Raw genomic sequence first — 114580 nt, 5'->3', positions numbered from 1 at the left:
TTCAGGTCGTCATAGGGACCGACGAATTCCGCCGCATCGATCGTGCCTTTTTCCAACGCCGGATAGATGTCGCCGCCGGCGATCTGCTGCGGGATGACGCCGACCTTCTCCATGACGCGGCCGGCAAGGCCGGCAATGCGCATCTTGACGCCCTTGAGGTCATCGAGCGTATTGATTTCCTTGCGGAACCAGCCGCCCATCTGCGCACCGGTATTGCCGGCCGGCAGGGCATACATGCCCTGCGTGGCATAAAACTCGTTCATCAGCTTATTGCCGTTGCCTTCATAGTACCAGGCATTGGTCAGACGGCTGTTCAGCCCGAACGGAATGGCCGTTCCGATGGCATAAGTCGGGTCCTTGCCGACGAAATAATAGGAGGTGGTATGGGCTGCCTCGACCGTGCCGGCGGCAACGGCATCGACGGCCTGCAGGCCCGGCACGATTTCACCGGCCGCGAAAGGCTGGATCGTGAAATTGCCGTCCGTCGCGGCGGCGACATGCTTGGCGATATCCTCGGCTCCGCCATAGATCGTATCCAAGCTCTTCGGAAACGACGACGTCATGCGCCACGCGATCTTCGGATTCTCCTGCGCGATCGCAGGCGCTGCCAATGCCGTTGCGGCAACCGCACCGGCGCTGGCGGTTCCCGCCTTCTTGAAAAACGAACGACGATCCATCAAAAACCTCCCATATAGATGACACTGCGCGGCCGATCTCACCCCTACCCGCAGCAAGGGCAAACCTAAGCATGGCGCAAGCCGCGATTCAAGCTTTAGTCTATTAGCCTTTGGCATCAAGACGGCAATAAGGCAACGCGCACGTATCTATCAGAATCAGCGGCTTAGCCGTAAGCCGGGAAGGCAGGGTGCCGCTTCCCTCGCAATTTTGCCACCTGATACAGCCAAGCGTTGACTTGACGGCCGTTCAGGCGGAAGAAACGACGAGCACAAAGATTTTGACTGGGGCTGATATGACGAAACCGATCGTTGCCATTCCTGCCGATATCCGTAGCTTCGACGGCGCGACCTGGCATGCCGTGCAGCATCAATATCTGCGCGCCGCATTGAACGCATCCGGTGTCATGGCCTTCATCATCCCTGCCTTCGAGGAAGGCTACGATACCGATGCGATCCTCGACCGCGTCGACGGTCTGCTGGTCTCCGGCTCGGCCAGCAATGTTCATCCCTCGCTCTACGGTACCGAGGCGAATGACAAGGACGGCCCGTTCGACCCCGCCCGTGACGCCACCAGCCTGCCGCTCATCCGCCGCGCCATCGACCGCGCCATCCCGCTGCTTGCCATCTGCCGCGGCATCCAGGAGCTGAACGTCGCCCTCGGCGGCTCGCTGGCAAGCGAGATCCAGGAGCAACCCGGCATCTGGGACCACCGCCGGCCAGAAGGCGTCGACCGGGACGGCATGTACGCCATTCGCCAGACCGTCCATGTCAAGGAAGGCTCCTGCATTGCAGGCATTCTCGGTCCGGGCGAGATCCGCGTGAATTCCCTGCATCGCCAGGCAATCGCCAGAACCGCCCCACGCCTGCAGGTGGAAGCCATCGCCGAAGACGGCACGGTGGAGGCCGTTTCCGTTATCGACGCCAAGGCCTTCGCCGTCGGCGTGCAATGGCATCCCGAATATTGGGCTGAAACCGACAAGTCTTCGAACCAGCTGTTCGCCGCTTTTGGCGACGCCGTCCGCAGCTATGCCGCGGCCAAGCTGCCGGTCATGTCAGCGCAGGCGATCGCCTGACGGCGCGGTGCCGGCGAAGCGCCATATCCGTTACTTGGCAAGCATCGTCCGCCGTGCCAACCACCTAAGCCTTCTGTGGCGTCTCCGGCACCGGCGTCAGCGCCGCACCCTTCTCGAACCAGGCGATGAGATTGTCGGCGACGAGATCGGCCATTGCATTGCGTGTCGGCACGGACGCGGAGGCGACGTGCGGTAGCAGCACGGCATTGGTCGGTTCCAGCAGGTCGGCCGGCACGGTCGGCTCTTCATAGAAGACGTCCAGACCGGCAGCGCCGAGCGCGCCGGAAGCAAGCGCGGCACTCAGCGCCTCCTCGTCCACCGTCCAGCCGCGGCCGACATTGACGAGAATGCCGTCAGGGCCGAGTGCTGCCAGAATATCGGCATCGATCGTCTTGTGCGTCTGCGGCGTCTTCGGAACGATGGCGATCAGCGTATCCACCGCGTCCGCCAGCCCCTTCAACGTCGGGTGATAATCGTAGGACACGTCGGCATGGCGTGAACGTGTGTGATAGCTGATCTTCACCTTGAACGGCTCCAGCCGCTTGGCGATTTCGAGGCCGATGCGGCCAAGGCCATAAAGCCCGACATGACGGCCCTTGAGCGAGAAACGCGACAGCGGATAGGCCGTGCCCGGCTTCCAGTTGCCCGCACGCAGCCAGGCTTCGGCCCGCGGCAACTCGCGGACTGTGTTCAGCAGCAAGCCGATCGCCGTATCGGCGACCTCATCGTTCAGCACATCAGGCGTATTGGTGACGACAATACCTTTTTCGGCGGCATGTTTCACGTCGACGCCGTCATAACCGACACCGAAATTGGCGACAACCTCGACATGCGGCAGTTGGTCCATCCAGGCGCCCAGGAAGGAACCGGACACGGCGACGCCGCGGATGCGGCCGGCGATCTCGCCGTCGAGCGCAAGCTTCTCCTCGCGCGGGACGGCGATAATCTCAAAACGATCCTTCAACCTTTCGAGAACACGCTCGTGTATCTTCCCAGGAACGAGAATGGCGATGCGGGACATAGCTTTTCCTCTTGGATGGCGGTCTTGGTTCAGGCGCGCGGCCGATGGGGACTGGTGGACTGGCGAATGCGCATTTCCGGCTTGATCAGATGCATACCGTCAGGCTCATGGCTGCCGGCAAGGCGATCGAGCAGTGCCCGGGCGGCCAGGCGCCCGACCTCGGCCTGACCGTTCCAGACGGTCGTTAGCGCAGGCGTAGCGATCGAGGCCTCCTCGAGATCGTCGTAGCCGGTGACGGAAATATCGCGTCCCGGCACCAGGCCGGCGCGCGCAATGCCGTTCATCAGGCCGATTGCCACGAGATCGTTCCAGCAGACGGCTGCGGTCGGCTTCTGCGGCAGCGAAAGGAAGTGCACTGCAGCCTCGAAACCGCCCTGTTTCGAGCGCGGACCGGGAATGCGCAGGTTCGGATCGACCTCGATGCCGGCCTTCCGGAGTGAATTGACATAGCCCTGGTAGCGATCGCGGCCGGTGGATGTCTGGTCCGTGCCGCCGATCATGGCGATCGAGCGATGACCGAGGCCGATCAGGTGGTTGGTGGCAAGCGAGATACCGTAGCTGTCGTCGCCGCGATAGGTCGGCAGGTCCTGCCCTTCCATCGAGCGAGCGACCAGAATCGCCGGCATGCCGTTGTCTTCCGCCAGTTGCACGTCTTCCGGCGGCGTACCGATCGCCGGCGACATGATGACGCCGTCGCCACCGAGCTGCAGCAGCGTCTCGATGAAGGTGCGCTGCTTTTCGACATTGTCGTAATGGTTGGAAAGGATGAAGGTGTGGCGGCTGCGGTCGAGTTCGCTTTCGATCGCCTTCAGGATCTCCCCGTAGAAGGGGTTCATGATGTCGTGTACGACGACGCCGATGATGCCGGAGCGCGAGGTCCGAAGGCTGGCAGCACGGCGATTGTAGATATAGCCGAGCGCGCGCGCCTGTTCCTTGATCTTCTCCCGGGTATTGCCGGCGACGAGCGGACTGTCGCGTAAGGCAAGCGATACGGTCGCCGTTGAAATGCCGAGCGTTTCGGCGATTGTCGAAAGCTTGATCTTCTGGACCACGTGTCCTCCTCCAGGCAGCACGTAAGCAGCAAGACCCCGCCAGCAAACCGGCGCGGCCCTTAAAATGTTTAATTAAAAGATTTAATCGGTGGAAGCAATTCGTCTTTCGGGGAAATTTCAGTCTTCGTCCGGTTCTTCGATATGAATGGCTTCAGCCTGCAGATTGGCATCGATCGCCTTCAGCAGGCGGACGAGATTGCGGATTTCCTTCTCGGAGAACTCCTGCGTCGCCAGCCTGTCGCAGGCCGAGGCCGCCATCTCGATCCCCTGCACGCTGCCGCGGCCGAGTTCGGTGAGATAGACCTTGGTGAGGCGCGCATCCTCGGCATCGGGTTTGCGCTCGAGAAAGCCCTGCGCCTCCATGCGGCCGATCGTGCGCGTCATCGTCGGCGCCTTGACCCCAAGCTTCTGGGCAAGGCCGCCTGCCGTCATGCCGTCGCTCTCGGCAAGCGAGAGAATGACGCCGTCCTGGCCGGCATAGAGGCCGCTTTCGAGCAGGTTGCGCGAGAGCACCGTCCGCATGGAACGCGCCGCCTGGGTGAGCGCCGGAGAGAGATCGACGAGCGTATACTCGGTCTGGTCCTTCTTCTTGGACTTGTTCTTTTTGCCGTCCTTGTGCTTCTTTCCCATAGCCATCCCTTTGATCTTTAAGCCCCGACGCCGCTGCGATATGACATTGCTCAGGATCTCGTCATAAACAAGAGGCAACCACCGGATGATGACGCCTTCGCCGCGCTTCGAGGACAGCAACCCGGCCTTTGCACCTGACGGGCGCCATCTGATCGCCGTGTTGCCGCTCGGCGCCCACGAACAGCACGGCCCTCATCTGCCCTTCGAAACCGACACCCTGATTGCCGAAGGTATCGCCGGACGATTGAAGATGGCCTTGCCCGCCGGCCTGCCGGTCACCTTCCTGCCCGCCGAATCTGTCGGCTATTCCATAGAGCATATGGATGTTGAAGGAACGAAGACGCTTGCCTTCGACGAAGCGGTAAACCGCTGGCTCGGCATCGCCGAGGGGCTGGCAAAGCAGGGCATCGGCAAATTCGTGATGCTGAACGCCCATGGCGGCAATTCGCCCGTCATGACCATTGTCGCGACCGAGGCGCGGGTTCGCTTTGCCATGCTGGCGGTGGCGACGAGCTGGACCCGTTTCGGCGCGCCGGATGGCGTGGTCACGCCGGAGGAAAAGGCGATCGGCATCCATGGCGGCGATATCGAGACCTCGGTGATGCTGGCGCTTCATCCCGATAAGGTGGATATGGCGAAGGCGGCGGACTTTTCCTCGCGACAGACGGAATTCGCCGTGCGCTTCAAGCATCTGCGCGCCTACGGGCCGCACGCCTTTGGCTGGAAGATGTCGGATCTCAACACGCAAGGCGCTGCGGGCAACGCCGCGGCCGCGACGGCAGAGAAGGGTGAGGCACTGATTACCCATGCGGTGAAGGGACTGACGGAACTGCTCGAAGATGTCGATGCCTTCGACGTCGAACAGCTCCGGTGAAGGTGGGCCTGCGCCGCGCAAACGATGTGATCTTATAACATTATAAAACCCTTTGAACTGCCACGCTCAAGCCATTATATGAGACCAACCGTTCAAGCAGCCGATCCCAAGCCGCTCGGCCGCACGCCTAATCCTAGAGGTTCTCATGACCGACGCGATCTCCACCCAGAAGCCCATTCCCGTTACCGTGCTCACCGGTTACCTCGGTGCCGGCAAGACGACATTGCTCAACCGCATCCTCTCCGAAAATCACGGCAAGAAATATGCGGTCATCGTCAATGAATTCGGCGAAATCGGCATCGACAACGACCTGATCGTCGAGTCGGACGAAGAAATCTACGAGATGAACAATGGCTGCGTCTGCTGCACGGTGCGCGGCGACCTGATCCGCGTCGTCGAAGGCCTGATGCGCCGCCCCGGCCGCTTCGACGGCATCATCGTCGAAACGACCGGCCTTGCCGATCCGGTGCCGGTGGCCCAGACCTTCTTCATGGATGACGATGTGCGCGCCAAGACCGAGCTCGACGCCGTCGTCGCCCTCGTCGATGCCAAGCACCTGCCGCTGCGCCTGAAGGACAGCCGCGAGGCAGAAGACCAGATCGCCTTCGCCGACGTCGTCATCATCAACAAGACCGACCTGGTGACCCCGGAAGAACTTGATGTGATCGAGGATATCGTCCGCGCCATCAACCCGGCTGCCCGCGTTTACAAGACCAGCCGCTCTGGCGTCGACCTCGCCCGCGTGCTCGATCAGGGCGCCTTCAACCTGGAACGCGCGCTCGAAAACGATCCGCATTTCCTCGAGCACGGCCATGACGACCATGTCTGCGGCCCCGATTGCGATCACGACCACCACCATCATGATCACGATCACGATCATCACGGTCATCAGCATGATGAGCACGGCCACGACCATCATCACCATGGCGCCCATAACCATGGCGCGATGTCGGCGATCCACGATGTGACGGTGCAGTCGGTGTCGCTGCGCGGCGGCCAGATGAACCCGGAGCGCTTCTTCCCCTGGATCCAGAAAATCACCCAGACGCAGGGGCCGAATATTCTGCGTCTCAAGGGCATCATCGCCTTCAAGGACGATCCCGAGCGTTACGTCGTTCAGGGTGTGCACATGATCATCGAGGGCGACCACCAGCGGCCGTGGAAGGAAGGCGAAAAGCACGAGAGCCGTCTCGTCTTCATCGGCCGCGAACTCGACCGCGAGAAGCTCGAAACCTCCTTCAAGGCCTGCGAGGCAGCCGCCTGATGCCGACAGTTGCACCGCTTGATCTCGACGGCCACGTTCTGGCCGTCGAATTTTTAGGTGATGTTCCCTTCTTCGCAAGCGCAAACGGTACATTCCACCGATTGGACGGCGGCGACAGGGTTTCTGAAGCCCACCAGGGCATGCTCACCGCGATCCGCGATCCCTACAGCGAGAGCCTGATTTCGGGCGGCGAAGACGGCAAGGTGCTGCGCATTGCCGCCGACGGCAGCGTCAGCGAGATCGCGACCGCGCCGCGAAAATGGATTTCGCAAGTCGCAGCCGGCCCGCAGGGCGCCGTTGCCTACTCCTACGGCAAGAGTTCGCTGGTTCGCCTTGCCGATGGCACGACCAAGGAATTCCCCGAAGAGCGCACCGTCGAAGGCCTTGCCTTTGCGCCGAAGGGGCTGCGCATCGCCGCGGCGCGCTACAACGGTGTGTCGCTGCACTGGATCGGCATGAACGCCAAGCCGGTCGATCTGGAATGGAAGGGTGCACATACTGGCGTCACCTTCTCGCCGGATGGCAATTTCCTCGTCACCTCGATGCAGGAAAACGCACTGCACGGCTGGAAGCTCGACATCAAGCCCGGCACCGAAGCCCGTCACATGCGCATGACCGGCTACCCCTCCAAGGTGAAATCGCTCTCCTGGTCGGTCAAGGGCAAGTGGCTCGCGTCTTCGGGCGCGCCTGCGGCAATCGTCTGGCCCTTCCAGGGCAAGGACGGGCCGATGGGCAAGGCGCCGCTGGAGCTCGGCACCCGCGCCAATATCATGGCAACCGCGGTGAAATTCCATCCGCTCGAGGACATTCTCGCCATCGGCTTCATCGACGGCATGATCCTCGCCGTGCGCATCGCCGACAGCAAGGAAGCGCTGCTGCGCCGACCCGGCAAGGGCGCGATCACGGCGATGAGCTGGAGCAAAAACGGCAAGCTTCTCGCCTTCGGCTCCGAAGCCGGCGATTGCGGCGTCATCGATATTTCGGCTTGAGACCCGTTGCCGGCAATGGACGACGCCCTGACGGAACCTGAAATCGTGGCGCTCACGGCCGATCACATGCAAGCCGCGGCCGGAATCAGACGTGTCGCCCTGTGGCAACGGCTGCCTTGGCTGCCGGATGTGCATACGCCCGAGGAAGAGGAGCAGTACTGGCGCATGCATCTGCTGCCGAACTGCACCATCCTTGGTGCTGCCATGGGCAACCGGCTGGTCGGCGTCATCGCCTATGGCGACAACTGGATAGAGCAGCTTTACGTTCTCCCCGGTTTCCAGGGCATGGGTATCGGCTCTTCCCTCCTCGGCTGCGCCAAGGAGGAGATGAACGAGATCAGGCTCTGGACGTTTAAGCGTAATGCAGGCGCTCGCAGCTTCTACGAACAGCACGGTTTTACCGCCGAAGAGGAAACCGATGGCGCCGACAACGAAGAACGGGAGCCTGACGTGCTTTATCATTGGCGCCGGCTTCCGGAGCTGACACTTCGCCTGCAACCGTCTGGCGGCTAGAATATGCTCAGGGCTTGCCAAATGCTTTGCCCGGGCGAAACATGAGCCGCACGGAGGCGCTTTGCGCGACGCCCAGGCTGACAAAGGAAACGGGAATGCCGAAATCGACCGGCCTCGGTTTGGCCGAGCAACAGCCGCAGCCTTTGGGCGACGCATCCGTCTGGACCGTGATCCGCGCCGAGGCGGCCGAGCTTGCCGCGCGCGAGCCGATATTGCAGCGGCTGCTTGCCGCTCAGGTAACAGACACTGCCAACAACGATGAGATCATCGCCCGCGTGCTGGCCGCGCGGCTCTCCGTAGCGCAGGTGGAAACGGGTGATCTGTTCGATCTCATCCTGTCCACACTTGATGACGATATCATGCGGAAGGTCGAGGCCGATCTCATCGCCGTGCGCGAGCGCGATCCGGCCTGCACGACATTTCTGCACGCACTTCTCAATCTCAAGGGCTTTCATGCGCTTGAGACGCATCGCATCGCCCATGCGCTCTGGATCGCCGGCCGTCAGGAGATCGCCAGCTGGCTCGCCAATCTCGTTTCGCTGGTCTTCGGCCCGGATATCCATCCGGCGGCCCGGATCGGCGCATCCATCATGCTCGACCACGGTTCGGGCATCGTCATCGGCGAAACGGCTGTCATCGAGGATGAAGTATCGATCCTGCAGAACGTCACGCTCGGCGGCACCGGCAAGGAGACCGGCGACCGCCACCCGAAGATCCGCCACGGCGTGATGATCGGCGCAGGCGCCAAGATCCTCGGCAATATCGAAATCGGTGCCTTCAGCAAAGTCGCGGCCGGCAGCGTCGTGCTGAAGCCGGTCCCCGAGCATTGCACGGTCGCCGGCGTGCCGGCAACGCTCGTGCGCGTCCACCGCGCCGACGAAATCCCGGCCGAGACGATGGACCAGAATATCTAGGATCATTCTGAGATAGACGAGTTTGCCCCGTTCCTACGCAGCTTGTTGATTTTCTCCAAAGACTTCGACCCGGTTGCGGCCTTCGCGCTTCGAACGATAGAGCGCCTCATCGGCCTTATGCATCAGCCGTTCAAAGTCTCCACCGCTTTCCGCACGCGCGGCAACGCCGACGCTCAGCGTCGGAAAGACGGCCAGATCCGGCTGCTGCATGACGGCAGCGGCGAAGGCGAGACGGATGCGCTCGGCAATTGCCACGGCATCTTCCCGGGAAACGTTTTTCAGCACCGCCAGGAACTCATCCCCACCTTGACGGGCAAGCAGATCGTCCGAGCGCATGATGCCCCTCGAAACACTGGCGAAAAGCCGCAGGATGTCGTCGCCAGCAGCATGGCCATGCCTGTCGTTCAGCTGCTTGAAATGGTCGATATCGATGATCAGCAGCGATACCGGCTGGGAACCGAGAGCCGGCAGATGCTGGGCAAGGCCGCCGCGATTGAGCGCGCCGGTCAGCGGATCGTGGTGAGCGAGTTCGGTCAGCTGATTTCGGCTGCGCTCGGCGGCCATCAGCACCATCGCCATGCTGCGCAGCATGATGAACGCGACCGCCGATACTGCCATCCAGCTGTGTATTGCACTGCCGCCGAAAGGATCCGGCCCACCGATCTCACCGGTCGCCGCGAGAATGCTGCGAACGGCAAAGATCGCGGCAGTGCAGGCGTAGAGGCCGACAAGCAAGGCTGCGGAATAAAGCCTCTCGCGCCGGACAATGCTGATTGCCTCCCTTGCAACGGCAAGATCGCAGAGGCAGCAGATGACGGAGACGTAGAGGAGCCTCGCCGAGACTGCCGATGGATCGCTGACGATGAGGACGACAGGAACGCTGACGAGCAAGATGGCAAGCCAGAAAGTGCGCTGGTCGAGCGCTCGTCCCGAAAACACCCGCACGGCAAAGAACATCAGCATGTAGCCGGCGATGGTGACGATATTGCCGCCGTCGACCGAGACAGAGTAGGGAACGAGATTGCGCAGCGCGACGAGAAACGAGCCGACGCCGACAAGAAGGTTGCTCAAGCCCCACCAGAGCGGCCACCTCTCGAAGCGACCCGTCGCATAGGCTGCAAGCTGGAGAATGCCCAGCACGAAACAGCTCACGGCAACAATGAAATAGATTGTCCTGAGATCCAGCAGCATGGCGCTTTCCCGAAATTCTCGCGGAACTTACAGGAAGCGTTTTGCGGTTTGATTGGAGCCTTCGCTAAAAATTTAACGATCGCGGGTTTTTCCCCGCTGCATCATTCAAAATCCTACAGCACCCTTGGCGCGTGTGAAAGACACGCGGCCCTGTCGTCAAGCGGCCCGCACCGAGCCGATGATGTCCGCCAACAGACCGTGCAGCAAGTCCCTGTAGCCATTTCGGGCAGACGGACCGCTCTCTTCCGAGGTCATGACGACGGTGAGATCGAGCGACGGCACGATGTAGAGCATCTGCCCGCCATAACCCCAGGCGAAGTGCACCTGCTCGCCGCCGATCTGCCGCGTGAACCAGCCATAGCCATATTCATCGCCGGAGAAGCGTGAGTTGGTGCGCTGCTGCCACGACTGGGCGATCCAGTCGGCAGGTACGATCTGGCGGCCGTCGGCGGTCTTGCCGCCGTTACGGTAGAGTTCGCCGAAGGCAAGCAGGGACCGGGCGCTCATCGCCATCTGATTGCCACCGAGATAGATGCCCTGCGGATCGCGCTCCCATGCACCGATGCGGAAACCGTCGACCGGGCCGAGCCATTCGCGCGCCAACACCAGCGTCGGCCGCCGGCCGACCTTGGTGAGAATGGCCGAAAGCAGATGCGTGGATGCGGTGGAATAGAGCATCTCGCCACCGGGCTGATCGACGAAAGGCTGCGACAGCGCAAAGCGCACCCAGTTGCGCGAGGAGACCCAGCGGCCGTAGTTCGTCCCCGACATGCGATCGAGCCCAGCCTGCATGGAGAGAAGATTGCCGATGGTGATGTCGTTGATGCGCGGGTCGGGCGTTAGAGGGAGATCGGCCTTCAGGATCGGCGCGATCTTCTGATCCGGCCCCGTCAGCATGCCTTTGTCGATGGCGATACCGACCAACGCCGAGATGATCGACTTCGAAGCGGATTTGATATTGGTCGATTCCGACGGCGAATGACCATGGAACCCACGTTCGCTGAGCACGCGTCCGTCGCGAGCGACAATCACCGTCTTGAGAGGCCTCATCGCCGGGTCGCTCGCCGCGCGATCGAGACGCGGGCCAAGCCCGCCGACGGCGGGAGCCGTGCTCTGGGCAGCCACCGGCCCCGTTGCGGCAAGCGGCAGGCAGAAGAGAAGCAGAAGGGAAAGAAGGCGGATCATGCGATGCAACATAGGATATCGTCGCGATATGTTCGCGTGCCGGCGACCCATTTCACGCGATTGTGTTTCCGCGTGCGTCGGGGAGCTAGCGACCGCGCCGCTTCACTCGCCAGAAAGACAATCCGCGCCGCAACCACACCAGGCCCGCCTGCCTGCGTGGTCAAACGGCGCGGATATTACCAGCCGGGGGAAAAATTCCCAACCTGGCCGGCCGGTCGGCGTAGTCTTACAGCTCCGCGCGTCTTTTCGGGCCGATGCGCTAGAGCATGATGCCGAAAAGTGTAAGCGGTTTTCGGACGACATCATGCTCTAACTCTTTAATTTAGAACAGGAGTCAGATTTTAGGTCGACCCGGCCTAAAATCATCCTGTTCTAGGCTGCGCGGCGAACCGGCGCGCTGGCCAGCATGCGTCCCGTGGGGACGATCATGCCGGCCGCGCCGTCAAGCCAGCCTTCCGTGAGCTCGAGCGCAAGAAAGCGCGAACGTTCGAACGGACCCGGCATGACGAGATGGCGAGCCTTTTCGGCAAAGAAGCCGAAACGCTCGTAATAGGCAGCATCGCCGACGAGCAAAACGGCACCGTGTCCGCGCTTCTTCGCTTCGAGGATCGCCGCGCGCATCAGTGCCGAGCCGATGCCCTTGCCGCCTTGATGGGGCGCAACGGCGAGCGGTCCAAGCAGCAGCGCATTGATCGGCGTGCCTTCGTCATTGACGCCGGCCTCGATGTTCCAGAGCCGCACCGAGCCGATGACATGGCCGTCGCGATCGCGCGCGACGAGCGCAAGACCCTCGGCCGGAACGCGGTTGCGGCGGATCTTCTCCGACGACTTCTTGCGGCGACCCGCGCCCATGACGCGCTCGAGCAAGTTTTCACGCGCAACGACATCCGAGGGATTTTCGGCGTCGATGGCGAAAGTGGTAGGCGCAAAGAATGCGCGGACAGAATCAAGAACAGCGGCCATCTTGGCCTCCCGTACCCAATACCGTTATCAGCGGCGATGAAGGAAAATTGTGAAGTTGCCGCCCCGGCTGGTTACGGGGCCGGCGGAAACGACCTTAGATGACGTAGGCCTTCAACGGGTCGAAACCGTTGAAAGCGACCGCCGAATAGGTCGTCGTATAGGCGCCGGTGCCTTCGATCAGGACCTCGTCGCCGATCGAAAGGGAGATCGGCAGCGGATAGAGGTTCTTCTCGTAAAGCACGTCGGCGGAATCGCAGGTCGGACCGGCAATGACGCAGGGCTCCATCTCGTCGCCGTCGTGTTCCGTGCGGATCGGATAGCGGATGGCTTCGTCCATCGTCTCGGCGAGACCGCCGAACTTGCCGATGTCGAGGAAGACCCAGCGGGCATCGTCATTGTCCGACTTCTTCGAAATCAGAACGACTTCCGCCTTGATGACACCGGCATTGCCGACCATGCCGCGGCCCGGCTCGATGATCGTCTGCGGGATCTGGTTGCCGAAATGCGTGCGCAGCGCCTGGTAGATCGACTTGCCGTAAGCTTCTGCGGACGGAACGTCACGCAGGTACTTGGTCGGGAAGCCGCCACCCATGTTGACCATCTGCAGGTGGATGCCTTGCTTGGCAAGCGATACGAAGACGCGCTTGGCATCGGCAAGCGCCGAATCCCAGGCATCGACCTTGGTCATCTGCGAACCGACATGGAACGAGACGCCATAGGACTGCAGGCCAAGCTGATGGGCGTAGACGAGAACGTCGACAGCCATCTGCGGAACGCAGCCGAACTTGCGCGACAGCGGCCATTCGGCGCCTTCGCCATCCGTGAGCACGCGGCAGAAGACACGGGCGCCGGGAGCGGCGCGCGAAATCTTCTCGACTTCCTCGTGGCTGTCGACAGCAAAGAGGCTGACGCCGAGCGCATGGGCGCGGGCAACGTCACGTTCCTTCTTGATCGTGTTGCCATAGGAGATGCGGGCGGCGGTCGCACCGGCTTCGAGCGCCATTTCGATTTCGGCAACGGATGCGCAATCGAAATTGGAGCCGAGGCCAGCGAGCAGCTTCAGCACTTCGGGGGCCGGGTTGGCCTTGACGGCGTAATAGATGGCGCTGTCCGGCATGGCGTGACGGAAGGCGTGGAAATTGTCGCGAACGACGTCGAGGTCAACCACGAGGCAGGGACCGTCGGGACGTCGGGTTGCGAGAAAGTCGCGGATGCGCTGGGTGGTCATATCGATTCCCTCTTCCAATTCCAGAGCTCCGGCATGAACCGGAGGACAAAGGGCATACGATAGCTCGCATTGGAACCAGCCGGTGGAGACCCCGGAACCATAGCAAGCGCTCGATGCGCAGATAATGAACCAACGCCGCGATGCGGTGTAAGTTCGGCTTTGTCTGCCATGGATTGGAGGGAGAATCCCAACCGCACTTCCGGCAATGATGGTGTGCCTCTTCAGTAACCCCCGCTGATGGAAAGCAGGGAGAGAACAAAAAGGCCCGCACCGTCGTTGCTTCAGGCGTCCTCGCATTTTCCGGTTGGCCGGAATAGCGACTGGAGGGGTTAATTCCAGGTACCTTACCGATTTCCTCACCAATTCGAGGGTTCGGCGGACACCCATGGGCACGTGCGACTTTGGGCTGAGTGGGAAATAAGAATATTCGCCTTCATAATCAAGCGATTTTTTGATCTCGGGGCTAAAAAAATTATTGAACAAGACGAGCCAATTTGTTCAACATTCCGAAACAGCCTGAGGGGTGCCATGGATACCTTGACCCGCATACGCGCCTTCATCGATGTCGTCGAGGCCGAAGGCTTCTCCGCCGCGGCACGGCGCACCGGCCGCTCCAAGGCGCTGCTCTCCAAATATGTGCGCGAATTGGAAGACGAGCTCGGCGCCCTGCTGCTCAACCGCACCACCCGGCAGTTCTCGATGACCGAGGCCGGCCATACCTATTACCGTACCGCCTCCGATATCCTGAAGGAGATCGATAACCTCGCCGATCTCGTGCGCGAAAACAATGCACAGCTCAAGGGACGGCTGCGCATCTCGGTGCCGCGCACCTTCGTCGATGCCGATGTCGGCCAGTCGCTGATCGATTTTGCCAAGGAGAACCCCGACCTTTCGCTGGAGATCGCCGCCGACGACCGGTTCGTCGATCTGATCGAGGAAGGCTTCGACGTGGCGATCCGCATCACCAAGCTCGAAGATTCCGGCATGATCGCCCGCAAGATCTCGGATTTCCGCATCCATATCTGCGCCACCCCTGAATTTCTCGAGCGTTATCCCGATCTCGATCACCCGTCGGCCCTTTCCAGCGTCCCCTTCATCGTCGATACCAATGCGCGCACCCAGGCGAGCATCCGCTTCCACAATCCTGACAACACCTCGTTCGCCGTCGCCGTTTCCGGACCGATAGAGGTCAACAGCCCGCATGCGACATTACGCGCAGCACTGGCCGGCATCGGCGTAGCCTTCATCCCAGATTTCATCGCCCGCAAGCCGATCGAGAGCGGCGAACTGGTGACCCTTTTCAACGATTACACCCCGACCGACCGCGGCATCTATGCCGTCTACCCGCACCGGCGCTACCTGCCGGCCAAGGTAAGAATCTTCGTCGATTACCTGCACAACTGGTTCAAGAAGCATCCGTAAGCCGGCGCCCTTGCGAAGCGATGCGACATTCCGCCCCGCTCTACAGCGCCGCGCGTCTTTTCAGACGCGCAAAGGACGCTGTAGCACTTTGAATGCTGCATAATTTTATCCTTAAATCGATTCCGATTTAAGGAATTATGCAGTGGCATCCTGCCCCGCGAAGCCGATGCCGAGCCCGGTCCCAATTCCGTCCCAATTTCTGGCAAGAAGTCAGGGGCAGCGAACAAGGCAGCGGGATAGATGAGACATTCAACAATACTGATGACCGCGCTTCTTTCGCTGGCGCCGGCCGCCGCCTTTGCGCATCCGCACATCTTCGTGGAAGCGCGCCTCGAAGTCGTGGCCGGCAAGGACGGCAGTGTCGAGGAACTGCGCAATGTCTGGCGCTTCGACGAGGTCTTTTCGTCCTCCGTGGTCATGGATTTCGACAAGAACACCGACCTGAAGCTGGAGCCGAACGAACTGACCGAGGTCGGCAACACGGTCAAGAAGTCTCTTGCCGATTACGACTACTACATGAACCTGACGATCAACGGGAAGAACATCACCGTCCAGAAGCCCGACATCATCCATGTCGACTACAAGGATGGCCAGCTGCTGATGTTCTTTGCAGTGAAGCCGGTGGAGAAGATGCCGCTCAAGGGCAGGCTCACCTTCGGCGTCTATGACCCGACGCTCTACACCTCGATCGATTTTCCCACCGACACCGAGCTGGCGATCGTCGGAGACGGCTTCAAGGCTTGCAAACATCAGGTGGTGCGGCCGGATGCCGACCAAGTGATCTCGGAAAACAAGCAGTCGCTGACAGACGCCTTCTTCAACGATCCCACCGGCACCAACATGTCCAAACTCTTCGCCACCCGGCTGGAGGTCACATGCTGACGAAACGCCTGCCCCTCATCCTTTCCGCTGCAACCCTTGCGCTGGTAACGGCTGCAAGCCTCGCCCATGCGCAATCGCCGCTCGGCATCGGTACGGCGGAGCCGAGCTTCCAGCCGACAGGCGGGCCGCTCGCGCCGCTTTTGCTCTATGTGAACTATGAGCAGCAGGCCTTCTATCGGGCGCTGACCGGCGCCTTGAAGGCGATGCGCCAAGACCCGTGGCAGTTGGCATCGCTGATCGGCCTCTCCTTCGCCTATGGCGTCTTCCATGCCGCCGGCCCCGGCCACGGCAAGGCGGTCATCTCCTCCTACATGATCGCCAATGAGGTCGAGCTGAAGCGCGGCGTGGTGATTTCCTTCATTTCTGCCTTCGTCCAGGGCGTGGTGGCGGTGGCGCTGGTCGGCGGCGCCTGGCTGGTGCTGCGCGGCACCGGCATTACGCTGACGGCGGCGACCCACGCGATGGAGATCGCAAGCTTCGTCATGGTCATCCTCTTCGGCGGCTGGTTGCTGTTCCGCAAACTGCGCTCGCTGGTCGGCAACATGCCGCGCCGCCGGCTGATGGCGACGCCTGCCGGTCCGGTCAGCATGATGCTCGACTGGAAGGACAACGCGGCCGAACGCCAAGCCTATGCCTTCAACGGCAAGGCGCAGCCTGTCGAAGCCGGCCATACCTTCGTTCCCGGCATGGTCTGCGAGACCTGCGGCAATGCCCATGTGCCCGATCCGGCCCTGCTCGGCGGCGACAGGTTCAGCGCCCGCGAGGCCTGGTCGGCGATCGTTGCCGTCGGTCTGCGCCCCTGTTCCGGCGCATTGCTGGTCATGACCTTCTCACTGCTGAACGGGCTCTATCTCGGCGGCGTGCTTTCGGTCGCCGCCATGTCGCTCGGCACGGCGATCACCGTTTCGCTGCTTGCCACACTTGCCGTCACGGCCAAGAGTGCGGCCGTCCGCCTCTCCGGACGCGGCTCGACCGCCTCGATCTGGGTCGGGAATGCCATCGAAATCCTCGGCGCCGTGCTTGTCATGCTGATGGGCGCCCTGCTGCTCGGGGCCTCGCTGCAGGGATAAAACTACTTTCCCCGGCGGCGCTGGTAACGCGCCCGCAGCCAGAAGACTGCGAAAAACGCCATGATCAGGCAGACGCCGACGACGATCGCCAGCGTCGGCGAGAAATTGCCAATCCACAGCACAATGGTCGGCAGGAAATAAATAACCAAGGCGGCACTGAGCAGGATAATGCCGGCGGCGGTCGCCTGCGAGCGGCTTTCTGGGCTCATACCAGCCTTTCCTTTTCAAGATCGGCGCGGATGTCCTGCAGACGACGGATCTGGTTGCCCTCGGCGTCGAAATTCTCCGGCGAGAGCCAGGCTTCGAAGGCATCGTTGATCATCGGCCATTCGGCATCGATCATCGAGAACCAGGCGGTATCGCGGTTGCGATGCTTGGAGATCATATGCTGGCGGAAGACCCCTTCGAAGCTGAAGCCGTAACGCGCAGCCGTCGTCTTGCTCGCCTCGTTCTTATTGTCGCATTTCCATTCGTAGCGGCGGTAGCCGAGATCCTCGAAGACGTGCTTAGCCATCAGGTAATGCGCCTCGGTCGACAGCGGCGACCGCTTCATCTCGGCCCCGTGCGCCACCCCGCCGATCTCGACGACGCCGTTTGCCGGGTCGGCGCGCATGTAATTCGCCATGCCGACAATCTTGCCGGTGGCGTTGTCGCGGAAGATATGGGTGAGCCAGCCGGACTTGGTATAGACGGTTTCCAGCCAGTTGGCGAAATCGTTGATACCGGAGAAATCGTCCTGCGCGAAATAGAGAAGCAACGGGTTGATGCCCATGCCGCCGAGGCCATCCCATAACGCCTGGAGATGTTCCTCACGCCGGTAGGGCTGGACGGTGACGAAGCGGCCCTTCAGCGTGACCGGCTTCGGCGCCGGGCAGCCGTTGAAATTTGCAAGATCGCGCATGTTCACTCCTCTTTTCCGAAGAGTGGATAGGCCAGCCGCCCGGCAAAGGCAACCGGCCTAAAGCGCGTCGCGCTTTAGGCCTTATTTCCAACGCATGTCGTTGTCGCAAAACCGCTGCACACTTTTGCGCGACATGCTTTAGATGTCACTGTGACAAGGTCGTCTTGGCCGACGACACCGTCGCCTCGATATGGTCCACCAACTGGTCGGCAAGGCCGAGGCGGCCGGCAAGCAGATCGAGATAACCGCGCTCGGCACGCGAATCCGGCTCGATAGTGAGCCGCGAGGCGGTGTAAAGCTCGACGCGCTGTTCTTCAGTCACCGCCGCAGCAACCAGCGCATCGATATCCGTCGGCGAAGCGAGTTCATGCTCGATGAAGGCCGCAGCCTCGCCGCTGACGTCGGCGGCCTTGACCTTGTCCATGATGAGGGCGCGTTCGGCATCGTCGATATGACCGTCGGCCTTGGCGGCGGCGATCATCGCGCGGATCAGCACCAGCACGAATTCATTGCTGCCGGCAGGCGATGTCGGCCCGAAACCAGATTCGACAGGCGGCGGCAGAAGGACCGGATTGTTTGCCGACGGTGCATCCGAGGGGGCTGCGGGCGCCTGCCCCGCCTGGTAATTCTTGTAGGCCTGGTAGCCGAGGCCGGCAATCGCGGCAAGACCGCCGATCGCTAGTGCATTGCCGGCAATACCCCGACCGGTCTTGGTGCCGAGAAGCGCGGCTGCAATCGCACCTGTCGCCAGCGGATTGTTCTTTGCCGTCTGCACGGCGTCACCGGCCCTGTCGCGGACCGAACCGCCAAGACCTGGCACCTGCGAACCCAAAAACTGGTCGAGAAGCTTCTTTGCGTCGAACATTCCTCGTCATCTCCCTATTTGAAACTGGAGGAGTACATAGGTTTGCGACGGGTGAAATACAAATAGGGGGAGCGGGATTGAGCCATGAGACTCACCCGCCCCAGCCGAAACTCAGGCCTTCAGCGCCGCCGCCTCTGCCGCGAGCTTGGTGATGCCAGCCCAGTCGCCGGCCGCGACCAGTTCCTTCGGCGCCACCCACGAGCCGCCAACGCAAATGACGTTCGGCAGCGAGAGATAATCATTGGCGTTCTTCAGCGAAATACCGCCGGTCGGGCAGAACAGCGTGCCGGCAAGCGGCGAGGACAGCGCCTTGAGATAGGCGGCGCCACCGGCCTGCTCCGCCGGGAAGAATTTCAGCACTTGGTAGCCTTCTTCGCGCAGTGCCATGACTTCGCTGGCGGTCGCAGCCCCCGGAAGCAGCGGCACGTCGGAATCGGCAGCGGCATCAAGCAGTTCCTGCGTCGTGCCCGGGCTGACGATGAATTTCGAACCGGCCTCGACGGCGGCTTCCCAATGGGCGACATTGAGGATCGTGCCGGCGCCGACTTCGGCCCCCTCGACCTCTGCGGCGACGGCGCGCACGGCCTCGAGCGCTGCCGGCGTGCGCATGGTGATCTCGATCGCCTTCAGGCCGCCCGCGACGAGCGCGCGGGCCAGCGGCACCGCCGTCTTCGCATCGTCGACGATCAATACCGGAACGACAGGCTGGAGTTTCAGGATGGAAAGGAGCTTCTCTGTTTTCTCGCCCATGGTCGCGCGACCTCCTTGAAACGATTGAATTCGGACCCCGAATAACGCCCCCGCGGAACCTTGTCGAGATAAAACCGGACCGCATGACGAGAAGGGTATGAAATGCTTGGAAATTGGGCTACCGTGCCGCAATCGTCACAAAAGGTTCACCGGCATGGCGAAAGAGATCGAGCGGAAGTTTCTTGTACGCAGCGATGGATGGCGTTCCGCCGTCGAGACGAAATCTGTCTTCAGGCAGGGTTACATTGCCTCGATGGACGATCGTTCCGTGCGCGTGCGCATCCTCGACGGCAGGAATGCGAAACTGACGATCAAGATCGGCCGAAGCACCATCACCCGTGACGAATTCGAATACGACATCCCGATCGCCGATGCCGAAGAGCTGTTGCAGAACGCGATCGGCGTCGTCATCGAGAAGACGCGCTATCGCGTTCCGCATGAGGACTTCGTCTGGGAAGTCGACGTCTTTACCGGCGAGCATCGCGGACTGGTGATTGCCGAGGTGGAGATGGCGGCGGAAACCGACGATCCGGCCCTGCCCACCTGGCTCGGCCGCGAAGTGACCGGAGATTTCCGCTATTCCAACCAGGCCCTTGCCACAGAATACGGGCACGACAGGCATGGCCTATCGCATTCGGCCTGACGCCGATTTCACCGAAGCGTTCCGTAACGCTGCGACCAAGCAGCTGGAACACGCTATCACTGTCCTCGGGGAACGCCCGGACGGCGCGCATGAGGCGATCCATTCTTTCCGCAAGAACCTGAAGCGACTACGCTCGCTCTACCGCCTCGTGGCCCGCGAGGTGCCGGATTTTCAGGCCCAGGAAAATGCGAGGCTGCGCGATGCCGCACGCTCACTTTCGGCGATCCGCGATGCTGCAGCCCTCATCGGCACCGCGCAGTATCTGCAGCATGCAGCCCGCGGGAACGAGGAGAGCGAGGCGCTCGGCCGCATCGTCACCATTCTCGAAGGGCGCCGTGATTGGATGGCGGAAGCCGAAAGCGGCCTGGAACAGCGGCTCGCGGAAACCTCCGACGTTCTGAAGGAGGCGATCACGGCCCTGGACGCCGTCTCCTTTGATCGCGGCCACCGCAAGAATGCACGCATGCTGGCAAAAAGTTGGCGCCGTACCGCGCGGAAGGCCAAGACCGCGCTTGCGGCTTGCCACGGCGAGGCATCGGCCGACGACTTCCACGATCTGCGCAAACGCACCTACGACTATCGGCTCTACCATGCGCTTTTGCGTGACGTCTGGCCGGGCGCGATGAAGGCCAAGCGCGATGCGGCCAAGGAACTCGTCGAGGATCTCGGCCACATCCACGATCTCACCGTGCTCTCCGAACTGGTCGAGGCCGAACCGCAGCTCTTCACCCGCAATGACGACCTGGCGCATCTGCTCGACATCATCATCTTCCGCCAGCAGGAAGACCGGCGGCAAGCGCTGGTCAAAGCCGAAGCCGTGTTCGCCGATGATGCCGACGAGGAAGCCCAGCGCATCGAGCTTCTCTGGCTGATGGCCGGGAATTGAGAGCCCGCGAAATCGGAAGTGCTTGCGCGCAGCTCTGCATTTCCCATCGCATCGGCAATATCACAAGGAACCCTATTGACCTCAACCAATCTTGAGGTCCTAGCTTGCGGTGGTCGAACAAGCAGAAACTTGACCCGCGAGGAAAATATGACCGCCGAAAATGCCGCAATGCCGAAGGTGCTTGGGCTCTACGAGACCCATCTGACCGTTGCCGATCTCAAGACCTCCACGGACTTTTACCGCGATGTCGTTGGGCTCGAACCGGCAGCCTCATTCGAGGAGCGCAACGTCGCTTTCCTCTGGGTGGACGACAGGAAGACCGGCATGCTCGGCCTTTGGGAAACCGGAAGCGGGCCGCTGAAGATGCGGCTGCATATCGCCTTCCGCATGACCGCCGGCGGCATGCTGCAGGCGCCCGCCATTCTCAGGGCAAAGGGTGTGGAACCTCTCGGCTTTACCGGTGAACCGGTGACGGAGCCGGTGGTTCTCGGCTGGATGCCGGCGCTGTCTATCTATTTCAAGGATCCGGACGGGCACTCGATCGAATTCATCAGCGTTCTCGACGCAATCCCCGACCGGAGCTTCGGCGTGCGGCCGTTTTCCGCGTGGCAGGCGCGAGCGTAATCGGTCACCGGTCAAGGCCGCCACTGGCGAAGGCAATTGCGCGGCCCGCCGATTTTCTGTATTTCCGGCCTATGACCGACAGCCTGACACACACCAGCCCGTTCCTCGTGGCCGCACTCTACCATTTCGTTTCCGTGCCGCGCTTTGCCGACCTGCAGGCGCCGCTGCAGACGCTTTGCGAGGAGAACGGCGTCAAGGGAACGCTGCTTCTGGCGCATGAAGGCATCAACGGCACGATCGCAGGCCCGGATGCCGGCATTCACGCCGTGCTTGCCTTCCTGCGCGCCCAGCCGGAATTTTCGGGCCTGGAGCACAAGGAAAGCCGCGCCTCGAAAATGCCCTTCCTGCGCATGAAGGTGAAGCTGAAGAAGGAAATCGTCACCATGGGCGTCGAAGATATCGACCCCAACAAGGTGGTCGGCACCTACGTGGCGGCCAAGGACTGGAACGCGCTGATTTCCGATCCCGACACCATCGTCATCGACACCCGCAACGACTACGAGACGGCGATCGGAACCTTCCGCGGCGCGCTCGACCCGAAGACCAAGAGCTTCCGTGAGTTTCCGGAATGGGTGCGTCAGAATCCCGGTCTGCACAACAAGCCGAAGGTCGCCATGTACTGCACCGGCGGCATACGCTGCGAAAAGGCCACCGCCTTCATGAAGGCTGAGGGCTTCGACGAGGTCTATCATCTGAAGGGCGGCATCCTGAAATATCTGGAGGAAGTGCCGCAGGAGGAAAGCCTCTGGGATGGCGCCTGCTTCGTCTTCGACGAGCGCGTGTCCGTCGAGCACGGTTTGAAGGAAGGCGAACACCGGCTCTGCCACGCCTGCCGCAACCCGATCACTGCCGAGGAAATGACTTCGCCGCTTTACGAGGAAGGCGTTTCCTGCAGCCACTGCTACGACACGCGCACGGAAGAAGACCGGCTGCGCTACCGCCAGCGTCAGCACCAGATCGCCCTCGCGAAAAAGCGCGGCCAGCGACATATCGGCAGCTGAGCCAAAATTCTGATTGGATCAGCCTGCCGCCTGGATGCGCCGCCGAGCTTCCGGCTCCGCTGCACGTCGCTCGTTCAACATCTCGGTGATGAGGTCTGATGTCACAGGCTTTCCGAACAAATAGCCCTGCAGGCAGTCGCAGCCGAAAAGACGCATGGCTATCGCCTGCTCCTCGGTCTCGATGCCTTCGGCCGTCACCGGAATGTCGAGCGAGCGGGCGAGCGCCACCGTCGCCTGCAGCATCTCGCGCTGGCGTTTGTCGTTGACACCCATGACCAGCGAGCGGTCGATCTTGATGCGGTCGAAGCCGAACTGTCTGAGATAACCGATCGAGGAGAAGCCGGAACCGAAATCGTCGAGCGCCACCTTGACCCCCAGCGCCTTCAACCGTTCGATCGACTGGCGGGTGCGCTGCGGATTCTGGATCATGTAGCCTTCGGTGATCTCGAGCGTGATGCGGCCGGCCTCGATCTCCGTCTGCTTCAGCACGTAGCGCACATAGTCGGTAAAGGCGGGATTGCGGAACTGGCCGGGCGAGACGTTGACCGACACATTGAGGTCCGGCCATTGCTTGGCCGTCTCGCAGGCTTTGCGCAGCACGAACAAGCCGAGCGATTCGATGAGGCCGCTGGTCTCGGCGATCGGGATGAACAGCTCGGGCGAAACAGGGCCATGGCCTGGGCGGTTCCAGCGCACCAGCGCCTCGACACCGGTCATCGCATGCGTCGCCGCATCGATCAGCGGCTGGTAGGCGAGCGTCAGGTCGCCGCTTTCGATGGCGATCCGGAGATCCAGCTCCAGCGCATTGCGCTGCTCTCGATCGGCGTCCATCGACGGATCGTAGAGCGTCATGCGCGCGCGGCCGGCCTCCTTCGCCTTGTACATGGCAAGGTCGGAACGGCGCACCAGCTCCTCACGCCCGATCGTCCCGGAAGGCGACATGGCAATGCCGATGCTTGCCCCGACGACGACGACACGGCGACCGATCTCCAGCGGCTCGACAAGAAAATCGAGGATCTGCTCGGCAAGCTGCAGGGCGGCGGCATTCTCGCTGTCGGAGAGAAAGGCGATGGCAAATTCATCGCCGCCGATGCGGGCGAGAACCGCACCTTGCGGAATGAGCACAGCGAGCCCGGCCGCGACCGCCCGGATCAACTGGTCGCCGGTGCCGTGGCCATAGCTGTCATTGACTTCCTTGAAGCCATCGAGGTCGAGATAGAGAAGCAGCACGTTGCGCTTGGTCTGGCGTGCTTCGACGACAAAACGATCGACGGCGAGCCCGAGACCGTCGCGATTGGAAAGGCCGCTCAGCCTGTCGCGCAGCGCCTCCTCGCGAGCGCTGTTTTCCTCCGCCTTCAGGCGGCGGCCGGCAAGCCAGCCGATGACCAGCAGCACCACGAAGAACAATCCGACGAGGCCGAGCGCCTGGATGACCATCGGCCGCACCTGCGCATAGCCGATATCGCCGGGTGAACGCGAGATCCACACGAGCTTGCCGAGCGTTGCCCCCGTCGGATCGACGATCGGGACGAGGTAGTCGGCCGCAAAACTCGGCGGCGCCAGCCTCAGCCCGCCGATGACATAGGTCTGGCCGAGAGCGGTCACCCTGTCGTCATCGAGATGGCGGGCGAAAACGAGATAGCGCTGCTGGCCGGCGGGCACATCCAGCGCACCGGACTTTTTCCGGACCAATGCCACACCGACGGCGGCTATGCCCCGTTTGGTGGTGACGAAACCGATCGCCTGAGGACGATCGGCCTGGCCGGCCGCCTTCACCGTGTCGAAGAGGGTCCAGAGCGAAGGCGCGAAGAAATCCGTGAGCGACTCCGCCATCGGTTTGCCATCGCGATACGCCATGATCGCCTTCTTCTCGGCATCGATGACGATCGCCATGTCGAAAAGCGAACTGTTGACCGACATCTCGCCGTAGTTGCTCACCGTCCAGGCCATACCGTCGGCTGCGTAGACGTTGACGGCGGCGTCATCCCAGGCGGCGTAATCGTCAAGCGTCGCGCCGAGCTGATCCTCGAAGGTCTTCAACGCGCCGATCGTCGTTTCGCGCGAGCGCTCGTCATCGAGAACATTGGAATTTTCGGCCACACGTTCAAGCGCCGTCAGCACCATGATGGTGACGACTGCGACGATGACCGCGAAGGAGAAAAGCACGCCCGTGACGGTGATGTGACGGCCTATTCCCGATCCCTTGCTCTGCGACTTTCCGGCTGTCTGCATTACGACTCCCTGACCGTCGGACTTTGCCAGCCAAGGGTTCAAAAACGTTTAAGCAACCGGCTGTTGCAGGCTTCTGACGAGCTATTTTTGTGTCGCCGCCTGAGGACGCGCCCCTAACCCGGCTTGTGATTGCCCTTCGGGAATTTGGCCGCAAGTTCGCGATACCATTTGCCGCTCTTTTTTACCGTGCGTACCTGGGTCTCATAATCGACATGGACGAGACCGAAGCGCATGCGGTAGCCTTCCGCCCATTCGAAATTGTCCATCAGGCTCCAGGCGAAATAGCCGCGTAGGGGATAGCCGTCCTTGACGAGGCCGGCAACGATTTCGAGGTGATCGCCGACATAGTCGAGGCGCATCGTATCGTCGACCTCGCCGTCGACGACATCGGTGTTGTCGCAGGCGCCATTCTCGGTGATGTAGCATTCCGGCAGCTCGTAGCGGCGGTAGAGGTCCTCGACCGAGAGCTTCAGGCCCGGCGCATAGATTTCCCAGCCGATATCGGTCTTGACGTCGCTTGCCGGCGGCGCTTCCACCGTCCAGGGGAAATCGCCTTTGCGTTCGGCATCGTCGGTGACCCGCTCGGGCTTATAATAGTTCAGGCCCCACCAATCGAGTTTCTGGCTGATGAGCTTCAGGTCGCCATCCTCGATGACGGGCATGCGGTCGCCGAGCGCCGCGATGAATTCCTGCGGATATTCACCCTTGAAGACGGGATCGAAGAAAGCGCCGTTGTGGAACTGATGCGCACGCTCGCCGGCGGCAAGATCGGCTGGGCTATCGGAGCCAGGAATGATCGAGGCGGCATTGAGGACAAGCCCGACCGGCACGTTGGGGGCTTCCGAGCGGATCGCCTCGACGCCGAGACCGTGGGCAAGGTTCATGTAATGCATGGCATGAAGGGCGGCCTGCATGTTGCGCTCGCCGGGAGCATGGATGCCGTAGAGGTGGCTGAGCCAGACGATGCACCAGGGTTCGTTGAAGGTCGCGACCCGGTCGAGGCGATCGCCAAGGCGGCTCATCACCGTCTTGGCATAGCGCTGAAACGCATAGGCAGTCGAGCGCGCAGTCCAGCCGCCCTCGCCGGCGAGCAACAGAGGCAGGTCCCAATGGTAGAGCGTCGCAAAGGTCTTGATGCCGCGCGCCTTGCAGCCGTCAACCAGCCGGTCGTAGAAATCGAGGCCGGCCTCGTTCACCGGACCCGTACCGTCGGGGATAATGCGCGGCCAAGCGATCGAGAACCGGTAGGCTTCGACACCCATCTCCTTGATGAGATCGAGGTCCTGCTCCAGGCGATTATAGTGATCGCAGGCGATATCGCCGTTATCGCGATTATGGACACGGCCGGGCATATTGCAGAAAGCATCCCAGATGGATGGCTTGCGGCCATCGGCCTTGCTGGCGCCTTCGATCTGGAAGGCGGCGGTGGCGACGCCGAAGGTGAAGTCGCCGGGAAAGCGCTCTGCGAGTTTCTTCGGATCGATCATCTGTAAATCCTATCTCTAGGTTGAGGCCGTTTGCCGGGATTTAGCCAAGCGTGAAGGCAAAGTACAGGTCGGCGTCGAGAAAAACTGCAACGTTGCAGGAAACGCCTACTTCTCCACCCTCCCCCACTCATAACGGCAATGTCAGCAGTCGTGACTTGCTGTTGGGACCACGACCTTTACACGGGAAATGGCATCACAAATATGAAAGGAATCCAATGCTGTCTTCGATCCATCTGCTGCAGCCCCATCTGCTGAGCTTGCTGCGCATTGTCTCGTCGCTTGTGCTTTTCAGCTACGGAACGCAGAAGATTTTGCATTTTCCGATTGCGGCAAGCGTGCCGCCCGTCGGCTCGCTTTCCTGGGTTGCTGGGCTTATCGAACTCACGCTCGGCTTCCTGGTCCTGGTGGGATTCCAGACCCGTATCGCAGCCTTCGTGCTCTCGGGCCTGATGGCCTTCGCCTATTTCATCGGGCATGCGTCGAAGGGCATCTATCCCGCCCAGAACGGCGGCGTGGCGGCAATCCTGTTCTGCTTCGTGTTTCTTTATCTGGTGGCGGCAGGTGCCGGACCGTTGAGCGTCGACAACCTGCTAAAGCGTGGCCGCACTGCAGCGGCCTGATCAGAAATAAAACAAAAACGCCGAGGCGACTTCAGACGAGGTCGCCTCGGCGTTTTTCATTGGGCGACGGCAATGACGCGGATCATTAAATTCAGAGCTTGACCCAGGCGCCATTCTTCTTCGAAGACGCGACGCAGGCTTCGACGAAGGCCACACCCTTCACGCCGTCATCGACGGTGGGGTAGACCACTGCCTTGTCGACGGCCTTGCCCTTCTTGCGGGCGTTGATCGCATGCGCGGCTTCGGTATAGATCGTCGCAAAGGCTTCGAGATAACCTTCCGGATGCCCTGATGGCACGCGCGTGACACGACCGGCAGCAGCGCCTGAACCGGCGCCGCCCCGGGTGATCAGCCGCTTCGACTCGCCGAACGGCGTGTACCACAAGTAGTTTGGGTCCTTCTGGGTCCATTCCAGCCCGCCCTTGGTACCGTAGACGCGCACCATCAGGCCATTTTCATGGCCGGGCGCCACCTGGCTGCACCAGAGCATGCCCTTGGCCGGCTTCTCAGAGCCCTTCGCCTTGAAGCGCAGCATGACATGCGCATTATCGTCCAGCCGGCGGCCCGGAACGAAACTGTCGAGATCGGCGGCGAGGCTGTCGAGCTCCAGGCCGGTGATGAAGGCGGCGAGATTATAGGCATGCGTGCCGATATCGCCGGTCGAGCCGCCGACGCCGGACTGCGCCGGATCGGTGCGCCAGGCGGCCTGCTTCTGGCCGGTTTGTTCAACCGCTTCCGTCAACCAGTCCTGCGGATATTCGGCCTGGACGACGCGGATGTCGCCGAGTTCGCCATTCGCGATCATCTCGCGCGCCTGGCGCACCATCGGATAGCCGGTGTAATTATGCGTCAGCACGAAGAGCGCCCCGCTCTCGTCGGCGACCTTCTTCAGCTTCTTCGCATCGGCAAGGTTGGATGTCAGCGGCTTGTCGCAGATGACATGGATGCCGCGCTTGAGGAATTCCTTGGCCGCATCGTAATGCACATGGTTCGGCGTGACGATCGCCACCGCCTCGATGCCGTTCTTCAGCTTCGCCTCGCGGATCGCCATCTCGCGATAGCTGGAATAGGTCCGCGACGGATCGAGGCCGAGGTCGCGGCCGGATGCGATCGCCTTGTCGGCCGAAGCCGACAGCGCGCCGGCGATGAGATCGTACTGATCGTCGATGCGTGCCGCGATACGGTGCACCGCGCCGATAAACGCGCCCGCGCCGCCGCCCACCATGCCGAGCCGGATGCGCGGCTCGCGTGTCTGTTCGGTTGATGCTTCAATTGCCATTGATTCCTCCTGAAATTAAACTTGGTGCGGATTCGCCCCTCATCCGGCTGCCGCCACCTTCTCCCCGTAAACGGGGCGAAGGGACTGTGTCGCACCCTCTCCGTTCCCCGCTCGCTCTCGCAAGGCACGTCCCCTCTCCCCGTCTTTTACGGGGAGAGGGTTAGGGTGAGGGGCAAGAGCCACCAACCGGTGTGTGCTGTTAAGAAAGCCCCAGCATCCGCCGGTTCGCAGCCTGATCCGTGCCGCTACCGGCAAAATCGTCGAAGGCCTTTTCCGTGACGCGGATGATATGGGCGGCGACGAATTCGGCGCCTTCGCGGGCGCCGTCTTCCGGATGCTTCAGCGCGCATTCCCATTCGACCACGGCCCAGCCGTCGAAATTATTCGCCGTCATCTTCGAGAACACCGCGCCGAAATCGACTTGGCCGTCGCCGAGCGAACGGAACCGGCCGGCGCGTTCGACCCAACCTTGATAGCCACCGTAGACGCCCTGGCGCCCGGTCGGATTGAACTCCGCATCCTTGACGTGGAACATCTTGATGCGGTCCTTGTAGATGTCGATGTTGTCGAGATAATCGAGGCACTGCAGGACGTAGTGCGAGGGATCGTAGAGCATGTTGGCGCGCGGATGGTTCTTCACCCGCTCCAGGAACATCTCGAAGGTGATGCCGTCATGCAGGTCCTCGCCGGGGTGGATCTCGTAGCAGACGTCGATGCCGTTCTCGTCCGCATGGTTGAGGATCGGCGTCCAGCGACGGGCGAGTTCGTCGAAGGCAGTCTCGACCAGACCGGCAGGACGCTGCGGCCAGGGATAGATGAAGGGCCAGGCAAGCGCGCCGGAGAAGGTCGCATGCGCCTTGAGCCCGAGGTTTTTGGATGCCGTCAGCGCCATCTTGACCTGCTCGACTGCCCATTCCTGACGCGCCTTCGGATTGCCGCGCACCTCCGGTGCAGCGAACCCGTCGAAGGCTTCGTCATAGGCCGGGTGAACGGCGACGAGCTGGCCTTGCAGGTGAGTGGAGAGTTCGGTGATCTCGATGCCGTTTTCGCGAGCCTTGCCGGCGAGTTCGTCGCAATAGGCCTTGGACGTGGCAGCCTTCTTCAGATCGATCAGCTGGCTGGCCCAGGTCGGCACCTGGACGCCCTTGTAACCGATGTCGGCCGCCCATTTGGTGATCGCGTCCCAAGAGTTGAAAGGAGCAGTATCGCCCGCGAACTGGCCAAGGAAAAGGCCGGGGCCCTTGATCGTCTTCATGTCAGATTCCTCCCTGAATATCGACCGTAAACGTTTCTGAGATGTTGTAGCACGCTATTTGGCGGGAGCAAGGCGCCTCCTCGCCCTTGGCTCGTGATTTGGCGCGAGGCCAGATGCGATATGGCTGCGAGCTAATCACGATGGGCTTTGGCGGGCAAGAGGTACGTGCAGCATTTTCGGCCAGCCACTGTATGGAAGCATAAAAAATGCGCCCATCCTTTCGAATGGGCGCATGTCTCAAGTCGATGGATTAGAACGGCGAATCCGGGAAATAGAAGTCCTTGGCATTCTCCTTGGTGACGAGCGTCGCATCGAGAATGTAGCTGCCATGAACCGGGACCTGATCGTAGAGGGCTGCCGCCGTCAGCTCCATCGCCGTGCCGACCATTGCCGGCGGATAGAGAACGTCGACCGGGATCAGCTTGTCGCCGTCCATGACCTTCTTGACCATGTCCTTGGAGCCGGCGCCGGCGACGACATACTTGATGTCGGTGCGCTTGGCCTGCTCGATCGCCTGCAGTACGCCGACGGCCATGTCATCATCCTGGCACCATACGACGTCGATCTTCTGGTACTTGGTCAGGTAGTCCTGCATGACCTTGAAGGCATCGTCGCGGTTCCAGTTGCCGTATTGGCGGTCGAGAACCTTGACGTTCGAGCCGGCAATGCCCTTGTCGAAGCCGTCCTGGCGCTGCTGGTCGATCGGGATCGGCAGACCGCGGATGATCACCACTTCAGCGTCCGGCGTCGTGTCCTTGATGTACTTGCCGGCGACTTCGCCGAGAGCCGGATTGTTGCCGGCGACATAAAGGTCGCGCACGGAATTGTCGTTGTTGCTCGGCGCACGGTCGACGAGGGCGACGAACTTGCCCTTGCCCTTGACTTCCTTGATGGCATTGACGAGCGGATCCGGATCCGACGGCAGGATGACGAGGGCGTCGATGCCCTGCGTGTCGAGATCCTGCACCGCGTTGGCCTGGCTTGCAGCGTCCGGCGAGGTCTTGACGATGACATTGAGACCGGGATGTTCGGCCATCAGCAGCTTGGCGACACGTTCGGCATGGAACACGACGCCCGACGTCCAACCGTGGTCGGCGGCTGGAATGGATACGCCGATCGTGAATTTCTTGTCCTGGGCGTGAGCGACGCCGGCGAACGTCACCGCCGCAACCGCCAGGCCCAACATCAATTTACGCATTCTATTTCCTCCCAATAACTTCAGGGACTTTTCCATACGGGACCGGACGCCCTGTAAGCCCGGTCAATTCATGATTTGCCAATTTATGATTTACGCACCAGCGAGCGCTGGACGAACATGGCGATGATGATGATCGCACCCTGGATGGCGCCGATCAGATACTCGCTGATGAAATTCGAAAGCAGCATGATGTTGCCGACGAGTTCGAGAATGAAGGCGCCGCAGATCGTGCCCCAGACCCTGCCCGCGCCGCCCTTCAGCGCGGTACCACCGACGACGACGGCCGTAATCGCCTGCAGTTCCCACAGGATGCCCGTCGTCGCCGACGTCGAGCCGAGACGGGGAACGTAGAGCAACACGGCAATGGCGACGCACAGCCCCTGGATGACGAAGGCGATCGTCCTGACGCGATTGACCGCGATGCCCGAATAGCGAGCGACATCGCTGTTCGATCCGACCGCGACGACATGGCGCCCGTAGCGGGTGCGATAGAGGATGAAGGCCGCAACCGCCGTCACCGCCAAAATCACCGCAATCGGCACCGGCACGCCGGCGATATTGCCGAAATAAGCCGGACGATAGAGCGTCTGGATATCGGCGGAGCGAAGCGTGATCGCGCCGCCCTGCGACAGCCATGTCGTCAGGCCGCGATAGATGCCCATTGTGCCGAGCGTCGCGATGAAGGGCTCGATCCTGCCCACCGTCGTGATCAGGCCGTTCGCCAGGCCGCAAAGCGCACCGGCGACGATCGTGAAGACGGCCGCGACCGTCAGCATCAGGGCCGGGTTTTCGATGGCGCCCGAATTCATCAGCAGGATCATCAGGCTGGCGACGAAGGCCACCATCGAGCCGACCGACAGGTCGAGATCGCCTGCAGATATCACGAAGGTCGCACCGACCGCGATGATGGCGATGAAGGCGCTGCGTGTCGCGACATTGGCAAGGTTGGTGATGCCGATGAAATTAGGATTGACCAGGGCTCCGACGATCAGCAGCAGTGCCAGGGCGACAAAAGGCGCGACTGCACGCAGGTCGACATCCCGCCAGGATCGGCGCCGGATTTCCCTGGTCTCCTCGTTGACACTCATTTCCAAAACCAACCTCCCGCCCCATATTTTCTGGGCATCTTATGTGTCGTCCTGATCGGCGAAGCCTGCTTCAGCCCTCAGGCGGCCGCCTTCTTCTTGAGCCCGGCGGCGTAACGCATGATCTCCTGCTCGGAAATCTCGTCTCCCTCGAGCACGCCGACGATACGCCCTTCGCGCATCACCGCCACTCTGGTGCAGAGGCCGATGACCTCCGGCATCTCCGACGACACGACGATGATCGACCGGCCGTCCCGGGCGAGTGCCGAGATGAAATGATAGATCTGCTGCTTGGTGCCGACATCGATGCCGCGCGTCGGCTCGTCGATGATGATGATGTCAGGCTCGGTCTCCATGACCTTGGCAAGCAGCAGCTTCTGCTGGTTCCCACCCGACATGCGGCCGGCGACGATATTGCCGTCACGAACCCTGATGTCGAAGCGGCGCTTGGCCTTTGCCATTGCGGCCGCTTCACTGCCCGGGCTGAGATAGCCGTGACGAGCATGCCTTCCGAGCGATTGCAGTGTCAGATTGGTCACCATGCCGGAGCGCAGCAGCAGGCCTTTCGACTTGCGGTCCTTGGTCATATAGGCGAGCCCGCAGCGATTGGCGGCATGCACGTCGCCGGAGGGAACCGTTTCCCCCTTGATGATCACCTCGCCCTCGATACGGGTCCGCAACCCGGCGATCGCTTCCATCAGCTCGGTGCGACCAGAGCCGATCATGCCTGAAAAACCGATGATCTCGCCCTTGCGCACCTCGAAGCTCGCATCCTTCACATAGCCCGTCGACACCGAGGCGACGCTGAGGACGATTTCCTCGTCGACATCAGGCTCGACCTTGGCGGGATAGAGGCTGGAAAGTTCGCGACCGACCATCAACTGCGCGATCGATTCCCCGTCCAGAATGGATGTCGGCGATGTCTTGATCCACTGGCCATCCCGCAGCACGGTGACGCGGTCGGTCAACTCCATCACCTCGTCGAGCTTGTGGGACACGAAGACGAAGCTGGTACCCTGGTCGCGCAGCTTGCGAACCTGCTTGAACAGCATACTGGTCTCTTCCCGCGACAGCACGGCGGTCGGCTCGTCCATGAACACCACCCGCGCGTCGCGGCTGATTGCCTTGGCGATTTCGACCATCTGCTTGTCGGCGATGGAAAGCGTGCTGATCAGCGCATTCTCATCGACATGCGAACCGAGCACGTCGAGAACCTTGCGGGTCTCCGACCGCATATATTTGCGGTCAAGCACGCCGAAGCGCGTGACTTCGCGCCCAAGGAACAGGCTCTCCGTCACGGTCAGATGGTCGGCGAGGTTGAATTCCTGGTGGATGATGACGATGCCGAGCGCCTCGGCGGCGCCGTTGGGCGGCAGGACGACGGGCTTCCCATCGAGCAGGATTTCGCCGGAACTCGGCTGTTCGAAACCGGACAAAACTTTGACAAGCGTGGACTTGCCGGCGCCGTTTTCACCCATGAGCGCATGGATTTCGCCGGCGCGGAGATCGAAGTTCACGCTGAAGAGGACCTGCACTCCACTGAAGGATTTGCATATGCGCCTGGCGGACAGCACCACGGGTGCGGTGTCGGCGGTCTCCACGGTCATCTGGTCCTCCCCAAAGCGGCTCCCGGTCCGCTCTGGCGCCTTATGTAAACCTTTACATACATCATGTAAAGGTTTACATCGTTGATTTACACAGATCAGTTGAAGCCTGCCTTTGACCTCTCGACAAGTCTGTGTAGTGTCGCGGCGAAGACAGCCCAAGGCAGAGCTCAGTGTCGAATTCCACGCCCGCAACCATCGAAGACGTCGCCCGGATCGCCGAGGTCTCCATCGCGACGGTTTCCCGGGCAATCCACATGCCGGAAAAGGTCGCCAACTCCACGCGGCTCAAGGTCAACCAGGCGATCGCCATCACCGGCTATACGACCAACGCCATGGCGCGCAGCCTGAGGCTCGGCCGCTCCAACATGATCCTTGTGGTAGCGCCCGATATCGGCGATCCCAATTTCTCCAACATTCTCGTCGGGCTGGAGAACGAAGCGCGCGCGCACGGCTACGGCATCCTGATCGGCCACACGCAGAACGACGCCCAGCGCGGTCTCGAATATCTGAAATTCCTAAATTCCAACCAGGCTGCCGGGCTGATCCTCTTCACCGGCATCCTGCCCTTCGGGCATCAGACGATGACCGCGCGGCTGCCGCCGAGCGTCGGCGTTTTCGAGCCCGTCTTCAACGGCGGCATTCCCTATGTCGGCGTCGACGATACCGAGGGCGCTCGCAAAGCGGTGGAGCTGCTGCTGGCCGAAGGGCATCGCAAGATCGCCTTCATCGGCGATTCGCGCACCCGGCTTGCCTATACCAGGCGCCGTATGGGTTACGATGCCGGTCTCGATGCCGCCGGCATCCCGCCCGACAACAGGATCGTGCTGGAAGGCGACGGGACGATCGAAAGCGGGCGGCATGCGGTCGAACAGCTTTTCATGCGCGACACGCTTCCAACCGCCTTCATGTGCGTCAACGACCAGACGGCGATCGGCGTCATGGTCGGGCTCGGCGCGCGAGGCTACGACATTCCGCGGGATTTCTCGGTGACCGGTTTCGACGACGTGCCGCAGGCCGTCTTCATATCCCCACCGCTGACCACGATCCGCCAGCCGAGAACGGCGATCGGCAAGCAGGCAATGGCGCTGCTGCTGGAACTTCTGTCCGATGGCCGGCCGACCGAAACGGAAATCCTGCTGCGGCCGGATCTGGTGGTTCGAAACTCCGTCTCGGCGCCCTCGCGCAACTGGTCGAAACGGTAAACCAATAGAGGCTGAAGGTTTTGCGCCGTCGCCCGCTCGGAGAGGGTTGCGCCGGCGACCAATGGCCGCCGGCGCTGATCGTCAGACGTAACGGTTGACGACGTTCTCCAGCAGTTCCTGCTTGCCCGATCTTGGCTGCGGGTTGACGTCCTTGCTCTCGACCCAATGGGCGATCTCGTCCAGCGAATATTCGCCGCGGAAGAGCTTCTGACTTTCAGCCGAATCCCAGCCGGCATAACGATCGGCGAGCGGCTGCGACAGAGCCTTGTCCTCGATCATCTTGGCGGCGGCCTTCAGGCCGCGAGCGCAGCAATCCATGCCGCCGATATGACCGATCAGCAGATCCGCCGGGTCGAGAGACTGGCGGCGCAGCTTCGAGTCGAAGTTGGTGCCGCCGGTCTTGAAGCCGCCACCAGCCAGAACATGGTAGTAGGCGAGCGCCATTTCGGGAACATTGTTCGGGAACTGGTCGGTATCCCAGCCGGACTGGTAGTCGTTGCGGTTCATGTCGATCGAGCCGAAGATGCCGAGCGCATTGGCAAGCGCCAGCTCGTGCTCGAAGGAGTGGCCGGCAAGGATCGCGTGGCCCTGCTCGATATTGAGCTTCACCTCGTTTTCAAGACCGTGCTTCTTGAGGAAACCATAGACGGTGGCGACGTCGTAATCATACTGGTGCTTGGTCGGCTCCTGCGGCTTCGGCTCGATCAGGATCGTGCCCTTGTAGCCGATCTTATGCTTGTATTCGACAACGAGGTTGAGGAAGCGGCCGAGCTGGTCGAGCTCACGGCCGATATCGGTGTTGAGCAACGTCTCGTAACCTTCGCGGCCGCCCCAAAGCACGTAGTTCTCGCCGCCGAGCTTCTGCGTGGCGTCTATGCAGGTCTTGACCGTCGCAGCAGCGAAAGCAAAGACATCCGGATCCGGATTGGTGGCTGCACCCGACATATAGCGGCGGTGGGAGAAGAGGTTCGCTGTGCCCCAGAGCAGCTTGGTGCCGGTTGCGGCCTGCTTCTCGGCGAAATAATCGACGATCTCGTTGAGGTTTTTGGTGTTTTCGGCAAAGTTCTTGCCTTCCGGACGCACGTCGGCATCGTGGAAGCAGTAATAGGGCGAGCCGAGCAGCGAGAAGAATTCGAAGGCGACGTCAGCCTTGAGCTTGGCGGCCTTCATCGTGTCTTCGAACCAGGGACGCAGGAAAGTCTGACCGCCGAAGGGATCGCCGCCCGGCCAGGTGAAGGTGTGCCAATAGGCCACGGCAAAGCGCAGATGGTCTTCCATGCGCTTGCCCATGACGATCTCGTCCGGCTGGTAATGGCGGAAGGCCAGCGGATTGGTGCTGTCGGGGCCTTCGTATTTTACTTTCTGGATATCGCCGAAAAATCCGGTGCTCATGTTGGTTCTCCTTGGGTTCGTATCTTTTCGAAGTTCTGAATTGTTGGCCTACGCCAGAGCCCCTCATCCGCTTGCCGGCACCTTCTTCCGAGGGGAGAAGGTGGCCCGTAGGGTCGGATGCGGGGGCCGCTGGGCTCCAGTTCTCAATGCGCCAGCGACTTGATCGCCGGGTAAAGCGCCCGATAACGCTTGTAGGCATCCTCGTAAGCGCCGCTGAGTGCCGACGCCGGCTCGATCGTGCCTGCCGTCACCGGCGGCGTGCAGACCGCAATCGGATCCGCGCGCGTTGCCGCAATCAGGCCGAGGCGGGCGGCACCAAAGGCCGCGCCGAAATCGCCGTCAGCCGGCAGGTCGACCGGAACGCCGAGTGCGGTCGCGATCGACGCCAGCCAGTAACGCGAGCGCGAACCGCCGCCGATCGCCGTGACCCGGGATATGTCGGTGCCGGCCGAACGCAGCGCTTCGAGATTGTCGCGGATGGCGAAGGCGACGCCTTCGAGCACCGCCTGGGTAAGAACGACACGGCTGCTTTCATGTTCAAGGCCGATGAAGGCGCCGCGGATGACGGCATCATTATGCGGCGTGCGCTCGCCGGAGAGATAGGGCAGGAAGGTGACGCCGGTGGGAGCCTTCAGCGTCTCGCCGAGTTCGCCGGCGAGATCGGCGGCCGATTTGCCGGTCACGCCGGAATGCCAGTTGAGCGCGTCGGTCGCCGACAGAATGACGCCCATCTGGTGCCAGGTGTTCGGCAGCGCGTGGCAGAAGGCATGCACGGCGCTTTCCGGCTTCGGCAAATAGGAACCGTTGGCGGCAAAAAGCACGCCTGATGTGCCGAGCGAGACGAAGGCGGCGCCATCGCTGACCGTGCCCATGCCGCAGGCCGAGGCCGCATTGTCGCCGGCACCACCCGCAACGACGACATCACCTGATACACCCCATTGCGCCGCCAGTTCGGACCGCAGCTTGCCGGCCTGCTCGGTGCCTTCGACGAGCGCCGGCATCTGCTCCTCGGAAAGGTTGGTGGCGGCCAGCAGTTCGGAGGACCAGGCGCGCTTGCCCGTGTCGAGCCAGGAGGTGCCGGCCGAATCCGACATTTCCGAGATATAGTCGCCGGTCAGCCAGAGACGCAGATAGTCCTTCGGCAGAAGCACCTTGGCGATCTTGGCGAAGACATCGGGCTCATGCTTCTCGATCCAGGCGAGCTTCGGCGCCGTAAAGCCGGGGAAGACGATGTTGCCGGTGAGCGTGCGAAAGCGCGGATCGGCATCGAGTGCTGCGGCCTCGACGTAGCTGCGCGTGTCGTTCCAGAGGATGCACGGGCGCAGCACCTTGTCGGTCGCATCGATGAGCGTTGCGCCATGCATCTGGCCGGAAAGGCCGATGCCCTTGACCGCCGCCAGCTCCTTCGGATGTTTTGCCTTGAGGCCGGCGACAGCCCCTTCCGTGGCGCGCACCCAGTGGGCCGGCTCCTGCTCCGACCAACCGGAATGCGGACGCGACACGTCGAGCGAACCGTTGGCCGAGCCGACGATCTTCTGATCACCGTCGATCAGCATCGCCTTGACGCCGGAGGTTCCGAGATCGAGACCCAGATACATGTGGTATTTCTCCCTTTGCCGTTACGGCAGATTGTCTTTCAGGAATATGTCGAGGCGGATGCGCTCCTGCGCTTCGATGACGGCAAGCCCGTCCGCCTTGGCTTTCAGCACGCGGATGGCGCTACGCACCTCATGGCCGGCATCCTGGTTGAGGATCGCATCGATCGTATTGTCGATCAGTGCTGCGCGCGTATGGGCGGTCAGCTCGTGGGCAATCACGGTCAGTATGCGATCGACGGCCTTCTCCTTCAGCGCCCGGATCAGCCCGCGATTGCCGGCGCCGAGGCTGTAGACGCCAATGATGCTGGCATTCCCGAGCGCGTCGGCAACGAGCCTGTGGGCGACCTCCGGGTCGTCGCGGCCTTCGAGAACCGGCAGGATCGTAAGATCCGGAAATTCCTCGGCCATGACAGCGGTGAAGCCCTCCAGCCGCTCGCGATGGTCTCGCACCAGCATGGAACCGGCGAGCACGGCGATTTCGCCCTTTCGCGGCCCGAGGAATCGTCCGAGCAGGCGGGCGGCTGTGCGGCCGGCGGCGATATTGTCGACGCCGGCATAGTGATGGCGCAGCGACCCCGTGAGATCGGAAACCAGGGTGACGACGGGAAAGCGCTCGCGCACCAGCCTGTCGACGGCGGCGCGTACTTCGGGCGCATCGGTCGCAACCAGCGCAATGCCGCAGGGCTTTTCCCGGGAAAGCTCTTCGAGCACGGAGACGAGGGCGGCCGGATCGAAGGCCGGCACCTCGATGGTGCGGATATCGGTGCGCTCGGCCGACGATCGGAGGACTGCCTGGCGGATCTCGGCATTGAGCCCGTGCATGAAGGAATTATCGCTTGCCGGAAGGATGAAGACCAGCGGATAGGTGCGGCCCTTGGCAAGATTGGCGGCGGCGACGTCTCTGACATAACCGAGCTCGCGGATCGCGGTCTCGACCTTTTCCCGCGTGACGTGGCGCACACCGGGACGTTGGTTGAGAACCCGGTCGACAGTCGCCAGACTGACACCGGCGGCGGCGGCGATATCGTGAACGGTTGGCCTCATCATTCCTCCTGACGAGACCATTAGCGCCAATTTTGATGTACGTAAATCAAAAAATCGAACGGGCGGGTTTCCGCATCGTTTTCCCGGCATGTTCGCTTCGGACCGATCCGGTGGCGATGATCGACCTGATGACATAGCGGCCTGGAAACGGCAAACAAAAAGGCCCTCCGAAGAGGGCCTTTTCAAGGGGCGGCAGGCCGGAGGTCAGTGGCCGCCACCGCCTCCCCCGCCTTGCGGCGCGGGTTTCTTGATCATGGCGACACCGAGGATCATGGCAAGGAAGAGTGCGGTCAGGATCAGGAACACGTCACTGAAGGAAAGAATGATCGCCTGTTTGGTGGCAAGGCCGACCATCTGCTTGATCGCAACCGAGGCGCCATCCATGCCATAGGTGTTGAAGTTGGCGGCCATGTTGTTCATCTGGTCGATCGCTGCCGGATTGCCCCAGTCCATATTCTCCCGCAACCGCTCGTAGTGCACGTCCTGCCGGTTGGTCAGCACGGTATTGATGACGGCAAGGCCGACGGCGCCGCCGAGATTTCTGGTCAGATTGAACAGGCCCGACGCGCCGCGGATGCGCGAGGGCGGCATCGTGCCGAGCGCGATGTTGTTGATCGGCACCATGCACATCATCAGCCCGAAGCCGCGCAGGATCTGCGGGATGAAGAGCTCGTAGAAATCCCAATCCGCCGTCAGATGCATCATGATGAAGGTGCCGGCGGCGAAGCTGACGAAGCCGATCACCATCATCAGGCGCAGATCCATCTTGGTCGACAGCCGGCCGGCGATCGGCGCGGTGAAGAACATCGCAAGCCCGGAGACGAACATCGTCTCGCCGATCATCAGTGAATCATAACCGCGGATGCGCCCGAGATAGACCGGATAGATATAGGTGAGACCATAGAGGCCGATGCCCATGACGAAGGAAAACACCGAGCCGAAGGAGAAATTCCGGTTCGAAAAGGCCTTGAGGTCGACAACGGGGAAATCCACCGTGAAGGCGCGATAGAAGAAGACGATGGCTGCAACGCCGGAGGCAACCGCTGCGATGGTGATGAAACTGTCGTTGAACCAGTCGTTCGAATTGCCCTCTTCGAGCACATATTCCAGCGCGCCAAGGAAGACACCCATCGAGATCAGACCCCACCAGTCGAACTTCTTGAAGAGCGACAGTTCCGGCTTGTCGAAATCGATGAAGTTCCAGGTGACGATCGTGACGATGATGCCGGGCACGATGTTGACGAGGAACAGCCAGTGCCAGGAAAAGGCATGGCTGAGATAACCGCCGACGGTCGGGCCGATGGTCGGCGCCAGCGTCGCAATCAAGCCGATGATCGGCGAGACGATGCTGCGCTTCGACGGCGGGAAGATGGTGAAGGCTGCCGCAAACACCGACGGGATCATGCCGCCGCCGATGAAGCCCTGGATGACCCGGTAGACGATCATCTGGTCGATATTCGTCGCCGTCGCGGCAAGCGCGCTCGCCATGGTGAAGCCGGCGGCCGAGATCGCGAAAAGATAGCGCGTCGAGATGATGCGCGCCAGCGTACCCGAAAGCGGGATCATGATCACTTCTGCGATCAGATAGGACGTCTGCACCCAGCCGATCTCGTCGCTGCCGGCCGAAAGGCCGGCCTGGATCTCCGCAAGCGAGGCCGAGACGATCTGGATGTCGAGGATCGACATGAACATGCCGAGCACCATCGCGAAGAAGGCGATGAGCTTCTTCGGATCCATGCGCTCGTCGGCATGGGCGGGTGCCGTCGGCATCGTTCCCGCCGTTGCTGTCGCGCTCCCGGCCATCAGATCACCTCTGCCTTTCCTGAAGGCTTACTTGCTCGGCGCCGTACGGGTGTCGACGTCGACGACGACGCTCAGGCCCGCGCGCAGACGGCCGCTGTCGAGCGCATCCTGCGGCAGCGCGATACGCACCGGCACGCGCTGGATCACCTTGGTGAAGTTGCCGGTGGCGTTTTCCGGTGGCAGCAGCGAAAAGACCGAGCCGGAAGCCGGCGAGATCGATTCGACGGTGCCGACGATCGGATGATCGCTATAGGCATCGACTTGGACGTTGACCTTCGAGCCCGGCACCAGATGCTGGATCTGCGTTTCCTTGAAATTGGCGTCGATATAGAGCTGGCGCACCGGAACGAGCGCCATCAGGCGCTGGCCGGGAGAAACGAGGTCGCCTTCCTGGACGGAGCGGTTGCCGACAATGCCGTCATAAGGCGCCTTGAGCACGGTGAAGGAGAGGTCACGGACGGCCTTGTCGCGCGAGATCTCAAGCGAACGGACCGAGCCTTCGGCTTCCTTGCGCTGGGCCCGGAGAATGGTGATGTTGGCCTGTGCGGCGGTGATGTTGGCGTCGCCGCCGGCAAGATTGGCCTTGGCCTGGTCGAGGGCGATATTGGCGTTGTCGAGATCGGCGGCGGTGCCGACCGACTTCGCCTGAAGGTCGGTCTGGCGCTTCTGGGTGATCTCGGCACCCCGAACGGCCGCTTCGAGTGCCACCTTCTGCGCCTGCGCCTGCACGAGGCTCGCATTCGCACCTTCGATCTGCGCGTCGATACGCTGCAGCGAAAGCTGTTCGGTGACGATCTGGGCCTGGGCCAAGTCGAGGGCGTTCTGATAATCGCCGTTATCAAGCGTGGCAAGCACGTCGCCCGCTTTGACTTCCTGGTTGGCGACAACGTTCACCTTCGCGACGTAGCCCGTGACCTTCGGCGAAATCGTTGCGATATCGCCTTCGATATAGGCGTCGTCTGTCGACACCATGAAGCGGCCGTTCGTCCACCATTCGTAACCATACCAGCCGCCGCCCGCGAGAAGGGCAAGCACGACGATCGGCAGCACCGGGCTGCGGCGCTTCTTCGCAGCCGCGGGTGCGGCGACCGAAGCCGGTGCCGACTGTGCAGGAGCAGAGGGAACTTCGCGGGCTTCCGCCGTCGGAGCTTCTACAGCCGCGACCTCGGCCTTGACCTCTTCGGTCCCGGCGTTTTCGCTGACGATACGCGCGACGTTGCTCTTCTGGTTGCTAGACATAGCCACTTTACCGATCTGGAGTAAATAATCGAACTGAACGGTTCGGTTCAGTTGACTTAAACCTGTTTTATCGCCATATCAAGATGTATAGAACCAATCGGTTCGATTTCTTTTAGAGAACATGCGAAACCGTCAACACAGTTAAGAGGACATGACGCTGAAACCCGACCACGCCGCCGTATTCAGTCCTCCCGCTGCCGGAGGCCGATTTGCCGCAGGCGAAGATCCGGCCAAGCGCCAGCAGATTCTCGCCGGCGCCAAGCGCGTCTTCATGAAGATGGGGTTCGACGCCGCCAGCATGAACGACGTGACCCGCGAGGCCGGAGTCTCCAAGGGAACGCTCTACGTCTATTTCACCAACAAGGAAGAACTGTTTTCGGCGATGATCGAGACCGAGCGCGCCGCCTTCGTGGCGGCCGTGCGCACGGCGCTTGCCGAACATGACGACCCCGAAGCCGGCCTGTACGAATTCGGGATAAGCTTCGTCACCCATATGACCGATGAAAAGGTCATCAGCGCGATGCGCACCGTTCTCGGCGTTCGCGACCGCATGCCGGTGCTCTGTCAACGCTTCTTCAAAGGCCCGGAAAACCTGCGCACCATCATGCGCGATTTCCTGGAACGCCACATCGCCGAAGGCGCACTTGAGATCGACGACATCGATCTGGCCGCCGGTCAATTTCTCGATCTCGCCAGCGGTAGTTTCTTCAAGCTCCGCCTGTTCGGAAGCATGGAAGAGCCGCCGCCGCGTGACGAAATCGAGCGCGTCATCCGCGGCGCCATCCGGGTCTTCATGGCCGCTTACGGCGCACGCCGGCACGAGACCGTCAGACCGCATCCTTGACCGCCGCGTTCCATCGGCCAAAATTCCGCAATAGCGATCAAATCCGGTTGCCGGCTTTTCTTTAAGGAAGAAGCCGCAACCAGGAGAATAAGGATGAGCGCCGTCGGACGGGCGATCTGGTTCATCGAGAGCCATTTCGAAAGCGATATATCGCTGGAAGAGATATCGGAAGCAGCCGGATTGTCGCGCTACCATCTGTCGCGCGTCTTCGGGCTCGTCACCGGTCACTCGATCAGCGGCTATATAAGAGGGCGCCGCCTCAGCCGCGCCGTGCCGGCGTTGGTCGGCGGTTCATTCACCATTCTCGAGGTTGCGCTTTGCGCCGGCTACGGCTCGCACGAAGCCTTCACCCGTGCCTTCGGCGACCAGTTCGGCATGACGCCGGATGCGGTGCGCAGACAGGGGCACGCCCGTAACCTTACCTTGCTGGAGCCGATCAGAATGGACCCCGCCCACCTCAACGACATCGAACCGCCCCGCTTCGAAACCCTTCAACCGATGCTGTTTGCCGGCTTGCAGGAGACCTACCCCTATGGCGGCAATGCCGCCATCCCCTCCCTCTGGCAGGAATTCAATGCCCATTTCGGTCATATCTCCGGCCAGAAAGGCAACGTCGCCTACGGCATCTGCACCCATATCGATGGTGAAGCAGAGAAATTCCGCTATATGGCCGCGGTCGAAATTTCCGATGCCGGCGATCTGCCGGCCGATTTTGCAACGCTCAAGCTTCCAGGCCAGCGTTACGTCGTCTTTGCTCATCGTGGCCATGTCTCCGGCATTCCGGCGACGATGAACCGGATATTTGGCGCATGGTGGCCGACCTCCGGCCTGGAGCACGGCGAGACACCCGACATGTTCGAACGCTACGACGAGCGCTTCGACCCCTATACCGGCATGGGCGTCACCGAAATCTGGTTGCCGATCAGAGCATGATACCGAAAAGTGCGAGCGGTTTTCGGACGACATCCTGCTCTAACTCTTTAATTTAGAGCAGGATTCAAATTTAAGGCCGACCCGGCCTTAAATCCTGTTCTAGGGAATAAAAGTCACATCGGTTTCGTATACCCCCTTGCGGCGCTTGCCTGGAAGGCCGGCGACATTACATTGCGAGCGTCATTACTCATGTGACGCAAAGGGGATATATGCTGATGCAGGAAATCATGACGCTCATTCAGGATCCGGCCGCCTGGGTGGCGCTCATCACGCTGGTGGTGATGGAAGTCGTTCTCGGGATCGACAACCTGATCTTCATTTCCATTCTCACCAACAAACTGCCGCCCGAGCACCGGGAGAAGGCCCGCAAGATCGGCATCGGTCTTGCGCTCGTCATGCGTCTCGCCCTGCTCGGCACCATCGCCTGGATCGTGCAACTGACCGAACCGCTGTTTGAAGCTTTCGGCCACGGCTTCTCCTGGAAGGATCTGATCCTGATTGCCGGCGGTCTGTTCCTCGTCTGGAAGGCCACCAAGGAAATCCACCACAGCGTCGATCCGGAAGATCACGGCGAGGACTTCATCGCAAGTTCGGCCACGACAGGCTTTGCATCGGCCATCGGCCAGATCCTGCTGCTCGACCTCGTCTTCTCCGTCGACAGCATCATCACTGCCGTCGGCATGACGCCACATCTGCCGATCATGGTGGTCGCCGTCGTCGCCGCCGTCACCGTCATGCTTGTTGCCGCGACCCCGCTTGCCAACTTCATCGAGAGGAACCCGACGATCGTCATGCTGGCGCTCGCCTTCCTGCTGATGATCGGCACGACGCTGATCGCCGAAGGCATGGGCTTCCATGTGCCGAAGGGCTACGTCTACGCCGCCATGGCCTTCTCGGCGCTGGTCGAGGTGCTGAACATGTTCGCGCGCAACGCCCGCAAGCGAAAACGCGACGCCGCGCATTGAGGCTTGGGCTGGAGGGCGCGGCGGAACCGGCGCGCCCTCACGCATTGCCATCAGGCCATTCCTGGCGTGTTTTTCTTGACGCGCCCGGTTGAATATGGCCTAAGGCCAGCCGAACGGACGATCGGCGGATAGTGCGGGCGCATGCCCTTTTTCCGGCCGGTTTGCCGATGAAGCTATCTGCATCCTTCCGGCCGTGCGTCGCTTTCCCATGAAAGCCGTCCGGCATTCATTGACGGGCACACACAATGACAGTTTCCGGGACAGCTACCGGCGTCCGCGTCCGCATCGCTCCCTCGCCGACCGGCGAGCCGCATGTCGGCACCGCTTACATCGCTCTTTTCAACTACCTTTTTGCCAAGAAGCATGGCGGCGAGTTCATCCTGCGCATCGAGGATACCGATGCGACGCGCTCGACCCCGGAATTCGAATCGAAGGTGTTGGACGCCCTGAAATGGTGCGGGCTGGAATGGAAGGAAGGCCCTGATATCGGCGGCCCCTACGGCCCCTATCGCCAGTCCGACCGCAAGGAAATGTACCAGCCTTACGGGCAGGAATTGCTGGACAAGGGCCATGCCTTCCGCTGTTTCTGCACACCCGCGCGGCTGGAGCAGATGCGCGAAACCCAGCGCGCCGCCGGCAAGCCGCCGAAGTACGATGGTCTCTGCCTGAATCTTGCGGCCGAGGAAGTCACCTCGCGTATGGCCGCCGGCGAGACGACCGTCATCCGCATGAAGATCCCGGCCGAAGGCTCCTGCGACTTCACGGACGGCGTCTACGGCGATGTCTCCATTCCGTGGGATTCGGTCGACATGCAGGTGCTCGTCAAGGCCGACGGCATGCCGACCTATCACATGGCCAACGTCATCGACGACCATCTGATGAAGATCACCCATGTGGCGCGCGGCGAGGAATGGCTGGCTTCGGTGCCGAAGCACATCCTGCTTTATCGCTATTTCGACTGGGATCAGCCGGTCTTCATGCATCTGTCGCTGATGCGCAATGCCGACAAGTCGAAGCTGTCGAAGCGCAAGAACCCGACCTCGATCTCCTATTACTCCGCGCTCGGCTATATCCCGGAAGCGCTGATGAACTTCCTCGGCCTGTTCTTCATCCAGATCGCCGAGGGCGAAGAGCTCCTGACGATGGACGAGCTCTCCGAGAAGTTCGACCCGGCAAACCTCTCCAAGGCCGGTGCGATCTTCGACATTCAAAAGCTCGACTGGCTGAACGGCCGCTGGATCCGCGAGAAGCTCTCCGAGGAGGAATTCCAGGTGCGTGTGCTGACCTGGGCGATGGAAAACGACCGCCTGAAGGAAGGTCTGCGCCTATCGCAGACACGCATTTCCAAGCTCGGCGAGTTGCCCGATCTTGCCGGCTTCCTGCTGAAGTCCGATCTTGGCCTGCAGCCTTCCGACTTCGCCAAGATCAAGTCGCCGCCGGAAGAGATCCTGGAGATCCTCAACACCGTTCAGCCGGATCTCGAAAAGATCCTGGAATGGAACGTCGAGACGATCGAGGCGGAGCTGCGCGCGATCGCCGACCGCATGGGCAAGAAGCTGAAGGTCGTGGTCTCGCCGCTCTTCGTCGCCGTGTCCGGCTCGTCGCGCTCGCTGCCGCTCTTCGATTCCATGGCAATCCTCGGCCGGTCGGTCGTGCGTCAGCGCCTGAAGCTCGCCTCGCAGGCGGTCGCCGCCCTCGTCGGCTCGAAGTAAGAACAGTCAGAGGATTTCGACAATGGCTGACAACAAGACTGAAAACACCCTTTCCTCCGACGCGACGGAAGTGCGCGCTCAGAAGCTGAAGCTGCTGCGCGAGCAGGTCGGCGAGGTCTATCCGGCGCATTTCCACCGCACGATGACCAATGCCGAGCTCATCGCGAAGTACGAGAATCTGGAACCTGACGTCGAGACGCAGGATGTCGTCACTGTCGCCGGCCGCGTATACTCGTCGCGCAACTCTGGCATGTTCATGGACATCCACGATGCCGGCGGCAAGATCCAGATTTTCAGTCACAAGGACACGACCCCGGAAGAAGCCCGTGCGCTGCTGCCGATGATCGACATCGGCGACATCATCGGCGTCACCGGCATCGTACGCCGCACCAAGCGCGGCGAATTGACGATCAATGCCCAGAAGATCGAGATGCTGACCAAGTCGCTGCTGCCGATGCCGGAAAAGTGGCATGGCCTCTCCGACATCGAGCTGCGCTATCGCAAGCGCCATCTCGACATCATGACCAACGAGGATTCGAAGCTCCGCTTCCAGCAGCGCTCGAAGATCCTCTCCGGTATCCGCCGCTTCATGGAAAATGACGGCTTCATGGAAGTCGAGACACCGATGCTGCATTCGGTCTATGGCGGCGCCACCGCCGAGCCGTTCAAGACGCATCACAACACGCTGAAGCTCGACATGTACCTGCGCATCGCGCCGGAACTGTTCCTGAAGCGCACGCTGGTCTCGGGGCTGACCGACAAGGTCTTCGAGATCAACCGGAACTTCCGTAACGAGGGCGTTTCCACCCGGCACAATCCGGAATTCACCATGATGGAGTGTTACTGGGCCTATGCCGACTACGAGGACATCATGGACCTCGTCGAGCGGCTGTTCGAAAGCTTGGCGCTTTCCATTCACGGCACGACGGAATTTCCCTTCGGCGACAAGACCATGTCCTTCAAGGGCCCGTTCAAGCGCGTGCCGATGCCGGACGCCGTCAAGGAAGCGACTGGTATCGACTTCCGGGCCATCAAGACGGATGAAGAGGCCCGCGCCGCCGCCAAGGCTGCCGGCTTCGCGGTCGAGAAGGATTGGACCTGGGGTGAATGCCTCGCCTTCATCTTCGAAGAGAAGGTCGAGCAGACGCTGATCCAACCCTCGCACGTTACGCATTTCCCGAAGGATATTTCGCCTTTCGCCAAGGAAGTGCCGGGCGAGCCGCGCCTGGTCGAGCGTTTCGAGACCTATTGCAATGCCTGGGAACTCGGCAACGCCTTCTCGGAACTCAACGATCCCGAAGAGCAGCGCCGCCGCATGGTCGAGCAGCTCGAACAGGCGCATGCCCGCGGCGAAAAGGAAAAGCAGCTGGACGAGGAATTCCTCGACGCGATCGACCAGGGCATGCCGCCGGCAGGTGGCCTCGGCATCGGCGTCGACCGTCTCATCATGCTTCTGACCAATGCGCCGTCGATCCGCGACGTCATCCTCTTCCCGGCCCGCCGCAGCAAAACCGACTGAGAACAACATTCTTTAAATGAAAAACGGAGCGCCCGAAAGGACGCTCCGTTTTGTTTTAGGCAGACTGGTGAAAAACCGAGCCGATGGACCAAGACACTGTCAGCCGGCCCTTCAACCGGAATGACGTTATTTCGTTGGCTTGTGTCATGATCGCGCTCGTCACCACACTCAGATCATGTAGCCGCCGGCGACCTCGATCGTCTGCGCATTGATCCATGCGCCGTCGTCGGACGCGAGCATGGCGATGACGCGGCCGACATCCTCGGCTTCGCCGATACGGCCGAGAGCCGTCTGTGAGGCAAGCAACGCGGCGAACTCCGGGTTCTTGTCCAGTGCAGCGTCGGCAAGATTGGTGCGGATAGGACCGGGCGAGATAGCATTGGCGCGGATCCTGCGATCGCCGAACTCCTTCGCCTGATAGCGGGTCAACGTCTCAAGTCCGGACTTGAGGGCTGCATAGGGTGCAACACCTGCTGTTGCGACGCGAACGGAAGCGCTCGTTACATTGAGGATCACGCCGCCATCGACCATCAGCGGCAGCAAGGCCTGCGTCAGGAAGAACGGCCCTTTCAGGTGGACATTCATCAGAGCGTCGAACTGGTCCGTCGTCACCGTCTCCATAAGATTGAACATGCCGAAACCGGCATTGTTGACGAGGCAATCGAATGTATCCCGGCCCCAGTAAGTGGAAAGCAGCCTTTTAACCTCCGCCACGAAGGCCGGAAAGCTGTCGGCATCACCGACATCGAGGGCAAGCGCAACGGCCTGACCGCCTTCTGCCTTGATCGCGGCGATGACTTCATCCGCACCTGGTTTGTGGCTGTTATAGGTGAGAATGACACCCATGCCGCGCCTTGCGCATTCCTGCGCTGCCGATTGACCAATGCCACGGCTGCCGCCGGTAATGATTGCGATTTTCATCTCTGTCTCCTTTGCTTCGATGGCCGGAAGCTATGGGAAACAGCCGGCCTGCACTCCGCCGGAAACTGCCTCGTTCTTGCCTATTCCTGCTTTTGCCTTGCGCCGTGTCACTTGCTGGGTCAGGATTTCGGCATGCAAACAATGCTCGAAGAGATGCGCCGCTTGACGGCCCACGCTGAGAACCGCCCGACGGAAACCGGCATACCCGGCATACTGATGGTCAAGGGGGAGATCCCCGAACACAAGCTCGGCGCCGTTTATGAGCCAATGGTCAACCTCATTCTTGATGGCAGCAAGACGCTGACGATTGCCGGGCAGGACTATTATTACGATCCAGCGAGCTACTTCGTGATATCGATCGATGTGCCGGCGACGGGCATGGTGCAGCAGGCAGGTCCCGACCGGCCCTATATCGGCGTCAGCCTATCGCTCGATCCGGCAAGGGTCGCAGCGCTTCTCCTGGATCTTCCGCCGCAATCCTACCAGGAGGGACAAAGCGGCGGCTATTCCGTCTGTCGCATGACGCCGGAACTTCTGGGTGCCTGGCTGCGGATGCTGCAACTCATGGAGCGCCCGCAGGATATCCCTGCCCTTGCCCCGGCCTACGAACGCGAAATCCTCTATCGCGTGCTGCAGGGACCGCAGGGCCGGATGCTGCGCGATATCGCAGCACCCGATAGCGCCCTGTCGCGGATACGGCTCGCCATTCGCTGGGTTCGCGAGCACTATGCCGAAGCGGTCGAGGTCGAAAAACTCGCCGCCCTCACTTCCATGAGTGTCTCGGCTTTTCATCGCCATTTCAAGGCTGTGACGGCGATGAGCCCGATCCAGTTCCAGAAGCGTATCCGCCTGCTGCAGGCCCGCCAGCTTCTGATTTCCCAATCAGGAAACGCCTCCTCGGTCGCCTACTCGGTGGGCTACGAGAGCGCCTCGCAATTCACCAGGGAATATGCACGCTTCTTCGGCCAGCCGCCGGCGCGCGACGCCTCGCTGATAAGGGAAAATATCAGGCCTGCCGCCTGATTTTTTGGGTTTAGTGCCCGCTCTTGGCCGGCGGTTTTTCTGCGGGAGCGGCTGCATCCTTGGCAGCCTGCTCCTGACCAGACGGTTCCTTGGTCTCCGGCGCTGCGCCGTGTCCGCCAGCTGCTGCCTTGCCCTCACCCTTTGTGGAAGCAACCGCGACCGGGTCGACGCAATCCTCGGGATCCTTGAAAGCGGCACTGATCATGGCGATCTCGTCGAACGGCATCTCTATCCGCTCGCCGAAGAACAGCCCGTTTTCGCTGGCCTTGCCGTCGTAGTAGCGCGCTGTATAGGACTTGTCGTCGAGGCCCGGAACGGTCTTGTCGGGATGCGGGATATAGACGACATCGGCGCCGATCGCCCGGCCGCGAATATCGGCGCGCATCGTCGGTCCGTTTTCGTCGAGCACCACCACCTGCACCAGATCCGGCTTCTGCGCGGCATAAACCGCCTGAGCGACACGAAGCGCGGTCTTGACCCGCGTCATCCCGTCGGTCGGTTCGGTCTTGATATATTTGCGCACCCAGACATGATCCTGCTTGCGGATCGTCACCAGGTTGACGTCACTGCATTCGAGCCCGTAGCCACCACCAGTTGCACCGATCAGCCTGTCCTTGCCGACATAGACCGCGGCACCGCCGGACACGCCCATGAGAAGAGCGACTCCGCCAATGATGATTGCCAATTTCCGGGAAGGCCGGAATATGCGCAGTAAGGCCTTCACGCCAACTGCTCCGCCATCTGAAACTCCAACGCAGGACAAGTGCTGAGAAAGCTAAGGAAATGACGTTTCCGAAAGTTTAAGTGGGCATGCGAAGCCCGCTCCATTTTAGGAAAATACCAAAAAAGGTCCGCTTTTTCCGACCGCTTGCCACGGCCCGTTCCGCCATGCTCTAAAACCCCATGGCCTTCACGCTTCGCCAGGTTCAATATTTTGTCGCCGTCGCCGAACAGGGTTCGGTGACGCGAGCCGCACAGAACCTTTCGATCTCGCAATCCTCGGTGACGGAAGCGCTGAAGGAGCTCGAAACCGACCTCGGCGTCGCGCTCTTCGAGCGCCATCCGCGCGGCCTGACAATCACCCATAACGGCCACCAGTTCTTACGTCATGCGACGAAGATCCTGGCCTCCGTCTCCGATGCACGGACCAGCTTTTCCGGCCAACAAAGCGCCCTCTCCGGCACATTGAACATCGGCGTCACCTCGCTTGTCGCCGGCTATGTGCTCTCCGATCTCCTGGCGCGATACCGGCGCGCCTGTCCGGGCATCGAGGTCAGCGCCATCGAGGACAATGGCGGTTACCTCGAACATCTCCTGGTCGGCGGCGAACTTGATGTTGCCGTCATGGTGATATCAAACCTGCGCGACCGCATGGCGCTGCAGGCGGAAATCCTCGAAACCTCGCCCTATCGACTATGGCTGCCGATGGGCCATCCGCTGGTGTCGGCCGACATCATCTCGGTCGCCGACATCGCCCGCGAACCGCTGATCATGCTGACGGTCGACGAAATCGAGGAGAATACTGGCAAGCTGCTCTCAGCGCTCGGCGCCCGCCCGCATGTCGCCTTCCGCACCCGCTCGGTGGAGGCGGTGCGCAGCCTGGTGGCAACAGGCGCCGGCGTAGCCCTGCTTCCCGATCTCGTCTACCGACCATGGTCGCTGGAAGGCGACCGCATCGAGAGCCGCGACGTCTCGGGGTCGCTGCCCGTCGTCCAGGTCGGCATGGTCTGGCGCAAGGGCTCCAGCCTGCCGCAGGCGGCGCGCGATTTCGTCGGTATCGCCGAGAGCTTAAGATCCGGGCGTATCCGCTGATATCGGAATTTCCGATACCGTCTTTCTGATAAATGAATTTGCGAAAGCGGCTTTTTCGCGTCACCTTTTCATCCGGGAACAAACCGCCACAGAAGTGGCAAACCGGGAGACGGATGATGACGAATCTGTTGAAATCCTGCACGGCAGCGCTCGCCTGCCTGAGCTTCGCAACGCAGGGAATCGCCGCTGAACCGCTGAAGGCCTTGGGCAAAGGCGAAGGTGCGGTCAGCATCGTCGCCTGGGCCGGCTATATCGAACGCGGCGAAACCGACAAGAACTACGACTGGGTCACCGATTTCGAAAAGGAGAGCGGCTGCAAAGTTTCCGTCAAGACCGCCGCCACCTCGGATGAAATGGTGTCGCTGATGAACGAGGGTGGCTTCGATCTCGTCACGGCATCGGGCGACGCCTCGCTCCGCCTCATCGCCGGCAAGCGTGTCCAGCCGATCAACACCGATCTGATCCCGAGCTTCAAGACCGTCGACGAGCGCCTGCAGAACGGCCCGTGGTATACGGTCGGCGGCGTGCATTACGGCGTGCCCTATCTCTGGGGGCCGAACGTGCTGATGTACAATACCGATGCCTTCAAGGACAAGGCGCCGACCAGCTGGAACGTCGTCTTCGAGGAGCAGACGCTGCCCGACGGCAAGTCGAACAAGGGCCGCGTCCAGGCCTATGACGGCGCGATCTACATCGCCGATGCCGCCATGTATCTGATGGCCCACAAGCCGGATCTCGGCATCAAGGATCCCTACGAGCTGAACGAGGACCAGTACAAGGCCGCCCTCGACTTGTTGCGCGGCCAGCGCAAGCTCGTCTCCCGCTACTGGCACGATGCAATGATCCAGATCGACGACTTCAAGAACGAAGGCGTCGTCGCCTCCGGCTCCTGGCCTTTCCAGGTGAACCTGCTGCAGGCCGACAAGCAGAAGATCGCCTCCACTTTCCCGGATGAAGGCGTCACCGGCTGGGCCGACACCACCATGCTGCATGTCGACAGCGAACATCCGAACTGCGCCTATATGTGGATGGAACATTCGCTGAAGGCCAAGGTCCAGGGCGACGCCGCCGCCTGGTTCGGCGCCGTGCCCTCGGTTCCCGCCGCCTGCAAGGGCAACGAGCTGATGGGCGATAGCGGCTGCGCCACCAACGGCTTCGATCACTTCGACAAGATCAAGTTCTGGAAGACCCCGGTCGCCAAATGCACGACACAGAGCGAGTGCGTGCCGTACCATCGCTGGGTGTCGGATTATATTGGCGTGATCGGCGGACGGTGAACCGGGCCGGTCCACTTGGGTAAAGTCCCTCCCCAACGCCTTCCCACAAGGGAGGGCCTTGAATGGCACCGTCGAATCCTGCCGAAACACCAAGGTATTTGCAAATGGGTACGGCAGGTTAAGCCCCTCCCCCTCGTGGGGAGGGGTTTGGGGCGGGGTCGCATAAACCCAAGACCGCAGCCTCTCGAAAAGCAAAGAAGCCGGAGCCCCCCAATGACGTCAGCCGTCCGTTTCCAGCAGGTGTCGCGCCATTTCGGCCAGGTTCGCGCCGTCGACGGCGTCGATCTCGAGATCGCGCCCGGCGAATTCTTTGCCATGCTCGGGCCATCCGGCTCGGGCAAGACGACGTGCCTGCGATTGATCGCCGGCTTCGAACAGCCGACCGCGGGCCATATCCAGATCTTCGGCGAGACGGCTGACGGCGTTCCGCCCTATCGCCGCAACGTCAACACCGTGTTCCAGGACTACGCGCTCTTTCCGCATCTGAATATCCTCGACAATGTTGCCTATGGGCTGATGGTCAAGGGCGTCGGCAAGGTGGAGCGGATGAAGGCGGCAGGCGATGCCCTCGAGCTCGTCAAGCTGCCGGGCTACGGCGCCCGCCGCCCCGGCCAACTGTCCGGCGGCCAGCGGCAGCGCGTGGCGCTCGCCCGCGCGCTCGTCAACAAACCGAAAGTGCTGCTGCTCGATGAGCCGCTCGGTGCGCTCGACCTGAAGCTGCGCGAGCAGATGCAGGAAGAATTGAAGAGCCTGCAGCGCGCGCTCGGCATCACCTTCGTCTTCGTTACCCACGATCAAGGCGAGGCGCTGTCCATGGCCGACCGCGTCGCCGTCTTCAACGATGGCAACATCGTCCAGCAAGGCACGCCGCAGGATATCTACCGCTGCCCGAAGACCCGCTTCGTTGCCGATTTCGTCGGCTCGTCGAACGTCATCGCGCCTGAGCTGATGGCCTTGCTCGGCGGCGAGAAACGCTGGGCGAGCCTGCGCCCCGAGGCGATCCGGCTGGCAAGCGACGGCGTCGAGGCAAAAGTCGAAAATGCAAGTTTCCTCGGCGCCGCCACGCGTCTCAGCGTCGATCTCAAGGGCAGCCGGCTGCATGTCATGCTGCCGGCGGGCGCGCCGGTGCCGGATGTCGGCGCCGGTATCCGCCTTGCCTGGCAACCGGCCGATATCCACTACATGGATGATGCGGCATGACGGCGCTCACCATCACAGGCGGCAAGACATCGATCCTTCCGGGGCGTGGCGGTTTCTTCGGCCAACTGTCGGATGCCTTCTGGCGGCACCCGAAGCTGCTGCTCTTCCTGATGCTGACGCCGCCGCTGCTCTGGCTCGGCATCATCTATATCGGTTCACTGATAGCCCTGCTTCTGCAGAGCTTCTTCTCGATCGACGACTTCTCCGGGCTGGTGAATACCGAATTCACCCTGTCGACCTATGCCCAGCTGCTGAATCCTGCGAATTTCGACATCATCATCCGCACCCTCGTCATGTCGGCGCTGGTCACGCTCGCTGCCGCTCTGATCGGCTTCCCGATCGCTTACTATGCGGCGCGTTATGCGCAAGGCAAATGGAAGGCGCTCTTCTATCTCGGCGTCATGCTGCCGCTCTGGTCGAGCTATCTCGTCAAGATCTACGCCTGGAAGCTGATCCTCGCCAAGGAAGGCATCCTCACCTGGATCTTCGAGAAGCTCCATCTCGCCTGGCTGCTTGACGCGACCCTGAACCTGCCCGTCATCGGCGGCAATTCGCTTTCGGTGAGTTACCTCGGCACCTTCATCGTCTTCGTCTATATCTGGCTTCCCTACATGATCCTGCCGACACAGGCGGCCCTCGAGCGTGTGCCCGGCAACCTGATCGAGGCCTCGGCGGATCTCGGCGCCACGCCGCGCCAGACCTTCCGCACCGTGCTCCTGCCCTTGGCGCTCCCCGGCATCGTCGCTGGCTCGATCTTCACCTTCTCACTGACATTGGGTGATTACATCATCCCGCAGATCATCGGCTCGTCCAGGCTCTTCATCGGCCAGGCGGTTTATGCCCAGCAGGGAACGGCCGGCAATGTGCCGCTCGCCGCCGCCTTCTCCGTCGTGCCGATCGTCATCATGGCACTTTATTTGTCGCTCGCCAGGAAATTGGGGGCGTTCGATGCGCTCTGACCTCAAGAGATCGCCGCTGCCCCTGAAGATCGCCGCTGCCATCGGGCTGCTCTTCCTGCACCTGCCGATCCTGCTGATCTTCGTCTACGCCTTCACGACGGAGGAGAAGAGCTATCAATGGCCGCCGCCCGGGCTGACGCTGCAATGGTTTGCCGTCGCCTGGAACCGGCCGGACGTCTGGTCAGCACTCAGCCTTTCCGTGCAGGTCGCCGTCATCGCCACGGCGATCGCGCTGGTCCTCGGCACGCTCTGTGCCGCAGCCGTCAGCCAGACGAAGTTCTTCGGCCGCGAGGCGATCTCGCTGCTGGTCATCCTGCCGATCGCCCTTCCCGGCATCATCACCGGCATTGCGCTCCGCTCCGCCTTCAGCCTGTTCGACATCCCCTTTTCGGTCTGGACGATCGTGCTCGGCCACGCCACTTTCTGCGTGGTCGTCGTCTACAACAATGCGGTCGCCCGCTTCCGCCGCACCTCCGGCTCACTGATCGAGGCCTCGATGGATCTCGGCGCCGACGGCTTTCAGACCTTCCGCCATGTCATCCTGCCGAATATCGGGACCGCCCTTCTGGCCGGCGGCATGCTTGCCTTCGCGCTGTCTTTCGACGAGGTCATCGTCACCACCTTCACCGGCGGCCAGCAATCGACCTTGCCGATCTGGATGCTCGAAGAACTCATCCGCCCGCGCCAGCGCCCCGTCACCAATGTGGTCGCCATGGTCGTGGTGCTCGTCACCTTCCTGCCGATCCTGGCAGCCTATTACCTCACCCGCGATGGCGACCAGATCGCCGGCGCTGGCAAATAAAAGGGAGAACATCATGGATATCCAAATGCTGATCGGTTCCCGCTTCGAAAGAGGCACGGAGACGGAAGAGCACATCTTGAACCCGAAGACGGGCGAGACGGTGATCGACCTTGCCGAAGCCTCGCTCTCCCAGGTCGACGCCGCTGTCGATGCCGCCGAAAAAGCCTTCACAAGCTGGTCGCAGACGACGCCGGGCGAACGTTCCGGCTACCTATTGAAGATCGCCGATGCGATCGAGAAGGACGCCACAGGCTTTGCTACATTGGAGGCTTTGAACTGCGGCAAGCCGATCAATGCCGTGCTGAACGACGAGATCCCGGCGATCGTCGATTGTTATCGCTTCTTCGCCGGCGCCGTGCGCAACCTGCACACACCGGCGGCGGGCGAATATCTGCCCGGCCACACCTCGATGATCCGCCGCGATCCGATCGGCATCGTCGGCTCGATCGCGCCGTGGAACTATCCGCTGATGATGATGGCCTGGAAGCTGGCGCCGGCGATCGCCGGCGGCAATACCGTCGTCTTCAAGCCTTCGGAGCAGACGCCGCTGACGTCGCTGAAGATGGCGAAGCTGCTCTCCGAAATCCTTCCCGAAGGCGTCGTCAACGTCATCCTCGGCCGTGGTGAAAGTGTCGGCAACGCCCTGATCAATCACGCCAAGATCGGCATGGTCTCGATCACCGGCGATATCGCCACCGGCAAGAAGGTGCTGCAGGCCGCGGCCAAGACGGTCAAGCGCACCCACCTGGAACTCGGCGGCAAGGCCCCGGTCATCGTCTTCGACGATGCCGATATTGATGCGGTCGTCGCAGGCATCCGCACCTTCGGCTATTACAATGCCGGTCAAGACTGCACCGCCGCCTGCCGCATCTATGCCGATGCCAGGGTCTACGACAATTTCGTCGCCGATCTCTCCTCGGCCGTCTCGAGCATCCGCTTCAACCAGCCCGACGATACCGAAAATGAGATCGGTCCGCTGATCTCCAGGCGCCAGCGCGACCGCGTCGAAAGCTTCGTCGCCCGCGCTTCCGAACACAAGCACATGGAGATCACCGCCGGCGGCGAGGTTTCCGGCGACAAGGGCTTCTTCTTCACGCCGACTGTCATCGCGGGCGCCCTGCAGGACGATGAGATCGTCCGCCGCGAGGTCTTCGGCCCGGTCGTCTCCGTCACCCGCTTTACCGATGCCGACGAAGCCGTTGCCTGGGCAAACGATAGCGACTACGGCCTGGCCTCCTCCGTCTGGACCAAAGATATCGGCCGCGGCATGAAGACAGCCGCCCGCCTGCAATATGGCTGCACCTGGATCAACACACATTTCATGCTCACCAATGAGATGCCGCATGGCGGCCTCAAACAGTCCGGCTACGGCAAGGACATGTCGGTCTACGCGCTGGAGGACTACACCGCCGTACGCCACGTGATGATCAATCACGGCTGACAGACGAAAAGGCAAGGGTAGGAAATTCGACGCAATGCCCATCGGTAGCACCGGGAGGGTGCTCCCCGGAGATCGCCATTCCATTCAAACGACCTGGAACATTTTCCCGGTTACCGCGTCTTTCCCAAGCAAACGCAAAGGATGATGTCATGCTGAAATGGGCTCTGATATTTTTCGTGATTTCAATCATCGCCGGCTTCTTCGGTTTCTCAGGCGTCTCCGCAGCGACTGCGACGATTGCACGCGTTCTCTTCGGCATCGCGCTGGTGATCTTCCTGATCTTCCTTGTCCTTGCGCTGATGGCCGGCCAGGCGATCCTGTGAGCGGTCGCGGGGGCCGCTGTGCCTTGCGCTTGCGGCCCTCTCCGTCTGTGGTCGCCACAGCCCCTTTGCTCCTATCGCCTATTTCAACTCGGCTAGCAGAGCATCGGCACCTTTACGGACGCCCACCATGGAGGCATCCATCGCCGTGAAGCTGGCGCCGATATTCATCGCATTGGGATATTGCTTGGTGACATAGGAAGACAGGAGACGATTGCTCGCAGCATCATAGATCTCCACGGCATAATTCACCGAACCGGTCATCGAACCTTCTCTGCCGCGAGCGGCCTGGACGGTGTTGTACAATCCGCCTGCGACGTCGATGCGCGTGACCGTTCCGAGGACCGCAGTCGTTGCCTTGGCGCCCGTCAGCGTCAGATGCAATCTGAGAGTTGCCGGAGCGGTTGTGCTGACGACAGCAAAGCGCGTCTTCAATTTTTCCGTGAATTGACCCTGCATGTAATTGGCAAGGAATGCTTTGTCTTTTTCAGAGACCTTGCCAAACTGACTGTCAGGACCGTTATAGACGGTAACGGGATCGACAATGATCCGGTTGTACTGGCTCCAGTTGACTTTCGTCTGATAGCGATACGGCACGCGGCCGGTTCTATCCTCAGTGTTCGGCTGGAGCTGCGATGCCGAAGCAAGTCCGGAATAAACCGTGGGGTCAGGGGTCGTGCATGCGGCAAGGCTCGAACAGGCGAGCATCAGTGCGGCGCCGATTTTCAAATTTTTTATCAAGGACTTGGCTCCAGCTTTGGAAATGCCGAATGGCATAGGATCTGCTGGCACCGGTTTTATGGAATTCGAATGTTGCTGTGTTTGCTATGATATGCGGAAATGTTCGCGAGCCATCTTTTGCTGCGAAGGCAGCGCGATGCGTGACGACGCCACGACGGGCAGTAAGTCAATGTGACGAAGGGATCGACGGCGAGCCTCCGGGCTGGATCCCGTGAGGCGCGGGAAGATCGATTACGACGACCAAGCCGGTTGGCTTCCTGTCCAGTAACGTCAATTGTCCGTTGTGCGCTTTGGTGACAATTCCTTTGGCTATCGGAAGACCAAGCCCAAGCCCGGAACCGCCTTTGGCACCGATTTGGCGGGATTTGTCCACCTTGAAGAACGGCTCCAGAACTTTCGCCTTGGCCTCGTCGGTCAAACCAGGGCCGTTGTCGCCCACCGATATTTTGATCCCGCCATCGTCGCTCTCTTGCAGATCGATTTCGACTTGCTTTGCATAACGAGACGCATTGTCGACCAGATTGGTAATTGCCCGCGTCAGGGCCTGAGGTTTGCAGACAAAGGCCAGTCGCCGCGGACCGGTGAAACTCGCATCGACGCCCATGTCGGAGAAGTCTGTCGCAATCGTCTGCAGCAGGCTTGAGATATCGACCTTTCGATCCGTCTCCGCAGTGGATGCGTCTTTGAAAAAGGCCAGGCACTCGTCGATCATGAAACTCAAGGTGGCGATATCAGCCAGCATCAGGCTGCGAAGCTCGGGCTCGCCGGAACGCTCGGCACGCATCCGCAATCTCGTCAGCGGCGTCCTGAGATCATGACCCACGCCACTCAGCATTCTTGTTCGATCCTCCGCCATGCTCTGAATTCGATCGCTCATGACGTTCAGCGATTCCGCCAGACTTCGAATCTCGGCTGCGCCGTCCGGTTCGAAAGGCTTTTCCCAACTGCCTTCCATGCTCGCTCGCTTTGCAGCGACGGCAAAGTGCCTCAGAGGTTCGGTGATAAGCCAGCTGCTGAAATATGCAAGCAGCACCAATGGGATGACGATTTTCAAAAACCCGCTCGCGGCTGCCGGAACAAACCAGACATAGCTTGGAAAAACCGGCAGTTGAAAGACGAGGGCACGCTTGTCGTCAATTCTGACAGTCAGGACATCCGGGTGCGATTGACCGATGACGAAGCGATGAAATGCCGCAAAAATATTGTCGGCGAGCATTGTGTTGATACGCGCCACCAATTCGCTGGGAGATACCATCTGCTGTTTGCCGGCAAACGGCTGCTCCAGCGACAATTTCTCGACCCCAACACCGAGTGCCGCTGCTCTCTTGAGAACGGTGACTTCGTCTTGCGCTGAACCTGCCTGGGCAAATTGCTCCGCGACCATCGCCGCTCTGGCAGCAAACAGGCCGTTTTGAAACCCGCGATCATGACGGCCGTAGATATAGGGCTCCATGGCGGTCGCCACCACGGAAACGAGCACGACAAGGAAGGTCGCCAATATGAGGATCTGGTTTTGGATCGAAGCTTGCCGAAAATTTCTCAAGAGAGACGCTCTACCTTGGATGCGAAGAGATAACCGCCCAGCCGCACCGTCTTTATGAAGGTCGGATCTTTCAGATTTGGTTCGATCTTTTGCCTGACCCGGCTGATGTGGGCGTCGATGCTGCGCTCGACCGGCCCCGCCGATCCGGCATGTGTCATCGATAACAGCTGTTCGCGCGTCAAAACCTTGTTGGGATTACAGCAGAAGGCCAGGAGGATATCGAACTCCGCGGTTGTCATGGAAACCTGCGCTCCGTCCGCGTCGTGGAGTTGACGGCTTTTGGGATCGATGCGCCAACCCGAAAACATCATCGGTCCAAGTGCTTCCTCCTGATGATGAGCATATGACGCTCTTCGAAGGATACTCTTGATCCGGGCCAGCAGCTCGCGGGAATTGAATGGTTTCGTGACGTAGTCGTCGGCTCCGAGCTCCAGGCCGAGAATGCGGTCGATATCCTCCTGGAGCGCCGTCAGCATCAGGATTGGCACCGAGCACGACGCACGAAGCCGCCTGCAGATGCTAAAACCGTCCTCGCCCGGCAACATCGCATCGAGGACGATGAGATCGAATTGCTGTCGCGCCATCATTCGATCCATAGCCGCGCCGCTTTCCACCGACGAGGCCTCGAAGCCGCTGCTTCGGACAAGATCCACCAGCATATCCGCGATGGCGGGATCGTCTTCGACGATGAGGAGATGAGCCTGATTCGGAACTGCCATTTCATATGCCATCGTCATTCGTTCTCTAGCGGGAAGATGTCTCTCGGCGCGAAATTACCACGTTTCACCGTGTCTCGGTCAGGCGGCCTCGGCCCCTGTCACCACCACACGATCTGTCGCCGCACCGACACGGCTCCGCCTTCAGGATATCAAGTATCGTGCAATGCTATATTCGATAATGTTGAGATATGTTGCGGGATTTCAGACACGGAGTCCGCCGTCAAAACTGCCTTTCGAGGTCACCGCTGACTTCCACATGGTCACCTTGGATGGCGCTGTCGATGATGACGGTGGCGATGAAACACATCCGAACGACGATCAGGCAAAAGAACACCAGAGAGACGATCGCAGTCGTGTAATGCTTCAATGCCGAGCGCTTCGGCAGCCGTGCGGTCAGTCTATCGAGGATGTTTCTGGTGAACCGACCGAGCGCCACGAGCAAGAATAACGCCGTGATGATATATCCGCTTGCTGACGCTGCCCCGAGCAACTGAAAGATCAAAAGACACCCGCACCAAGTAAGAAGTTCTGGTTTCGGAACGACGGTTTCAAGCTGACGAAACCCGGCAGAAAGATGCCCATAGGATCCGTCCGGAACGTTGCGCAGCGTGGACAGCCGGAGAGACGGGGCGCGGTCATGGGGATCTGAGCCGGGTGAAGACCGGTCCGTCGGGGATGAGAATGCGCCCACGTCTAATCGGCCCGTTCTGCGCCGGGCGCGGCGCGGCGACTTAACAGAAGAGATGTGGCGGCCCGCCACCGGGATGCCTTCGCCGTGCTTGCAATCACTGTCTCGTTTGCGGCCGGATCTTTTCGGACTGCACTAATCCTGCCTGTCCTTGACTCCGTGAGGGCCGCGATCCTTCTCAGAAATGCGTCGCTGTCGAACTCCTTCGAGGAGCGGACGGACTTCGTGGCCGACTGGACAGTATGGAAGAACACCTCCAGATTGATGACCAGTATCGGCTTGATGTTTCGGACCATGTCGATATCCGATCGCATCGTTACGGCCAGAAAATATCGGTCCGAACGCAAGGCGTCGAAAAGTTCCGGCACCGAGGACACAGCCGCCGCGACATATCCGTTCTCATTCAATTTCCAGACGATATCGCAGGCAGCGTCTTCTCCGAGAAAGACGAGAATTGGCTTTTGCTGATTGCTTTGCGCGGAAGACATCACTGGCACACTCCTGACCTGTCGCCAAAAGTGTAGCCCGCATCGACGCTTCTGTTTGTTCGGTTTTATTCGGTTTTATTGCGCCACGGAGCGTCCGCGAAATTCATCAAATTCAGCGCCGAAGACCTTCGAATTTCGGGGGCATTCACGACAACACCGCCCTGAGCCAGGGAGGCATTTTGCTCGTTCGCTTTCTCAGCAGCTTGTCGATCGATATCGATCCCGCACCCGAAACCGCCAGCACGAACATGCCGCCGGCAATCGCCAGGTCCTTCTCGAAATGCAGCAGTTCGTTCTGGCTCGCTAAATTCGTGTGAAAGAGCATGGCAGTCGCCAGGCAGAAGAGCGCCAGCGCCAATGCACCAAGCCGGCTGAGAAAGCCTGTCGCAACCGAAAGGCCGGCGCCGATCTGAAGGGCAATGGTGGCAAGCGCCAGCGGCGCCGACAGCCCCAGTTTTGCGAAAATGTCGAAAGTCGCCGTGATATCTGCAGCGAGCGACCAAGCTTCGTGCAGGAAGATCAGCGACAGCAGAAGCCTGCCGATGAGAAGAATGAGATCGGCCAATCGGGGCCGGTTTGAGGCGCTTTCCATCATATCCTCCGGTTTGAAGAGCAGGTGGTTAGCCCGCTTCGGCAAGATGCATTATAGCAGGCTCGCCCCGACATTGATCGCAAGCGCCAGGATCGTCGTATTGAACAGAAACGACAGCACGGCATGCAGCAGCGTCAGCTTGCGCATGCTGGTCGAACTGACCGCGACATCCGCCGTCTGTGCGGCAACACCGATGGTGAAGGAGAAATAGAGGAAATCCCAGTAGCCGGGTTCTTCGATCCCGTCGGGAAACTTGAGGCCACCCTCCTCGTCCGCCCCGCCATAGAAATAATGGGCATAGTGGATGGTGAAGAGCGTATGCAGGAAGATCCAGGAGATCAGGATCGTCAGAACCGCAACACCTGCCCGCGCCAGCGCGACATCAGGTGCCGCCTCCTTGATCGAATGAAGCTCGAGGCCGATCCCGGCAATGCTGGCAAGTGCGGCACCGATCGACAGAGCCAGCAGGACGGTGTCGGAGAAGTCGAGATCCGCCGAGCGTTTCCGGATGCTTTCAACCGTCGCCCGCAGCATCTTGCGCCAACTGAGCGCGACAAAAACGCCGGCGCTGACATTCCAGCCGAACAAGATATTGCCGGCGCTGACTTCGCGGGAGGTGAGAGCCAAGAAGACCACCAGTCCGGCAACAACGGCGATGACGAAGCTCGCATGCTTGTAGGCAAATGCCGCAAGCGAATTTGCCCGTTCCTCATCCGCCATATCGGTCTCCGACAGCATATGCCCTTGATAACAGCATGAAAAAGGCGCGCCTGCCAGCCGGCAGCCGCGCCTTTAGAGCCTTTCCGGGTTAGATTGCAGCATTCTGCCGGAGCAGGTTTTCGTCAGGGCAAAGGCGATTGGCGAAGGGCATACCCCAAGATAAGTCCGAGCCGATCGCCTTTGATCCTGGCGGAAAGATGCCCGGCCCTTCGGGTTGGCTGAAACGGGCCGGCTGATCGACCGGCCGACTCCGTTTGAGCCAACAGAATGCTGCAATCTAACCCGGAAAGGCTCTAATTGTATGCCGCGCCTGATCAGGCGGCGGCGAGCTGCAGTTCCTTCTGCACCATGGTGCGCAACGTTCCGAGATCCTTGGCGAAGGCGCGGATGCCTTCGGCGAGTTTTTCCGTCGCCATCGCGTCTTCGTTCATCATCCAGCGGAAGGTCTTCTCGTCGACCGAGACCTTCGGATCCGGCTTGCGGCTCTCCGGCGAGAGCTTGCGCTCCAGCTTGCCGTCATCCTTGGCGAGCTCGTCGAGCAGGTTCGGGCTGATGGTCAGGCGGTCGCAGCCGGCAAGGGCTTCGATTTCGCCGGCGCTGCGGAAGGAGGCGCCCATGACGATCGTCTTGATGTCGTTCGCCTTGTAGTAGTTGTAGATTTCACGGACGGAGATAACGCCCGGATCTTCCTCGGCAGTGTAGTCCTTGCCGGTCGACTTCTTGTACCAGTCGAGGATGCGGCCGACGAAGGGCGAGATCAGGAACACTTTGGCGTCGGCGCAAGCGATCGCCTGGGCCTTGCTGAAGAGAAGCGTCAGGTTGCAGTCGATGCCTTCCTTCTGCAGCACTTCCGCAGCGCGGATGCCCTCCCAGGTGGAAGCGAGCTTGATCAGGATGCGGTCCTGGTCGATGCCGCGATCCTTGTAGGCGGCGATGATGGCGCGCGCCTTGGCAAGCGAAGCCTCGGTATCGAAGGAAAGATCGGCGTCGACTTCGGTCGAGACGCGGCCCGGAACGAGCTTCACCAGGGCTGCACCGACGGAGATGGCGAGACGATCGGCGACGGCGGAAGAAACGGCTTCGGAATTACCGCCCTGCTTCTTGCCCCAGGCGACGGCTTCCTTGATGGCGTCGGCAAACATCGGCGTGCCGAGAGCCTTAAGCACGATGCTCGGGTTCGTCGTGCAATCGACCGGCTTCAGGCGGGCGACGGCTTCGATGTCGCCGGTATCGGCGACCACGGTGGTAATCTCGCGAAGTTGGTCAAGCTTGGATGTCATGGTCAATAATCCTTGTTGAACTTGGGCTGCGACCGGCGCGAGTTCCGCCGGGCAAAGGTGATCTACCGACAGGTTGTTTGCATGCTGCAGGCGAAAATGCGCGCATCCGTCACGGATGATTCATAAACGTGAAGGACAGTGGCCGTGTTCCGGCCGCGAACGAACGGCCGTTCGTACGCAAGCGATGCCGCTTGCGGCTGGAAGGCCGGTCGTGACTTTCGGCATGCCCGCACTATGTCCTCCTCGGACGGACAAGAACGACGTGTGTCACCCGGACTATCGCCATTCGCCTTATGAAAAGTCAAGGACATTTGTGCATTTCAATTGACATAAGTGTCACACCCGTCATTATCCCCAGCAACAAAAGCGTCGCTAAGGCCTTTCATCCTATCAGGGATCTAGGGCAGGAAATCGTGCGGAGGAGATGTGGTCAAGCTCAAACGCGGCACGCACACGGCCTATTCGGAGGCATCCTCGCTACGACTAAGGGCGGCATGGCTCTATTACAACGAGGGCCTGACCCAGAAGGACGTCGCCGAACAGCTCGGCATCAGCCGCACCACCGTGATCCGCTTGCTCGACGAGGCGATGAAACGCAGCGAAGTCCAGATCTGGATCAACGATTCGATCGGCGACTGCGTTGAACTTTCGGTGAAGCTGGAGCGTGCCTATGGCCTCGATGAGGCGATCGTCGTCCCTGCGCCGGTCAATGGTGACGTCAATTCGCTGGCTAAAAATGTCGGCCTGGCGCTTGGCCAGTTCCTCTCCGAAGCCATCCCCGACGATTACACCATCGGCGTCGGCTGGGGCCGCACCATGACCGCTTCGCTGTCGAGCTTCCGGCCGCCGCGCCGCGCCAATTGCAAGGTCGTCTCGCTGCTGGGCGGCATCGTCGCCGTGCATCAGACGAACCCGATCGACTACACATGGCGGCTGGCAAATCAGCTCGGCGCCGAGTGCTACATGTTCCTGGCGCCGCTTCTCGTCGACTCCGTCGAGACGAAGCGCAATCTGATCGAGAAATGCGGGCTGGACACGATCTACCGCCTCGCCGAGAATCTCGATCTGGCGATCGTCAGCTGCGGCGATATCGGCCCGCATTCGACCTCGCTGTCGGAGGGCTGGATCTCGAAGGCCGAGCTGCAGGAACTGATCGATGCCGGCTGCGTCTGTGACACGATGTTCAACTTCCTCGACAAGGACGGCAATTCGGTCGACCACTCGATCAATCGGCGCGTGATGTCCGTCGATCTCGATACGCTGAAAGAGGCGAAGCATATCGTGCTCTCCTCCGGTGGCGCCCATCGGGCCGTGGCGATCCGTGCGACGATCAAGCGCATCGGCTGCAACACGCTGATCACCGATGAAAGTGCGGCACGGGCGTTATTGGAACTGGCCGAGACGTCACCGTCTGTCATTTCTCCACAGCAGGGAGAAGTGGCAGAGCGATAAGCGGCGAACGACCCGCCGCTCCGCCCAGGAAACCTCATTCAGGCGTGCGCCGATTCCCAGCCGAGCATCGCCCGTTTGCGAGTGAGGCCCCAATGGTAGCCCGTCAGCGCGCCGTTCTTGCCAAGCGCCCGGTGGCAAGGCACCACGAAGGAGATCGGGTTTGCCCCGACCGCCGCACCCACGGCGCGCTGCGCCGTCGGCCGACCGATATCGTTGGCGATATCGGAATAGGTGACGGCCTTGCCGAACGGGATTTTCAGCAGGCTCTGCCAGACGCGCACCTGGAAATCCGTGCCGATCAGCACGACACGCAGCGGTTGATCGGAGGACCATTTGCCGGGCTCGAAGATGCGGGCGGCATAGGGAACCGTCGCCTGCAGGTCTTCGACATATTCGGCGTTCGGCCAGCGGCAGGTCATATCCTCGAGGCAGGCCCGCTCGTCGCCGGAATCGCTGAAGGCAAGGCCGGCAAGGCCGCGGTCGGTCACCATGATCAGCGCCACGCCGAAGGGGCAGATGTGGAAGCCGTAGCGGATGATGAGACCACCGCCCTTGGCCTTCCATTCGCCGGGCGACATCGCCTCATGGGTGACGAAAAGATCGTGCAGGCGGCTCGGCCCGGAGAGGCCGACCTCAATCGAGGTCTCGAGCAGCGGCATGTCTTCCTTGCGCAGCAGCCGCTTGGCGTGGTCGAGCGTCACCGCCTGCAGGAAGCCTTTGGGCGACAGCCCGGCCCAGCGGGTGAAGGTCTTCTGCAGCTGGGTCGGCGACTGGTTGAGCCGCGCCGCGATCGCCTCCAGTGAAGGCTGGTCGCGGTAATCCTCGGTGATGAGTTCGATCACCCGACGGACAATGTCATAATCAGGGCCGTCAGGCGTGATGTCTGTCTGCAGGTTGGCAATCATATTCATCGTCTTTCTCCTTGTAACCAGGAGATAGTCAATAGGCGGTGAGCAAACCACCCGATTCTTGCGCATCCGCCGGATAGGTTCAGATCCGCTGCTTGACCGTCGCCAGCGCTCCCTTGAAGGCCTTGGCGAAGCTTTCGCGATCATCGGGATTGAGAAAGGAGCCGATATCCGTGCGCCGGCCTTCGCCGAAGATATGCATGGAAAGGATGCCGATCTCGTGGTGCCGGCGAACGAGGAAGCGCGTCCAGAACGGATTGAAATGATGCTCCACCATCCGTCCCGAGGGCGCAAACTTGCGCACCGACACGTCCGTGCGCGATACCGTCACCTGTTCGCGCGCTTTCCCGGAGCGGTAATTCAGCCAAAAGGCGCCGTAGAGAAGCACGAAATCCAGTCCGAAGAACAAGCCGATCGGCCAAGCCCCCGTCGCGATGAAGAACGTGCCGTAAAGCAAGCAGACGGCACCGGATAGGGCAAGCAGCACCTTGAAGCCCCGGCGGCCGAGCGACCGGTGGGGAAAGAGCTCGGCAGCGAAAACAGGCTGCTCGTTGAAGCTGTCGGCGTTGCTTTCCATCATGGCTGCCGATTATAGAGTTTCCATGGCAAATCCGAAACTCAAATCCGTGACCAAGATGCCTCAGGACGCGAATGTGATCGCCCGCCGCAAACCGGCGGCTGTGGTGCGCACGGTCTATTCACTGGCCGAGCGCGAGGAGATCTTCCGCCGCTTCTCGGTGCAGCGGCCGGAACCGAGGGGCGAGCTCGAGCATATCAACCCCTTCACACTCGTCGTCGCCGTGGCACTTTCGGCGCAGGCGACCGATGTCGGCGTCAACAAGGCGACGCGCGCGCTCTTCAGGATCGCCGATACGCCGGAAAAGATGCTCGATCTCGGCGAGGAGCGGCTGCGCGATCACATCAGGACGATCGGCCTCTATCGCAACAAGGCGAAAAACGTCATCGCGCTCTCGCAGATGCTGGTCGACCAATTCGGCGGCAAGGTGCCGGAAACGCGCGACGAGTTGGTGAGATTGCCGGGCGTCGGCCGCAAGACCGCCAATGTCGTGCTTTCCATGGCCTTCGGCCAGGCGACGATGGCTGTCGACACGCACATCTTCCGGATCGCCAATCGCATCAGGCTTGCCCCCGGCAAGACGCCCGACGAGGTCGAGGCGCGGCTGATGAAGGTGATCCCGAGCCATTACCTCTATCACGCCCATCACTGGCTGATCCTGCACGGTCGCTATACCTGCAAGGCACGCCGGCCCGAATGCGAGCGCTGTATCATCGCCGATCTCTGCAAATCGCCGGAGAAGAGTTGGGATGTGCCGGCGCCGCTGGTCGAGCTACCGCCGCAGATGATCGGCGAGGCCGTCGAGTAGGACAGCGATCGCCTGCTCGTAATGCCGCCTTTCACCGCCCGCCTCGATTGCGATCGCCGCGCGATCGAAGGCCGCCGATAGCAGCGACGTCAGCGGTTCGAGCATAGCGCCGGCCTCTGGAAGCATCGCTGCAAGCCCTGCCCTCAGCGTCGCTTCCGCATTCTCTGCATCGATCGCCGCACTCGCCAGCGGGCCGAGAACGGCAGGTGCCTCGATCAGCAGCAGCCGCGTGCGCCCTGGCGCCATCATCGCATCGAAATAGGCCGAGGCACCGGCGATCAGCATGGCACGCGGCGCGCCGTAGGACGCCGAGCGCGCCTCGATCGCAGCGGCCACCGCGCGCGCCTCGCATTCGATAACCGCCCGAAAAAGCGCCTTCTTGTCTTCAAAATGGTGGTAGAGCGCGCCACGCGTCACTCCCGCCGCCGTGACGATCTCCGGCGTCGCGGTTTCGGCATAACCTTTCTCGACGAAGAGACCTCGACCGGCATCGATCAGTGCCTGCCTCGTCTGCTCCGTTCTTTCGCGATTGCTGCGACTCATGCATACCTCTTTACATACAAACAGAATGTATGTTAATAGACAAAAACATACACATTGCATGTAAACAAAAAAAGGAGGAAAACGAGATGAAATCGACGAGCTATTACCCTGTCATCATGACCGACGACGTTGCCGGCACCGCCAGCTTCTATTGCACGCATTTCGGCTTCAAAGCTCTGTTCGAAAGCGATTGGTATGTTCACCTGCAATCGGCAGAGGAGGAGCATATCGCGCTTGCCATCCTTGACGGCAGCCACGAGACCATCCCGGCCATAGCCCGCGGCAGGGTGTCCGGCCTGCTCCTCAATTTCGAGGTCGCCGATGTCGATGCGATCTATACAGCCTGCCGGAACGCCGGCCTGCCAATTCTCAGAGAAATCCGCGACGAGGATTTCGGCCAGCGGCATTTCATCACCGCCGATCCGAACGGCGTGCTGATCGACATCATCAAGCCGATCCCGCCGAGCGCCGAATTCGCGGCGATGTACGACGCCTCCGCCCTGCCCGCTTGAGCCTCAGGCTCGCAACCCGGTGTCTCGTGCGGAAACCAGCTTGTGCAGATGCACCATCATGCCGGCGGCAAAAAGCGGCGTCAGAAGATTGACGATCGGGATCGCCAGGAAAAGGGCGATCATCAGCCCGCCGAGAAAGACGGTGGAGGCATGCTTGGCGCGGAAGAGCCGCGCCTCATCCGGCGAACGGAAGCGCATGGCGGCGAATTCGAAGAATTCCCGTCCGAGCAGATAGCCGTTCACCAGAAAGAACGCGACCAGATTGACGCCGGGTATGAACAGCAGCAGCAATGCCACGATATTGCCGAGGATCACCACGCCGAGGAACTTGATCGAGCTTGCCATCGCCGGACCGAGCGGCATGGCGGTGCCCGGCGTGTCCTTGGGATAGTCGCGCTTTTCGATGACCTCGGCGACGTCGTCGAGAAACAGACCGGCAATCAGCGCCGTCACCGGCGACAGCAGCAACGCCAGCATGAGAGCAAGGCCGATACCGGCAAAAATTGCGAAGATGAGAGCGAACCACCCCGCCCAATCCGGCATATCGGGAAAGAAGCTCGTGAGCCAGGGAAAGAGAAAGGCCATGAAGGCCCCGCGCAGCGCGAACCAGAGGCCGACAAGCACGAGAACCGTCAGGCCGAGCACCTTCCAGAAGACAGAGCGTGTTTCCGTTGCGAACAGATTGGCGAGCGAAAGTCGAGCGGCGTCAAGAATCATGTCTCAGGCGTCTCCGGTTGCGCCGAAGATGTAGGGAAGATGCGGGCCACCGACAAGAGAGAATAAAATTGCATTCAGTAATAGAAAACTTGTCGAAAACTAAATACTAATATAATATTGTGACATACATGAAATACGCACGGGCCTGAGAAGCAGCTTCCGAAATAGTTGCAAAGACAAGGGGTCGCAACAGCGCATCCACGGAACGCCTCTGAGGAAGATGGGGAGGCTGCCGTGGAAGACTTTGTGCAAAAACTCAGGCAATACGCAAAAACCGGCACACCGGCCGAGCGCCGTATCGCGAAATATTTCACCGAACATCTGAACGACCTGCCGTTCGAGACGGCTGCGTCCGTTGCCGACAGGCTGGATCTCTCGCCGATGACCGTCGGGCGCTTCCTGCGCTCGCTCGGTTATCAGGGATTGGACAGCGTCAAGGTGGAGATTCGCGAGACCGTGACGACATCGCCGGCGCAATTACAGAGCGCCATGAGCGAGCTGCATGCCGACGCCGCGGAGGGCAAACCGCTGGCCGTGCTGGTTGCCGAACAGATCCAGGCCCTCCATCATATCTATCATCTGACGGCGCAGCCGCACTGGTCGGAAGCCGTCGGCTTGATCAGCACTGCCCGCGAAGTGTCGATCGCCACGCATGCGCGGCTCGCAAGCCTGGCCAATCATTTCTGCCAGCGGCTGACACAAGCCCGCGACGGCGTGCGCACGCTCGACGCCGCCGACAATCGTTTTGCGGAACTCTTCGCCCGGCTGGCGGTCGACGACGCACTGCTCGTCATCATCGATTGTCGCCGCTTCGCCAAGGCGCGGCTGCTTGCCAGAACGGCGCGGCGCTACGGCTATAAGGTCGTGCTCATTTCGCCGCAGCAAGCGGACTGGATGGCGGACCAGTCGAACGTCATGCTGCCTCTGCCGCCCGCTCGTGCCCCCGATCTCGACAATCTTCCGCCGCTGATCGCGCTGCTCGACTGCCTGTCGGAATCCGTCATCCTCCAAGTCGGAGAGGAGGCGGCACTTCGCCGCCGCCGCATGATGGAGTTCGCGACCGTGCTCGGCGAGACGGCGAACCACTAATTTAAAGGGACTATGCGCAGGTTCAGAGTGATAGAGTTCCTTTAGCGCGTCTGAAAGACACGCGCTGCTCTATTGCATCGTTTCCAATTCGGCGCGGTGCCGGTGCATGGCGAGAAGACGGCGGTAGTCGCGGTCGTAGAGCGCCTGCTTCGCCTTGTCGGGAAGCCGTTCGTCGGCGCCCGGATACATCGCCTCGCCGGCCGCCGCCAGATCCTTGTACAGGCCGCAGGCGACGGAGGCCGCGATCGCCGTGCCGAGCAGCACCGCTTCGTTCATCTTTGGCACCACGACCTTGCAGCCGGTCGCATCGCTATAAAGCTCCATCAGCACCGGGTTTTTCACGTGTCCGCCGGCGATATGGAGCGTATCGGTCATGTAGCCGTATTCCTTCATCATTTCCAGAATATGGCGGATGCCGAGCGCAATCCCCACCGCAGAGCGCCAATAAAGCGCGCAGAGCCCGTCGAAGGACGTATCGAGCGTCAGTCCGCTGACGACGCCGACCGCATGCGGATCGGCGAGCGGCGAACGGTTGCCATGGAAATCCGGCAGCACGAAGATCCGCGCACCGAAGGCATCGCCCTCCTCGGCCCGCAATTCGGCGATACGCGCGACGATCCTCTGATGCAGCGCCGCCGTCGGCTCGCCGCCGGCCGCATGCATGCGCACGATGTGGTCGAGTAGCGCGCCGGTCGCCGATTGCCCGGCCTCCACCAGCCAGGATTGCGGGAAGACAGCCTCGTAATAGGGACCCCACATGCCATGGCTTGGCTTGCGCTCCCGCGAGAAGGTAACGATGCAGCTCGATGTGCCGGCAATCAGCGCCAGTTGGTGCTCGCGTTTGACAGGATCAGCGGCATAGCCGCCGAGCGCGCCGAGTGCGCCGGCATAGGCGTCGATCATCCCGGCGGCGACACGGCAGTCCACAGTCAGCCCCAGCGCTTCCGCCGCTTCCTCAGTCAGCCGACCGACGCTGTCTCCGACAGGCGTGGTCTCATCCGGCAGGTGGCCGCGCGCCTGAAGGTCCTCAAGGCCGATTCGTTCCAGGAAATCCTGCTGCCAGCCCTTTTCGAGATGGGCGAGATAGTTCCATTTCGCCGTCAGCGTGCAGCGCGAACGGGCGGCCGATCCGGTCGATTTCCACGTCATGAAATCGGCGAGATCGAAGAAGTAGCCGGCCTTTTCCCATGTGGCGGGCAGCTTCTTCTTCAGCCACATCAGCTTCGGCATTTCCATTTCCGGCGACATCACGTGGCCGGAATGTTCGAGCACCCTGTGCTCCGTCGCCGTGCAGAAATCGGCTTCCTTCAGCGCCCGGTGATCGAGCCAGACGATCGTGTCGAAACGCCTCTCGCCGCCTGTGGAAACGCTGAGCTGCCGACCCTCGAGGTCACGGACGACGAGCGAACAGGTGGCGTCGAAGCCGATCGCTCCGACCGAGGCGGCGGCGATGCCGGATTGCTCCATCGCCCTGCGCACTGACGTGCAGGCGGCCGACCAGATGTCTTCGGAATCATGCTCGGCATGGTTTTCGCGCGGCCGGTTCATCACGATCGGATGCTCGGCCTTGGCGAGCAGACGGCCGCGTGCATCGAAGACGCCGGCGCGCGCGCTGCCCGTGCCGATATCCACCGCAACCACATGATCACGCATCAAGTCTTGGTCCCGTCCAGCTTATGGTTGCGGACAAGGTGTATCAAATCCGGCATGGCGTCAAACACCACATCAGGCGAAAGGCGGTCGAGTTCGGCACGATATCCGGTGAAATTGGCGTGTGATCCGCCGGTAAAGGCAAAGACCGTCATACCTGCCGCCTTGGCGGCGGCAATGCCGGCCGGGCTGTCTTCGACGACAAGGCAATGAGCCGGCTCAACCTGCATTTCACGCGCCGCATGCAGGAAGAGATCGGGCGCCGGCTTGCCGCGCTTGACCATCGTTGCGCTGAAGATGTCGGGCAGCCTGTCGAGAAGCCCAGTCACCGATAGCGACAACCGGATTCGTTCCATCTGGCTGGAGGAGGCAACGCAACAGCGAACGCCTAGCCCGTCGATCGCCGCGGCGATACCGTCGAGCGGCTTCAGTTCCGTGCGGAAACGGGCGTAGAGTTCGATGCGGATACGCTCGAGGAATTCCTCGTCGGCATGGACGTTGAATTCGGTTTCCAGCGTATCGATGAGGGTCGACAGGCTGCGGCCGAGAAAACGCTCATAGGCCTGGTCCTCGGTGATCGAGACGCCGAGATCGTTCATCGCCCCGACGAGCACGCTGATCGAGATCGGCTCGCTGTCGACGAGTACGCCATCGCAATCGAAGATCACCAGCCGTGTTTCAGCATCAGCCATGCAAGACCCAACCTGAGTTCAATTCGAACGCGTTACCGTCCCGCTTCACTCGCAAGGCCGGATGAATGGCGGCAGTAGAGACCGCCACCGAATTTCTTACACTGCGAGCTTGCCGTCGAGATAGAGCTGCAGCGTCTCCCGCGTGCCCTTTTCCCACAGGGTTTTGAGAGCATGGGCAAAACGCTTGCGGAAAAGTTCGGATTTCGCCACTTCGCCGAAAATATCGTCGAAGGCGAGGAAGGCCGACGGATCGTCCTTGGCTTTCAGCGCTGCCGCATGCAGGCGCTCTGCGCTCGCGTCGTTGAAGACGATATCCTTGCCGCTGTCGGTCTTGCCGGCGAAATAACGGCACCAGAGTGCTGAAACCAGCGCCAGACCGACGACATCCCTGCCCTGACTCAGATTGTCGAGCGTCGACGGCAGGATGAATTTCGGTTGACGGTTCGAGCCGTCCTGCGCCAGCCGCGGAATGGTGTCGGCAATCTTCGGATTGAGCAGGCGATGTTCGATCAGCGCGAAATAATCCGTCAGCGACGTGTTCGGTACCGGCGGTACGATCGGAATGATCTCGTCTTTCTCGAGCTTGGCGAGGAAGGCGCGGATCAGCGGGTCTTCCATGGAATCATGCACGAAATGAATGTCCATCAGCGCCGCCGGATAGGCGATCGCGGCATGCCCGCCGTTGAGGATGCGGATCTTCATATGCTCGTAAGGCGTGACATCGGCAACGAAGGTCACGCCGACCTTTTCCAGCGCCGGCCGGCCGGCGGTGAACTTATCCTCGAGCACCCATTGCTTGAATTCCTCGCAATAGACCGGCCAACTGTCCTCGATCTGGAAATTGTCCCTGAGGAAATCGATCTCGCGCTGGCTGGTCGCCGGCGTGATTCGGTCGACCATGGCGTTCGGGAAGGCGACATTCGCGCGGATCCAGTCGGCAAAGGCAGGATCCGAAAGTGCCGCCGTGCCCACGACGGCATTGGCGGTGACGATGCCATTATGGGGAATGTTGTCGCAGGACATGACGGTGAAGGGTCCGATGCCTTTGTCCTTGCGCGCCTTCAGGCCGGCAACGATCAGGCCGAACACCGTCTTCGGCGCATCGGGGTTCTCGCCGTCTGCGGCGATCGCCGGATGGGCCGGATTGAACGTGCCTGATGCATCGATGAAATAACCGCCCTCGGTGATCGTCATCGAAACGATGCGGATTTCGGGATCGGCAAGCCTGCCGATGATCGCAGCGGCATCGCCGACCGGCAGGATGTCGATCATCGGTGCAGTGACGCGCGCCGCCGTCTTGTTGTTGTCCTGTTCGACCACCGTCGTCAGGAAATCCTGCGCCGCAAGCTTTTCGCGCATAGCGGCATCCGACGGCAGCACGCCAGCGCCGACGATCGCCCAGTCGTGATCCGTGCCCGCGTTGAAGAGATCGTCGAGATAGATCGCCTGATGGGCCCGGTGAAAATTGCCGACGCCGAAGTGCACGATGCCGGCTTTCAGCGACGCCCTGTCATATCCAGGGATGGCAGCAGTGCGCGCCACATCCGATAGCGTTGCCAGCGATAGTTTGCACGTCATGTTTCAGTCCTCTTGAAGGTCTTCTTGCCGAGACGGCCGGGCGCCATCGTCCGGCTCGCATGCCTGCCCCCGGCCCGGCCGCCTGCCTCAGATGGCAAGACCGCCTTCGTTGAATTTATGAATACGCGAACGGTCCGGCGTCAGGAAGACCGTATCGCCCGCTTTGGCGGCGAAATCGCCGCTGCCGCGCGCCGTCAGCATGCCGATGCCATCGGCATCGATATGCAGGAAGGTGTCGGAACCGAGATGTTCGGCGACCACGACCCTGCCCTTCCAGTCGCCGCTTTCCATCGACAGCAGCACATGTTCGGGCCGGACGCCGATGGTATGAGCGTTGAGCGCGGCGGCGTTTTGGCCGGTGATGAAGTTCATTTTCGGCGATCCGATGAAGCCGGCGACGAACAGGTTGCGGGGGCGACTGTAGAGTTCGAGCGGCGATCCGACCTGCTCGATATTGCCCCTGTTCAGGACGACGATCTTGTCGGCCATGGTCATCGCCTCGACCTGGTCGTGGGTGACGTAGACCATCGTCGTCTTCAGCTGCTGGTGCAACTCGCTGATTTCGAGGCGCATGTTGACGCGTAGCGCCGCATCGAGGTTAGACAGCGGTTCGTCGAACAGGAAGGCCGAAGGCTGACGCACGATGGCGCGGCCGATCGCCACGCGCTGGCGCTGGCCACCGGACAGCTGGCGCGGCTTGCGCTCGAGATAGTCGGTGAGATTAAGCACCCGGGCGGCATCGCTCACCTTGCGATCGATCTCCGCCTTGTCGATGCCGGCCATCTTCAGCGGGAAGGCGATGTTGTTGCGCACGCTCATATGCGGATAAAGCGCATAGGACTGGAACACCATGGCAAGGCCGCGCTCGGACGGCGCCTTTTCGGTGGCGTCCCTGCCGTCGATGACGATCTTGCCGCCGGAGACGTCCTCGAGCCCGGCGATCAGCCTAAGCAGCGTGGACTTGCCGCAGCCCGACGGGCCGACGAAGACGACGAACTCGCCGTCCTTGATGTCGAGATCGATCGAAGGGATGACCTTGGCTTCGCCGAAGACCTTGGAAACCTTCTGAAGGGTAATGCTGCCCATGTTTCTCTCCCTTTTATGTTATTTCACAGCGCCGAAGGTCAGGCCGCGGACGAGTTGTTTCTGGCTGAACCAGCCAAGGATCAGGATCGGCGCGATGGCCATCGTCGATGCCGCCGAGAGCTTGGCGTAAAACAGACCCTCGGGGCTGGAATAGGAGGCGATGAAGGCCGTCAGCGGCGCCGCCTTCGAGGCGGTGAGGTTAAGCGTCCAGAACGCCTCGTTCCAGGCAAGGATGATGTTCAAGAGCAGCGTCGAGGCAATGCCGGGCACCGCCATCGGCGTCAGCACGTAGACGATCTCCTTCATCAGCGACGCCCCATCCATGCGCGCCGCCTCGAGGATCTCGCCGGGGATTTCCTTGAAGTAGGTGTAGAGCATCCAGACGATGATCGGCAGGTTGATCAGCGTCAACACGATCACCAGGCCGGTGCGCGTGTCGAGCAGGCCAAAATTGCGGAACATCAGATAGATCGGGATCAGTGCGCCGACCGGCGGCATCATCTTGGTCGACAGCATCCACATCAGCACGTCCTTGGTCCGCTTGGTCGGCGAAAACGCCATGGCCCAGGCGGCCGGAATGGCAATGATCAGGCCGATCAGCGTCGAGCCGAAGGAGATGATTACCGAGTTCATGAAGTGGCCGAGATAGTTCGACCGGCTCTGCACCTCGGCGTAGTTCTCCGTCGTCCAGTGGAAGAACAGGAACTGCGGCGGCGAGGCAATGGCATCGGCCTCCGACTTGAAGCTGGTGAGAAACGTCCAGAGAATCGGGAAGAAGATCAGGATACCGAGCGTCCAGGCGATCGCGGTGACGATGAGCTTGCGCTGCGTTGTGACTTTTCTGGCCATCTCAAGCCTCCAGATTCTTGCCGACGAGGCGGACGAGGAAGATCGCGACGATATTGGCGAGGATAACAGCCACGATGCCGCCGGCCGATGCGCCGCCAATATCGAACTGGAGAAGCGCCTGCACGTAGACGAGATAGGTGAGGTTGGTACTGTCGGTGCCCGGCCCGCCATTGGTGGTGACGAGGATTTCGGCAAAGACCGAAAGCAGGAAGATCGTCTGGATCAGGATCACCACGGTGATGGCGCGCGCCATATGCGGCAGGATGATGTAGATGAACTTCGAGATCGGCCCGGCGCCGTCCATTTCGGAGGCTTCCTTCTGCTCCTCGTCGAGCGACTGCAGCGCCGTCAGCATGATGAGGGTGGCAAACGGCAGCCATTGCCAGGCGACGATCAGAATGACGGAAAACAGCGGCGCATTCGCCAGCCAGTCGATCGGCTGCAGGCCGAGCGCCTTGGCAAGATGGGCAAACAACCCGTTGACCGGGTTCATGAACATGTTCTTCCAGACCAGTGCGGCCACCGTCGGCATGACGAAGAACGGCGCAATCACCAGGATGCGCACGATGCCCTGGCCGTACATCGGCTGGTCGAGCAGCAGCGCAAAGGCGATGCCGCCGATGACGGTGATCAACAACACGCCGGCGACAAGCAGCAGCGTGTTGATCAGCGCCGCGAAGAAGGCCGGATCCGTCAGGAAGTACTGATAGTTCAGAAAACCGACGAAGCTTTCCATGCCGGGGTTGAGCAGATTGTAGTTCAGCAGCGAGAAGTAGATGGTCATCGCCAGCGGGACGATCATCCATGCAAAGAGGAGCAGCACGGAGGGCGCAATCATCAGGCGCGCGGAGGAGCGGGTATGTAACGTTGCCATGGCAATCACCGATCTGGACTGAAGCGGGGAGCGGCCGCAAGGCAGCTTTGTCTGGAAAAAAGCGGCCGCCGATGCAGTTCGGGCAATCGGCGGCCCAGAGGGGCGGATTGTCAAGGATCCGCCTCTTGCTCAGGAGGTTTTACTTAATGTAGCCGGCCTTGGTCATTTCGCGGGTGGCCAACTGCTGTGCTGCCTGCAGGGCCTGGTCGACCGAGAGCTGGCCGGCAAGAGCTGCGGAGAACTGCTGGCCCACCGCCGTGCCGATGCCCTGGAATTCCGGGATCGCCACGAACTGGACGCCGACATAGGGAACCGGCTTGACGGTCGGCTTGCTTGGATCGGCCGCGTTGATCGAGTCGATCGTCATTTTGGCGAAGGGAGCCGCCTTCTGGTATTCCGCATTCGCATAGAGCGAGGTGCGGGTGCCCGGAGGTGCGTTCAGCCAGCCTTCCTTCTCGGCGACAAGCTTGGTGTAGTCCTTGCTCGTGGCCCAGGCGACGAACTTCTCGGCCGCTTCGGCCTTCTGCGAACCTGCTGGGATGGCGAGGCTCCAGGCCCACAGCCAGTTGCCGCGTTTGCCGAGACCCTTGTCGGGAGCGAGCGCGAAGCCGACCTTGTCGGCGACGGTCGAGTCCTTCGGATTGCTGACGAAGGATGCGGCAACGGTGGCATCGATCCACATGCCGCACTTGCCGGTCTGGAAGAGCGCCAGGTTCTCGTTGAAGCCGTTGGAGGAAGCGCCCGGAGGGCCGGCATCCTTCATCAGCTTAACGTAGAAGTCGAGCGTGTCCTTCCATTCGGGCTGGTCGAACTGCGGCTTCCAGTTTTCATCGAACCAGCGGGCGCCGAAGGAGTTGGACATCGCCGTCAGGAAGGCCATGTTCTCGCCCCAGCCGGCCTTGCCGCGCAGGCAGATGCCGTAGACTTCCTTGTCCTTGTTGGTGATCTTGCGGGCAGCGTCGGCAATGAAGTCCCAGGTCGGGGCGTCCGGCATCTTCAGGCCGGCAGCGTCGAACAGGTCCTTGCGGTACATGACCATCGAGCTTTCGCCGTAAAACGGCGCCGCATAGAGCTTGCCGTCCATGGTCAGGCCGCTGCGGATCGCCGGCAGCAGGTCGTCGACGTCGTAATTGGCGCCGAGATTGTCGAGCGGCACCAGCCAGCCCTGCTTTGCCCAGATCGGAACTTCATAGGTGCCGATCGTCAGAACATCGTACTGGCCGCCCTTGGTCGCGATGTCGGTCGTGACCTTCTGGCGCAGCACGTTCTCTTCGAGGGTTACCCATTCAAGGTCGATGCCGGGATTCTTCGCCTTGAAATCATCCGTCAGCTTCTGCATCAGGATCATGTCGCCGTTGTTCACGGTTGCGATTGTCAGCGTCTCGGCCGAAGCCATGCCGGCAAACGCCAGTGCTGAGCAGGCGCCCAGCATAAAAGTTTTCAATGTCATAATCTTCCTCCCAGAAGATGGGGTGTGAGCATTCGCTTCGCTCATGGGCAATTACTCAACAAACGATAACGAATGTCAATCGGCAATCGTTGCTGCGATGCCGAAGAGGGTATTCATCCAATTGATTTAACTAGGATATTTTTTGCTCAATTCCTGAGCAAAAACTCAGCAGTCTCTTCATCGGTGATCAAAGCATTGATTTGATGGCCGACAACGGCAGCCCTGATCGCCTTGAACTTGCGCTTGCCCTTGGCGAGCCCAATGACCATCGATGCGTCGCGGGACGGGATCGGCGCCGATGCAACGCGCTCGTTGATCGGGTTGTCGATCAACCTGCCGTCGATATCGAAGATCCAGCCGCAGATCTCGCCGACGGCCCCCCCGCGCATCAGCTCCATCATCTCGTCCTTCTCCAGAAAACCGTCGACGCAGAGCGGCCCATCGATGCCGAGCTCGCCGATGCCGACGAAGGTGACATCGGCTTGCGCGCTCATATTCAGCGTCGAGCGCACCAGCTGTTGGCCATGCAGCAGCTCCCGCTCCTCCGCCGAGGTGACGAGCACCGGCAACGGCATCGGATAGTGTCGCGCCTTCACGGCATCGGCCATGCTGAAGATGACGTTGTAGTAGGCCGCCGATCCGTCCGGGGCGATATTGCCGGTCAACGAAACGATGCGGTGATTGGGACATTCGATCGCCGGAAGCTGGTCGACGGCCGCCTTCAGCGTGCGGCCGGTCCCAATGGCGAGGACGATCGGCTCTGGCCGTTTCAGCCACCGCTCGATCTCGGCCGCAGCCGCCTCGGCGATACCGACCGTCGTCGACGACGACGCGGGATCGCTCGGCACCACCTCCACATGTTTCAGCCCGAATTTCCGCCGCAGCTGACTGCCGAGCTCCAGGCAGGCGGCGATCGGATGATCGAGCCGCACCTTGATCAGGCGCTCGGCGACCGCCAGCGACACCAGCCGCTGCGCCGATTGCCGCGAGATGCCCATCGCAGCGGCGATTTCATCCTGCGTACGCCCGGCGACGTAATAGAGCCAGCCGGCACGCGCCGCGTCGTCGAGCCGTGCAGGGGTCTCGGATCTTTTCACCATCTATCGCCTACCGCGCAAAATGAGCCGGCGTGCCGCCGCCGAACATGATTTGAGTCTGTATCGCGCCAGATCAAAACAAAATTCCGGCAAATGTCGAGCCTGTTGCAAAGAGGTCGGCCAAATAACCGCCATCACTCAAGCAAACTCCGTTTAGGCAAACCATTGCACGACGAGATAGATCGCCGCCTTCACGAGACCGTAAATCACCCCGCCGGCGACGACGAGCGACACGGCCGTCATCACGAAGCCGATGAGCGCGAAGAGCCCGTCACGGCCCAAGATCCCGAACGCGAAGACGGAGATCGTGACGGCCGGCAGGATATTGCCGAGCGGGACCGGCAGCAGCAGTACGATCGACAGCAGCAGGCATGCCGCCCCGGCAAGATATTCCGCCGGCGGTTCGGCGAAGATCGCAAGCCTCGGCTTCAACATGCGCTCGGCCCAGGCGAGCCAGCGATGGATGCGGCCGACAATGGTCTCGAAATCCTCCCGGCGCATCGAACGGTTGGCAATCACCTTCGGTAGCCAGGGCTTCAGCCCGAAGGTCAGCTGTGCTGCCAGGAAGACCAATGGCGCACCGAGCACGGCCGAGGTGCCCGGCGGAGTGGGAAAGGCGTTCGGCAGCGCGAAGATCAGCATCAACGCGCTGATCGCCCTGTCGCCCATCGTGTTGAACAGATCGCCGATCGAGATCCGTTCGCGGCTCTGATCGGCGGCCATCTGCCGCAAAATGGATGAGAGGCGGCGGCCTTTGGGACGTGCTCTTCGGATGGTACTGTTTTCTCTCGTATCGATGGTCGTGGGTCCGGCAGTTGATGAAAGTGTAGGGCCGGATTTTGGCGATGCAATATGCCAATTGAATGACTTGCGGGGTTAGAAATTGCGGCTGCGATCGGAGCCGATGGGCGTGGGCTCACCGGACTTCTCTAACGTGCCATCACGGATGGAAGACGGAAACCCGTCCCGCCTGTCCCATCTCCCGCCGGTGGCAGAGATATCAAGCAGAACAGAGGGGATGCCACACGGCACGACCCTAAAGCCGGCGGCACCACCGCCGAATGAGCGCTTGAAATTCCCCGCCAACAATGCAAGCAGACGCTGGGAGACCAGAGAAACGGCAGAGTGGCAATGATCATTTCATTCGACATCGGCGGCTCCGCCATCAAGGGCGGCATCGCACGCTCCGAGACAGACATCGTTCCCCTCGGCCGCCGCCCGACGCCCAGGGATGATTTTGCCGCTTTCGTCGAGACCCTGCGCGGCATCATCGCCGAAACCGGTGAGCAGCCGAGCCGCATCGTCCTTTCCATCGCCGGCGTCGTCGATCCCGATACACAGCGCCTGATCTGCGCCAACATTCCCTGCATCCACGGCCGCACGCTCGCAGCCGACCTCGAAGCCGAGCTCGGCCTGCCGGTGCTGATCGCCAACGACGCCGACTGTTTCGCGATGGCCGAAGCCGGTCTCGGCGCCGGCCGCGGCCACCGCATCGTCTTCGGCGCCATCCTCGGTACCGGCGTCGGCGGCGGCCTGGTTGCCGACGGACGCCTCGTCAACGAGGCCGGCGGCTTTGCCGGCGAATGGGGTCACGGGCCGATCATCGCATCCGCAGCCGGCAATCCGCCCGTCGCCATTCCCGCCTATACCTGCGGCTGCGGCCAGAAGGGTTGCGTCGACACTGTCGGCGGCGCCCGCGGCCTGGAGCGCCTGCATAAGACGCTGCACGATCTCGACCTTGCCAGCGAGGAGATCATCGCTCAGTGGCGCCATGGAGAGGAGAAGGCGACACGGACGATCGACGTCTATGTCGATCTCGTCGCCTCGCCCTTAGCACTGACGATCAACATCACCGGCGCGACCATCGTACCGGTCGGTGGCGGGCTTTCCAATGTCGAGCCGCTGCTTGCCGAGCTCGACCACGCCGTGCGCGTCCGCATCCTGCGCAAGTTCGAGCGCCCGCTGGTGGTGCGCAGCGAATGCCGCATCGAACCCGGCCTGATCGGCGCGGCACTTTTGGGACTGAAGGCCGAGGCGGCCTGAAGCAGTTCCACGAAAAGTGCGAAGCGATTTTCCGTCCGGAATTGCGATTCCTTAAAGCATCGGCCACATCCGAACGACCGCTGCGAATCGATCCCAGTCCTTGCGCGCCGAAGGCGTCCAGGCAGCCTCGGCGATTGCCGGGAGCCGCGGAAAAACCAGCCGGTTGAAATAGGCGCGCGAGAGGAAGTTCTCGGTCCAGATGCAGGCCTGGATGCCGCGCATCTTCTCCTGCAGCGCCTCCGGCAGCTCGCCCTCAGCCTCGTAAGCATAGGTATGTTCCGGCGGTGCGTAGCCCGCCCAGCTGGCGCCGGGCTCGGCCCAGGCCTCTGCCTGCGCCATGTCGAGATAATAGGCTTGCCCCGGTGTCATCACCACGTCGTAACCTTGCTGTGCGAGCTCGATGCCGACCTCGGACTTTTCCCAGGCCATCAGCAGCGTGCCGTCACGATCGACCCCGCCGCCATGCGAGACCTCGTTCCAGCCGACGAGTTTCTTGCCGCGCTCCGACAGCATGGCTTTGATACGTTTCAGGAAATAGGATTGCAGCTCGGCGGTGCCGGCAAGTTTCTCCCGCTCCATCAGCACCTTGCAAAGCGGCGAGGAAAGCCAGGCGCCATGCGCCACTTCGTCGCCGCCGATATGGAGATATTCGCCGGGAAACAGCGTCACCATTTCGTCGAACACCTTGCCGAGAAATTCGTAGGTGAATTCTACAGCCGGATTGAGAGCGTTGTTCGGATAACCCTGCACCGAGCGGTAACTGTCCGGCGCCTCCTGCCCGTCGACGAGCTCGGGCAGTGAGAACAGCGTCGCCATGCTGTGGCCTGGAATATCGATTTCCGGCACCACCTCGATATGCAGCGAGGCTGCATGCGCAACGATCCGCCTAGCGCCCTCCTGTGTGTAATGGCCGGCGCGCGTTTGCGCCCCGTCGCCGAGCTGCGGCACGAGCACTTCGTCCGGGCCGCGCCGGGCGCCGATCTCCGTCAGCGCGGGGTAGGCTTTGATCTCCAGCCGCCACGCTTCGTCATCGGTCAGATGCCAGTGGAAGATGTTGAGCTTGTTCCAGGCGAGAATATCGATCAGCCGCGCGACGTCCGCCACCGGATAGAACTGCCTGGACACATCGAGATGGCAGCCGCGCCAGTCATAACGCGGCTGGTCGGCGATCGTGCCGAAACTGGGGAATTTGAAGTGCTCGCGATCGGCGCGGGCGCCGTGCAGCAATTGCGCCAGGCTGATCAGCCCGTAATGCCGCCCGGCATCATCCGCACTCGAAAGCACGATCTCATGCGCGGTAAAACGCAATTCGTAAGCGAAGGCAGCGATCGACGATTCGGTGACGAAACGAATGGCCCGCCCGCCTTCGACGGCACTGAGGGAAAACGGCACGTTGTCGGCCGGATAGAGCCGCTGGTAAAGCGCGAGAACCAGCGAGAGTGCCTTGACCGCATCGGCCCGCGTCCGCGCGGCCGGATAAAGGACGACCGGCAGCTCTCCAGCCTTCAGCCCGAGCGCCAGCGGCCAGGGCAGCAGCGAATAGGGTTCCTCGGCCCGGCCCGGCGGCAGAATGGGCGGCGCCACGCCACCATCCCGGCCTTCGAGCATCAGATCGCCGAAACCAACCGGAACGTGGCGCCCGTCGCCAAGTGTCAGATAGGCCGACTTGACGCCTGATGTCATATGTTTCGGCGCCCTGGTCAGCCCCTCGACCGTGAACCGCCAGCGCCCGCCGGGCGGCACGCTCAGCCCCTCGGGCGGCAGGAATTCATGGAAATGCGCGACCCGCCGCTTGAGGCTGCCGCCGTCGCAGACATGTTTGTCGGCAATCCGCGTCTCTGATGTATAGGCGAGCGAGAAGCCGGACAGCGGTTCGGTCGAAAGGTTGAAAAGCGTGAAGGTGAGGCGCCCGAAATTGCCCTCGATCGGGCTCCAGCTTGCTTCCAGATGGTAATCGGCCATGGTCGTGCCCTGCCTCGTCGCTGAGTGGCCGGGATCGCGGTTGGTCTCCCGGCATGCTTTCGCAGCTTAGCTTTTTCGAGGCGGCAATGGAATCGGCGCGCAGCTCCAAGACGGAGCAGGCTGTAAAGACTGCGCGGCGCTGTGGGCAGCGACGCGTTTTGATGAGGAAGCTGTGACCTGCAAGGAAAACGGCGCGGCTTTCGCCGCGCCGTCCTCACTCTGCTGCCAACGCCGGCGGATGTCTGTCATCCGCCTCTTCCTGGATGGCGTCGGCATGCTGGCCTGGCTCGTCCTTTGTCTTCGGCTCCCGGCCGAAGAAAAGGGCGTAACCGGCGGGCAGAACCAGAATGGTAAGCACGGTCGCAACCAGGATGCCGCCCATCATCGCGTAGGCGAGCGGACCCCAGAAGACACCGCGCGAGATCGGGATCAGCGCCAGCACGGCGGTCAGCGCCGTCAGCATGATCGGCCGGAAACGCCGCACGGCCGCGCCGACGATCGCCTCCTGCCGATGCATGCCGGCCTTGATATCCTGGTCGATCTGGTCGACCAGGATGATCGAGTTGCGCATGATGATGCCGAGCAGCGCGATGACGCCGAGGATCGCCACGAAGCCGAAGGGCGCGCCGCTGATCAGCAATGCGGCCGCCGCACCGATGATCCCGAGCGGACCGGTGGCGAGCACCAGCATCGCCTTGCCGAAATGCTGCAGCTGCACCATCAGCAGCACGATGATGACGGCGAGCATGATCGGCGCCTTGGCGGCAATCGACATCTGGCTTTCCGCCGCATCCTCGGCGCCGCCCTGAATTTCGACATGGTAGCCGGCAGGCAGGCTGTCGCGCAGGTCCTTCATGTCGGCATACATCTTCATCACCACATCGTTCGCCTGCACATCGTCAGGCAGCGTGGCGCGCACGGTGATCGTCGGCAGCCTGTTGCGCCGCCATTCGATGCCCTGCTCCATGACGGGCACGACCTTTGCGACCTGCGAGACCGGTACAAAGCCGCCGAAATCCGTCGGCACATAGACCGAGTTGACCGCCGACAGCAGCGAACGGCTGGCATCCGGCTCGCGGGCGACGATCGAGACCGTCTCCTCACCATCGCGGAAATCGTCGAGCGCAGCCCCTGACATGGCGGTCTGCAGCATCTGGCGCACACGCTGCGAGGTGACGCCGAGTGCCCGGGCGCGGTCCTGGTCGATCACCAGCTTCATCGCCGGCACCTCTTCCAGCCAATCGTCATGGATGGCGCCGAGCTCCGGATTGGCCTGGAAGCGCGCCTTTACCTGATCGGCGATCTCCCTGACTTCCTGGCGGTCAGGCCCCATGACGCGCATCTGCACCGGCCAGCCGGTCGGCGGACCGAGGAAGAGGCGGTCGACCTTGCCGCGAATATCGGGGAAGTCTTCCGCAAGGATCGTCCGCAGCTTGACGATCAGCCGCTCGCGCGCCGGTTCGTCATTGGCCATGACGAGCAGCTGGGCGAAGTTCGGATTGCGCAGCTGCTGATCGAGCGGCAGGAAGAAGCGCGGCGCGCCTTCGCCGATATAGGTGGCGATGAACTTCTTGTCGGGATCATCCATCATCTTGGCTTCGAGCGCCTTTGCCTGCACTTCGACTTCCTTGATGCTGGTGCCCTCGGGCAGCCAGAGATCGACGAGAATTTCCGGCCGCGAAGATTGCGGGAAGAAATTCTGCGGAATGAACTGGAAGGCCCAGAGGCTGGTGACGAAGGTGCCGAGCGTCAGCAGCAGCACGATGACGCGGTGGCGCACCGCCCAGCCGACCGTGCCGCGCAGCCGACGATAGAAGCCGGTGTCGAAGGCGTCGTGATGCTTGCCGGCATGATGGCGCTGCTTGAGGATCATATAGCCGAGCCACGGCGTGAAATAGACCGCGACGAACCACGAGGTGACAAGCGCGATGCCGACGACGTAGAACAGCGACCGCACATATTCGCCGGCCGTCGAGGCGGCGAAGCCGACGGGAATGAAGCCGGCCGTGGTGATCAGCGTGCCCGTCAGCATCGGGAAGGCGGTCGAGGAATAGGCAAAGCTTGCCGCCTCGATCTTGACGAGCCCTTCCTCCAGCTTTCGCTCCATCATCTCGACGACGATCATCGCATCGTCGACGAGCAGGCCGAGCGCAATGATCAGCGCGCCGAGCGAGATGCGCTGCAGGTCGATGCCGAGTTCATACATCAGCGCAAAGGTGGCGGCGAGCACCAGCGGAATGGCGATGGCGATGACGAGGCCCGATCGCCAGCCGATCGACACGAACGAGACGACCAGCACGATGATGAGAGCTTCGCCGAGCGCATGCATGAATTCGCTGACCGCATCCGTCACCACGTCGGGCTGGTTGGCGATCTGATCAACGGCGACGCCATAGGGCAGCGCCTCCTCGAAGCGCTGATAGGTCGCCTCCACGCCCTTGCCGACATCGGTCACATTGAAGCCCTTGGCCATCACGACGCCGACCTGAACGCTGTCGTGGCCGTTGAAACGGTACTTGCGCTGGTAGGGATCTTCGAGCCCGGAACTGACGGTCGCGATATCGCCGAGGCGCGTCACCTGGCCGCCGGCGCGAAGGCGCAGTTCGCGGATATCGGCCGCCTTCTTCACGTCGCCTTCGACCGATATGCGCACCGAGCGCAGGCCGGTATCGACCGAGCCGGCCGGATCGACATTGTTCTGGCCCTTGATGGCGTTCTGCAGATCGAGGATCGTCAGGCCGCGCTCGGCGAGCGCCTTCGACGAGACGTCGATATAGATCTTCTCAGGCTGGTCGCCGATGATGACCGCCTTCTCAACGCCCGGCGTCGTCAGCAGCATGTCGCGCGCCTGGATCGCGAATTTCTTCAGTTCCGGATAGGAATAGCCGTCGCCGCTGATCGAATGCAGCGTGATGAAGGTATCGCCGAACTCGTCGTTGAAATAGGGGCCGAGCAGGCCCTGCGGCAGCTCGCTGGAGATGTCGCCGACCTTCTTGCGCACCTGGTAAAAGGCATCCGCCACCTCTTGCGAATTCGTGTCGCCCTTGACCTGCAGGGTGATGATCGCACTGCCCGCCCGCGTATAGGACTTGACCCAGTCGATATGCGGCGTTTCCTGCAGCTTGCGCTCGATCTTGTTGACGACCTGATCTTCCATTTCCTGGATGGAAGCGCCCGGCCAGATCGCCTGAACGACCATGACGCGGAAGGTGAATTCGGGGTCCTCGCGCTGGCCCATGCGCATCAGACCGAGCACGCCGGTGATGATGATCAGCCCGAAGAGGAAGCGGGCGATGCTTGGATGTCCGATCGCCCAGCGCGACAGATTGAAGGGCCGCTTTTCGGTGGTGGTGGCGTCCATGGTCCTGTTCTCTCTTTATGGCGCGTTCAGCGGACGGTCTGGTCCGTGGCAGCCAGGGCCGACTGCTGGTCCGGCACCTTCACCTTCAGGTTTTCGCTCATGAACTGCGTGCCGGCCGAAACGACGAGATCGCCGGTATCGAGACCCTCGGTCACATGCACGCCGTCGCCGGTGAAATCGGCGACCTTGATGTCGCGGCCATGCACGGTCGCCGTGTCGCGGTCGACGGTCCAGACCATCTGCTTACCGTCCTTTTCAGCCAGGGCGCTGAGCGGGATCGAGACATAGCTGTTGCCGTTGCTGACATCGGCCTCGATCGTCGCCGTCATGCCGAGCAACACCTGCGGATCGTTCGGCAGGCTCACCCGAACCGCAAAGGTACGCGACTGCTGGTCGGCGCTGCCGGAAACCTCGCGCACCTTGCCGTCGAGCACCAGCCTGTCGTCAGCCCAGAAGCTGGCCTTGACTGTCTTGCCCGGCTTGAATTCGGCAATGTCATTTTCCGGAACGGCGATCTGCACTTCCTTTTCGCCGTCGACGGCAACGGCGACGACGGGAGTGCCCGACGCAACGACCTGGCCGACATCGGCATTGATCGTCGTGACAATCCCGTTGTGGTCGGCCTTCAGCTCCGCATAACTCACCTGGTTCTTCGCCTGATCGAGCGCCGAGACGGCGGCATCGCGGCTTGAAACGGCCTGATCGTAACTGAGCGACGCTTGCTCGAGCTGGGATTTCGGCGAAACATTCTTGTCGAACAGCTGCTGATTGCGCTTGTTCACGAGATCGGCGGTTTCGACGCCTTTTTCAGCGGCTGCGAGATTGGCTTCCGCCGTCTTGACCGCCAGCTGGTAATCGGTGGAGTCCATCCGAGCGAGCACGTCGCCCGGCTTCACCTTGTCGCCGATATCGACGAGGCGTTCGGTGATTTTGCCGGCGACGCGAAATCCGAGGTTCATCTCCGTGCGTGCCTTGACCGAGCCCGAATAGTCGAGCTTGCGGGTGTCGCCGGCCTTGGCGATCTCGACGACCTTCACCGGCCGGATGACTTGCTTGACCTCAGCCTTCTCTTCCGAGCAGGCGGAAACGCCGATGCCGATGGCGCCGAAGAGCACGAGACTGGCGACGGACGGCATGCGATGGCTGAGGGTCTTGAGCGAAAACATCTTCCGCACTCCTGGATCGTTTGGGGTTTCGGCGGCGGCTGCCGTCCATTATTTCTTCAGCGCCCTGATCACATAACTGATCAGCTCGTCGACGCTCGCGCGGTTCGTTTTCGCAAGACATTGCGCCACCATCTGCGGATGGCAGAGCGTGTTCGTCGCAGCGCCGAAGCAGCGCGAGGCAACGACCGGGTCCTGCTCGGCGAATTCCCCGGCTGCAATGCCTTCGGCGATGATTTCGGCAATGAGATCATGGACGCGGTCGATATGTTTCTCGATGACATGCCAGTCGCGTTCGATCGCGACGATGATCATCTCGTGCACCTTCATCTCGTCGAGCATCAGATCCAGCGTCAACTGGTGCTGGGTCTCGACATAGCGGCGCAGCCGCTCGCTGGCGCTGATCGGCTGATGGCGGATGTCGTAAGCGATTTGATAGGCGGTGGCGAGCATGCGCCCGCAGAGCGCCTGGTGAATTTCGACCTTGGAGGCGAAGAAACGATAAATATTGGCCGGCGACATGCCGAGATCGCGGGCAATGTCGGCCACCGTCGTCTTGCTGTAGCCATAGTGCCGAAACAGTCGCTCGGCTGCATCCAGAATGCGCGTGACATTCTCCTGCCGCGTGATGTCGAGCGTATTTTCCGCAATGTCGTTCATGATTTTCGAGACCCGAATTATGACTGACGATTTTCGAATTTCGTCAGTCATAAAATATCAGACGTTACTTGTCAACATACTGGGGCGCAGCACAAGGTCTCGCCGGACGAGCGCGGTCCGGCGGAAGCGATAACTCGATGAATGGTGAGAAGGCCTGTCCGACAGCCGATGACGTCGGAATAGGCGGACGCCGACAATGGGGGCAGCAAATGGAAAGTGCCGCGGCGAGAAGCGCGCGGCACTTCGTCAATGGAGTGACGGGTCAGACGACCTTGACGTCGAGTGTGATCGGAACGGAGGCGAGCGCCTTGGAAACCGGGCAGCCGGCCTTTGCCTTGTTGGCGAGTTCGGTGAAGGTCGCCTCATCGGCACCGGGAATACGGCCGGAGAGCGAGAGATGAATGGCGGTTATGGCAAAACCGCCCTCGACGCTTTCGAGCGTCACCTTGGCGGAGGTTTCCATATGCTCGGCGGTAAAGCCGGCTTCGCCGAGGATCAACGACAGCGCCATGGTGAAGCAGCCGGCATGGGCAGCACCTATCAGTTCTTCCGGGTTGGTGCCGGCAATGCCTTCGAAGCGGCTCGCAAAGCCGTAGGGATAATCCTTCAGGGCGCCGCTCTGCGTCGAAATCAGCCCTTTGCCGTCCTTGAGGCCACCGGTCCAATGAGCCGAAGCCGTGCGATTGATCTGCATGCCGTCCTCCTGTTTTCAATTGTGTTTTCAGAAAGCGGCAGGGGCCGCTCCATGCCTGCGGGAGGTCAGATAGCCTTCCCGATGGGCAATATAATGCTCTATCCCGAGAAGACGACAGGCTTGTAAAAATCAGCGCTATCGAAGCCCTTTCAGGCGGGATGCTGCAGCACGCTGAGGCCGCCATCAATCGTCAGGCAGGTGGCATTGATGAACGGGCACTCGTCTGAGATCATGAACACGGCCGCCATGGCGATCTCCTCCGGCGTCGCGATGCGCCCGCCGGGATGCAGTTTCATCGTCTCGGCCTTTGCCGCCTCCGGATCGGGAAAGCTGTTCCAGTAATCGATCACCTTCTGCGTCGAGACATAGCCCGGCGCCAGCGCGTTCACACGGATATTTCGGGCGGCATATTCGAGCCCCAAGGATTTCGTCATCCCGAGCAGGGCGTGTTTTGCCAGCGGATAGGGAAATGTGTGCGGGATGATGGTGAAGGCGTGCGTCGAGGCGATGTTGAGGATGACGCCACCGCCCTGTTCGATCAGCCCCGGCAGCACCGCCTTACAGCAGTTCCATGCGCCCTTGAGATTGATGTCGAAGCAGCGGTTCCACTCCTCGTCCGTCGTCTCGAGCGGTTCGGAAAAGACATTCACCCCGGCATTGTTGACGAGTGCGTTCAGCTGTCCGATCTCTTCACTCGCCTGAGCGACCAATGTCGTGATCGTCCCGGCATCGGTAATATCGGCCGGCAGATAACCAAGCCGGCCGCCGCTGCTCTGGAGCTCTTTCGCCGCCTGAGCCAGCAGCGCCGCATCGCGATCGACGAGAAAGACGGCGGCATCCTCCCGCATGAAAGCCTTTGCGATCGCGAGGCCGATACCCTGCGCAGCACCTGTTATCAGGATGTTCTTGCCCTGCAGACGGCTGGCCATCCTATCACCCCTTCGGTTGAACCGGCAGCGCCGACATCAGGATCGTCACCGTGCCGGCAAGCGCCTCACCAGGCGCAAGCGGCGTGAGCCCACCGAAATCGGGAAGGTGGTGGCCGTTCGGCAGATGGCTCATCGGCTCGAGGCAGAAGAAGTCGCTCCGGTTGACCGGCATATACAGCATGAAGCGATCGAGCGCACCGTCGGCTTCCAGCGCCGCCTGGATTCCAAGTTCCGGCCAGGCGATTGCCGCCCGCCCATTCCACCCCTCGAAGGCATTGTTCATCCATTTCTGCGGCAAAAGCTTTTCGGACCTGAAATCGAAATCATCGGGCACAGGGCCGGGCACATCGGGAAGATGGTCGGGCCGCTCGTTCCAGTAACGATCGGCAGCAATCGTCAGTCGCGTCTTTGGCGTCCGCGCGAAGAAGGGATGTTGACCGAGCCCGAAAGGAAGGGCGGCTTGGCCGCGATTTTCCACGGAAAGCCTCAGCACCAGGGCATCGCCGGCGAGACGGATCTCCTGCCGGGTCAGATAGGCATAAGGTGAGACCCCGTCGGCGCTCCGGGAAAAGCAGAATTGCGTATGCTCGGGGCTGGAGTCTTCAAGCTGCCAGAGGCTGAGCCAGCCGTCGCCGTGCCGATAGAGCGGATCGGCAGTATTCGGCTGGAAGGCATAGTCGCGTCCGGCAAAGGACATGATATTGCCTTCCACGCGGTTGCCGAACGGCACCATCGCGAAATTCGCCATCGCTCCATCCGGCCCGCCGGCCGCTACGAGAAAGGGGATGCCTCGATAGGTCGCGGCAGTGACGGCGGCGCCCCGACGGCTGACCCGGACAGCGAGATCGCCATGCCTCAGTTCGATGTCGTCCCCGTCTTGTCCTTGGTTCATCCGCGTCGCCCCGCAGCCGAAGACCTCAAATTGTCGAGCAGCACTGCGATCAGCAGGATAAGCCCGCGGACCACATACTGATAGAACGCCTGGATATTCAAGAGGTTCATGACGTTTTCGGCAATGCCCATGATCAGCACGCCGACGATGACGCCGCTCATCGCCGCCCGGCCGCCGGCCAGCGAGACGCCGCCGAGAACGCAGGCCGAAATCACCGAAAGCTCAAGCCCTGTCGCCGCATTCGGCTGGCCGGAGGTGATGCGAGAGGCAAGCAGAATGCCGGCAATGCCGCAGACAAGCCCCTGCAGCGCAAAGATCCAGACCCGCATGTTGACGACATTGACGCCGGCAAGCCGCGAGGCCTCGGGATTGCCGCCGATCGCCAGGGTGTTCTTGCCGAAGACAGTGCGGTTGAGCACGAAACCGAAGAGGATGAAAAGGATCAGCATGATCCAGATCGGCGTCGGCACGGTGAGAAATCGCGACAGGGCAAGCTGGTAGAAGGCGGGATCGTTGATGCCGACAGCGCGGCCATCGGAGGCGATCAGCGCCAGCCCGCGCACGATCTGCATGGTCGCAAGCGTGGTGATCAGCGCATTGATGCGAAAGCGCGCAATGACGATACCATTGACGAAACCGACGACGGCGCCGCACAGCAGGGCGGCGAGCAGCCCGACGGGAATGGAGCCCGTCGCGTTCGAGACCATCACCGCGATCATGCCGGAGAAGGCGACGATCGATCCGACCGAAAGGTCGAAATCGCGCGACGCCAGGCAGAACATCATCGTGCACGCGACGATGCCGATCGTGACGACCGACTGCAGCAGCCCCAGCATGTTTCGCTCGGTCAGGAAGTTCGGAACGAAGAGCGAGACGATCACGAAGGCGGCAGCGAAGATCACCACCAGCCCTTGTTCGCCGAGAAGGATTTTTTTCAACGAATTCATCGTCCGTATTCCTGGTTCTAAAAGGTGCCTGCGGCATTCTTGTCGGGAAGCGCTGCCGTCAGGATGCTGCGCTCGTCGAAATCCGGACGGGAGACATTGGCCGCCACCCTGCCCTGGCACATCACCATGATGCGATCGGAAATGCCCATGACTTCGGGCAACTCACTTGAAATCACCACGATCGCCATGCCGTCGGCCGCAAGCTCGTAGAGGATTTCGTAGATTTCCGATTTCGCCCCGACATCGATGCCGCGCGTCGGCTCGTCGATGACCAGCACCTTGATCCCCTGCTCGGACAGCCAGCGGCCGAGAATGACCTTCTGCTGGTTGCCGCCGGAGAGGTTGATGATGTCCTGCTTGCGCGACGGCGTTCGCACCCGAAGCTTGGCGATGAACCGATCGGCCAGCGCCGCTTCTTGTCTCGGGCTCAGAATGCCGAAGGGCGAAAAATGCCGGCGTGATGAGATCGCGATATTTTCTTCGATCGACCGGCCCTGGACGATGCCGTCGAACTTGCGGTCCTCGGGGCAAAGCACCATGCCGGCATTGATCGCCGCTTTTGGATTGTTCGGCGAAACGGCAACGCCGTCGATCGTCACCTGGCCCTGATGCCTGGTATCGGCGCCGTAAAGCAGCCGCGCCATCTCGCTGCGGCCGGCGCCGATCAGGCCGAAGAAACCGAGGATTTCGCCCTGACGGACGGAAAAGCTGATCGGATGGCGCAGCCTTGACCCCGACAGGCCCTTGACCTCCAGCCGTACGTCGCCGAGCGGACGTTCGCGCCAGCCCCAGACATTGCTGATCTCGCGTCCGACCATTTCCGAGATGATCTGCTCGCGCGTCGTTTCGGCGATCTGAGGATGGTGGGCGGCAAGTTTGCCGTCGCGCAGCACCGTCAAGCTGTCGCAAAGCCTGAAAATCTCGTCGAGCCGATGCGAGACGTAGAGAATGACCGTTCCCTTCGCCTTCAGCCTGTCGATGAGCGAAAACAGGATTTCGCTTTCACGCGAGGAAAGCGAAGAGGTCGGCTCGTCGAGCGCGATCACCCGTGCATCGAGCATGACGGCCTTGGCGATCTCGACCATCTGCCGCGCACCAATCGACAGCGAAGCGACCTTGGCCGACGGATCGACATCGATGCCGATCTCTTCGAGCTTCGACCGCACCGTCTCGACCAGCGCTTTCGAATGGATGACGCCGCCCTTGGCCGGAAAGCGTCCGAGCCAGAGATTTTCAGCGACCGTCAACTCCGGAACGAGCTGCAGTTCCTGATGGATGACGATGACGCCGGCATGGAAGGCGTCACGGACGGATCCGTATTTCTGCTCCTCGCCGTCGATGAGGATGTTTCCGCCATCGGCGGCCTGATCGCCTGACAGTACCCGGATCAGCGTCGATTTACCGGCGCCGTTTTCACCCATCAGGCCATGAACGGCACCCTTCTCGACAGTGAAGGACACATTCGCCAGCGCCTGCACGCCGGGATAACCCTTGGAGATATTGCTGAATTCGAGGAAAGCCATCATCGCTCCGCCGAGGAAGACCCGGCGGCACGCTGAGCGGCCGCCGGACGATACCATCTTGGAAGGACGATCACTCGATGCCAAGATCCTTGCGGACCTTCTCGTAATCGTCGCGCAGTGCCAGCGAGCCGGAGGTCAGCGTCAGCTTTTCCGGCTCCTTGTCGTTGGCGATCCAGTCATACATGTTGAGCGCCGTCTCGTAGCCGTGACGCTTCGGCGAGATGATGACGGTGCCGAAGAAGCCCGTCGCCGCCGGCTTCTTGAATTCATTGATCGCCGATTCCGCACCGCCGATACCGACACCGATGACGTTGGCCGCCGGAATGCCGACCGATTCGGAGGCGCGGACGGCGCCGAGGACGGCTTCGTCGTTGAGGCCGAAGGCGACCCAGTATTTCACGTCGGCATGCTTGTTGAGGACGGTGGTTGCCGCGTTGAGCGCTGCTTCCGTATCCGTCTTCGCCTGCGGTGCGTCATAGATGTTTTCGGCCGGGAAGCCGGCGGACTTCAGCACCGACATCGCGCCTTCGACACGGTCGACGGCCGTCGGCAGCTGGTCATAAGAGACCCGCACGGCGCCGACATTTTTCATGTCCCAACCACGCTTCTTGATTTCGTCGACGATCGCCTGGCCGACGGTCTCGCCGATCTTGGTGGCTGAAATGCCCATATGCGGCACGTCTTCCAACGGCTTGCCGTCGGCGCTGACGAGGCGGTCGTCGACCGTCATCAGCTTCAGCTGGTTGGCTTCGGCCTTGGCGACGATGCCGGGGCCAAGCTTGACGTCGGGCGTGCAGATGATGAAGCCCTGCGCACCCTGGGCGCCGAGATTATCGATCGCCGACTGGACCTTCTCGCCGTCTTCGGCGCCGATCTTGACGACGGTGAAGCCTTTTTCCTTGGCGGCCTGGTCGGCGAATTTCCATTCGTCCTGGAACCACGGCTCCTCAGGCTGCTTGACGATAAACCCTATCTTGACGTCCGCGGAAAATGCCGAGCCGGCTGCCAGAATGGCGAAAGTGCCAGCCAGAATGGCTGCTTTGAACAAGCGCATGTCTCTCTCCCTAAACTCTCAAAAACCGAGCAGCTGCCTCCCAGGCAACGTCCAATGAATTATGATAAATCATCATACCAGTCAATTGCCAATGTATGATGATTGGAATAATAGGATTATTGACGAGGTGCCGGGAGGAAGCGTCGCAAAGCGGATCGAATTCGGATAATCAGGTTCGGTTGCCTAGCACGCGAGACAGAGCGGAGAGGTGAGTTGGAAACAATCGAGCGACAGAGCGGGGCCGAAAGCCGCCGCATCGAGCGCCGCCCGCGCGTACGCCGCAACGTCACGGCGGCGATCGCTCAGGATATCTGTGCGGACCGCTATCCCGCGGGCTCGCCGCTGCCACGCGAGAACGATCTCTGCGAACTCTACGGCGTCAGCCGCACCGTCATTCGCGAATCGCTGAAAGTGCTGGAATCCAAAGGCCTCGTCCGCGGGAAACCACGCATCGGAACCACCGTCTGCGACAAGGACGACTGGAATATCCTGGACGCCGACGTGCTTGAATGGATGGGTCCCTATATCAAGGATTTCGACCTGCTCGGCTGCATTCTCGAAGCCCGCCGCACCATCGAGCCGGCAGCCGCCGAATATGCCGCCGAGCGCGCCAGCGCCCAGGAGATCGCCGATCTTGACAATGCCTGGCGGCAGATGCGCGACAGCGCCCGCGACCCGGAAAGCTTCACCGATGCTGACGTCATGTTCCACACGGTGCTGCTCACCGCCAGCCACAATCAGGTCTTCCGCCGCCTGTCGAGCGCCATTCACGCGGCGCTGAAATATGCGCTGCATGCCTCCAATATCGGCGTCGAGAATCGCGAGGATGCGGTGCTTGTTCACGGCCAGCTGGTCGAGGCCCTGCGCATGCGCGACAAGGCGGGCGCCCGCGAATGCGCCAACCGCATGCTAGATCTTGCGGTGCGCGATCTTGCCGCCGCCGAAAAAGCGATCGGCAGAACGAAATGATCGATCACGACAAATCTGCGGACGCGCCGCCGATCGCAAACCCGGGAAGAGACTGAAAGAACAGCGATGAAGATCACCAAACTCACCACCTATATCGTTCCCCCGCGCTGGCTGTTTTTGAAGGTCGAGACCGATGAAGGTATCGTCGGCTGGGGCGAACCGGTCGTCGAAGGCCGTGCGCTGACCGTTCAGGCCGCCGTCCATGAACTGGAAGACTACTTGATCGGCAAGGATCCTTTCCTCATCGAGGACCACTGGACCGTGATGTATCGCGGCGGCTTCTATCGCGGCGGCGCCGTCCACATGAGCGCGATCTCGGGCATCGACCAGGCGCTGTGGGACATCAAGGGTAAAGCGCTCGGCCAGCCGATCCATTCCCTGCTCGGCGGCCAACTCCGTGATCGCATCAAGGTCTATTCCTGGATCGGCGGCGATCGGCCCTCGGATGTCGCCAACAATGCCAAGGAAGTGGTTGCCCGCGGTTTCAAGGCGATCAAGCTCAATGGCTGCGAGGAAATGCAGATCGTCGACACCAACGAAAAGGTGGAGAAAGCAGTTGAGACCATCGCCGCCATCCGCGAGGCGATCGGCCCGCATATCGGCATCGGCGTCGATTTCCACGGCCGTGTGCACAAGCCGATGGCGAAGGTTCTCGCCAAGGAGCTCGACCCCTACAAGCTGATGTTCATCGAAGAGCCGGTGCTTTCCGAAAACAAGGAAGCGCTACGCGATATCGTCAACCATACGTCGACGCCGATCGCGCTCGGTGAACGGCTCTTTTCGCGCTGGGATTTCAAGCAGGTTCTGTCCGACGGCTATGTCGACATCATCCAGCCGGATCTCTCCCATGCCGGCGGCATCACCGAATGCCGCAAGATCGCGGCGATGGCCGAAGCCTACGACGTGGCGCTGGCGCCGCATTGCCCGCTGGGCCCGATCGCGCTCGCCGCCTGCCTGCAGGTCGATGCCGTCAGCTACAATGCCTTCATTCAGGAACAGAGCCTCGGCATCCACTACAACAAGGGCAACGACATCCTCGACTATATCTCCAACAAGGAGGTGTTCCACTATGCCGATGGTTTCGTCTCGATCCCGCAGGGTCCGGGTCTCGGCATCGAGGTCGACGAAGCCTATGTCATCGAGCGCGCGAAGGAAGGTCACCGCTGGCGCAACCCGATCTGGCGGCACGCCGACGGCAGCTTCGCCGAGTGGTGAGAGCGCATAACCCCGAAAATCGGAACCGATTTTCGGAAAGGATTATGCGCAACTCAAAGTGATAGGGTCGCGCAAGCGGCCCTTTTTCATTCACCGTGTAGGATGTCGGGGGTCTCGTCCGTCATAATGGAAGCTCAAAGAGGAGATTTCAGGATGGCCAGAGCAATCGCGATCATCGTCGCCCGCATCATCTTCAGCTTCGTCTTCTTCATGGCCGCCGGCTTCAAGTTTGCCGATATCGGCGCAACAGTGGGCTATATCACTGCCGCCGGCTTTCCGATGGCGACATTCCTTACCTGGATCGCTGCCTTCTTTGAGATCGCGCTGGCGCTCGCTTTCATATCAGGGGCCTTCTTCTCCGAGGCCAGCCTGCTCGCAGCCATCTATGTGATCTTCCTCGCTTTCGCCTTCCACGGTCCGTCCCATTGGCAGCAGAATCAGGCCGAGTTCGGCTTCTTCGTCGATCACTTTACCTTCCTCGCCGGTCTGCTCTTTGCCGCCGTCCATGGACCTGAGAGATGGGCGCTGAGCCACAGCCTCCTCAGGAGGCTCTAGCACCGCGCTCCAGCGACCTGCTCTCCTTCAGGAACCAACAGCCATGCGAAGCATTGGCTTACCGACAAAACGGCAAGGAGAGCCCGCCCATGGAGCTGAAGGGAAAGATCGCGTTGGTAACAGGCGCCGGTTCCGGCATCGGCAAAGCCGCCGCTTTGCGGCTCGCTGCCGAGGGTGCAAGGGTCGCAGCATTGAGCCGCACCGCCGACGAAGTCGAAAAAACTTGCGCCGAGATCAAGGCCGCCGGCGGCCAGTCGATCGCGTTGACGGCAGATACCAGCGACGAAGCTCAAATGCGAGGCGCCGTGGAACAACTGACCGACACCTTCGACGGCCTCGACATCGTAGTCGCCAATGCTGGGATCAACGGTGTGTGGGCGCCGATCGACGATCTGAAACCGGAAGAATGGGACAAGACCATCGCCGTCAATCTGCGCGGCACCTATCTGACCCTGCATCTGACGGTTCCGCATCTGAAGCGCCACGGCGGCTCAATCATCGTCGTCTCTTCGATCAATGGCACCCGTACCTTCACCACGCCGGGCGCCACCGCCTACACCGCAACCAAGGCGGGCCAGGTCGCCATGGTCCTGCAGCTCGCCCTCGAACTCGGCCGACACGGCATCCGCGTCAATGCCGTCTGCCCCGGCGAAATCGAGACCAATATCAGCGCCAATACCGACAGCCGCCACCGCGAGGAGACGGAGGTTCCCGTCATCTGGCCGCAGGGGGATATCCCGATCGCCGGCGGCAAGGCAGGCAAGAGCGAGGACGTCGCCGAAACAATCCTTTTCCTCGCCTCCGACCGCGCCCGACACATCACCGGTACGCCGATCTGGATCGACGGCGGTCAGGGCCTGTTGCGATAGACCTTGCAGTCAGGAACTCAGCTGTTCAGCCGGGCGCTGTCGAGGGTATAGAGTTCCTGCGCGCGCTGCACGCCGCGCAACGCATAACGTCCGACGCAGGCGAGTGCGGTACGCTGCTGCTCCGGTACCGCCGCGGCGAAATCGGAGGAGATCAACAGGTTGAGATCGACGGAACGACACATTGAGGCGATCCGGCTGACCTCGTTGACGGCAGGTCCGATAACGGTGAAATCCAACCGGTCCTGGCTCCCGATATTGCCGTAGAAGACATCGCCGATATGCAGGCCGATATAGACGTCGGTCGTCGCCCGGCCATCGGCCGCACGCGCGGCATTCAGTGTGGTGAGCTTTTCCCGCAGCAGCGATTCGGCGCTCAGCGCCGCGCGACACGTCTCCGCTGGCACCTCGCCCTTAAAGATGGCGAGCACACCGTCGCCGATCAGCTTCAGCACGTTGCCGCCGGACTCGTGGATCGCCGTGATCACCGCCTCGCTATAGTCGTTGAGCAGCGGGATGATCTCCTCCGGCGGCACGCTGTCGGAGATCTTGGTATAGTTCAGCAGGTCGGAGAACCAGAGTGCCGCGGAAATTCGCTCCGATTTGCCGCGGCTGATCTTGCCTTCCATCACCTGGCGCGCCGCGTCCTCGCCGAGATAGACCTCGGCGATGGTGCGGGCGATACGCCCGAGCGCGATACATTTGATCGCCAACCCCAACACCGGCACCAGCTTGCGCAGAATGGCGAGGTCGTGATCGGAAAAGCCCTCGGGATGTTTCGTCGCGAAATGCGAGAAGAAGCAATCCATCTCGCCGATCGTTCCGGCCTCGGAAAAACGATGCATCATCGCCACGAAATCCGTGTGACCGGCTTCAGCGATCGTATCGAGCATGGAGAAATCGATCGGATCGCCGAAGCCGAGACGCCGGCGTATCTCCCGCTCGTTGCGAGACCAAAGATGATAGAAGGCCGAACGCTGCCAGTTCGACGCCGCCTCCCCCGAGATCGTCGGACCATATTCGAACTCGGTCTGGATTTCCTCGATGCTGTCCCAGCGGAAGGCACGGCCCTCATGCACCGGATGCAGCGTATCCATCAGCGCCAGACCACGGTCGAGCGGCAGGCCGGCATCCCGGCAAGCCGAGCAGAAACCGGTCATCAGTTCGGCTTCCGAAACGCCCTTCAGTCCCTGCTCCGTGATCCAGGCTGCAATCGTGCTGACGTCGCTGTAATCCATGTTCTCACCTTCACTCGTGCTAAAGCGTAGCCCGAATTCGGCATTAAAGGAAAGCCAATTGGCTCACCCGGCCGCGGGCATATTGTAGGGCGTGACGATTTCGACGGATGAAAGCGAGGGCGTAACTGCGCGCGGCAATGCAGTCGCCCGACTCATGATCGCCCGGAAGGCCGAACGTGCATCGGTCCTGAGATCATGATGCAGCACGAAGCCGATCCGACGCGCCGCAAGCAGGGCGCGATTATCCGCATCGAGATCATGAGCGACGAAAACGCGGACGGGACGTTTGGCCGCGTCGAAGGCCGCCAGCACCGCCCGGTTGCCGCCGCCGATCGAATAGACGGCGTTGATGGCGGGATCGGCCGCAAGCGCTACCGCGGCAAGCGTTCCTGTCGCGGCATCGGTGCCGTGCCCCTCGCTGATTTCGGTAATGCCGATGTCGGGATAGCGGGCGCGGATGATGCGGCGAAAGCCGATTTCGCGCTCCTCCTCGCCGCGGAACCGTCCGCTCGACAGCGTCACCAGCACCTTGCCACCATCATTCCCGAGAAATTCGCCGATCAGATAGGCAGCGGTCTCTCCCGCTGCCCGGTTGTCGGCGCCGGCATAGGCGATGCGTGCCGAATTCGGCAGGTCGGTCACCAGCGTCACGACGGGAATGCCGGCCGCATCCGCCCGGGCAACGGCGGCCGCCACCTCGGCGACGTCAGGCGCCTTGAGTACGATGCCATGCGTGCCGCGCAGCCGGATGCGATCGAGAAGCTGCACCAGTTCGGCCGGCTTCATCATCTCGGCGAAATGGAACCGGCAGCGGAAGACGCCGGGCAGAAAGGTCGCCATCTCCGCCTCGAAGGCGGCGCGCACCGCATCGCTGAAACGCTGCGGCGTCTCCATGACGATATCGATCGCCAGCATGCGGCCGCTGCCCATCGCGCCGGCCTGCTGCTTCTCCAGTTCCGCGATCGCCGCCTTCACCCGCATCTCGGTCTGCCGGCGCACGCCCGGCCTGCCGTTCAACACCCGGTCGACGGTCGCGGTGCTGAGCCCGGCCTGGAAGGCAATATCCTTGACGAGAAAGAGGTGTGCCATGCGACCGGCCTGATTGTTTTTTGATGGATTTCTGATCTATATCACCCGGCATCGCGGCGTATAGTGCCTCCATTGGAAAGAGGGAGGAGCCCGCCATGAAAACCGACAACCAGCAGAAACTGCGCGCCGACCGCGTCTGGCTGAGCGAAGACGCCTGCGATCTCGATGAGTTTCGCGCCCTTGCGGAAAAGACCACCGCGCTTGCCGATTACCCCTCGGCGTCTGCGGTCGAAAAAAACGTCCTGATCTATGACAGCCGCAAGGTGATGGCGGCGGCCGCAACGCCAGAAGGCCGACGCGCCGTGCTGGCGGAAGTCTGCGACGCCTTCGGCGAGGGTCCTGGTGTCGTCGTGTTCAAGCGCGCTTACGAAGACACCGGCATCATCGATCGAGCCAGCGTGATCTTCGATGCGATCATCGAGGAACAGCACCGCACCTCGACCGGCGGTGGCGATCATTTTGCCAAACCCGGCGCCAACGACCGTATCTGGAACTCGCTGGAAAAACATTGCCTCGCCGATCCGGCAAATTTCGCCGAATATTACGGCAATGCCATCATCGCTCTGGCCAGCGAAGCCTGGCTTGGCCCGAGCTACCAGATGACGGCGCAGGTCAACCGCGTCAATCCGGGCGGTTCGGCGCAGTCGGCGCATCGCGACTACCATCTCGGCTTTCAGTCGTCGAAGGTGATCGAACAATTTCCGGTGCATGTGCACCGGCTCTCGCCGGTGCTGACGCTGCAGGGTGCGGTCGCCCATTGCGACATGCCGCTCGAAAGCGGCCCGACACTCTTCCTGCCGCACAGCCAGACCTATGTGCCGGGTTACCTCGCGCTAAAGCGGCAGGAGTTCCGGGATTATTTCGAGGCCAACCATGTCCAGCTGCCGCTCGAAAAAGGCGACCTCGTCTTCTTCAATCCCGCCCTCTTCCATGCCGCCGGCACCAACCGCTCGGCCGACATCAAACGTGTCGCCAACCTCCTGCAGGTCTCCTCCGCCTTCGGCCGGGCAATGGAAACCGTCAATCGCGAGAGGATGAGCGCCAGGCTGTTTCCCGCCTTGAAGGCCTTTCAAGGCAGGCTCTCGCCTGACGAAATCGCCAACGCCGTCGCCGCCTGCGCCGAGGGCTACTCCTTCCCGACCAACCTCGACCGCGACCCGCCGCTCGGCGGACTGGCGCCGAAGACACAGGCGCAGCTGATGCATGAGGCGCTGAAGGAAGGCTGGAGCGATGACGCCTTTACGGCAGCACTTGCCGAGCAGGCGCAGAAGAAGTTGAGCTGACGGGCAACGGGAACAAGCTGCCTATCCACACCGACAAAGGCCTCCCGCACCCGCGGGAGGCTATTCGCACATCATCACAATGGAGGAACCACATGAGCACAGACCACGGCCGCCTCGACGGCAAGATCGCCATCGTCACCGGCGGCACGCAAGGATTGGGCGCGACCATCGCCCGCCTCTTCGCCGAACGCGGCGCGGAAGGCATCATCATCTGCGGCCGCAACGAAGCCAAGGGCAAGGCAAAGGCGGCGGAGATTTCGGCTGCGACCGGGGGCAGGATCGTCTACGTCAAGGCCGACCTCGGCAAGGTCGAGGATGCACAGCATGTCGTGCGCGCCTGTGACGAGACCTTCGGCCGCGTCGATGCGCTGGTCAATGCCGCCGCCATCACCGATCGGGGCACCATCCTCGACACCAGCCCGGAACTCTTCGACGCCATGTTCGCCGTCAATGTGCGTGCGCCGTTTTTCCTGATGCAGGAGGCGGTGAAGGTCATGCGCCGGGAAAAGATCGAGGGTACGATCGTCAATATCGGCTCGATGTCGGCCAAAGCCGGCCAGCCCTTCATCGCCGCCTATTGCGCCTCCAAGGGCGCGCTGGAAACGCTGACGAAGAACACCGCCTATGCGCTCCTGCGCAACCGCATCCGCGTCAATGGTCTGAACATCGGTTGGATGGCCTCTGAAGGCGAGGACCGGATCCAGCGCGAATATCACGATGCCCCCGCCGACTGGCTGGAGAAGGCGGCGGCAAGCCAGCCCTTCGGCCGTCTCGTCGATCCGCACGAGGTGGCGCGCGCCTGCGCTTACCTATCGTCTTCCGAATCCGGCCTGATGACCGGCTCAGTCATCTGCTTCGACCAGTCGATCTGGGGCGCTTATGACGGCTCGCCGCATCCGGTCGCGGCCCTCTGAGAAAACCTCAGCCCGGCATTTCCATCGCCGGGCTCTGGCACCTCCAGCTTTTTGCCGCTAGGAAAAGAACGGCAGCATTCAGGGAGGAAACTGGCATGGGCGACAATCCGATTTATGAGATTCGCGACGAACGCTTCGGTGCAATGGTCATCGGCAGCGCCGGCCTCGAGGAGCTTTATTCCGGCTGCCGCTGGACGGAAGGCCCGGTCTGGTTTTCTGACCTGAACTGCCTTCTCTGGAGCGATATCCCGAATGAACGCATGATGCGCTGGACACCGGATGGTACGGTCTCCGTCTTCCGTTCGCCCTCCAACTACGTCAACGGCAACACCCGCGACCGGCAGGGCCGGCTGGTCTCCTGCGAACATGGCGGCCGCCGCGTCACCCGCACCGAGACGGACGGCACCATCACCGTTCTCGCCGACAGCTATCAGGGCAAGCGGCTGAACTCGCCAAACGACGTCGTCGTGCACTCCGACGGCGGGGTCTGGTTCACCGATCCGACCTACGGCATCCTGTCGGATTACGAGGGCCACAAGGCTGAGCCCGAGCAGCCGACGCGCAACGTCTACCGGATCGATCCGGCAAGCGGAGCGATCGACGCCGTCGTCGAAGATTTCATCCAGCCGAACGGCCTTGCCTTCTCGCCCGATGAGACGAAGCTTTATATTGCCGATTCCGGCTCCGCAAAACATGACGTGCCGCGCCATATCCGCGTTTTCGACGTCATCGACGGCAGAGCGCTTGCCAACAGCCGCTATTTCTGCAGCCTCGATGTCGGCCATCCCGACGGTTTCCGTTTCGATGTCGCCGGCAATCTCTGGACGAGTGCCTCCGACGGCGTGCACTGCTTTTCGCCCGACGGAACGCTGCTCGGCAAGATCAGGGTGCCGCAGACGGTGTCCAACCTCACCTTCGGCGGCCCCAAGAAAAACCGGCTCTTCATCACCGCGACGCGTTCGGTGTATTCGATTTATATCAAGACGACCGGCGCACAATATCCATAGATCAGGCCTTCGGTTTGTCGGGGCGGCCGTGCAGCGGCTCGGCCCGATGCCAGTTTTCCAGGATGCGGCCATCGGTGTGTTTCTGCTGCGCCCAGCGGACGCCGTTCGAGATCACCTTATGCACGGTCTTGTCGTGATAGATCGGATAGGTCTCGTGGCCCGGGCTGAAGAAGAAGATGCGCCCGCGCCCACGCTGGAAGGTGCAGCCGCTGCGGAACACCTCGCCGCCGGAATACCAGGAGATGAAGACAAGCTCGTCCGGCTGCGGAATGTCGAAAGGCTCGCCGTACATTTCCGAGGCATTGACCTCGAAATAGGGCGGCAGCCCCTCGGCGATCGGATGCGAGGGATTGACCACCCAGACGCGCTCCAGATCGCCTTCCGGCGTCTCGCGCCAGGAAAGGTTGGCATTGGTGCCCATCAGCCGGCGGAAGAGCTTGGAATGATGGCCGGAATGCAGAACCAGCAGGCCCATGCCCTTCAGCACACGCTGCTGCACGCGGTCGATTAGCCCGTCGCTGACCTCCTCATGCGCCATATGCCCCCACCAGAGCAGTACGTCGGTATCATCGAGCACGCTGTCCGGCAGGCCTTCATCAGGATCATCGAGCGTGCCGCGGCGGATTTCGAAATCCGGATGGGCAATACCTGACGCGATCGCTCCGTCGATACGATCAGGATAGATCTCCTGAACCTCCTTGTGAAGCTGCTCGTGGCGTCCCTCGTTCCAGATGGTGACCTTGATTGTCATGGCATTCCTCGATTTTTGGGCCTCGATGTCCAGGCTTTGATGTTTCAGGCGAAATTGTCAGGTGATTGCCGGACGGATCACCCGGCCGGCGGAATCGAACAGATGGCAGGCGGCGGGATCGGCCGTCAGCGGCACGCGGTCGCCCGGCCGCACGGCGATATCGCCTTCGGCGCGCACCACGATCGGCTGCTGCTGCGAACCGACGGTCATGTAGGTCTCGACGCCGAGCCGCTCGACGATGACGACCTCGGCGGTGAAATGGCCCTGGCCCTCGGCTGCGATCTTCAGATGCTCCGGCCTGATGCCGAGCTTGGCCTCGCCCTGCGGCACCGCGCCGTTCGCATCGGCCAGATCGAGCGAAAGCCCGATCGGGCTATCGAGATGCAGCTTGCCCGCCGATGGCCGCGTTGCGGTGACGGGAATGATGTTCATCTTCGGCGAGCCGATGAAGGTCGCGACGAATTCATTGTCCGGCTGATGATAGAGCGACATCGGCGCACCCTCCTGCGCTACCACGCCCTTGTTGAGCACGACGATGCGGTCCGCCATCGTCATCGCCTCCACCTGGTCGTGGGTGACGTAGACGACGGTCGCTTTCAGCTCGCGGTGCAGGCGCTGCAGCTCGGCGCGCATCTGTACGCGTAGCGCCGAATCGAGGTTCGACAGCGGCTCGTCGAACAGGATCAGCGCCGGTTTCTTGATGATGGCGCGGCCGATCGCCACGCGCTGGCGCTGGCCGCCGGAAAGCGCGGCCGGGCGGCGGTCGAGGTAATCGGTGAGCTGCAGGATTTCGGCCACACCTTCCACCTGCCGGCGGATCTCCGCCTCCGGTACTTTCTTCAGGCTGAGCGAGAAGCCGATGTTTTCGGCAACGCTCATATGCGGATAGAGCGCATAGGACTGGAAGACCATGGCGATGCCGCGCTTGTCGGGCGGCACGTCGTTGATGCGTTTGCCGTTAAGGATGAGGTCGCCTTCATCGATGCCTTCGAGGCCGGCGATCATCCGCAGCAGCGTGGACTTGCCGCAGCCGGACGGACCGACGAAGACCGCGAATTCACCATCTTCCACAGTGATGTCGACGCCTTTGATGACCTCGAGCGCGCCGTAGAATTTGCGAACGTTTCTGAGATTGATCATCTGTTTCTCTTTCTTGATCTCAGCCCTTCACACCGCCCGAAAAAGTCTGGACGAGGAAGCGCCGCGCAAAGCCGAAGGCGACGACGGCAGGCAGCAGATAGATGAATGCAAGTGCGGTCAGCAGGCCGTAATCGATCTCGTTGATGCGCAGGAAGGCGCGGAAGAGACCGAGCGGCAGCGTCTGCAGCTCTGGCGACGACAGGAGGATCAGCGGCAGCAGGAAATCGCCCCAGGCCGACATGAAGGCGAACAGCCCGGCGGCGGCAAGCCCGGGCAGTGCCAGCGGGATCAGCACCCGGCGGATGCGCTGGAAGAGTGTTGCCCCATCCATCAGCGCTGCCTCCTCGTAGTCCCGCGGCAGCCCATCGAAGAAGGTCTTCATGATCCAGAGCGCCAGCGGCAATTGCATCGTCGCAAGCACCAGGATCAGCCCGAGATAACCGTCGATGAAACCGGTCCAGCGCATGATGTCACGCGTATAGCTGCCGAAGATCGGCCTGAGCACTGCCGCTTCCGCATTGTTCAGCGTCAGCAGGAATTTGTAGAGCGGCACGACGAGCGCCGTCGGCGGCAGCACCCGGATGAGCAGGATCGCGTAGAGGAAGGGCAGCTTCCACCAGGCCCGGGTGCGCGACAGTGCATAACCGCCGAGTCCGGAAAGCACCATGACCAGCAGCGTCGCGCTAGCGACCACGAAGAGCGAGTTGAACAGCCACTTCGCCCCGTCCTCCTTGGTGAAGACTCTGACATAGTTGGCGAAGGTCCACTGCTCCGGCCAGTGCAGGAAGAGCTGCGCATTGCCGTCGAGCGAGGCGAGCAGCACCCAGAAGAAAGGCACCGCGCAGAAGATCGAGATCAGCGACAGCGTCGCATAGGCGATGAGGTCGGAGCGACCCTTGTTTGCAGTTTCGCTTGGGGAAACGACGGCCATGTCAGACCTCCACCTTCATGGCCCGGACATAGGCGATACCCAATATCAGAGAGATGACGAGCGCGACGACGGCGACCGCGGCACCATAACCCAGTTGGAACGCCGTAAAGGACTGGTTGTAGATATAGATGCTGACGACCTCGGTCGCCCCACCCGGCCCGCCGCGCGTCAACGCATAGACGAGGCCGAAGACGGCGATGGTGGAGACGGCCGAGATCAGCATATAGAGCAGGATCGTCGGCATCATCAGCGGCAGGGTGATGCGGCGAAACATCTGCGACGGGGTGGCGCCGTCCATGCGCGCTGCCTCGTAGATCTCCGCCGGAATGGTGCTAAGGCCGGCCGTCAACAGGATCATCGCCGTGGCGATGCCGCGCCAGGTGTTGACGACAATGATCATCGACAGCGGGAAGACCTGCAGCCAGTCCGCCGGCGTGATGCCGAAGAAGCTGACGATGCGGCTGAGTGTGGCATTGTCGCCGCCCGCCAGCATCGAGATCCACATGAAACCGGCGACGACTTCAGGGGCTGCGTTCGGCAACAGGATGATCGACGAGAACACCCGCCGAAAGCGGATCGGGCGGCGCAGCGCAATTGCCGAGATCAGGCCGAGCACGAACTGGCCGATCACCGCCGAACCGATGACGAAGACGAAGGTGACGAACAGCGAATTCCAGAACTTCGCGTCGTTGAAGAGCCGCGTGTAATTCCTGAAGCCGACGAAGCGGGGCCGAAGGGCCGCGGCCCCGGTCAGCGCCTCGTTGGTGAAGCTCAGATAGATCGAATAGAGGGCCGGATAGATGACGAAGGCCAGAAGCAGCACCAGCGAGGGCAGCAGGATCAGCAGCCATTGCCGCTCGGCGCGCTTTTCATGAGAGTTTCGGGCCATGGAAGCTCACAACCTTATCGATGGAACCGGCTTGTCGAATAAAAGCGGGAAGACGCGGGCGTTGGCGCCGCGTCCCCGTCCTGGCGGAAGAGACGATGCCGGTGCTTACTTGACCATGTCGTCGCCGAGCGTTTCCTTGACGTAGTCGACAAGGATCTTCTGGGCGCCGGCGGCATCGGTTTCCTTGCGCAGCAGCGCTTCGGTGGCCCGCGCCACACCTTCCGAAACCGTGCCGAAACCGGAGGCCTGCTTCAGGAACACGCCGTTCCCGGCCGCCGCATGGATCGGAACCAGTTCCGTCAGCTTCTGGAACTCGGCATTGTCAGCCGCACCCTTGCTGGCCGGGATGTTGCCGATGCGGGCGGCGTAGGAAACCTGCGTCTCGATCGAGCCGATCTCCATCAGCGCCTTGATCGCCAGCTCCGTATTGGCCGACTTGGAATTGACGGCCCATGGCGCAGCGAGGTTGGCAAGTACGTACTGGCCGCTGCTCTGGCCGGGAACCGTCCAGGTGCCGACCACCTTCGTCACGTCAGGGATGGGGTTCTTGCTTTCGCGACCCCAGTCGAAAATATAGCACCAGGAGCCGCAGGTGGTCGCGGCGAGCTTGCCTTCCGGGAACATCTGGTACTTCGGCACGACCCATGGCTCGGGTCCGAGCAGCGGCTGCGTCGGCATCAGATCCTTGTCGATCAGTTCCTTGTAGACGCCGAAGACATCCTTGATGCCTTCGCCATTCAGATCGAGCTTGCCGTCGGCATCGACCAGCTGCGGCGTCCTGGAACCGACGAGCAGGTGCTGGAAGCCTTCGTCGAAGGCACCGCTTCCCCAGGAAACGCCGGCCGGAAAGAGCAGGCCGTAGGCGCCGGTCTTCTGCTTGATCTCGGCCGCGCGGTTGAGAAGTTCCTGCCAGGTCTTTGGCTGTTCGGTGGAGATGCCGGCTTTTTCGAGAACGTCCTTGCGGTAATAGATTTCCTGAATGCCGAGCATGAACGGCATCACATAGGTTTCGCCATCCGGGCTGACAGCAAGCTCCTTGGCGACGTCATAGAGGTTGGCGTAGCCGTCCCAGGCCTTGAACTCCTTGGTAACAGGCGCGAGGTAACCGGCTTCCACCATGTCGGAAACGGCAGCCGTCGTCGGGATGGAGAACAGGTCGGGCGCGTTGCCGGCGCCGAGCTCGGTCAGGAGCTTGGTAAGATAATCCTTGTCGGGTGCCGGATATTCGATGACCTCGACGGTGACGCCATATTTCTTTTCGATCCGCTCGACCGTCGACTTCATCGCGTCGATGCCGGCCTGACCATGATTTGCAATTCGGATTGTTTCTGCCTGCGCCAGCGTCGAAACCGCGCTCAGCAGAACGGCGCACAGGCCGCCAAGAACCATCTTCTTCAACGGAAGTCCTCCCTTTTTTAGAGACACGGCGCCCTCCAGCACCGGTTGCGAAAATGTACACGCATTCCAAATACTGACAAGACGGTTTTTGAAAAGATTTCAACGCGAGTTTTAATATACTGATATTACTTGTTTATTTAGATATTGCCATCGCCATACCGTTTGTGTAATCGTGTGCACAATCTATCCAGGGAGGAATTTCATGTCTGAGAAATTGCGTCTCGGCGTCATCGGTGCCGGCTTGAAGGCGGCGGAATATGCCGAGAGCTGGGTCAAGATGCCGGAGATCGAATTTGCTGCACTCGCCGACACCACGGCGGCTTCGCGCCAGCGCCTGATCGACGTCTGCCTCGCCGCCGGCGCACCCGAGCCGAAGGGCTTCGAGGATTATCGTCAGATGCTCGCCGAATGCCGGGGCGAACTCGACATCGTCTACGTCTCCACCCCGCATGCCTTCCATGCCGAGCAGGCAACCGCCGTTGCCGAGGCCGGCCTCGACCTCTTTCTGGAAAAGCCGATGGTGACGACAGTCACTGAAGCCGAGAGGCTGATCGCCGCGCAGAAAAAGAGTGGCGTCACCATCGTCACCGCCTTCCAGGGCGGCCTGTCGCCGCTGGTGCTCGACACACGCCGGCGGGCTCTCGCCGGCGAGTTCGGCGAGTTGATCGCCATATCGGGCATGATCTGGGAAAGCTGGTCGTCGAATTACCACGGCCACTGGAAGCAGCAGCCTGATATCTCCGGCGGCGGCTTCATGTTCGACACCGGCGCCCATATGATGAACACCGTCTGCCTGCTCGCCAATTCCGATTTCGACAGCGTCTCGGCCTATATGAACAATCACGGCAGGCAAGTCGATATCGCCACCGCCGTCTCCGCCCGACTGAAGAACGGCGCGCTGGCGACGTTGACGGCCGCCGGCGAAGGCCCTCCGGGCTGCGCTTCCTACATCACCTTCTTCTATTCGAAGGCGATCGTGCGCATCGACGCCTGGGGTGGCTGGCGCGAGATCAGTATCGGGCGTACCGCCGAGCCGCGCGAGGAAGCCGAGATTCTCGGCAACCCGATGAAGAATTTCCTCGCCATTCGCGAGGGAAAGATGGAAAACTCCGGCTCCGTTGAAATGGGCCTCAGATTCGCTAGGCTATGGGATGCAATCAAGGAATCGGCAGCGGCCGACGGCGCTTCCGTCAGGATCGTCGCCCAATAGGCGCTGAAGATGAGCGGTATGAGCAGACGGCGGATCACCTCGAAGGAACTGGCGAAACTCGCCGGCGTCTCCTCCGCCACCATTTCCCGCGCCTTTTCGCCGGATTCGCGCATCGGCAGCGCGACGCGCGACCGCATCCTCGCCGTCGCGCGTGAACATGGCTACCAACCGAACGCGATCGCCCGCTCACTGAACAACCAGCGTTCGCGGCTCGTCGCCCTCGTCGTCAATGCGATCGGCAACCCTTGCGAGGCCGAGGAACAACAGCTTCTCGTCCACCGTCTGCAGGCGAGACAATTGCTGCCGATCATCCTCTGCTGCGCCGATCATTCCGACCGACTGCAGCTGATGCGCCTTGCCTCCACCTATCAGGTCGATCACGTCGTCGTCTTCTCCGACATGGTGTCGATGCAGGACGCGGTCGATATTTTCCACACGACCAAGCCGATCATCGTCTCCTTCGAGCCGCTCGACAACGAAAGCGTCTCCAGCATCCGCATCGACGGCGCTGAAGCCGCCGACGAGATCATCGACAAGATCGTCCACGACGGCAAGAAGCGTTTCGCCTACCTCTCCGGCACCAATTCAAGCTGGATCGACAAGCTCAGGCGAAAATGGTTCGCCGATGCGCTGGCCAAGCGCGGCCTTTCCTTCGAAGCGCAGGCCTTCGGCGATTATTCTTATGATTCCGGCTTCAAGGAAGCCGTGCTCCTGCTGCACCGTGACAAGGTCGACGCCATCATCTGCGGCAACGACGTCATGGCGATCGGCGCACGCGATGCAGCCCGCCGAGTGCTTGGCAAGAACACGCCTGATGATATCGCCATCGTCGGCCAGGACGGCATCGCTATGGCCGCCTGGGATTGCAACGACCTGACCACGCTGAGCCTCGACCACGTTGCCTTCATTGATGCCGTCGTCGAACTGATCGAACGCCATGACGCCGAGATCGAAGGCCCGCACAGCATCACGCTCACCTGCACCGCCCGCTGGGGCTCGACCGCCTAACAGCTCGCATACCCATTGCATCAAGGAGGAATAGTATGACTCAATTTTCACGCGCCGAAAGGCGCCGCACCGTCCCTGATGCTGTAACCGGGAGAGTTTGAAATGCGTTCCGTCGTTTCCTTCAACGAAGGCTGGAGTTTCCATGAGGGCTTCGGCCAGCGTTTGCTCGAAGCTTTCGATGCGGCCAAGTCGGTCAGCCTGCCGCATACCGCTGTCGAACTGCCCTTCAGCTATTTCGACGAGACCAGCTATCAGCGCGCCTTCACCTATCAGAAGGTGCTGCGCTGGCTGCCGGAGTTCGAAGGCCGCGAAGTCTCGCTCGTCTTCGACGCCGCCATGGCCGACAGCGTCGTCTATCTGAACGGCGAGGAAATCATTGCCCATAAGGACGGTTATACCCCCTTCGAGGCCCGCCTCACCGGCAAGCTCGTCAAGGGCGAGAACCTCGTCACCGTCAAGATCGACGGCAGCGAGAATCCCGACATTCCGCCTTTCGGCGGCCGCATCGATTATCTGACCTATGCCGGCATCTACCGCGACGTCTGGCTGAAGGTCACCGACCCGGTCTCGATCCGCAATCTCAAGATCGAAACCACCGACGTTCTTCGCCCGGAGAAATCGGCGACCATACGCGTCGACATCGCCAATCCCGAGGGCCGCAGCTTCTCGGCGACCGTCACCGCCACACTGAAGCAGGCCGACGGCACGGTGGTCGCCACTGCCGCGACCGAAACGATCGGCAGCCGCACCACGCTCTCCTTTGGTGGCCTCACCGGCATCGCCCTCTGGGACATCACCGATCCCACGCTCTATGACGTCACCGTCGAGCTGAGGACCGAACACGGCTCCGACCGTGTCTCAACCAGGTTCGGCTTCCGCACCGCCGAATTCACGCCGGAAGGTTTCCTCCTCAACGGCAAGCCATTGAAGCTGCGCGGCCTCAACCGTCATCAGGCCTTCCCCTATGTCGGTTATGCCGCCGGCCGCTCCGCCCAGGAGCGCGATGCCGACATCATGAAGACGGTGCTGAAGTGCAATATCGTCCGCACCTCGCATTATCCGCAGTCGAAATGGTTCCTCGACCGATGCGACACAATCGGTCTGCTGGTTTTCGAGGAGATCCCCGGCTGGCAACATATCGGCGATGCCGACTGGCAGCAGGAATCGATCGAGAACGTCCGCCGCATGATCGAGCGCGACTGGAACCACCCCTCGATCATCATCTGGGGCGTGCGCATCAACGAATCGCAGGATAATCACGATTTCTACGCCGAGACCAATCGCCTCGCCCGCGAACTCGACAGCACCCGCCAGACCGGCGGCGTGCGTTATCTCACCGAGAGCGAGCTGCTCGAAGACGTCTACACGATGAACGACTTCATCCTCGGCAATGAAGAGCTGCCGGGCGCCAACCGCCCACGCACCGCGCTGCGCGCTCAGCAGGAAAATACCGGACTGTCCCACAAGGTGCCGTACCTCATCACCGAGTTCAACGGCCACATGCACCCGACGAAGATTTATGACCAGGAGCAGCGCCAGGCCGAGCATGTGCGCCGGCACCTTGATGTACTGAATGCCGCCTATGGCGACCCTGATATCTCCGGCGCCATCGGCTGGTGCATGTTCGATTACAACACCCACAAGGATTTCGGCTCCGGCGACCGCATCTGCTATCACGGCGTGATGGACATGTTCCGCGAGCCGAAATTCGCGGCCTATGCCTATATCAGCCAGTGCGACCCTTCCGAGGAGATCGTCATGAAGCCGGTGACCTTCTGGGCGCGCGGCGAACGCAATATCGGCGGCGTGCTGCCGCTGATCATCCTGACCAACTGCGACGAGGTGGAGCTGCAATATGGCTCGCTCAGCAAGCGCATCGGTCCGGACCGCGAAAACTACCCGCATCTGCCGCATCCGCCCGTTGTGCTCGACCATCGGCACTTTACCGCCGACGAGCTCGGCACCTGGGGTCTCGAATGGATCGACGGCACCTTCACCGGTTATATCGGCGGGGAGCCGGTGGCCAGCCTGACGCTGGCGGCCGATCCGCTGCCCACGACCCTGGAAGTCGTTGCCGACAGCTCGACGCTGAGGGCACGCGAACGCGACAGCACGCGCGTCATCATCCGCGCCCTCGACCAGCGCGGCCAGCGCCTGCCCTTCATGAACGACAGCATTTCGCTGAAGGTTCACGGCCCGGCAAGGATTGTCGGCCCGACCAACGTGCCACTGCAGGGCGGCACTGCCGGCTTCTGGCTGGAGGCGACAGGGTTCACCGGCGAGATCACCGTCGAAGCGGTCTCCTCGCGTTTCGCGCCGGTGACGCTCGGTGTGACGGCCGCCTGACGGCCATCACGCAATCCGCGCTTGTGTTTCCGGATCGAAGAACACGGCCTTATCGAGATTGAAGGCGAGGCGGGTATTTTGTCCTGGAGCGATGCCGGTATCGGCGCGCAGGCGGGCGACGACAGATTTGCCGCCGAGCTTGGTGACGGCAAAGGTGTCGGAGCCGGCCGGTTCCACCACCTCGATCAGGCAATCGCCCTCGGTCAGCGAGCGCGCCTTGCGGTCGGCGCCATCGGGATCGGTCAGCGCCTCCGGCCGAATGCCGAAGATCACCTCCCTGCCGGTATAGGCAGTCAGGCCGTCATTGCCTGCCATGACGGGGAGCCTCAGCGGGGCGGCATTCGGCCGCTCCAGCGAGACTTCGAGCCCGCCGGCGCCGTTCTCGACGGTGGCGTTGAGCAGGTTCATCGCCGGCGATCCCATGAAGTCGGCGACGAAGATGTTGGAAGGGCTGTTATAGATCTCGGCCGGCGTGCCGAACTGCTGCAGCACGCCGTCCTTCA

Annotated in this window: 107 protein-coding genes and 1 pseudogene (1 of these 108 cut by a window edge); 43 read left to right on the top strand and 65 right to left on the bottom strand. The window is 61.4% G+C overall.

The window, feature by feature from the left end:
* Window positions 1-677, bottom strand: partial view of a TRAP transporter substrate-binding protein gene (locus tag HX898_RS29000; RefSeq protein ID WP_018243590.1) — the 5' portion only. 430 nt of this gene lie to the left of the window's left edge; 677 of the gene's 1107 nt are visible here — the first part of the coding sequence; the start codon lies at window positions 675-677; the stop codon falls past the left edge of the window.
* Window positions 678-970: 293 nt separating this feature from the next.
* On the opposite strand from HX898_RS29000, the gene HX898_RS28995 reads away from it, so the two are divergent.
* Window positions 971-1750: a gamma-glutamyl-gamma-aminobutyrate hydrolase family protein gene (locus HX898_RS28995; protein ID WP_180196437.1), complete on the top strand. Its 780-nt coding sequence runs from the start codon at window positions 971-973 to the stop codon at window positions 1748-1750.
* Between the two features lie 64 nt (window positions 1751-1814).
* On the opposite strand, the gene HX898_RS28990 is transcribed toward HX898_RS28995, so the two are convergent.
* The 3 genes from HX898_RS28990 to HX898_RS28980 all read right to left on the bottom strand — a co-directional run bounded on the left by HX898_RS28990 (window position 1815) and on the right by HX898_RS28980 (window position 4453).
* Entirely contained in the window at window positions 1815-2771 is a 957-nt protein-coding gene (locus HX898_RS28990; RefSeq protein WP_180196436.1) for a 2-hydroxyacid dehydrogenase, read from the bottom strand.
* 29 nt (window positions 2772-2800) lie between these two features.
* Window positions 2801-3823, bottom strand: a complete 1023-nt coding sequence (locus HX898_RS28985) for a LacI family DNA-binding transcriptional regulator (protein WP_003542973.1) — start codon at window positions 3821-3823, stop codon at window positions 2801-2803.
* A 117-nt stretch (window positions 3824-3940) separates the two neighbouring features.
* Complete coding sequence (locus HX898_RS28980) at window positions 3941-4453, bottom strand: MarR family transcriptional regulator (RefSeq protein WP_025396056.1); 513 nt, start codon at window positions 4451-4453, stop codon at window positions 3941-3943.
* An 85-nt stretch (window positions 4454-4538) separates the two neighbouring features.
* Here HX898_RS28980 and HX898_RS28975 point away from each other — a divergent pair, with 85 nt between their 5' ends.
* The 5 genes from HX898_RS28975 to cysE all read left to right on the top strand — a co-directional run bounded on the left by HX898_RS28975 (window position 4539) and on the right by cysE (window position 9007).
* Window positions 4539-5327, top strand: a complete 789-nt coding sequence (locus HX898_RS28975) for a creatininase family protein (protein WP_138390587.1) — start codon at window positions 4539-4541, stop codon at window positions 5325-5327.
* 145 nt (window positions 5328-5472) lie between these two features.
* On the top strand, window positions 5473-6591 hold the full coding sequence (locus tag HX898_RS28970; protein ID WP_171600675.1) for a GTP-binding protein: 1119 nt from the start codon (window positions 5473-5475) through the stop codon (window positions 6589-6591).
* On the top strand, window positions 6591-7580 hold the full coding sequence (locus HX898_RS28965) for a WD40 repeat domain-containing protein (protein ID WP_018243596.1): 990 nt from the start codon (window positions 6591-6593) through the stop codon (window positions 7578-7580). Before HX898_RS28970 ends, HX898_RS28965 begins: the two co-directional genes overlap by 1 nt.
* Window positions 7581-7595: 15 nt before the next feature.
* Window positions 7596-8093, top strand: a complete 498-nt coding sequence (locus HX898_RS28960) for a GNAT family N-acetyltransferase (RefSeq protein ID WP_138333301.1) — start codon at window positions 7596-7598, stop codon at window positions 8091-8093.
* Window positions 8094-8188: 95 nt separating this feature from the next.
* The gene (cysE, locus tag HX898_RS28955) at window positions 8189-9007 is read left to right on the top strand and encodes a serine O-acetyltransferase (protein ID WP_138333299.1); all 819 of its coding nucleotides are present in this window, start codon (window positions 8189-8191) and stop codon (window positions 9005-9007) included.
* 33 nt (window positions 9008-9040) lie between these two features.
* On the opposite strand, the gene HX898_RS28950 is transcribed toward cysE, so the two are convergent.
* The 4 genes from HX898_RS28950 to odc2 form a co-directional block, all read right to left on the bottom strand.
* Complete coding sequence (locus HX898_RS28950; RefSeq protein WP_138333297.1) at window positions 9041-10198, bottom strand: GGDEF domain-containing protein; 1158 nt, start codon at window positions 10196-10198, stop codon at window positions 9041-9043.
* A 156-nt stretch (window positions 10199-10354) separates the two neighbouring features.
* Window positions 10355-11383: a serine hydrolase gene (locus HX898_RS28945; protein WP_173863011.1), complete on the bottom strand. Its 1029-nt coding sequence runs from the start codon at window positions 11381-11383 to the stop codon at window positions 10355-10357.
* Between the two features lie 372 nt (window positions 11384-11755).
* Window positions 11756-12346, bottom strand: coding sequence for an N-acetyltransferase (locus tag HX898_RS28940; RefSeq protein WP_138333293.1), 591 nt, complete (start codon window positions 12344-12346; stop codon window positions 11756-11758).
* Between the two features lie 94 nt (window positions 12347-12440).
* On the bottom strand, window positions 12441-13574 hold the full coding sequence (gene odc2 / locus HX898_RS28935) for an ornithine/lysine decarboxylase (RefSeq protein ID WP_003542992.1): 1134 nt from the start codon (window positions 13572-13574) through the stop codon (window positions 12441-12443).
* Between the two features lie 528 nt (window positions 13575-14102).
* Here odc2 and HX898_RS28930 point away from each other — a divergent pair.
* From HX898_RS28930 to HX898_RS28920, 3 genes are all read left to right on the top strand, one after another.
* Entirely contained in the window at window positions 14103-14996 is an 894-nt protein-coding gene (locus HX898_RS28930) for a LysR family transcriptional regulator (protein ID WP_138333292.1), read from the top strand.
* 240 nt (window positions 14997-15236) lie between these two features.
* Entirely contained in the window at window positions 15237-15878 is a 642-nt protein-coding gene (locus tag HX898_RS28925) for a DUF1007 family protein (protein ID WP_180196435.1), read from the top strand.
* Entirely contained in the window at window positions 15872-16948 is a 1077-nt protein-coding gene (locus HX898_RS28920) for a nickel/cobalt transporter (protein WP_138390595.1), read from the top strand. The genes HX898_RS28925 and HX898_RS28920 overlap by 7 nt, the downstream gene beginning before the upstream one ends.
* A 2-nt stretch (window positions 16949-16950) precedes the next feature.
* Here HX898_RS28920 and HX898_RS28915 read toward each other — a convergent pair whose 3' ends face one another.
* The 4 genes from HX898_RS28915 to HX898_RS28900 form a co-directional block, all read right to left on the bottom strand.
* Window positions 16951-17157: a hypothetical protein gene (locus HX898_RS28915; RefSeq protein WP_012759018.1), complete on the bottom strand. Its 207-nt coding sequence runs from the start codon at window positions 17155-17157 to the stop codon at window positions 16951-16953.
* Window positions 17154-17849, bottom strand: a complete 696-nt coding sequence (locus HX898_RS28910) for a GNAT family protein (RefSeq protein WP_180196434.1) — start codon at window positions 17847-17849, stop codon at window positions 17154-17156. The genes HX898_RS28915 and HX898_RS28910 overlap by 4 nt, the downstream gene beginning before the upstream one ends.
* A 145-nt stretch (window positions 17850-17994) precedes the next feature.
* Window positions 17995-18714, bottom strand: a complete 720-nt coding sequence (locus HX898_RS28905) for a tellurite resistance TerB family protein (protein ID WP_171600683.1) — start codon at window positions 18712-18714, stop codon at window positions 17995-17997.
* Between the two features lie 111 nt (window positions 18715-18825).
* A complete protein-coding gene (locus tag HX898_RS28900; protein WP_003543005.1) occupies window positions 18826-19464 on the bottom strand; it encodes a 2-dehydro-3-deoxy-phosphogluconate aldolase in 639 nt (212 codons plus the stop codon).
* Between the two features lie 154 nt (window positions 19465-19618).
* Here HX898_RS28900 and HX898_RS28895 point away from each other — a divergent pair, with 154 nt between their 5' ends.
* The 4 genes from HX898_RS28895 (at window position 19619) to HX898_RS28880 (ending at window position 22618) form a co-directional block, all read left to right on the top strand.
* Window positions 19619-20107, top strand: coding sequence for a CYTH domain-containing protein (locus HX898_RS28895; protein WP_138333279.1), 489 nt, complete (start codon window positions 19619-19621; stop codon window positions 20105-20107).
* Window positions 20085-20993: a CHAD domain-containing protein gene (locus HX898_RS28890; protein ID WP_138333276.1), complete on the top strand. Its 909-nt coding sequence runs from the start codon at window positions 20085-20087 to the stop codon at window positions 20991-20993. Before HX898_RS28895 ends, HX898_RS28890 begins: the two co-directional genes overlap by 23 nt.
* A gap of 147 nt (window positions 20994-21140) precedes the next feature.
* Window positions 21141-21617, top strand: coding sequence for a VOC family protein (locus HX898_RS28885; protein ID WP_171600684.1), 477 nt, complete (start codon window positions 21141-21143; stop codon window positions 21615-21617).
* A 71-nt stretch (window positions 21618-21688) separates the two neighbouring features.
* A complete protein-coding gene (locus HX898_RS28880; protein ID WP_138333274.1) occupies window positions 21689-22618 on the top strand; it encodes a rhodanese-related sulfurtransferase in 930 nt (309 codons plus the stop codon).
* Window positions 22619-22636: 18 nt separating this feature from the next.
* Here the strand turns inward: HX898_RS28880 and HX898_RS28875 are convergent, their stop codons facing one another.
* Complete coding sequence (locus HX898_RS28875) at window positions 22637-24850, bottom strand: EAL domain-containing protein (protein ID WP_138333272.1); 2214 nt, start codon at window positions 24848-24850, stop codon at window positions 22637-22639.
* A 113-nt stretch (window positions 24851-24963) separates the two neighbouring features.
* Entirely contained in the window at window positions 24964-26337 is a 1374-nt protein-coding gene (locus HX898_RS28870; RefSeq protein WP_180196433.1) for a GH1 family beta-glucosidase, read from the bottom strand.
* A gap of 215 nt (window positions 26338-26552) precedes the next feature.
* On the opposite strand from HX898_RS28870, the gene HX898_RS28865 reads away from it, so the two are divergent.
* Complete coding sequence (locus tag HX898_RS28865) at window positions 26553-26957, top strand: DoxX family protein (protein WP_138333267.1); 405 nt, start codon at window positions 26553-26555, stop codon at window positions 26955-26957.
* Window positions 26958-27048: 91 nt separating this feature from the next.
* On the opposite strand, the gene HX898_RS28860 is transcribed toward HX898_RS28865, so the two are convergent.
* The 5 genes from HX898_RS28860 to HX898_RS28840 all read right to left on the bottom strand — a co-directional run bounded on the left by HX898_RS28860 (window position 27049) and on the right by HX898_RS28840 (window position 33381).
* Window positions 27049-28236 carry a Gfo/Idh/MocA family oxidoreductase gene (locus HX898_RS28860; RefSeq protein ID WP_180196432.1) on the bottom strand — a complete coding sequence of 396 codons (1188 nt, stop codon included), beginning with the start codon at window positions 28234-28236 and terminating at the stop codon, window positions 27049-27051.
* A gap of 199 nt (window positions 28237-28435) precedes the next feature.
* Complete coding sequence (locus tag HX898_RS28855; protein WP_180196431.1) at window positions 28436-29491, bottom strand: sugar phosphate isomerase/epimerase; 1056 nt, start codon at window positions 29489-29491, stop codon at window positions 28436-28438.
* Window positions 29492-29741: 250 nt separating this feature from the next.
* The gene (locus HX898_RS28850) at window positions 29742-30689 is read right to left on the bottom strand and encodes a substrate-binding domain-containing protein (RefSeq protein ID WP_138333259.1); all 948 of its coding nucleotides are present in this window, start codon (window positions 30687-30689) and stop codon (window positions 29742-29744) included.
* A gap of 83 nt (window positions 30690-30772) precedes the next feature.
* The gene (locus HX898_RS28845; protein WP_138390601.1) at window positions 30773-31777 is read right to left on the bottom strand and encodes an ABC transporter permease; all 1005 of its coding nucleotides are present in this window, start codon (window positions 31775-31777) and stop codon (window positions 30773-30775) included.
* Between the two features lie 77 nt (window positions 31778-31854).
* Window positions 31855-33381 (bottom strand): sugar ABC transporter ATP-binding protein, encoded by a 1527-nt coding sequence (locus HX898_RS28840; RefSeq protein ID WP_180196430.1) that lies wholly within the window; start codon window positions 33379-33381, stop codon window positions 31855-31857.
* A gap of 170 nt (window positions 33382-33551) precedes the next feature.
* Here HX898_RS28840 and HX898_RS28835 point away from each other — a divergent pair, with 170 nt between their 5' ends.
* Window positions 33552-34583 carry a LacI family DNA-binding transcriptional regulator gene (locus HX898_RS28835; RefSeq protein WP_180196429.1) on the top strand — a complete coding sequence of 344 codons (1032 nt, stop codon included), beginning with the start codon at window positions 33552-33554 and terminating at the stop codon, window positions 34581-34583.
* An 81-nt stretch (window positions 34584-34664) separates the two neighbouring features.
* On the opposite strand, the gene xylA is transcribed toward HX898_RS28835, so the two are convergent.
* From xylA to HX898_RS28810, 5 genes are all read right to left on the bottom strand, one after another.
* On the bottom strand, window positions 34665-35975 hold the full coding sequence (gene xylA, locus HX898_RS28830; protein ID WP_138390603.1) for a xylose isomerase: 1311 nt from the start codon (window positions 35973-35975) through the stop codon (window positions 34665-34667).
* Between the two features lie 143 nt (window positions 35976-36118).
* Window positions 36119-37573, bottom strand: coding sequence for a xylulokinase (xylB, locus tag HX898_RS28825; RefSeq protein ID WP_180196428.1), 1455 nt, complete (start codon window positions 37571-37573; stop codon window positions 36119-36121).
* Window positions 37574-37594: 21 nt separating this feature from the next.
* On the bottom strand, window positions 37595-38617 hold the full coding sequence (locus HX898_RS28820) for a LacI family DNA-binding transcriptional regulator (RefSeq protein WP_180196427.1): 1023 nt from the start codon (window positions 38615-38617) through the stop codon (window positions 37595-37597).
* A 204-nt stretch (window positions 38618-38821) separates the two neighbouring features.
* On the bottom strand, window positions 38822-40420 hold the full coding sequence (locus HX898_RS28815; protein WP_171600688.1) for a DHA2 family efflux MFS transporter permease subunit: 1599 nt from the start codon (window positions 40418-40420) through the stop codon (window positions 38822-38824).
* A gap of 27 nt (window positions 40421-40447) precedes the next feature.
* A complete protein-coding gene (locus HX898_RS28810) occupies window positions 40448-41659 on the bottom strand; it encodes an HlyD family secretion protein (protein WP_171600689.1) in 1212 nt (403 codons plus the stop codon).
* A 151-nt stretch (window positions 41660-41810) separates the two neighbouring features.
* On the opposite strand from HX898_RS28810, the gene HX898_RS28805 reads away from it, so the two are divergent.
* The 5 genes from HX898_RS28805 to lysS all read left to right on the top strand — a co-directional run bounded on the left by HX898_RS28805 (window position 41811) and on the right by lysS (window position 47632).
* Window positions 41811-42503 (top strand): TetR/AcrR family transcriptional regulator, encoded by a 693-nt coding sequence (locus HX898_RS28805; protein WP_171600690.1) that lies wholly within the window; start codon window positions 41811-41813, stop codon window positions 42501-42503.
* A 93-nt stretch (window positions 42504-42596) separates the two neighbouring features.
* On the top strand, window positions 42597-43436 hold the full coding sequence (locus tag HX898_RS28800; RefSeq protein ID WP_180196426.1) for an AraC family transcriptional regulator: 840 nt from the start codon (window positions 42597-42599) through the stop codon (window positions 43434-43436).
* Window positions 43437-43651: 215 nt separating this feature from the next.
* Window positions 43652-44401: a TerC family protein gene (locus tag HX898_RS28795; RefSeq protein WP_018072717.1), complete on the top strand. Its 750-nt coding sequence runs from the start codon at window positions 43652-43654 to the stop codon at window positions 44399-44401.
* A gap of 245 nt (window positions 44402-44646) precedes the next feature.
* Window positions 44647-46113: a glutamate--tRNA ligase gene (gltX, locus tag HX898_RS28790; protein ID WP_180196425.1), complete on the top strand. Its 1467-nt coding sequence runs from the start codon at window positions 44647-44649 to the stop codon at window positions 46111-46113.
* A 22-nt stretch (window positions 46114-46135) separates the two neighbouring features.
* On the top strand, window positions 46136-47632 hold the full coding sequence (gene lysS, locus HX898_RS28785; RefSeq protein ID WP_138390611.1) for a lysine--tRNA ligase: 1497 nt from the start codon (window positions 46136-46138) through the stop codon (window positions 47630-47632).
* Window positions 47633-47800: 168 nt separating this feature from the next.
* Here lysS and HX898_RS28780 read toward each other — a convergent pair whose 3' ends face one another.
* Window positions 47801-48553 (bottom strand): SDR family oxidoreductase, encoded by a 753-nt coding sequence (locus HX898_RS28780; protein WP_180196424.1) that lies wholly within the window; start codon window positions 48551-48553, stop codon window positions 47801-47803.
* 132 nt (window positions 48554-48685) lie between these two features.
* On the opposite strand from HX898_RS28780, the gene HX898_RS28775 reads away from it, so the two are divergent.
* Window positions 48686-49576 (top strand): AraC family transcriptional regulator, encoded by an 891-nt coding sequence (locus HX898_RS28775; protein WP_180196423.1) that lies wholly within the window; start codon window positions 48686-48688, stop codon window positions 49574-49576.
* A 10-nt stretch (window positions 49577-49586) separates the two neighbouring features.
* Here the strand turns inward: HX898_RS28775 and HX898_RS28770 are convergent, their stop codons facing one another.
* Window positions 49587-50300, bottom strand: coding sequence for a hypothetical protein (locus HX898_RS28770; protein WP_180196422.1), 714 nt, complete (start codon window positions 50298-50300; stop codon window positions 49587-49589).
* 179 nt (window positions 50301-50479) lie between these two features.
* Between HX898_RS28770 and HX898_RS28765 the strand changes: the two genes are divergently transcribed.
* From HX898_RS28765 to HX898_RS28735, 7 genes are all read left to right on the top strand, one after another.
* Window positions 50480-51388, top strand: a complete 909-nt coding sequence (locus tag HX898_RS28765; RefSeq protein WP_017995223.1) for a LysR family transcriptional regulator — start codon at window positions 50480-50482, stop codon at window positions 51386-51388.
* A 116-nt stretch (window positions 51389-51504) separates the two neighbouring features.
* Window positions 51505-52665, top strand: coding sequence for an ABC transporter substrate-binding protein (locus HX898_RS28760; protein ID WP_138333229.1), 1161 nt, complete (start codon window positions 51505-51507; stop codon window positions 52663-52665).
* Between the two features lie 213 nt (window positions 52666-52878).
* The gene (locus tag HX898_RS28755) at window positions 52879-53865 is read left to right on the top strand and encodes an ABC transporter ATP-binding protein (RefSeq protein ID WP_138390616.1); all 987 of its coding nucleotides are present in this window, start codon (window positions 52879-52881) and stop codon (window positions 53863-53865) included.
* Window positions 53862-54824: an ABC transporter permease gene (locus HX898_RS28750; protein ID WP_062943981.1), complete on the top strand. Its 963-nt coding sequence runs from the start codon at window positions 53862-53864 to the stop codon at window positions 54822-54824. The genes HX898_RS28755 and HX898_RS28750 overlap by 4 nt, the downstream gene beginning before the upstream one ends.
* A complete protein-coding gene (locus tag HX898_RS28745) occupies window positions 54814-55626 on the top strand; it encodes an ABC transporter permease (protein ID WP_138333225.1) in 813 nt (270 codons plus the stop codon). The genes HX898_RS28750 and HX898_RS28745 overlap by 11 nt, the downstream gene beginning before the upstream one ends.
* A gap of 13 nt (window positions 55627-55639) precedes the next feature.
* Window positions 55640-57067 carry a gamma-aminobutyraldehyde dehydrogenase gene (locus tag HX898_RS28740; RefSeq protein WP_138333223.1) on the top strand — a complete coding sequence of 476 codons (1428 nt, stop codon included), beginning with the start codon at window positions 55640-55642 and terminating at the stop codon, window positions 57065-57067.
* Between the two features lie 149 nt (window positions 57068-57216).
* Window positions 57217-57390, top strand: a complete 174-nt coding sequence (locus HX898_RS28735) for a DUF1328 domain-containing protein (protein WP_003552965.1) — start codon at window positions 57217-57219, stop codon at window positions 57388-57390.
* A 78-nt stretch (window positions 57391-57468) separates the two neighbouring features.
* Here the strand turns inward: HX898_RS28735 and HX898_RS28730 are convergent, their stop codons facing one another.
* The 8 genes from HX898_RS28730 to tal all read right to left on the bottom strand — a co-directional run bounded on the left by HX898_RS28730 (window position 57469) and on the right by tal (window position 64158).
* A complete protein-coding gene (locus HX898_RS28730) occupies window positions 57469-58128 on the bottom strand; it encodes a DUF3313 domain-containing protein (RefSeq protein WP_210259077.1) in 660 nt (219 codons plus the stop codon).
* 166 nt (window positions 58129-58294) lie between these two features.
* Window positions 58295-59671, bottom strand: coding sequence for a HAMP domain-containing sensor histidine kinase (locus HX898_RS28725; protein WP_138333221.1), 1377 nt, complete (start codon window positions 59669-59671; stop codon window positions 58295-58297).
* Window positions 59668-60408: a response regulator transcription factor gene (locus HX898_RS28720; protein WP_138333219.1), complete on the bottom strand. Its 741-nt coding sequence runs from the start codon at window positions 60406-60408 to the stop codon at window positions 59668-59670. The genes HX898_RS28725 and HX898_RS28720 overlap by 4 nt, the downstream gene beginning before the upstream one ends.
* A 202-nt stretch (window positions 60409-60610) precedes the next feature.
* Window positions 60611-60889 carry a hypothetical protein gene (locus tag HX898_RS33575; protein WP_180196448.1) on the bottom strand — a complete coding sequence of 93 codons (279 nt, stop codon included), beginning with the start codon at window positions 60887-60889 and terminating at the stop codon, window positions 60611-60613.
* Window positions 60890-61083: 194 nt separating this feature from the next.
* Entirely contained in the window at window positions 61084-61575 is a 492-nt protein-coding gene (locus tag HX898_RS28710; RefSeq protein WP_180196421.1) for a hypothetical protein, read from the bottom strand.
* A gap of 136 nt (window positions 61576-61711) precedes the next feature.
* Window positions 61712-62161, bottom strand: coding sequence for a DoxX family protein (locus tag HX898_RS28705; RefSeq protein WP_180196420.1), 450 nt, complete (start codon window positions 62159-62161; stop codon window positions 61712-61714).
* A 48-nt stretch (window positions 62162-62209) separates the two neighbouring features.
* On the bottom strand, window positions 62210-62878 hold the full coding sequence (locus HX898_RS28700; protein ID WP_171600696.1) for a DUF1345 domain-containing protein: 669 nt from the start codon (window positions 62876-62878) through the stop codon (window positions 62210-62212).
* Between the two features lie 314 nt (window positions 62879-63192).
* Window positions 63193-64158: a transaldolase gene (gene tal, locus HX898_RS28695; protein WP_129419033.1), complete on the bottom strand. Its 966-nt coding sequence runs from the start codon at window positions 64156-64158 to the stop codon at window positions 63193-63195.
* Window positions 64159-64584: 426 nt separating this feature from the next.
* Between tal and HX898_RS28690 the strand changes: the two genes are divergently transcribed.
* Window positions 64585-65610, top strand: a complete 1026-nt coding sequence (locus tag HX898_RS28690; protein WP_180196419.1) for a sugar-binding transcriptional regulator — start codon at window positions 64585-64587, stop codon at window positions 65608-65610.
* A gap of 38 nt (window positions 65611-65648) precedes the next feature.
* Here the strand turns inward: HX898_RS28690 and HX898_RS28685 are convergent, their stop codons facing one another.
* A complete protein-coding gene (locus HX898_RS28685; RefSeq protein WP_168310108.1) occupies window positions 65649-66521 on the bottom strand; it encodes a bifunctional helix-turn-helix domain-containing protein/methylated-DNA--[protein]-cysteine S-methyltransferase in 873 nt (290 codons plus the stop codon).
* Window positions 66522-66600: 79 nt separating this feature from the next.
* Window positions 66601-67098 carry a DUF2244 domain-containing protein gene (locus HX898_RS28680; protein WP_138333207.1) on the bottom strand — a complete coding sequence of 166 codons (498 nt, stop codon included), beginning with the start codon at window positions 67096-67098 and terminating at the stop codon, window positions 66601-66603.
* Here HX898_RS28680 and nth point away from each other — a divergent pair.
* The gene (gene nth / locus HX898_RS28675) at window positions 67097-67903 is read left to right on the top strand and encodes an endonuclease III (protein WP_171600697.1); all 807 of its coding nucleotides are present in this window, start codon (window positions 67097-67099) and stop codon (window positions 67901-67903) included. The genes HX898_RS28680 and nth overlap by 2 nt on opposite strands.
* On the opposite strand, the gene HX898_RS28670 is transcribed toward nth, so the two are convergent.
* Window positions 67868-68446 carry a TetR family transcriptional regulator gene (locus HX898_RS28670; RefSeq protein WP_138333203.1) on the bottom strand — a complete coding sequence of 193 codons (579 nt, stop codon included), beginning with the start codon at window positions 68444-68446 and terminating at the stop codon, window positions 67868-67870. The genes nth and HX898_RS28670 overlap by 36 nt on opposite strands.
* An 86-nt stretch (window positions 68447-68532) precedes the next feature.
* On the opposite strand from HX898_RS28670, the gene HX898_RS28665 reads away from it, so the two are divergent.
* Entirely contained in the window at window positions 68533-68958 is a 426-nt protein-coding gene (locus HX898_RS28665; protein ID WP_138333201.1) for a VOC family protein, read from the top strand.
* 3 nt (window positions 68959-68961) lie between these two features.
* Here HX898_RS28665 and HX898_RS28660 read toward each other — a convergent pair whose 3' ends face one another.
* The gene (locus HX898_RS28660; RefSeq protein WP_138390622.1) at window positions 68962-69675 is read right to left on the bottom strand and encodes a sulfate transporter family protein; all 714 of its coding nucleotides are present in this window, start codon (window positions 69673-69675) and stop codon (window positions 68962-68964) included.
* 234 nt (window positions 69676-69909) lie between these two features.
* On the opposite strand from HX898_RS28660, the gene HX898_RS28655 reads away from it, so the two are divergent.
* Entirely contained in the window at window positions 69910-70764 is an 855-nt protein-coding gene (locus HX898_RS28655; protein WP_003543085.1) for a MurR/RpiR family transcriptional regulator, read from the top strand.
* A gap of 69 nt (window positions 70765-70833) precedes the next feature.
* Here the strand turns inward: HX898_RS28655 and HX898_RS28650 are convergent, their stop codons facing one another.
* From HX898_RS28650 to HX898_RS28610, 9 genes are all read right to left on the bottom strand, one after another.
* The gene (locus tag HX898_RS28650) at window positions 70834-72417 is read right to left on the bottom strand and encodes an FGGY-family carbohydrate kinase (RefSeq protein ID WP_138390623.1); all 1584 of its coding nucleotides are present in this window, start codon (window positions 72415-72417) and stop codon (window positions 70834-70836) included.
* On the bottom strand, window positions 72417-73106 hold the full coding sequence (locus tag HX898_RS28645; protein WP_138333196.1) for an HAD family hydrolase: 690 nt from the start codon (window positions 73104-73106) through the stop codon (window positions 72417-72419). Before HX898_RS28645 ends, HX898_RS28650 begins: the two co-directional genes overlap by 1 nt.
* Before the next feature lie 96 nt (window positions 73107-73202).
* The gene (locus tag HX898_RS28640; protein ID WP_138333194.1) at window positions 73203-74684 is read right to left on the bottom strand and encodes a mannitol dehydrogenase family protein; all 1482 of its coding nucleotides are present in this window, start codon (window positions 74682-74684) and stop codon (window positions 73203-73205) included.
* Window positions 74685-74771: 87 nt separating this feature from the next.
* Window positions 74772-75770 carry an ABC transporter ATP-binding protein gene (locus HX898_RS28635; protein WP_064650896.1) on the bottom strand — a complete coding sequence of 333 codons (999 nt, stop codon included), beginning with the start codon at window positions 75768-75770 and terminating at the stop codon, window positions 74772-74774.
* Window positions 75771-75788: 18 nt separating this feature from the next.
* Window positions 75789-76619, bottom strand: a complete 831-nt coding sequence (locus HX898_RS28630; protein WP_003543125.1) for a carbohydrate ABC transporter permease — start codon at window positions 76617-76619, stop codon at window positions 75789-75791.
* A gap of 1 nt (window position 76620) precedes the next feature.
* The gene (locus tag HX898_RS28625; RefSeq protein ID WP_138333192.1) at window positions 76621-77493 is read right to left on the bottom strand and encodes a sugar ABC transporter permease; all 873 of its coding nucleotides are present in this window, start codon (window positions 77491-77493) and stop codon (window positions 76621-76623) included.
* Between the two features lie 139 nt (window positions 77494-77632).
* Window positions 77633-78943: a sugar ABC transporter substrate-binding protein gene (locus tag HX898_RS28620; RefSeq protein WP_138333190.1), complete on the bottom strand. Its 1311-nt coding sequence runs from the start codon at window positions 78941-78943 to the stop codon at window positions 77633-77635.
* Between the two features lie 146 nt (window positions 78944-79089).
* Entirely contained in the window at window positions 79090-80043 is a 954-nt protein-coding gene (locus tag HX898_RS28615) for a sugar-binding transcriptional regulator (RefSeq protein ID WP_180196418.1), read from the bottom strand.
* Between the two features lie 150 nt (window positions 80044-80193).
* Complete coding sequence (locus tag HX898_RS28610) at window positions 80194-80772, bottom strand: exopolysaccharide biosynthesis protein (protein ID WP_081374213.1); 579 nt, start codon at window positions 80770-80772, stop codon at window positions 80194-80196.
* A gap of 399 nt (window positions 80773-81171) precedes the next feature.
* Here HX898_RS28610 and HX898_RS28605 point away from each other — a divergent pair, with 399 nt between their 5' ends.
* A complete protein-coding gene (locus HX898_RS28605) occupies window positions 81172-82083 on the top strand; it encodes an ROK family protein (RefSeq protein ID WP_138333186.1) in 912 nt (303 codons plus the stop codon).
* A 51-nt stretch (window positions 82084-82134) separates the two neighbouring features.
* On the opposite strand, the gene HX898_RS28600 is transcribed toward HX898_RS28605, so the two are convergent.
* The 10 genes from HX898_RS28600 to HX898_RS28555 form a co-directional block, all read right to left on the bottom strand.
* Window positions 82135-84045 (bottom strand): family 20 glycosylhydrolase, encoded by a 1911-nt coding sequence (locus tag HX898_RS28600; RefSeq protein ID WP_138333184.1) that lies wholly within the window; start codon window positions 84043-84045, stop codon window positions 82135-82137.
* Window positions 84046-84259: 214 nt separating this feature from the next.
* Complete coding sequence (locus HX898_RS28595; RefSeq protein WP_138333182.1) at window positions 84260-87406, bottom strand: efflux RND transporter permease subunit; 3147 nt, start codon at window positions 87404-87406, stop codon at window positions 84260-84262.
* Window positions 87407-87432: 26 nt separating this feature from the next.
* Window positions 87433-88572: an efflux RND transporter periplasmic adaptor subunit gene (locus tag HX898_RS28590; protein ID WP_017989494.1), complete on the bottom strand. Its 1140-nt coding sequence runs from the start codon at window positions 88570-88572 to the stop codon at window positions 87433-87435.
* A 48-nt stretch (window positions 88573-88620) separates the two neighbouring features.
* On the bottom strand, window positions 88621-89229 hold the full coding sequence (locus HX898_RS28585; RefSeq protein ID WP_138333180.1) for a TetR family transcriptional regulator: 609 nt from the start codon (window positions 89227-89229) through the stop codon (window positions 88621-88623).
* A gap of 262 nt (window positions 89230-89491) precedes the next feature.
* Window positions 89492-89923, bottom strand: a complete 432-nt coding sequence (locus tag HX898_RS28580; RefSeq protein ID WP_138333178.1) for an OsmC family protein — start codon at window positions 89921-89923, stop codon at window positions 89492-89494.
* 149 nt (window positions 89924-90072) lie between these two features.
* Window positions 90073-90852 carry an SDR family oxidoreductase gene (locus tag HX898_RS28575; RefSeq protein WP_138333176.1) on the bottom strand — a complete coding sequence of 260 codons (780 nt, stop codon included), beginning with the start codon at window positions 90850-90852 and terminating at the stop codon, window positions 90073-90075.
* Window positions 90853-90856: 4 nt separating this feature from the next.
* On the bottom strand, window positions 90857-91744 hold the full coding sequence (locus HX898_RS28570) for an aldose 1-epimerase (RefSeq protein ID WP_180196417.1): 888 nt from the start codon (window positions 91742-91744) through the stop codon (window positions 90857-90859).
* Window positions 91741-92691 carry an L-arabinose ABC transporter permease AraH gene (gene araH / locus HX898_RS28565; protein WP_011653625.1) on the bottom strand — a complete coding sequence of 317 codons (951 nt, stop codon included), beginning with the start codon at window positions 92689-92691 and terminating at the stop codon, window positions 91741-91743. Before araH ends, HX898_RS28570 begins: the two co-directional genes overlap by 4 nt.
* Window positions 92692-92708: 17 nt before the next feature.
* Window positions 92709-94214, bottom strand: coding sequence for an L-arabinose ABC transporter ATP-binding protein AraG (araG, locus tag HX898_RS28560; RefSeq protein WP_180196447.1), 1506 nt, complete (start codon window positions 94212-94214; stop codon window positions 92709-92711).
* A 70-nt stretch (window positions 94215-94284) separates the two neighbouring features.
* A complete protein-coding gene (locus tag HX898_RS28555) occupies window positions 94285-95268 on the bottom strand; it encodes an arabinose ABC transporter substrate-binding protein (protein ID WP_028742358.1) in 984 nt (327 codons plus the stop codon).
* Window positions 95269-95481: 213 nt separating this feature from the next.
* On the opposite strand from HX898_RS28555, the gene HX898_RS28550 reads away from it, so the two are divergent.
* The 4 genes from HX898_RS28550 (at window position 95482) to HX898_RS28535 (ending at window position 98876) form a co-directional block, all read left to right on the top strand.
* On the top strand, window positions 95482-96237 hold the full coding sequence (locus HX898_RS28550) for a FadR/GntR family transcriptional regulator (RefSeq protein WP_003543153.1): 756 nt from the start codon (window positions 95482-95484) through the stop codon (window positions 96235-96237).
* Window positions 96238-96303: 66 nt separating this feature from the next.
* Complete coding sequence (gene dgoD / locus HX898_RS28545) at window positions 96304-97452, top strand: galactonate dehydratase (RefSeq protein ID WP_064249342.1); 1149 nt, start codon at window positions 96304-96306, stop codon at window positions 97450-97452.
* Window positions 97453-97605: 153 nt separating this feature from the next.
* Window positions 97606-98007: a DoxX family protein gene (locus tag HX898_RS28540; RefSeq protein WP_138333168.1), complete on the top strand. Its 402-nt coding sequence runs from the start codon at window positions 97606-97608 to the stop codon at window positions 98005-98007.
* Between the two features lie 89 nt (window positions 98008-98096).
* Complete coding sequence (locus HX898_RS28535; RefSeq protein ID WP_138333166.1) at window positions 98097-98876, top strand: SDR family NAD(P)-dependent oxidoreductase; 780 nt, start codon at window positions 98097-98099, stop codon at window positions 98874-98876.
* A gap of 17 nt (window positions 98877-98893) precedes the next feature.
* Here HX898_RS28535 and HX898_RS28530 read toward each other — a convergent pair whose 3' ends face one another.
* Window positions 98894-100111, bottom strand: coding sequence for an adenylate/guanylate cyclase domain-containing protein (locus HX898_RS28530; protein WP_138333164.1), 1218 nt, complete (start codon window positions 100109-100111; stop codon window positions 98894-98896).
* Window positions 100112-100174: 63 nt separating this feature from the next.
* Entirely contained in the window at window positions 100175-101200 is a 1026-nt protein-coding gene (locus HX898_RS28525) for a LacI family DNA-binding transcriptional regulator (protein WP_138333162.1), read from the bottom strand.
* Window positions 101201-101295: 95 nt separating this feature from the next.
* On the opposite strand from HX898_RS28525, the gene HX898_RS28520 reads away from it, so the two are divergent.
* The 3 genes from HX898_RS28520 (at window position 101296) to HX898_RS28510 (ending at window position 104404) form a co-directional block, all read left to right on the top strand.
* Window positions 101296-102483 carry a phytanoyl-CoA dioxygenase family protein gene (locus tag HX898_RS28520; protein ID WP_138333160.1) on the top strand — a complete coding sequence of 396 codons (1188 nt, stop codon included), beginning with the start codon at window positions 101296-101298 and terminating at the stop codon, window positions 102481-102483.
* 92 nt (window positions 102484-102575) lie between these two features.
* Window positions 102576-103397 (top strand): SDR family oxidoreductase, encoded by an 822-nt coding sequence (locus tag HX898_RS28515; RefSeq protein WP_180196416.1) that lies wholly within the window; start codon window positions 102576-102578, stop codon window positions 103395-103397.
* A gap of 95 nt (window positions 103398-103492) precedes the next feature.
* On the top strand, window positions 103493-104404 hold the full coding sequence (locus HX898_RS28510) for an SMP-30/gluconolactonase/LRE family protein (RefSeq protein ID WP_180196415.1): 912 nt from the start codon (window positions 103493-103495) through the stop codon (window positions 104402-104404).
* A gap of 1 nt (window position 104405) precedes the next feature.
* Here HX898_RS28510 and HX898_RS28505 read toward each other — a convergent pair whose 3' ends face one another.
* From HX898_RS28505 to HX898_RS28485, 5 genes are all read right to left on the bottom strand, one after another.
* Window positions 104406-105155 (bottom strand): ThuA domain-containing protein, encoded by a 750-nt coding sequence (locus HX898_RS28505; RefSeq protein WP_171600710.1) that lies wholly within the window; start codon window positions 105153-105155, stop codon window positions 104406-104408.
* Between the two features lie 57 nt (window positions 105156-105212).
* Window positions 105213-106295, bottom strand: coding sequence for a sn-glycerol-3-phosphate ABC transporter ATP-binding protein UgpC (ugpC, locus tag HX898_RS28500; protein ID WP_180196414.1), 1083 nt, complete (start codon window positions 106293-106295; stop codon window positions 105213-105215).
* Window positions 106296-106314: 19 nt separating this feature from the next.
* On the bottom strand, window positions 106315-107226 hold the full coding sequence (locus HX898_RS28495) for a carbohydrate ABC transporter permease (RefSeq protein ID WP_171600712.1): 912 nt from the start codon (window positions 107224-107226) through the stop codon (window positions 106315-106317).
* Between the two features lies 1 nt (window position 107227).
* Window positions 107228-108115: a sugar ABC transporter permease gene (locus HX898_RS28490; protein WP_012759095.1), complete on the bottom strand. Its 888-nt coding sequence runs from the start codon at window positions 108113-108115 to the stop codon at window positions 107228-107230.
* A gap of 105 nt (window positions 108116-108220) precedes the next feature.
* Window positions 108221-109513, bottom strand: coding sequence for an extracellular solute-binding protein (locus HX898_RS28485; protein WP_180196413.1), 1293 nt, complete (start codon window positions 109511-109513; stop codon window positions 108221-108223).
* Between the two features lie 202 nt (window positions 109514-109715).
* Between HX898_RS28485 and HX898_RS28480 the strand changes: the two genes are divergently transcribed.
* From HX898_RS28480 to HX898_RS28470, 3 genes are all read left to right on the top strand, one after another.
* Window positions 109716-110723: a Gfo/Idh/MocA family oxidoreductase gene (locus HX898_RS28480; protein WP_180196412.1), complete on the top strand. Its 1008-nt coding sequence runs from the start codon at window positions 109716-109718 to the stop codon at window positions 110721-110723.
* Between the two features lie 9 nt (window positions 110724-110732).
* Window positions 110733-111731 (top strand): LacI family DNA-binding transcriptional regulator, encoded by a 999-nt coding sequence (locus tag HX898_RS28475; protein ID WP_171600715.1) that lies wholly within the window; start codon window positions 110733-110735, stop codon window positions 111729-111731.
* A 102-nt stretch (window positions 111732-111833) separates the two neighbouring features.
* Complete coding sequence (locus tag HX898_RS28470) at window positions 111834-114077, top strand: glycoside hydrolase family 2 TIM barrel-domain containing protein (RefSeq protein ID WP_138390640.1); 2244 nt, start codon at window positions 111834-111836, stop codon at window positions 114075-114077.
* Window positions 114078-114083: 6 nt separating this feature from the next.
* Here HX898_RS28470 and HX898_RS28465 read toward each other — a convergent pair.
* A pseudogene (locus HX898_RS28465) lies at window positions 114084-114580 on the bottom strand (TOBE domain-containing protein); the annotation flags it as partial.

Origin of the sequence: Rhizobium sp. WYCCWR 11128 (assembly GCF_013416305.1) — a bacterium.
GTDB classification, from domain to species: Bacteria; Pseudomonadota; Alphaproteobacteria; order Rhizobiales; family Rhizobiaceae; genus Rhizobium; species Rhizobium indicum.
Note: the sequence above shows the minus strand (reverse complement) of the source record. Positions and strands in the feature narration are given on the sequence as shown.

Bases quoted from the DNA above. Each gene is read 5' to 3' on its own strand.
- HX898_RS28995 (WP_180196437.1), top strand. From the start codon at position 971: ATGACGAAACCGATCGTTGCCATTCCTGCCGATATCCGTAGCTTCGAC.
- HX898_RS28990 (WP_180196436.1), bottom strand. From the start codon at position 2,771: ATGTCCCGCATCGCCATTCTCGTTCCTGGGAAGATACACGAGCGTGTT.
- HX898_RS28980 (WP_025396056.1), bottom strand. From the start codon at position 4,453: ATGGGAAAGAAGCACAAGGACGGCAAAAAGAACAAGTCCAAGAAGAAG.
- HX898_RS28975 (WP_138390587.1), top strand. From the start codon at position 4,539: ATGATGACGCCTTCGCCGCGCTTCGAGGACAGCAACCCGGCCTTTGCA.
- HX898_RS28970 (WP_171600675.1), top strand. From the start codon at position 5,473: ATGACCGACGCGATCTCCACCCAGAAGCCCATTCCCGTTACCGTGCTC.
- HX898_RS28965 (WP_018243596.1), top strand. From the start codon at position 6,591: ATGCCGACAGTTGCACCGCTTGATCTCGACGGCCACGTTCTGGCCGTC.
- HX898_RS28960 (WP_138333301.1), top strand. From the start codon at position 7,596: ATGGACGACGCCCTGACGGAACCTGAAATCGTGGCGCTCACGGCCGAT.
- cysE (WP_138333299.1), top strand. From the start codon at position 8,189: ATGCCGAAATCGACCGGCCTCGGTTTGGCCGAGCAACAGCCGCAGCCT.
- HX898_RS28950 (WP_138333297.1), bottom strand. From the start codon at position 10,198: ATGCTGCTGGATCTCAGGACAATCTATTTCATTGTTGCCGTGAGCTGT.
- HX898_RS28945 (WP_173863011.1), bottom strand. From the start codon at position 11,383: ATGATCCGCCTTCTTTCCCTTCTGCTTCTCTTCTGCCTGCCGCTTGCC.
- HX898_RS28940 (WP_138333293.1), bottom strand. From the start codon at position 12,346: ATGGCCGCTGTTCTTGATTCTGTCCGCGCATTCTTTGCGCCTACCACT.
- odc2 (WP_003542992.1), bottom strand. From the start codon at position 13,574: ATGACCACCCAGCGCATCCGCGACTTTCTCGCAACCCGACGTCCCGAC.
- HX898_RS28930 (WP_138333292.1), top strand. From the start codon at position 14,103: ATGGATACCTTGACCCGCATACGCGCCTTCATCGATGTCGTCGAGGCC.
- HX898_RS28925 (WP_180196435.1), top strand. From the start codon at position 15,237: ATGAGACATTCAACAATACTGATGACCGCGCTTCTTTCGCTGGCGCCG.
- HX898_RS28920 (WP_138390595.1), top strand. From the start codon at position 15,872: ATGCTGACGAAACGCCTGCCCCTCATCCTTTCCGCTGCAACCCTTGCG.
- HX898_RS28915 (WP_012759018.1), bottom strand. From the start codon at position 17,157: ATGAGCCCAGAAAGCCGCTCGCAGGCGACCGCCGCCGGCATTATCCTG.
- HX898_RS28910 (WP_180196434.1), bottom strand. From the start codon at position 17,849: ATGCGCGATCTTGCAAATTTCAACGGCTGCCCGGCGCCGAAGCCGGTC.
- HX898_RS28905 (WP_171600683.1), bottom strand. From the start codon at position 18,714: ATGTTCGACGCAAAGAAGCTTCTCGACCAGTTTTTGGGTTCGCAGGTG.
- HX898_RS28900 (WP_003543005.1), bottom strand. From the start codon at position 19,464: ATGGGCGAGAAAACAGAGAAGCTCCTTTCCATCCTGAAACTCCAGCCT.
- HX898_RS28895 (WP_138333279.1), top strand. From the start codon at position 19,619: ATGGCGAAAGAGATCGAGCGGAAGTTTCTTGTACGCAGCGATGGATGG.
- HX898_RS28890 (WP_138333276.1), top strand. From the start codon at position 20,085: ATGGCCTATCGCATTCGGCCTGACGCCGATTTCACCGAAGCGTTCCGT.
- HX898_RS28885 (WP_171600684.1), top strand. From the start codon at position 21,141: ATGACCGCCGAAAATGCCGCAATGCCGAAGGTGCTTGGGCTCTACGAG.
- HX898_RS28880 (WP_138333274.1), top strand. From the start codon at position 21,689: ATGACCGACAGCCTGACACACACCAGCCCGTTCCTCGTGGCCGCACTC.
- HX898_RS28875 (WP_138333272.1), bottom strand. From the start codon at position 24,850: ATGCAGACAGCCGGAAAGTCGCAGAGCAAGGGATCGGGAATAGGCCGT.
- HX898_RS28870 (WP_180196433.1), bottom strand. From the start codon at position 26,337: ATGATCGATCCGAAGAAACTCGCAGAGCGCTTTCCCGGCGACTTCACC.
- HX898_RS28865 (WP_138333267.1), top strand. From the start codon at position 26,553: ATGCTGTCTTCGATCCATCTGCTGCAGCCCCATCTGCTGAGCTTGCTG.
- HX898_RS28860 (WP_180196432.1), bottom strand. From the start codon at position 28,236: ATGGCAATTGAAGCATCAACCGAACAGACACGCGAGCCGCGCATCCGG.
- HX898_RS28855 (WP_180196431.1), bottom strand. From the start codon at position 29,491: ATGAAGACGATCAAGGGCCCCGGCCTTTTCCTTGGCCAGTTCGCGGGC.
- HX898_RS28850 (WP_138333259.1), bottom strand. From the start codon at position 30,689: ATGCGTAAATTGATGTTGGGCCTGGCGGTTGCGGCGGTGACGTTCGCC.
- HX898_RS28845 (WP_138390601.1), bottom strand. From the start codon at position 31,777: ATGAGTGTCAACGAGGAGACCAGGGAAATCCGGCGCCGATCCTGGCGG.
- HX898_RS28840 (WP_180196430.1), bottom strand. From the start codon at position 33,381: ATGACCGTGGAGACCGCCGACACCGCACCCGTGGTGCTGTCCGCCAGG.
- xylA (WP_138390603.1), bottom strand. From the start codon at position 35,975: ATGAGCACCGGATTTTTCGGCGATATCCAGAAAGTAAAATACGAAGGC.
- xylB (WP_180196428.1), bottom strand. From the start codon at position 37,573: ATGTATCTGGGTCTCGATCTCGGAACCTCCGGCGTCAAGGCGATGCTG.
- HX898_RS28820 (WP_180196427.1), bottom strand. From the start codon at position 38,617: ATGAGGCCAACCGTTCACGATATCGCCGCCGCCGCCGGTGTCAGTCTG.
- HX898_RS28815 (WP_171600688.1), bottom strand. From the start codon at position 40,420: ATGGCCGGGAGCGCGACAGCAACGGCGGGAACGATGCCGACGGCACCC.
- HX898_RS28810 (WP_171600689.1), bottom strand. From the start codon at position 41,659: ATGTCTAGCAACCAGAAGAGCAACGTCGCGCGTATCGTCAGCGAAAAC.
- HX898_RS28805 (WP_171600690.1), top strand. From the start codon at position 41,811: ATGACGCTGAAACCCGACCACGCCGCCGTATTCAGTCCTCCCGCTGCC.
- HX898_RS28800 (WP_180196426.1), top strand. From the start codon at position 42,597: ATGAGCGCCGTCGGACGGGCGATCTGGTTCATCGAGAGCCATTTCGAA.
- HX898_RS28795 (WP_018072717.1), top strand. From the start codon at position 43,652: ATGCAGGAAATCATGACGCTCATTCAGGATCCGGCCGCCTGGGTGGCG.
- gltX (WP_180196425.1), top strand. From the start codon at position 44,647: ATGACAGTTTCCGGGACAGCTACCGGCGTCCGCGTCCGCATCGCTCCC.
- lysS (WP_138390611.1), top strand. From the start codon at position 46,136: ATGGCTGACAACAAGACTGAAAACACCCTTTCCTCCGACGCGACGGAA.
- HX898_RS28780 (WP_180196424.1), bottom strand. From the start codon at position 48,553: ATGAAAATCGCAATCATTACCGGCGGCAGCCGTGGCATTGGTCAATCG.
- HX898_RS28775 (WP_180196423.1), top strand. From the start codon at position 48,686: ATGCAAACAATGCTCGAAGAGATGCGCCGCTTGACGGCCCACGCTGAG.
- HX898_RS28765 (WP_017995223.1), top strand. From the start codon at position 50,480: ATGGCCTTCACGCTTCGCCAGGTTCAATATTTTGTCGCCGTCGCCGAA.
- HX898_RS28760 (WP_138333229.1), top strand. From the start codon at position 51,505: ATGACGAATCTGTTGAAATCCTGCACGGCAGCGCTCGCCTGCCTGAGC.
- HX898_RS28755 (WP_138390616.1), top strand. From the start codon at position 52,879: ATGACGTCAGCCGTCCGTTTCCAGCAGGTGTCGCGCCATTTCGGCCAG.
- HX898_RS28750 (WP_062943981.1), top strand. From the start codon at position 53,862: ATGACGGCGCTCACCATCACAGGCGGCAAGACATCGATCCTTCCGGGG.
- HX898_RS28745 (WP_138333225.1), top strand. From the start codon at position 54,814: ATGCGCTCTGACCTCAAGAGATCGCCGCTGCCCCTGAAGATCGCCGCT.
- HX898_RS28740 (WP_138333223.1), top strand. From the start codon at position 55,640: ATGGATATCCAAATGCTGATCGGTTCCCGCTTCGAAAGAGGCACGGAG.
- HX898_RS28735 (WP_003552965.1), top strand. From the start codon at position 57,217: ATGCTGAAATGGGCTCTGATATTTTTCGTGATTTCAATCATCGCCGGC.
- HX898_RS28720 (WP_138333219.1), bottom strand. From the start codon at position 60,408: ATGACGATGGCATATGAAATGGCAGTTCCGAATCAGGCTCATCTCCTC.
- HX898_RS28705 (WP_180196420.1), bottom strand. From the start codon at position 62,161: ATGATGGAAAGCGCCTCAAACCGGCCCCGATTGGCCGATCTCATTCTT.
- HX898_RS28700 (WP_171600696.1), bottom strand. From the start codon at position 62,878: ATGGCGGATGAGGAACGGGCAAATTCGCTTGCGGCATTTGCCTACAAG.
- tal (WP_129419033.1), bottom strand. From the start codon at position 64,158: ATGACATCCAAGCTTGACCAACTTCGCGAGATTACCACCGTGGTCGCC.
- HX898_RS28685 (WP_168310108.1), bottom strand. From the start codon at position 66,521: ATGAATATGATTGCCAACCTGCAGACAGACATCACGCCTGACGGCCCT.
- nth (WP_171600697.1), top strand. From the start codon at position 67,097: ATGGCTGCCGATTATAGAGTTTCCATGGCAAATCCGAAACTCAAATCC.
- HX898_RS28680 (WP_138333207.1), bottom strand. From the start codon at position 67,098: ATGATGGAAAGCAACGCCGACAGCTTCAACGAGCAGCCTGTTTTCGCT.
- HX898_RS28670 (WP_138333203.1), bottom strand. From the start codon at position 68,446: ATGAGTCGCAGCAATCGCGAAAGAACGGAGCAGACGAGGCAGGCACTG.
- HX898_RS28665 (WP_138333201.1), top strand. From the start codon at position 68,533: ATGAAATCGACGAGCTATTACCCTGTCATCATGACCGACGACGTTGCC.
- HX898_RS28660 (WP_138390622.1), bottom strand. From the start codon at position 69,675: ATGATTCTTGACGCCGCTCGACTTTCGCTCGCCAATCTGTTCGCAACG.
- HX898_RS28650 (WP_138390623.1), bottom strand. From the start codon at position 72,417: ATGCGTGATCATGTGGTTGCGGTGGATATCGGCACGGGCAGCGCGCGC.
- HX898_RS28645 (WP_138333196.1), bottom strand. From the start codon at position 73,106: ATGGCTGATGCTGAAACACGGCTGGTGATCTTCGATTGCGATGGCGTA.
- HX898_RS28640 (WP_138333194.1), bottom strand. From the start codon at position 74,684: ATGACGTGCAAACTATCGCTGGCAACGCTATCGGATGTGGCGCGCACT.
- HX898_RS28635 (WP_064650896.1), bottom strand. From the start codon at position 75,770: ATGGGCAGCATTACCCTTCAGAAGGTTTCCAAGGTCTTCGGCGAAGCC.
- HX898_RS28630 (WP_003543125.1), bottom strand. From the start codon at position 76,619: ATGGCCAGAAAAGTCACAACGCAGCGCAAGCTCATCGTCACCGCGATC.
- HX898_RS28625 (WP_138333192.1), bottom strand. From the start codon at position 77,493: ATGGCAACGTTACATACCCGCTCCTCCGCGCGCCTGATGATTGCGCCC.
- HX898_RS28620 (WP_138333190.1), bottom strand. From the start codon at position 78,943: ATGACATTGAAAACTTTTATGCTGGGCGCCTGCTCAGCACTGGCGTTT.
- HX898_RS28615 (WP_180196418.1), bottom strand. From the start codon at position 80,043: ATGGTGAAAAGATCCGAGACCCCTGCACGGCTCGACGACGCGGCGCGT.
- HX898_RS28605 (WP_138333186.1), top strand. From the start codon at position 81,172: ATGATCATTTCATTCGACATCGGCGGCTCCGCCATCAAGGGCGGCATC.
- HX898_RS28600 (WP_138333184.1), bottom strand. From the start codon at position 84,045: ATGGCCGATTACCATCTGGAAGCAAGCTGGAGCCCGATCGAGGGCAAT.
- HX898_RS28595 (WP_138333182.1), bottom strand. From the start codon at position 87,406: ATGGACGCCACCACCACCGAAAAGCGGCCCTTCAATCTGTCGCGCTGG.
- HX898_RS28590 (WP_017989494.1), bottom strand. From the start codon at position 88,572: ATGTTTTCGCTCAAGACCCTCAGCCATCGCATGCCGTCCGTCGCCAGT.
- HX898_RS28585 (WP_138333180.1), bottom strand. From the start codon at position 89,229: ATGAACGACATTGCGGAAAATACGCTCGACATCACGCGGCAGGAGAAT.
- HX898_RS28580 (WP_138333178.1), bottom strand. From the start codon at position 89,923: ATGCAGATCAATCGCACGGCTTCGGCTCATTGGACCGGTGGCCTCAAG.
- HX898_RS28575 (WP_138333176.1), bottom strand. From the start codon at position 90,852: ATGGCCAGCCGTCTGCAGGGCAAGAACATCCTGATAACAGGTGCTGCG.
- HX898_RS28570 (WP_180196417.1), bottom strand. From the start codon at position 91,744: ATGAACCAAGGACAAGACGGGGACGACATCGAACTGAGGCATGGCGAT.
- araH (WP_011653625.1), bottom strand. From the start codon at position 92,691: ATGAATTCGTTGAAAAAAATCCTTCTCGGCGAACAAGGGCTGGTGGTG.
- araG (WP_180196447.1), bottom strand. From the start codon at position 94,214: ATGGCTTTCCTCGAATTCAGCAATATCTCCAAGGGTTATCCCGGCGTG.
- HX898_RS28555 (WP_028742358.1), bottom strand. From the start codon at position 95,268: ATGCGCTTGTTCAAAGCAGCCATTCTGGCTGGCACTTTCGCCATTCTG.
- dgoD (WP_064249342.1), top strand. From the start codon at position 96,304: ATGAAGATCACCAAACTCACCACCTATATCGTTCCCCCGCGCTGGCTG.
- HX898_RS28540 (WP_138333168.1), top strand. From the start codon at position 97,606: ATGGCCAGAGCAATCGCGATCATCGTCGCCCGCATCATCTTCAGCTTC.
- HX898_RS28535 (WP_138333166.1), top strand. From the start codon at position 98,097: ATGGAGCTGAAGGGAAAGATCGCGTTGGTAACAGGCGCCGGTTCCGGC.
- HX898_RS28530 (WP_138333164.1), bottom strand. From the start codon at position 100,111: ATGGATTACAGCGACGTCAGCACGATTGCAGCCTGGATCACGGAGCAG.
- HX898_RS28525 (WP_138333162.1), bottom strand. From the start codon at position 101,200: ATGGCACACCTCTTTCTCGTCAAGGATATTGCCTTCCAGGCCGGGCTC.
- HX898_RS28520 (WP_138333160.1), top strand. From the start codon at position 101,296: ATGAAAACCGACAACCAGCAGAAACTGCGCGCCGACCGCGTCTGGCTG.
- HX898_RS28515 (WP_180196416.1), top strand. From the start codon at position 102,576: ATGAGCACAGACCACGGCCGCCTCGACGGCAAGATCGCCATCGTCACC.
- HX898_RS28510 (WP_180196415.1), top strand. From the start codon at position 103,493: ATGGGCGACAATCCGATTTATGAGATTCGCGACGAACGCTTCGGTGCA.
- HX898_RS28505 (WP_171600710.1), bottom strand. From the start codon at position 105,155: ATGACAATCAAGGTCACCATCTGGAACGAGGGACGCCACGAGCAGCTT.
- ugpC (WP_180196414.1), bottom strand. From the start codon at position 106,295: ATGATCAATCTCAGAAACGTTCGCAAATTCTACGGCGCGCTCGAGGTC.
- HX898_RS28495 (WP_171600712.1), bottom strand. From the start codon at position 107,226: ATGGCCGTCGTTTCCCCAAGCGAAACTGCAAACAAGGGTCGCTCCGAC.
- HX898_RS28490 (WP_012759095.1), bottom strand. From the start codon at position 108,115: ATGGCCCGAAACTCTCATGAAAAGCGCGCCGAGCGGCAATGGCTGCTG.
- HX898_RS28480 (WP_180196412.1), top strand. From the start codon at position 109,716: ATGTCTGAGAAATTGCGTCTCGGCGTCATCGGTGCCGGCTTGAAGGCG.
- HX898_RS28475 (WP_171600715.1), top strand. From the start codon at position 110,733: ATGAGCGGTATGAGCAGACGGCGGATCACCTCGAAGGAACTGGCGAAA.
- HX898_RS28470 (WP_138390640.1), top strand. From the start codon at position 111,834: ATGCGTTCCGTCGTTTCCTTCAACGAAGGCTGGAGTTTCCATGAGGGC.